Origin of the sequence: Paraburkholderia dilworthii, assembly GCF_000472525.1 — a bacterium.
Classification (GTDB): Bacteria; Pseudomonadota; Gammaproteobacteria; order Burkholderiales; family Burkholderiaceae; genus Paraburkholderia; species Paraburkholderia dilworthii.
Genome location: NZ_AWZT01000003.1, coordinates 172,798 through 288,140, shown reverse-complemented (window position 1 = coordinate 288,140; position 115,343 = coordinate 172,798). Strand labels below are relative to the sequence as shown.

The following is a 115,343-nucleotide window of genomic DNA, read 5'->3' as shown; positions in this document are numbered from 1 at the left end:
AGCCTTGCTCTTGCTCACGGCTGCCCGCGCCTTCACTTGCGGCGGGGCCGGCGCGGCGAAACTGCGAGCCGGGCTGCTGGCGACCTTCCAGCCGCTCAGCACGGCCTGCAACTGGCGCGTCTGATCTTCGAGCGACGCTGCCGCTGCCGCCGCCTCTTCGACGAGCGCCGCATTCTGCTGCGTGACTTCGTCCATCTGCACGACCGCGCGATTCACCTGCTCGATGCCGCCCGATTGTTCCTCGGACGCCGCGCTGATCTCACCCATGATGTCGGTCACGCGGCGCACGGCCTGCACGATCTCGTCCATCGTCGTGCCCGCGCGTCCGACGAGCGTCGAACCGCTTTGCACCTTGTCGGTCGAGTCGCCGATCAGTTCCTTGATTTCCTTCGCCGCGCTCGCGCTGCGTTGGGCGAGGCTGCGCACTTCGCCGGCCACGACCGCGAAGCCGCGGCCCTGTTCGCCGGCACGCGCCGCTTCGACTGCGGCATTCAGCGCCAGAATGTTGGTCTGGAACGCAATGCCTTCGATCACGCCGATGATGTCGACGACCTTGCTCGAACTGCTCGCGATATCCTGCATCGTCGTGACGACCTGGCTCACGACATCCCCGCCGCGCGTCGCGATGTCCGATGCGTTCACAGCGAGCTGGCTCGCCTGGCGCGCGTTTTCGGCGTTCTGCCGCACGGTGCCCGTCAGTTGCTCCATGCTCGATGCGGTTTCCTGCAACGACGCGGCTTGCTGCTCCGTGCGCTGCGAGAGATCGGTGTTGCCCATTGCGATTTCGCGCGCGCCCGTGTCGATCGACTCGGTGCTGCTGCGAACCGCGGTCACCATCGACGCCATGCTTTCCTGCATCCGTTTGATGCCCGCAAAGAGGCGGCCGATTTCGTTGCGGCTTCTCACTTCGATCGTTTCCGACAGATCGCCCGCGGCGATCCGTTCGAAGCATTCGGTTGCGTCGTGAAGCGGCTGCACGATCAGGCCGCGCAGTGCGAAGCGCAGGCCGACCACGAGCAGCAGCGCGAGCGCGGCGAACGCGACGATCAGCGTCGTCATCAATGAGATGTTCGACTGTGCGTCCGCCTGCTGATCCACCGCCTGTTGCTGCAGGCTCTTGACTACCGCCGATGCCGCGTTGTCGTACGAGACGAACATCGGGCTGATCTTCGTATCGGCGATCGCGTGGTACGCGGCCATATCGTTCGCGCGCAACGCGGCGAACTCCGGCTCCATGCCGTCGCGCACGAGCGCTGTGCGGCGCGCCAGAAGTTCGTCCATTTGCGCCTGTTCGAGGCCGGCCTTCGGCGCGTCGACGTAGGTCTGCCAGTTTCTGTTGCTGAAGCCGTAGAGTTCCACTGCGCGGTCCAGAACCTTCTTCGCCGTTTCAGTGTCGCCCGCCGCCGTCAGCGCGGTGAAGCGATCCAGCGACACACGCGAGCGCAGCAGATATGCCGAAGCGTCGTCGAGCGCGTGAATTGCAACCAGATCGCCGCGCGCGATACGGTCGAGCGACCGGCTGGCGCTGCCTAGCGCAGTCAGCCCAAGCACGCCGACCACCAAGGTCAGCGCGACGAGAATGATCCCCACTAGCGTGAGCGATGTGCGAATCGACCACCTGCTTAGCATCTCAATGCTCCCTGTACCAAACTTTTCTGAACGCCGCGGGCGTTAAGCGCCGAGCGTTTCGATGAGCGCCATTTCGCGGCTCGTCATCAGCTTTTCGATGTCCATCAGGATCAGCATGCGGCCATCGACGGTGCCGAGCCCTGTCAGGTACTCGGTCGTCAGCGTCGCGCCGAATTCGGGCGCCGGCATGATCTGGTCGACGGCGAGCGTCAACACGTCCGACACGCCATCCACCACCATCCCGACCACGCGATGCGCGACGTTCAGGATGATCACGACAGTCTGGTGGTCGTACTCGACGCGTCCTAGGTGGAACTTGATGCGCATGTCGACGATCGGCACGATGATGCCGCGCAGATTGATCACGCCCTTGATGAACTCAGGTGCGTTCGCAATGCGCGTGACGTTGTCGTAGCCGCGGATTTCCTGCACCTTGAGAATGTCGATGCCGTACTCTTCGGCGCCGAGCGTGAAGACGAGGAATTCCTGACCGCCGGCGTCGGCCTGCTGCGCGTCGCGGCGACCATTCGTCGCGTTCGCGACGCTCGAATTGATAGATTGGACTTCTGCCACGTTAGCCCCCAAACGGTTGGGATAAATTGAGTTGAATGAGTGTTACGGCGAATCTGACGGACATCATGCGAGGCTCATCGCCGCGCCATGCGCGTTGCGCGACTCGCGGTTCAGCGCCGCCACGTCCACGATCAGCGCAACGCGGCCGTCACCGAGAATGGTCGCCGCGGAAATGCCGCGCACCTTGCGGTAATTCGTTTCGAGGTTCTTCACGACCACCTGCTGCTGTCCCACCAGCTCGTCGATCAGCATCGCAAAGCGGCGCCCTTCCGTCTGCATGATGGTGACGATGCCCTGGGTCGGCTCCTGCTTCGCTCCGTCGACGTTGAACACTTCGTGCAACGCGACGAGCGGCAGATATTCACCGCGCACCCGCACCACGCGCTCGCCGTTGGCGACCGTGTAAATGTCTTCGGCTTGCGGTTGCAGCGACTCCATCACGAAGTTCAGCGGCAGAATGAATATTTCGTTGCCGACCTTGACGGACATGCCGTCGAGAATCGCGAGCGTGAGCGGCAACACGATGCGCGTGGTGCTGCCCTTGCCGGCGTGCGACGTGATTTCCACGTGACCGCCCATCGACTGGATGTTGCGCTTCACCACGTCCATGCCGACGCCGCGGCCCGACACGTCCGTGACCTGCTCCGCCGTCGAGAAGCCCGGCAGGAAGATCAGGTTCCAGACTTCCTCGTCGGTCATCGTTTCGCTGACCTGCATGCCCTGCTTCGCGGCCTTCGCAAGAATCTTGTCGCGGCGCAGGCCGGCGCCGTCGTCGCTGACCTCGATCACGATGTTGCCGCCGTGATGTGCCGCCGACAGCACGAGCTGGCCGGTCGAATCCTTGCCCGCCGCGCGCCGCGCTTCCACGGTTTCGATGCCGTGATCGAGACTGTTGCGCACGAGGTGAGTCAACGGGTCGATGATCCGCTCGATCAGGCTCTTGTCGAGTTCGGTCGCCTGACCGAAGGTGACGAGCTCCACTTCCTTGCCGAGCTTGGCCGCGAGATCGCGCACGAGACGCGGGAAGCGGCTGAACACGTAATCCATCGGCATCATGCGGATCGACATGACGGCTTCCTGCAGATCGCGCGCGTTGCGCTCGAGCTGCGCCATGCCGTTGAACAGGCGATCGTGCAGCGCCGGATCGAAGGTGCTGGTGGTTTCCGCGAGCATCGCCTGCGTGATCACCAGTTCGCCGACCAGGTTGATCAGCTGATCGACCTTTTCGACGCCCACGCGAATCGAGCTGCCTTCCGCGCCGCCTGCCGCCGCTGCCGGACGTGCGGCCTTGCGGTCGTTGTCCGCCGCGGCCGCGACCGATGCCGTGGCGGGAGCTGCTGCCGGTGCGCTGGCCGCAGCCGCTTGGCCCGGCGCGGGCTCGGCGGCGCTGCTCGTCGAAGCAGGCTGCGCTACAGACGCCACGGACGCCAGGGGTGCTACGGTATGAGTGGCGGCCGAAGCCGCCGGTACTGCTTGCACCGGAGACGAAGGCTCAGCGTCGGGCGTTCCAGGTTCGCCTTGCTGAGCACCGTCCGCCGGTGCGGTTCCGCGGCCGATCGAGATCTGACTTTCGTCGATCACGAAACAGCACACGGCGATGATGTCGTCGGACGTGACATCGGTCTGGAGCCACAGCGTCAGATCGCCGCCGCTCTTGACCCGCCCGACGATATTGCCCAGGTTACCCAGCTCTTCGGCAAGGAGTTCCTGGTCCTTCTCATCAACGCCCCGTAGCGTAATTTTCAGATGCGGACCGGCTTCCTGATCTGCTTCGCCGGTTCCTTCGGCTTGCCCGGTCTGTGCCGGTTCGCCGTCAATCCATTCGCCAGCCGCCTGCACCGCCTGTTCGACGACGTGCTCCGGCGGGCTGCCTTCTTCTACTGTTGCGACGTCCTCGACGGGCGCGGGCACCGCGGCTTCCACCGGCGCAGCGGCAGCCGCGGCCGCAGCCGCAGCCGGTGCCGCGGCACCGCGGCTCTCGGCGTGCAGTTGTTCGAGCTTCGCGCAGATCGCCTTCGCGACCGCCGTGTCCGGCTCGGCGCTCGCGCGGTAGTCGGCGAGCTGGCCCGACAACACGTCCTTGGTTTCGAGGAACGTGTCGATCATGTCCTTGCGCAGCACGAGTTCATTGTTGCGCGCACGGTCGAGCAGCGATTCGAGGATGTGAGTCGTCTCCGTCAACGCGGTAAAGCCGAACGTCGCCGCGCCGCCCTTGATCGAATGCGCCGCGCGGAAAATTGCCGCGAGGTCTTCCGGGTCCGGGTGCGCGATGTCCAGATTGAGCAGCAACTGCTCCATCTGCGCGAGCAGTTCGTCCGCTTCGTCGAAGAACGTCTGATAGAACTGAGTGATGTCGAGTGTCATGCCTGGGTCACCGCGAGAGTTCCTGTCTAGGCCTGGGCTACCGTGCCGCAGCGTCGAGAGCTTCTATAACTTGTCTAGGGTTTGCTTTACGCCTGATCTGGCTCAGCCAACGCCGCCACCAGTTCGGTCAGCATGTCCGGGTCGAGCGGCTTTTCAATCCAGCCGGTCGCGCCCGCCTCGCGCGCCGCGGCTTTGAACGGCTCGCCCGATTCCGTCGTCAGGACGAGGATGGGCGTCGCCGTGTAAGCCGGATTGCCGCGCAGTTCGGCGATCAGATCGAGGCCGGTCTTGCCCGGCATGTGCTGATCGGTCAACACGAGGTCGAACCGCACGGCGAGCGCATTTTCGAGCCCTTCCGCGCCGTCCGCCGCGAGCGTCACCTCATAGCCGGCCGCCGTCAGCGTCGCGGAAAGAATCTGCCGCATCGATGCCGAATCGTCGATCGCCAGGATATGCCTGATCATGAAAACCTCGCTGCACTTACGCTATGTGCCGCCTCGCTGTCCGCGCCAGTGAGGCGCATGGAGCAGCCGGGCGACCGCCTTTCCGTTACTGAGCCGCCGGCGCTGTCGCCGGTACCTTGGGCGCGACCGTCACCGGCTGCGCCAGTTTTTGCAGCAGCGGCTTGGAGCCGGCTGCGTCGTCCGACAAGGTCGTCGTGGTGGAGTCGTCATGATTGAGCGCTTCCTCCGACTTCCTGTTCAGAACGATGATGCTGATGCGGCGGTTTTCCGGATCCATCGGGTCCGCCTTGTTCAGGTTCTGCGTCGACGCGAGGCCGAGTACGCGCATCACCTTTGCTTCGTCCATACCACCGGCGACCAGCTCGCGGCGCGACGCATTCGCGCGATCCGCGGACAGTTCCCAGTTGCTGTAGCCCTTCTCGCCGCCCGCGTATTGCGCGGCGTCGGTGTGTCCCTGCACGATGATGCGGTTAGGCACGTCGTTCAGCGTGTGGCCGATCTCGCGCAGAATGTCGCGCATGTACGGCTCGACCTGATCTCTCGCGGTCGCGAACATCGGCCGCTTCTGCGAGTCGACGATCTCGATGCGCAAGCCGGTCAGCGTCGAATCGATACGGATCTGCTGCTTGAACTGGCGCAGCACCGGATTCGCTTCGATCGCGGCCATCAGCTTCACTTGCAGATCGTGCAGACGGACCTGCTCGCGCCGCTCCAGCTCACCCTGCAACTGCTTCATCGAGTCTTCGCTGCTGTGCGAGACCGTGCGCTCGGCGCGATTGTTCGAACCGTCCGTCCAGCGCGTCACACCCTGCGCGTCGGTCGAGATGTCGCGGCCGCCGCCCTTCAGAATGCTCGAATCTTCCGCGCTGCGGTCGCCGCCCCACAGCGTGATCTTCAACGGCTGGTTGAAGTACTCCGCGATGCCCTTCAACTGCACCGTGGATGCCGAACTCAGCAGCCACATCAGCAGAAAGAACGCCATCATCGCGGTCATGAAGTCCGCATACGCGAGCTTCCACGCGCCGCCGTGGTGGCCCGCCTTCTTCGGCGCGGCGCGCTTGACGACAATGGCGCGGTCTTTGTCCTTGCTCATCGGTTCGTCTCTCGTGCCCTTACTTGGCCTTCACGCGGCGCACGTGCTCTTCGAGCTCGGCGAACGACGGACGCTCGGTCGAGAAGAGCACCTTGCGGCCGAACTCGACGGCAATGGCCGGCGCATAGCCGTTCAGGCTGGCGAGAATCGTCACCTTGATGCACTGGAACATCTTGGTCGACTCGGTCACGCGCTGCTCGGCGACGCTCGCGAGCGGTCCGATCAGTCCGTACGAAAGCAGAATGCCGAGGAAGGTGCCAACGAGCGCCTGCGCGATCATTTCGCCGAGCACCGCCGGCGGCTTGTCGGCGGACGCCATCGTGTGCACCACACCCATCACCGCGGCCACGATACCGAACGCCGGCATGGCGTCGCCAACCTTGTTCAGCGCGTGCGCGGGCGCCTCGCCTTCCTGGTGATGCGTCTCGATCTCCTCGTCCATCAGGCTTTCGATCTCGAACGCGTTCATGTTGCCGCCCACCATCAGACGCAGGTAGTCGGTCAGAAACTCGATAATGTGATGGTCGGCGAGAATCTTTGGGTACTGCGTGAAGATCGGGCTCTTCGACGGATCGTCGATGTCGGCTTCCAGCGTCAGCGTGCCTTCCTTGCGCGCTTTGGCGAGCAGGACGTAGAGGAGCGCCATCAGCTCCATATAAACGTCCTTGTTGTACTTCGCCCCCTTGAACAGGGTCGGAATGACGCGCAGCGTCGCCTTGATCGTTTTCATCCCGTTACCGAGGATGAACGCGCCGACGCCGGCGCCGACGATCATCAGCACTTCAACGGGCTGCAACAGCGCGCCGAGATGGCCGCCTTCCAGCGCGTAACCGCCGAAAACGGACAAAAGCGTCACGAGTGTTCCCACGAAAATCAGCACTGCGGAGCCCTCACAAAGAAGCGACGGTGACCGTCGTTAAACTGGTTTACGGCAACGCAACAGAAAACTTTGACGGAAAAGCGGCTTGGCGCGCCGGTGTAAACCCAGAGGCGGGCGCTGGCAGCCGGACGCGCGATGCGCGAGGCCAGGCGCGGCAATCAACCGGGCGGCAAGGCCCACTGGACGGGGAATGAACGCAGGCCGCGCGGCCGGCGACCCGCTCGCGGATCAGGCCACGAGCGCGGCGAGGCTCTCGCGGGCGCGGGCGTCGGCAACTTTCTTTGTCTTACCGGCGCGCGAGGGAGGCTGGCACAGTCCGCAGACGAACCCCTGCTTCGGGTCGTGGGCGTGCGCGACGAAATGGCCGCCGCAGCGGCAGCACGGCGTGATTTGCAGCATCCCCGAGTCGAAGAAGCGCACGAGCGTCCATGCGCGCGTGAGGCTCAGCACGGGTTCGTCGTCGTGTAACTGCACGTGCTCCAGATAGAGCCGGTAGCTTTTGACGATCGACTGGATCGTCGCGCAGCCGCCGTGGTCGGCCATGAAGCGGTAGATGTTGTAGAACAGCGAGGAGTGAAAGTTGGGCTGCCAGGTCATGAACCAGTCGGTCGAAAAGGGCAACATGCCCTTGGGCGGCGAAACCCCTTTCAGTTCCTTGTACAGCTTGATGAGCCGGTCGCGCGACAGGCTGGTTTCCGCCTCCAGCAATTGCAGACGCGCGCCAAGTTCAATCAGTTCGATGGCCAGGGTGATTTCCTTGACCTCGAGCACGACGCTTTTATAGGCCATCCGCTTTACGTTCCCGTCCCGATTGCTTGCCTTGAGCCGCGGACTACCATCAGCCGAGTTGCTCGACCGGCTGGCTTGCCATCAGGATCGCGGAATGCGCTTGCGCGACGGCGCTTGATTTGCCCTTGTCCGCGAGCGCCGACAACACGGCGTGATCGTCGAAACGGAAGCGGCACAACACCTGGTTGGACGCCGCCAGCTTGACGGTCTGCGCCAGCGACAGGCTGGCGAGCACATCGGCTAACTGGTCCGAAATCCCCATGCGAAACATGCCCATCGGCTTGTCTTCGCGAAGCAGGCGCTGCGCGAGCAGGAGATAAGACAGGTTGACTTCTCTGATCTCATTGAGCATATCGCTTGTCGCGCTCATGATTCCCCCGGGGTGTATCTGGCTGGTCAGGCCGTTACGGAAACGTTTGCTCGAACGCGCGCAGCTAAACCGCACCGATCGGCTCGTTTCTGGTCTTGCGAGCATTGTCTCGGAAGGGGCAGCGAAACAAAATCGGACAGACACCCAGCTTGTTTGACGGATTAATCCGTCATTCATGTAGGAGTTTTTCCTACATGGCTGAGCTCGGAGAAAGGTCTGGTGGGATTCGGACACGCCGCGCTGCTGCTTGCAATGCGCGGTGAATATTGGATTCCGCAGGAATGAACCGAACGGTGAGTTTTATAACCCTGTCATTTGCACCGTTCAATGGTGAGGCGAATTATAAGACGTTTTCACCACTACGTAATATTTCGAATGTAGGAGCGGGCTCGGCGCTTGCTGCAAAGAGGCGCGGCGCTTTTGCGGCGTGCCGGCCTCGCCGGCCACAACGTGCAAAAAACACCTGCGGACACGTCTGGATGCATGTAACACCTCGTGTTTCGCGCTGTAACAACATTAAGCGTTTGAAAAATAACTCGAATTGGCGCGGCCGATCCCGATAATGAAGCTAAGGGATTACCCGATGCAGGTTCGGAGCACCCCCGGGCGGCGGCTTACCGCGCCCAACCGTCCGTCAGGCATTCGCTCCTCGCTCTACTCGAGCGCCGCTGTGCGAAGCCCTATTGAACAGGAGAAACGCATGCGAATCGCACAAATTGCGCCGTTGTATGAAGCAGTCCCGCCGAAATTGTACGGTGGCACCGAACGTGTCGTGTCCTACCTCACCGAGGCTCTGGTCGACGAGGGTCACGACGTCACGCTGTTTGCGAGCGGCGACTCGGTGACTTCCGCCAAGCTCGACGCGTGCTGGCCTCGTGCGCTGCGCCTCGATCCGACGATTCGCGATGCGCTAGCCCCGCACATCCTGATGATGGAAAAAGTGCGCCGGGTCGCGCACGAGTTCGACGTGCTGCATTTTCACCTCGACTACATGCCGTTCCCGCTTTTCTCGACGATGGACACGCCTTTCGTGACCACGTTGCACGGCCGTCTCGATTTGCCCGAGTTGCAGCCGGTGTTCGACGCGTTCTCCGGCGCGCCGGTCGTCTCCATTTCCGATTCGCAGCGCCTGCCGCTGCCGCAGGCGAACTGGCTGAGTACGATTTACCACGGCCTGCCGGAGCAACTGCTCACGCCGCAAGCGCACAAGAAGCCGGAATACCTGGCCTTTCTCGGCCGGATCTGTCCGGAAAAGCGCGTCGATACAGCCATCAAGATCGCTGCACAAAGCGGTTTGCCGCTGAAGATTGCCGCCAAGGTGGACAAGGCCGATCAGGATTACTTCAAGCGCGAGATCGAGCCGCTTTTGTCGCAAGCGCATGTCGAGTTCGTCGGCGAGATCAACGAAGCGCAAAAGCCCGAGTTCCTGTCGGGCGCCAAGGCGCTGTTGTTTCCGATTGACTGGTCCGAGCCGTTCGGGCTCGTCATGATCGAGTCGATGGCATGCGGCACGCCGGTGATTGCGTTCAACCGCGGTTCGGTGCCGGAAGTGATCGACCACGGCGTGACGGGCTATATCGTCGAGGACGTGCAAGGCGCGGTGGCCGCGCTCCAGCGTCTGGACGAGTTGTCGCGCAGCGAGATCCGCGCGCAGTTCGAGCGCCGCTTCAGTTCGAACACGATGGCGCGCAACTACGTGGACGGGTATTCGGCGCTGATCGAAGCCACGCGCCGGCCGATTCTTCGCCAGGTCGCGGTGGGTTGACGAGAGCGAGCATGAGCGCGCGAACTGGATGCCCGCGTTTGAAACGGCGTGGCACTGGGTCGCGGTCCGAGCCCATACGCCGCATGCGCTTTCCGATTGACGAGCCGGATACACCGATTTTTTCCATGTGAATCGTTTGCGCGAACGGTAACTCAGACTTATCCCGCTTCATTTATAGAAAAGCCGCCTCGCAAAGGCGGCTTTTTAATGGCGGCGTGGATGCGCTTCCATGTCCGATTAGCACAGTCGAGTAAACGCGGACTCGCGATGATCCTTCAATTCGCTTTCGCACTCACTCGCGAACGACTCAGCTTGCGCCAATCAAAAAGCGTTCACGGTTCTTGCCGACGATCCACTTCGGCGGTTTGCCGCGTCCGCTCCATGTATTACCCGTTTTCGGATCCTGATATTTAGCCGGCAGCGGCGCCTTCTTAGGCGGACGCCCGCGCTTGGCGGCCACTGCAAAGCCGAGATCCTGCGCGGTCAGGCCGTATTCGGCGATTTTCTGGCGGATGTCGGCTATCACATTGTCGATTTCCGTGCGGCGGGCTTCTTCTGCTTGTGCCTGCAATTTGGCGATCTGCGCCTTCAGGTCTGCGTATTGAGACATTCCGGTTCTCCCCTTTAGAACTCATTCGCCTCGCAGACTAACTGTAATTATAAAAATTCGCAATGGATACCATCACCGATTTAGTACGCTATCTTCTGATAATTATTTAGCGTCGATGAATTGTAAAACCGCTTTATCGAGGAATAATCGGTAAAGCCGGCCTGCATTGACAATTCTTGACAACCGATTGGCGAGTCTTTCCCTAGAATTAGGCGTTCAAAGACAGGTGCCCGCCCGGAGCGTGCGCTCAGTCTCCCTGCTTCTAGAGCATCAATTATTTTAGGAATGCCAATCATGCAGTTGTCAAAGCGCCTTGCTGCCGAGTTGTTCGGCACCTTCTGGCTCGTGCTCGGAGGCTGCGGCAGCGCGGTTCTCGCCGCCAACTTCGCCGGCCCAGTGCATGGCCTCGGCATCGGCTTCGTCGGCGTGTCGCTTGCTTTCGGGCTGACCGTGCTGACGATGGCCTATGCAATCGGCCACATTTCGGGCTGCCATCTGAACCCCGCGGTCAGCGTCGGGCTGACCGTGGCTGGCCGCTTCCCGGCCCGCGAGCTGCTCCCGTACATCGTCGCGCAGGTGGTCGGAGCGGTGCTCGGCGCGGCGGTGCTCGCACTGATCGCCTCGGGCAAGCCCGGCTTTGAGCTGGTCGCGAGCGGTTTCGCGAGCAACGGTTATGGCGAGCGCTCGCCGGGCCACTACTCGCTCGCCGCGGCATTCGTGTGCGAGGCGGTCATGACTGGCTTCTTCCTGTTCGTCATTCTCGGCGCAACCGACAAGCGCGCGCCGGCCGGCTTTGCGCCGATCGCCATCGGCCTGTGCCTCACGCTGATTCACCTTGTTTCGATTCCGGTCACAAACACCTCGGTCAACCCCGCTCGTTCAACGGGCCCGGCGCTGTTCGTAGGCGGCGCTGCGGTCGATCAGTTGTGGCTCTTCTGGGTCGCGCCGATCATCGGCGCCGTGGTTGCTGGCGTGCTGTATCCGCTGATCGCGGAGAGCCGCAGCGGCAATGCGCAGAAGCTGGCGCTCGATTAATCACGGCCGGTTGGCTGAACAGAAAGCGGGCGCTGTGGCGCCCGTTTTGTTTTGGTGCAGACACGCGCTCAAGACGCGCAGCAGCGGCTTCGACAATCGTCTTTCTTCGCGCAGCGTGAAGACCGATTTGCCGTAGCGGTTCGAGACTTCGCCGCTCGCGCGTTGCCGGATGCGCCGGCGGCTGCTTCGATGCGTTCGACCAATCGATTTGATTAATCCGGTTATACAGATGTAAGCCGCGATTACGCGCCGCGCTTCTCAACGACCTTACTGTTCGCCGCCAATGTCGTGGCGGCTTTGTCTCCCTCGCCCCAACCCTTGCTGCGACAGGCTTCCCCCTGATGGTGTGCGATAACCCAACGCCTGGAGAGCACGCGCCCATGCTTGCCAGCCTTGCGACGATGCTTTCAGTCGGTAACATCTGGTCGCAGTACTTGGGAGGCGGAATGCGTAGATTGGACCTGTGCGACAAACATACGTCGCGTCACAGCAAGCCTCTTGCATGGAGAACAACATGAAACGCATCGTCACTCAATTGCTGGTTGCCACAGGCCTTGCAGCAGGTGCATGCGGCGCCGCCCAGGCGCACACAGACCTGAATATCGGCCTGTCGCTTGGCGTGCCAGTCTATACGCGTCCGGCGCCGGTCTACGCAGCACCGCAACCGGTGTACTACGGCAACGGCGGCTGGGGTCATCGCTATGACCGGGGCGACTACTATCGTGGCGACCACCGTTATGACCGCAGCTGGAACCGGAACGACCGCCGTTGGGGGCATGACGACCGTGGCGATCACGGCGACCGCCGCGGCGGATGGCGCGACTAGTCGTGCCGTCGGCCAAAGAGCCTGAGATAGTCTGGCTTTAGGTGAACCGGCCCGCATCCGTAAAAGCGCGATGCGGGCCGGCTGCATTCAGGAGAGGAGGCCGTCAGGCCATCAGTTCGTCGTCGAGTGAGAACAGCTTGCGCAAATGATGCGCGACGCCCGCTTCAAAGTTATTTCCGATGCGCGGCACGTTCGGCAGGCGCGTGATCAGATCGGGATTCGCGTTGTTCATCATGAATGGATGGCCGGCCGTTTCGAGCAGGTCGATATCGTTCATGTTGTCGCCGAAAGCCACACAATGCGCGGCGTCCACGCCGACGCGCGCGAGCACGACTTGCAACGCGCGCCCCTTCGATACATTCGACGTCATTACCTCCAGACAGTCCGGCAGCGAATACGTCACATACAGCGTGTCGCCAAATTCGCGCGCAAGGTTGGCCGCCACCGTTGCGAGATCCGCCGGATCGCCGATGTAGAGAACCTTCGCGATGTCGACGCCGTCGTGTGAGAGCAGTTCGGCGACTTCATAGGTGAAGCCGGAATCCTGATGAAACTTGAGCAGATCCGGTGCGTCCCGGTCGATCAGCCACGCCTGGTCGGCGAACAGATTGACGATCACGCGACCGTGCTCGCCGACCACCTCGGGCTGCACAAGGCGTTGGACGATGGCGGGCGGCAGGTCGTCGGCGTGGATCACCGTGTTGTCGGGCGCATGGATGCGCGCGCCGTTCGACGTGATCAAATATGGGTTGATGCCGAGAATGTCGCGAATACCCGCGACGTCGCAGAAATGGCGGCCCGTTGCAATTACGAATTGCACACCGTCACTTTCCAGCTTGCGCACGGTGGCGACCGTGAACGGGTCAACCTGATGGTCGGCATTGAGCAGCGTGCCGTCGAGATCCGTGGCGATGACTTTATACATAGTGAGCAGGCGAGCAGCGTCGGAGGCCGTATTTTACCGTCGATGAAGAGATTGGCCCGAGCGCTTTGTGCGCGGCGCACTCTGCGCTCTCATTGAACCCGCCGCGGTCGGGCAGACACCGGACGCCGACCAAACATTCGCTCACGCGTTGCCCGCAAGGCGCGCGGCTTCGCGCTGCGCCAACTGCAAACCGCCATGTGCGGAGTCGGCTAACGGCTCGCGCAACCGCGCCTGATAGACCTGCGGCACATATTGGCGCAACGGCGCGCCGAGGCCGCCGCACAACGCAACAGGCAATGCCGCCGATGCGTCCAGTGCGGCGATCATCTTGCCGATCTGAATGCCCGCCTCGCCCAACAGCCCCGCCGCGAACGGATGAGCGCGGTGCGCGATCACGATTCTCGCGAGGCTCGCGTACGCGGTCTGGTTGGCCTCGCACAGCCACACAACGAGCCCGTCGTGATCGCGGGCGCCGACGTGTGCGAGGAGCGCCCGCGCAAACTCGTCGTTCGGGCCTCGCCCGTCGAGCGCATGTTGTGCGTGAACAATGGCGCGGACTCCGAGCCAGGCTCCGCTCGCTTCGTCTCCCGACGGAAAACCGTAGCCGCCGACGATCCGGCATTCGCCGCCCTCGCGGTCGGCCGCCGCAGCGATGCTGCCCGTGCCGAGCGCGACAATTACGCCATGCGCGCCGCCGTGCGCGCCGAGCAGGGTCGTGTACGCGTCGCTTTCCACCGCCAGTCCGGCCAACGCGGGCGCCTGCGCAAGAAACTGGGCAAGCCATTCGCGATTGTTCACGCCCGCGAGACCGCACCCGAGGACGCAGCGTGACCAGTCGAGCGCCGCGCCCGCGCTGGCGAATGCATCCGCACAGCCCACCGCAATGGCCTGCCACGCGCGTTCGACGCCAAGGCCCAAGCCCGACGGCCCGCTCGCCGCCTGCGCCAACTCGCGCCCGTGCACATCGGCCAGCACGATTCGCGTGCCGGTGCCGCCGCCGTCGACGCCGATCAGAAAGAGGTCTTTGTTCATCGAGAAAAATGCGTTTGCTGGGAAATGTCCATAGCGTGGCAGGTCTATTTCCATCCGGCAATTGGCCGAATGGCCAGCTTGCGGTGCGCACGCGTTCCGCTATGCTGGCGAGCGACATGACGACGGGGAGCGCTAAATTGACACAACGATGCAACTGGGTATCGAGCGAAGCGCTCGCACATTACCACGACACCGAATGGGGCGCGCCGTCCCGCGAAGACCAGCATCTCTTTGAGATGCTGGTGCTGGAAGGCGCGCAAGCCGGGTTGTCCTGGTCGACGATTCTGAACAAGCGAGCGGGTTATCGGCGCGCGTTTGCCGACTTCGATATCGACAAAGTCGCGCGTTTCACGCCAGAGCATGTGGAGGCGCTCGTCGCGGACGAAAGCATCGTGCGCCATCGCGGCAAGATCGAAGCCGCCATCACCAATGCGCGCGCCGTACAGCAGATCCAGAAGGAACATGGGTCGCTCGCCAATTTCATCTGGTCTTTCGTCGACAACACGCCGATTCAGAACGAATGGGCATCGTACAAGCAGGCGCCGGCATCGACGGAAATTTCCGATGCACTCAGCAAAGCATTGAAGCGCTATGGCTGCAAGTTCGTCGGCTCGACCATCTGTTATGCGTTCATGCAGGCGGTTGGCATGGTGAACGACCACGAAGTGACCTGCATGTGCCGCGCCCGCTGTGCCGCGCTCGGCAAGAAAGGACGAACTCGCAAAACCGGTTGACTGTGGGCGGTTGGCAGAAGTCGGTTGACCCGATGATCGATACCGTTCGCGCGGCTGGCTGAGCTTCGCCCGTCTGCATGGTCGTGGCGCGCCGGCCGAAAGCGCTATCCGGTAAAGCCCTGCTGCGCTTATCACCGATGCTGGTCGTTATACGGTTATGAGCGCCGCTGCGTTTGCTGCCACGAATCCCGGCCGAGTCACGCTGCGAAGCCGCGGGAAAGCCCGGAATTGAAGGCTTTTCCTCGTGCTAGTCGGGGCTTGCGCAATCAACGTCGGCGAGATACTGCAATCGGGCGCTCAACAATGAGTAACGACCGCGCGGCATTGCGAGACCAACATGAAAACTCTCACTTTTCTCACCCATCAGGACATTTTCGACCGGGCTGTCGACCATCTTTTCGATCAGAGACGCGCCGCGCTCCTGCCACGCGGGGTCGGCGCCTATCGCGGTTATTGCGGCGGCTGCCCCGTCGGAAACTTCATCAAGCTGCGCGACTATATGACGGCCATTGAAGGGGTGCCCGTGCGCTATATCGGCAAGACACCAGTCGCAGCGCCCGCTTACATGGACGTCGGCGTCGCCGCGTTGAGGAAAGCGCTTCTGCGCGCGCGCATCAATGCCTACGATCAGGTCACCGTCGACCTGCTGAGTTGCCTGCAAAACGTCCACGACGTGTTTGGCACGTGGGAATGGAACGAGCGCCTGAACTCGATCGCGCGCCAATTCGGACTGTCGACGCACAAGCTGAAGAACGCGGCTTGACGGTGACGAAGCCGCGGCGCGGGTAGGCGGCGGACCGGATTTCGGCGCCTGACCGGCACGGCTTCATCGGCCAGCGGGGGGGCTAGCGCCGGGCCTTTGCTTGGCCTTTGCTTGGCCTTTGCCTCGCCGTTGCGCAGTCATTGCTGGGCTCCGCCCAGCCGTTGCGTGGACGGAAGCCTCAGCCGGCTCTGGTCGACCCGCGCATGGCCCGTACGGCGCCACCCGCCCACGCTAATCCCGCACGCCAAAAGCAAAACGGCGATGTGGCTTCTTTCGAAGCTCACACCGCCGTTCTGACCGTGCTGAAAAGCTTGCTTAGTGCAGCTTCTTCGGCAGCATCTGGCTGCGCAGGCGCTTATGCAGGCGCTTCACAGCAGCAGCCTTCTTGCGCTTACGTGCCGTAGTCGGCTTTTCGTACGATTGGCGCTCACGCAGTTCCGCGATCAGGCCATTTTTTTCGATTGCGCGACGAAAGCGGCGAATCGCCACTTCGAACGGCTCGTTTTCCTTCAGAAGAATCGTCGTCATGTAATTCCTAACTCAATCACTTGATATGGGTTTGATTGCGTGGCGGGAGACCGCTCACGCGCCGGCCCTCCGGTCGTTTCGATTCATGGCCAGTAACAGGCAAACGCGGGGAAACCCCGGCCAAACCACGAATGAAACGAGAGGCAAAGCGGCCACGGAGGCCGGAAAAGAGAGGCGTGGAGCTCACCGCGCAACGCGGACAGACGTACTGCAAAGCCACGCCTGCTGCCGTTTCGCCAACCTTTCATCAACGAGAAACCGATGACGAAACAGGCAAAGATCTCAATTCACTCCCGATGATATCAGGAAACTCTCCATGCTACCAGGGGTTTAGGGATTACGCCAGGCCATTGCGGCGGCTCGGGCCGCGACGCTAGCCCTGTCATACAAGCTGCAATACGGCGGAAATGACTGGATATTCCGGCAGGCCGCGCTGACGTCGGTGGTATTGAGAAAGCCCTCGGCAAGCCATCGAAGAACGCACCCAGGATCGAAAACCAAGCTGCCCCAATCGGCATTCCGGCCAAATACATTGCCTCCAAACATAACCGGTGTGACTCGCCATCCGAACATCCAATGCGGCAGCTTTGCGTGATCTCTACCGGCTTTATTTTAAGAGAAAAAGAGAATACGCCGCCTTTTCAAATCCCGCAGCGCACCCGCGATTCCAGCCGCAAACCGTTGTGGCGCCGAGCCCACGTGCCGCTTCCGGCCACACAATTGGGTCGCAATGACAGAAAGTCCCTCAAGTTTTTTTTAAGAGGGCCGTCAACCTTCACTGAGGCGGCCAGCAATGAACGAGTGCTTCCGCCGATGCCAACGTGGCGTATTGGGCTCAGGCTTATTTAGGAGATTTTCCATGCTCGGAATCAATAGCAATATCAACTCGCTGGTTGCACAGCAAAACCTCAACGGCTCGCAAAGCGCCCTGTCGCAAGCCATCACCCGCCTGTCGTCGGGCAAGCGCATCAACAGCGCCGCTGACGATGCAGCAGGTCTCGCAATCTCGACCCGTATGCAGAGCCAGATCAACGGCCTGAACCAGGGCGTGTCGAACGCGAATGATGGCGTATCGATGATTCAGACCGCATCGAGCGCGTTGTCGTCGCTGACTTCCAGCCTGCAACGTATCCGCCAACTGGCCGTGCAAGCATCCACTGGTTCGCTGTCGTCGAGCGACCAGGCCGCACTGCAGAAGGAAGTGTCGGCGCAGATCGCCGAAGTGAACCGTATCGCGTCGCAGACGACGTATAACGGCACGAACATTCTGGACGGCTCGGCAGGCAGCGTGTCGTTCCAGGTGGGCGCGAACGTCGGTCAGACGATCAGCCTGGACCTGAGCCAATCGATGTCCGCAGGAAAGATCGGTGGCGGTCTCGTACAAACGGGTCAAACGGTTGGCACGATCGCCGTCAGCCTCGACGCTACGGGCGCATATACCAGCTCGAGCGCAACGATCACGTCGATCAACGTGCTGTCGGATGGCAAGGGCGGCTACACGTTCACGGACCAGAACAACACCGCGATCTCGTCTGGCGTGGCAAGCGCGATCTTCAGCGCAGGCACGGCTGCAGGCACCGGCACCGCCGTCACGACGCTGGCACTGAGCTCCGCAGCGCTTCCGACGACCGGCGCTGCATCGTCGGCAGCAATCGCAGCGGTCAACCAGATCAACGCGATCAACGCGCCGCCGACGGTTTCGGGCCTCGACATCAGCACGGTCACGGGTGCGAACGAGGCGATGGTCTCCATCGACAACGCGTTGCAGACGGTCAACACGCTGCAAGCTGCACTCGGCGCGGCGCAAAACCGCTTCGCGTCGATCGCTACCTCGCAGCAAGCGGAATCGACCGACCTGTCGTCGGCACAGTCGCAAATCACGGATGCCAACTTCGCACAAGAAACGGCAAACCTGAGCAAGGCACAAGTGCTGCAGCAAGCTGGTATCTCGGTGTTGGCGCAAGCTAACTCCAACCCGCAGCAAGTTCTCAAGCTCCTGCAGTAAGAGCCGCCGCGGTAGAGGCGATGCGCCGCGCGCGAGCGGGCGCATCGCCGGATTGAAAACGACGGGAGGCATGCCTCCCGGCGTGCATTTCCGCCTTCCAATGATGTAGCATCGCGCACCACCTGATACAGATTTCCAGACGCCGGGAGCCTCTGCATGTCCACGATCTCAACCTCGTCTTCTACGGCTAGCGCAAACTCTGCGCTGCAGTCGGCCGCTCAATCGATCATCAGCGGCTCGACGGGCAATTCATCCATGGACGTGTCGACGCTCGTCACGGCACTCGTGAACGCGAAGATCGCCGGACAAGCTTCGGCTCTTGCGGCAAAACAGACCGCCGACAACACGACCCTCTCCGGATACGGTGCGCTGAGTTCCGCGCTGAGTGCGTTGCAGTCGGGCATTACCAACCTCGCGAACGGCACGACGCTGGGCACGTTCTCGGCAACCGCCAGCGGTACCGGGCTGACCGCGACGGCCGGTGTCGGCGCTGTGGCCGGCGCCTACTCGGTCAACGTCACGCAGATTGCGAGCTCGCAAGCGTTGTCGTCGGCGGCCTTTGGCGCCACGACGCAACTGGGCACCGGCACGCTGTCCATTTCGCTCGGCGGCAAGTCGATGGACATCAACGTCGACAGCAGCAACAACACGCTTTCCGGCATCGCCGCGGCAATTAACGCGAACAGCAGCAACCCGGGCGTGACAGCGACGATCGTCACCGGCACGGACGGCGCTCACCTCGTGCTGCGTGCCGCCAGCTCCGGCGCGGCCAACGTCATCAACGTCTCGACCAGCAACGTCACCAGTGACACTGGCCTGTCGAGCCTCGGCGTCGCGTCGACTGCGAGCACGACGGGCGGCACCTCGACTATCGTGTCGGCGAACTCATCCCAGGCCTGGACACAGAGCGGCTACGCGCAGGACGCGGAGTTTACGGTCGGCGGCATCGCGGCGAGCAGTTCGAGCAACTCGGTGACAAGCGCAATTGCGGGCGTGACAATGAATCTGACGGCCGCATCGGCCGGCACCACGCAGACGCTGACCATTGCGCAGGACACCACCGCGCAGAACACCGCAATCAATAATTTCGTGAGCCTGTACAACACCGTCGTGACGACGATGTCGGCGCTCACGTCGTACACGACCGGCGCGTCGTCGCAAGGTCCGTTGTTGGGCGACTCGACGTTGCAGACGGTCAAGAACACACTGGCCACGATCATCGGCGGTTCGGTCGGCTCGGGCAGCACCGGGACCACATTGGCGGCGATCGGGATCACGCTGAAGGACGATCCCGCCGACGGCACCCTGGTGGTCGACAATAACGCGCTGAACACAGCGCTGACGAGTAGCCCGGCCACGGTCGCGTCGCTCTTCAGCTCGACTAACGGTATTGCCAAGCAACTGAACAGCAGCATCACCACGTTCACTCAGACAGGCGGCATCATCGACACGCGCAACACCGCGCTGAATGCCGACCTCGCAAGCATCACCAAGCAGCAGTCAGCGCTCGCCGACTACACGACGCAGTTGACGAACCAGTATCAGGCGCAGTTCACCGCCCTGAACACGCTGATGGCGACCATGAACAACAACTCGCAATACCTGACCGCGCTATTCGGCGGCACGAACAGCGCCGGCGCGCTGGCGACCAACAAGAGCTAAGCCATGACGGCGCATAACATGAACCAGATGGAATTGGTCGAACGCGTGTTGTCCATCACGCGGCAAATCGAGCAGGCCGCTGCGCTCGCCGACTGGCCGGAAGCCGCCCGTCTGACGGAAATGCGCTCGCCGTTACTCATGTCGCTTACTGCCGATCAGGTGCCTGCCGCGCTCGACATGATTCGCCAGATTCAGGCCATCGACGCAGCGCTCGTCGCCAACGCGGGGCTCACGCAGCAGGAACTGCACGTCGAATTCGAAGCAGCGATTGGCCGTGCCAAGGCGGCCGGCGAATACCAGCGGATGGCCCGCTTGTAAGATGCAACCAAGCGTGCAGCCCGACGCTGCCACGCCCCGAAAAAGCCGGTTTCCCCGGCCAACCCGACAATAACAAGAAGACCGCGCCGAAGTGAGGCGCGCTTGCTTCCTCAGCCCGCCTTGCGCGGGCTTTTTTCTTGCCTGACGGCTTTCCGCACCCTCGTCCATACGCTAAACAGACGGCCTTTTCACCGTTATCTCCGCGCATCGGAAAGCTGTGCCCCGCAGCACAATTTCCTCCATAGACGATTCCGCGCCGAGATCATGACTCTCCTGTACGAACAGCCACCTGCTGAAATTTTGACGCCCGAGCAACAACTCGAACTGGACATGGCGCTCGTGTTGCAAACGGCGCTCGAGCATCACCACAAGGGCGAGTTCGACGATGCGCAAGCGCTGTATCGTGTCATTCTCGATGCCACGCCGAATCGCGCCGACGTGATGTACAACCTCGGCGTGCTGCTCGGTCAGACGAAGCGCGTAGCAGACGCGTTGCCGCTCTTCGAGCAATGTCTCGGGCTGCAACCGCATAACGGCCAGTACTGGGCGGCTTACATCAGCGCGCTGATCGACGCAGGCGAAACTGCCGCTGCGTGGCTGGCGCTCGAGATGGGCCAGAAGCAGGGTTTGAGCGGCCCGGCGGTGGACGGCCTGATCGTTCGCATGGCGAATCCGGGTCAGACGGTGCAAATGTTTCCCGTGGCGACGGAAAAACCGCACTCTCCGGAAGCCGCGTCGCCGCAAGATACGCCGGCCGCCAGAACGAACATCGCCGCGGGACGCCGCATCAGCCAGCAGGAAACCAATCGCTTCACGTCGCTGTATAACAAAGGCAATATCGCCGACGCGGTCAAGCTCGCTGAGTCGCTGACGCAGCGCTTTCCTGCCGACGGCAACTCATGGCGCTGGCTGGGTATCGCGCTGCACCGTCAGGGCCGCTACGACGACGCGCTCGCGCCATTGCGAAAAGCCGCCGAACTCATCCCCGAGGAGCTGGAAACCCGCACGGTACTCGCGGATACGCTGCGCCTGAAAAATAAGCTTGCAGAGTCGGAGCGGGAATGCCGTGCGATCGTCGCGATCAATCCCGACAACACCGAAGCGCAGCGCATTCTTGGCATCGTGCTGGTTCATCAGGGACGCGTCGCCGAAGGCCTCGCCGCCTCGCGGCGGGCAATCGAACTGGCACCCAACAACGCGTCCGTGCATAGCTCGCTCGGCGTGCTTCAGCTCGATCTCGGTCTGGTTGAGGAGGCAGAGCAATCGTTCCGCACCGCGCTGCAAAAGGATCCGAAAGACGCCATCGCGGCGAACAACTATCTGTTCGCGCTATCGCACAACCCCGCGATCCAGCACGACAAGCTGTTCGCCGAGCACACCGCTTTTGCGCGTCAACACGAAGACCCGGTGCGCGCGCAATGGCCGAATCATTCGAACAAGCGTTCGCCGGATCGCAAGCTGAAGATCGGCTTCGTTTCAGGCGATCTGTTCCGCCACGCCGTCGCGTCGTACCTGCTGCCTATCATGGAGCATCTCGCCAAGGACGATAGCCTGTCCTTGCATGTGTACAGCAACCACGTCGCCGAAGACGACTACACGCAATTGCTGCGCGACTGCGCCGACTCGTGGCAGCAGATCACTGGCATGCCGGACGCGGAACTGGCCAACAAGATCCGCAACGAACGCATCGACATTTTGTTCGATCTCTCCGGGCACACGGGCCGCAACCGTCTGCTGACTTTCGTGCGCAAACCGGCACCGGTCCAGGTGACATGGATGGGTTATCCGGGCACCACCGGCCTGAGCGCAATGGACTACTACCTGGTGGACAAATACGGCGTCCCGTTCGGCGCGCCGGAAAGTCAGTTCTCCGAGAAGATCGTCCATCTGCCGTCGAGCGCGACGTTCCTCCCCGAGAAGAGCGCGCCGCCGGTCAACATTCTGCCGGCCATGCATAACGGCCACATTACGTTCGGCAGTTTCAACCGGCTGAACAAACTGCGCCGCGATGTGATCGCCTTGTGGGCGGAATTGCTGCGCGCGCTACCGAACGCAAAGATGCTCCTGGGCGCCATCGCCACCGATGACGACGAACAGATGCTGATCGACTGGTTCACTGCCGAAGGCATCGACCGCGAGCGCCTCGCCTTCCGCCGTCGCTCGAGCATTCCGGTGTATCTGCAACAGCATTTTCACGTCGACATCTGCCTCGACACATTTCCGTACACGGGTTCCACCACGGTGCTGAACTCGCTGTGGATGGGCGTACCGACGTTGACGATCGCAGGCAACACGCTGGCGAGCCGCGCCGGCACGACATGGATGTCACACGTCGGTCTCGAACAATTCGTCGTCGCGAACAAGGAAGAGTTCGTGGCGCGCGGCGCGTCGCTGGCGTCCGACATTCCCGCACTCGCCGAAATCCGCACGAGCCTGCGCGAACGCTGCGCTGCGTCAGCAGCGTTCCGCCCGGATGTGGTCGCAGCGGGCGTCTCGCGCGCGTTGCGCATCATGTGGCAACGCTGGTGCGCCGGCGAGTCCGCCACTGCCTTTGAAGTTTCGATGGACGACATCGGCGGTGCGGTCAATCAGGCGCCGGCGTTGGCAGATAAAGGGGACACGAAGTGAACGCACCTTTGCCGCTGCGCGCGGTCGAGCCGCAGGCCGATGAGCGAATCTATGTCACTCAGCCTCATCTTGCGCCGCTCGAAGAGTTCATCCCTTATTTGCGCCAGATCTGGGAGAGCAAGGTACTCACCAACGGTGGCCCGTTTCACCAGCAATTCGAAAACGAGCTATGCAAGTATCTCGGCGTGCGACACCTTTCGCTGTTCACGAACGGCACGCTCGCGCTGCTCACCGCGCTTCAGGCGTTGCGCGTGACGGGCGAAGTAATCACGACGCCTTATTCGTTCGTAGCGACCGCGCATTCGCTAGTGTGGAACGGCATCAAACCGGTTTTTGTCGACGTCGATCCGGACACGCTGAACCTCGATGCCGCGAAGATCGAAGCCGCCATCACGCCGCAGACCACCGCGATCATGCCGGTGCATTGTTACGGCAGGCCGTGCGACGTCGAGGCCATCCAGAAGATCGCCGATAACTACAACCTGAAAGTGATCTACGACGCCGCGCACGCATTCGGCGTGCAGACCGACACGGGCAGCGTGCTCGAGCATGGTGATCTGGCGGTGCTGAGCTTTCACGCCACCAAGGTGTTCAACACCTTCGAAGGCGGCGCGATTGTTTGCCAGGACGCCAAGACAAAGCAGCGCATCGACCACCTCAAGAACTTCGGTTTCGTCGACGAAGTGACCGTGGTGGCGTCGGGCATCAACGGCAAGATGAGTGAGATCAACGCCGCGTTCGGCCTGTTGCAGTTGCAGCACATCGACGGAGCGCTCGCGCGCCGCGCGCAGATCGACGCGATCTATCGCGAGCGGCTTCGCGACATTCCCGGCATTCGTTGCTTGCCGAAAGGCGGCGAAAAGGTGGCAAATCACTCGTACTTTCCGATTCTCGTGGGGCCGGAATTTCCCGTGAGCCGCGACGTGCTGTACCAGAAGTTCCGCGACCACGACATCTACGCGCGCCGCTACTTCTACCCGCTGATTTCCGATTTTCCGATTTATCGCGGGCTTCCGTCCGCGCGTAGAGAAAATCTGCCTGTCGCCCATGCGGCCGCGCAACAGGTGCTGTGTCTGCCGATTTTCCCGGCACTCACCGACGGCATGCTCGATCGCATCATCGGCATCATCGCGGATTGCCGGTCATGACTTCCTCGATTCGATCGAGCCCGGTGCAGGCGCGCATCCTCGATATCGCCGGGTACCTGCCGGAGCAGGTCCTTACGAACGAAGAGCTTGCGGCGCTTTATCCCGAATGGTCGGCGGACAAGATCCTGGCCAAGACCGGCATTCGCCAGCGGCACATCGCATCGGTCGGACAAACCGCTGCGGACCTCGCGTACGAAGCAGCACGCAACCTCTTCGCCCAGAACGCGGTGAGCGCGCAGGACATCGATTTCGTGATTCTGTGTACGCAGGCGCCTGATTACGTGCTGCCGACTTCCGCCTGCCTGTTGCAGGACCGGCTCGGCATTGCAACCCACGCGGGCGCGCTCGACATTAATCTCGGTTGCTCGGGCTATGTGTACGGGCTTTCGCTCGCCAAGGGCCTCGTCGAAACCGGCGCTGCGCGGTGCGTGCTTCTGCTGACTGCCGACACCTATTCGAAATACGTCCATCCGCTCGACAAGAGTGTGCGCACCCTGTTCGGCGACGGCGCGAGCGCGACAGCGATCATTGGCTCGACAGACGGCAACGGGTCGATCGGCCCATTCGTGTTCGGCACCGACGGCCGTGGCGCGGGCAACCTGATCGTCAAAGCGGGACTGTTTCGCGAGCCGAAAAGCGTCGGTAGCGCAATCGAGAAAGAAGACGCGTCCGGCAATGTGCGCACGGACGAGCATCTGTACATGAACGGCGCAGAGGTGATGGCGTTCTCGCTTTCGGAAGTGCCCAAAGCAGCGACGTCGCTGCTTGAGAAGGCTGGCGTAGACCGCGAGGAAATCGACTTCTTCGTGCTGCATCAGGCGAACCGTTTCATGCTCGAAGCGCTGCGAAAAAAAATGAAGGTGCCGGAGACCAAATTTCCGATCGTCATGGAGCAATGCGGCAACACCGTGTCATCTACGGTTCCGCTCGCGCTGAAACAGATGAAGGACGACGACATGCTGCGGCATGGCAGTCGATTGATGTTGTTGGGCTTTGGCGTCGGCTACTCATGGGCCGGCTGCCTTGTAAATTACTAGTAGGAGCAGACATGGAACACTTTTACGAAGGGATGGCCGAAATCCTCGAGATCGACGCAAGCCTCGTTACGCCGGAGCTCGATTTACACGAACACAACTGGGATTCGCTCGCGGTGGTATCGACGATTGCGCTCGTCGACGACTGCTTCAACGTGATGTTGAGCGGCCAGGCGCTGAATAACTGCAACACCATTGCCGATATCGAAGCGCTGATCAGCACCGCGAAGAAGGCAGCCTAAGGAGTCAAGCATGAGCTCGCCGGACTTCATCGCAGGCCGAGAATTACGCACGCAATGCGCCCGCATTGCAGGTGTGGTGTCGTGCGTGCCGTCAAAGCAGGTGGATAACGACCACTTTGCGGAAAGGTTCGACGCGTCGGCCGTCCGTGATGTCGTCAAGATGATTGGCGTGAACCGGCGCCGTTGGGCAGACGCGCAAACAAGCGCCGGGGACCTGTGCCGCAAGGCCGGCGAAAAGTTGCTGGCCGGACTCGGCTGGCAGGCGGACTCCATCGACGCGCTAATCTTCGTTTCGCAAACGCCCGATTACCGCTTGCCCGGCACGGCCTTCGCGTTGCAGGCGGATTTGGGTCTACCGGTTTCGTGCCTCGCGCTGGATATCAATCTGGGTTGCTCGGGCTATCCACAGGCGCTGTGGCTCGGCATGAACCTGATTCAGACCGGCGCGGCGAAACGCGTTCTGCTGGCGGTAGGCGACACCATCAGCAAGCTGGTCGATCCGGCCGACCGCTCCACTGCGTTGCTGTTCGGCGACGCCGGCACAATGACCGCGCTGGAAGCATCGCAAAGCGATGCGGCCGCGCATTTCATCATCGGCGCGGACGGCAAGGGCGTGCGCAATCTGATCGTGCCCTCGGGCGGCTTCAAGTCTTACGACACAGCCGCCGACGAACGCATGGCGGGCAAATCGGCGGAATGCCTTTTCATGGACGGCGGCGAAATCTTCAATTTCACGCTAAACGCAGTGCCGAAGCTGGTTGCGCGCACACTCGAAATTGCCGGCCGCGACAAGGCAACTTACGACGCGTTCCTGTTCCATCAGGCCAATCTGTTCATGCTCAAGCATCTGAGCAAGAAGGCCGGGCTGCCGGCCGAGCGCGTTCCGACCAATATCGGTGAGTACGGCAACACGAGCTGCGCGTCGATTCCGCTGCTAATGACGACCGAGCTGAGAAACCGCTTGAAAGAAGAAACGCTGCAACTGGGCATGTTCGGCTTTGGCGTCGGCTATTCGTGGGCATCGGCGGCGCTCGATGTCGGGCCGCTGGCTATCGTGGACACCATCGAAACATGACTCTCTTCTCAAAAGACTGCCTCGCCGGCGGTCTCTACCTCGTCACCGGCGCGTCGTCCGGCATCGGCCAGGCGAGTGCGGCACTGATCGCAAGCCTGGGCGGACGCGTGATTGCCGCTGGGCGCGACGACGCCCGTCTGCAGGCGACGCTCGCCGGCCTCGAAGGAAGTGGTCACGCTACGGCCGCCGCATCGCTCAATGACGCCGATCAGACCGCAGAATGGCTGGGCCAGCTAGCGGAGACGCACGGCACGTTTGCCGGCGCGTTTCATGCAGCCGGCGTCGAGTTGATCCGTCCCGCGAAGCTCACGAAGCAGGAACAACTGGAACACGTGTTCGGCAGCAGCCTTTATGCGGCGTTCGGCATTGCTCGCGCGGCCAGTAAGAAGAACGTGATCGCGAATGGCGGCTCGCTGGTTTTCATGTCGTCGGTGGCGGGGTCGACCGGCCAGGCAGGCATGACGGCCTATTCCGCAGCCAAGGCGGCCATCGACGGAATGGTTCGCTCGCTCGCATGCGAAATGGCTCCGCGCAACATTCGCGTCAACTCGATCGCGGCTGGCGCGGTACATACCGCGATGCATGACCGCCTGACGAGCGGCAGCCCCGACGAAGCGTTGGCCGCTTACGAAAAGAGCCATCTGCTCGGTTTCGGCGAAGCGGGCGACGTTGCACAGTCCGCGCTGTTTCTGCTGAGCGGTGCGAGCCGCTGGATCACTGGCACGACGCTCGTCGTCGACGGCGGATACAAGGTCCGGTGATGACGAAACGATTGATCGTGGCCGGCTGCGGCGCCTTCGCACGCGAGCTGATCAACTGGGCGCAAGATGCGGCGGACGCGGGCAGCGGCCCCGCCATCAGCGCTTTTCTCGACGCCAGTCCGGCAGCCCTGGAAGGTTATCCGTACCAGCTCGAATGGCGTGGCGACATCGACGACTATCGCGCGCAGGATGGCGAAGCCGTCGTAGTCGCCATCGGCGATCCTGCAGCCAGGCGAGACGTGGTCGCGCGTCTGCGCGAACGTGGCGCCGTGTTCGCGACGCTCGTGCATCCTCGCGCTGTCGTCGCGCGCTCCGCCGTTTTGGGCGAAGGCGTGGTGATATGTCCTCAGGCGGTGATCTCGGCTGACGCCCAGGTGGGCGATTTCGTCGCGATCAACGTGCTGTCGAGCGTCGGCCATGACGTCAAGCTCGGCGCTTACTCGACGCTGAGTTCGCACGTGGATCTAACCGGCTATGTACAAACCGGCGAAGGCGTGTTCTTCGGCAGCGGCGCGAAGATTCTGCCCAAGGTCAAGATCGGCGCGCGCGCGAAAGTAGGTGCCGGCGCAATCGTTATGCGCTCTGTGCCGGAAGACGCCGTGCTATACGCCGCTCCGGCCAGGAGGCTGTGAGATGACACTGGATCAGCTCCTGTTCGATGAATACTGGCATCTGGCATGTCATCGCCGCGAGCTTGCCAACGACGGCGATTTCATCAAGTTCGACGGCGCGTCGGGCGAAGTCGTGCTCTTCAACGATAACGGCGAACTCGTCGCGTTCGACAATGTGTGTCCCCACCGTGGCGCGCGGATCTACACGGACGCGCACGGCAATCGGCCCGCAACCTGCGGCTATCACGGCTGGACGTATAAGAACGGCAGCGTCATCGTGCCAGAAAGGCAGCGCTTCAAGGCTTGCGACATCGACCGCGCACGATTCGCCACGTTAAAGGTGGATTGGTGCGGCGATTTCGTGTTCTTCGCCGTCAGGCCGCGCATGGGCTTATACGAACAGCTGGGAAGGACGGCTGAAATTCTCGAGAACATTTCTTTCAATGTGGATCGCCGCGTCGATCTGAACCGTTACGACTACGAGTGCTATTGGCCGCTCGCGGTGGAGAATGCGCTGGAGCCGTATCACATTGCGGCCGTCCACACGCAAACGCTTGCCACATTGCAACTTGCCGACGGCGAAAATGTGTTCGACGGCGCTAACTCGATCTGGTACGCGCCGCTCGGAAATTCGCGCGTGGCGAGCCAATTGAGCCGTCTGCGCAAGCTGTTCGACATCGACTACCAGTACGAGGGATATATGAGCGTGTATATCTTCCCGTTCACGATGATTTCCTCGACGTACGGTTACTCGTATTCGCTGCAAAACTTTTTCCCGTCTTCGAATGGCTCGGACCGTACGCACTTCACGAGCCGTCTGTATGCATCGAATACCGCGAATGCAAATGCCGTGCAAATGCTCGGTTCGTTCTTCGAATCGACTATCCGGATGAACCGCCAGGTGTTCCAGGAAGACCACGAAGTTTGCAAGCTGCTTCCCAAAGAAAGCTGGTCGAGCAATGCGCTTCGCTTTGCCTCCGATGCAGAGGCGAAGATCGACCATTTCAGGCAATCGTGCCGGGCGTTGAGCAAAGCGCGTGTTGCCGTACCGCACCAGATTCAAACATCGATCGACGAAGACCTTTCGCCTTGCACGGCCCGCACTGTCGATTGAAGCCTATACCCAGCGAGAGTTCACTATGGCCACGCCATCAAAGTTCGACAACGACACGTTCCCACTCACCCGGGAACATATGGATGCCTTCGTGCGGCGGACCGCCGACCGGCTTTCGAAAGAGACGGGCAAACTGCTCGAAGTCGGCCCGCAGGACCGCTCACTGGTGCGCCAGTGCTTCACGAATTTCAGCGTCGATACGTTCGACGTAGTCGACACCTATAAGCCGACGATCGTCGGCGACATTACCAGGGTCAACGCGGCGATTCCAGAAAGCGCGTACGACGTGGTGGTCTGCATGGATGTGATCGAACACACGCTCAATCCATTCGATACCGTCAAAGAGATTCGCCGCATTCTCAGGCACGAAGGCCACCTGATGATTTCCGCGCCGCTGAACTGGCGCATTCACGGACCGTCGCCGGATTGCTGGCGCATTACCGAGCACGGCTGGAACGTTCTGCTGCGCGACTTCGACATCGTCGAAATAGACATTCTGGAATCGCCGGGGCGAGAGCTCTTTCCGCTGAAGTACAACGTCCTCGCGAAGTGCAACAAATTCAAAAACACGCAGGATAACGAACTGACGTTCCGGTTCATTTAGAGTTCGGACATGAAAAAAATTCCGGCATCCGTCGAGGCGGTGATCGATCAGATCGCTTCCGATACGTTCAATCCCGACGTATTCAAACAGACCGGCGTATTCGTGATGCGCAATGCGATTCCGCAAGCCGTGGTGCAGGAATGGCAAGCGGAATGGCAGACATTCTATGATGCGCAACTGGCCGAAAACCGCGCCGTCAACAAGGCAAATCCCGTTTCCCTCACGGAACAATTGCCGCCGAAGCTAGCCGTAATGTACAAGGAGCCGGCTTTCGCCAAGGTCTGCACACAGGTCTTTGGCGAGCATGTGGCGCTGTATAACCACCGCTTCGTGATAAAGGATAAGTTCAGTTCGAACAAGGTGTTTCTGCATCAGGATAGCTGCTATCACCTTGGCAACCTCAATAAGTGCAGCCTGTTCGTGCCGCTTAGCGACGTGAAGGCGGAGAACGGCGGCATGACGTTTTACGCGGGTTCGCACAAGCTGGGCGTGCTCGGCGACGCAGGAGAAATCAATCCTGACAGTTTCGATTTCGAATGGCCGAAAATCACACCCGAATTGAGTCCGGGCGACTTCGTGATCATGAACAGCGCGCTGTGGCATGAGTCCGGCCCGAACGTATCGGGCATTAACCGCATTATGGCCGACACGATCGTGCAACCCGCGGACGATCCTACCGGCAAGGATCTGCTCTGCGGCGAATGGCAGACCGACATCTTCTATTCGACGACGAACTACATCCGCTTTTTCGCGAATTCGCGCGTGTTAAAGCTCATCAAGTACGAGAAGGAGCGCGCTGCCGCAGCAGCGTGACTGACGGTTCACGGTTCGTCGGCTGAAGCGCCGCGCCTGAAGCACCGCGCTCGAATGTCGATGACGCGTCCGGATGGCGCGGCGCGCGGCGGCCGTCACCACCCAGCGCTCGCCATACGCGCTGGTCAGCGATTCAACGTGATCGCCAGATAAGTCGCATACAGCGCGCCGCACACAAGCAGCGCCCACACCGGCGCCCCACGCTCCCGCGCATTGAGCCGAAGCCAGGCGGCCGCGGCGAGCGTGATGACGATGCCCGTCACGACCTCGATGCGCGGCGTCCACGGCGTCAACAGAATGCCGATCGCCGGTAGCAACGTGCCCTGAAACACCATCGCGCCGGTGATGTTGCCGATCGCCAGCGTGTCCTTGCCACGGCGAATCCACAGAATACTGTTCACCTTTTCCGGCAATTCGGTGGCGATCGGGATGATCAGCAAGGACAGCAGCAACGGCGACACGCCGAACGCCTCCGAGACGCCCCGCACGCCGTGGATGAAGCCCTCGGCGCCCCATACCAGCAAGGCGACCGCGAGCGCGAGCTGGATCGCGATGGTCGCGAGATTGATCGGCACGCCGAGGCGCGCGAGCATCATCTTGCCGGGCGCCTCGGTGCCGTGGCCGGCATCGACGAGGCCGTTCGACGCGCGGAACGTCGCCACGACATAGGCGACATACACGCCGACGAGCGCGATGCTGAACAGCACGCGCACAATTCTCTGCTCGTGCGGCACGTACATGGCGGCGGCCGCCAGCAGGAACGCGAAGAGGAAATAGTTGAGGTCGCGCGTGAAGCCCGACCGCTCCGGCGCGACACGTCCGCCGATGCCGCGCGAGCGCAGGACTGCGAGCGTCATCAGAAAAGTGGACAGCGTAGAAAGCATCAGCGGCGCGCCGAGGATTGCGCCGACGCCGATTTCCTCGTTGACGGCATGATCAGCCGTGCCGCCGATGATCGCGATCAGCGGCACCAGCGTCTCGGGCAACGCGGTGCCGACTGCCGCGAACAGCGAGCCGGTGACGCCTTCGGAGATTTTGAGGCGCTCGCCGAGATGTTCGAGCGCGTTGGTGAAAAGCTCGGCCGCCACCAGAATGACGACCAGCATGATGGCCAGTTCGATGAGAAGACCGGTCATGCGCGGCTCCATGCATCGATGGGGAACGCGCGGCGCGGCACATGGCGCAGGAGGAAACTGGGCAGGGGACAACGTGATTTCACAGCGGCTCCGCGGTCGGACGTAAGACGAACCCATGACGCACCGCGACCCGTCCGACCAGAACGAAGCAGTGCGCCAATGGTCTCGCCAAACCGACCCGGTCGAACGCGCCATGACCCGTCAGGCCAAGTATGTTGACGCGCTCTCCTTCATACGATGCGTGAAGGAAGGCTACTCCCCAGTGACCGGGGGATTCTAGCGGGACTGGGCGGAGCGGACAAGCGTTGGGGATGATGCGGGAAATGGCGCGGGAAATCGGACGGGCTGAAAATAAAAAAGGGCTTAGGCGTGGTGGCCTAGCCTAAACCCTGGATTCGGAGCCAATGTTTATTGGTGCGCCCGGCTGGGATCGAACCAGCAACCCCTGCCTTCGGAGGGCAGTACTCTATCCATTGAGCTACGGGCGCTTTCACACAAGAAACGCGAAAGCGCGGCAATCTGAGCGAATGCGGCGCCAAAGCGAGACCGAAAGGATACCCGGTTTCCGCCATACCGTCCACCGAACGGCGTCCGGCGCCTTTTCCGCCGCTCTCGCGCGCCCTCGCGCCACTTCGCGCGATGCGGGTAAACGCCTGCTGAACAGCACGCCGCGCCCCTCGCCGCCGTCGAAAGCTTGCGTCTATAATCGTCCGTGGCCGATCAAGAACAAGAAGTTGCCGTCGCGCTGTACCGCTCACATACCCACGGAGACGAGACAAGCATGAGCGAAGCACCACACGGAGCCCCGATCAAAACCCCTGGACAGCTCATCGCCGCGGTCATCGCCGGGTTTGCTGTGCCGATCATCATCATCGTTCTGCTGGCTTACTACGTCGACAATTCGACGCGCACCGGCGCCGGCACCGACAGCCTCTCCGAAGCCGAGGTCACTGCCCGCATCAAGCCCATCGCTCAGATCGACATTCGCGACGCCAACGCGCCGCGCGTCTACAAGACCGGCGAAGAGGTCTACAAGGCGGTCTGCTCGGCCTGTCACGCGTCGGGGGCGGCAGGCGCGCCTAAATTCACCAATACCGCCGACTGGGCGCCGCGCATCTCACAAGGCTTCGACACGCTGTTGCACACGGCGCTCACCGGCAAAGGCGCGATGCCGCCGCGCGGCGGCACGAGCCCTGACGACTACAGCGACTTTGAAATTGCCCGCGCAGTGACCTACATGGCGAACAATTCCGGCGCGAGCTTCGCTGAACCGGCGCAACCGGCCTCAGGCGCGGCGGCTGCGTCCGGCGCTGCTGCCGCTTCGGGCGCGTCCGGCGCAACAGCCGGCGGCGCTTCCGACGCAGGCGCGGCCCAGGCCGCCGCAGCGATGGCGGCAATGGCGAGCGTTCCGCAAACCGCGGCGCCCGCAGCCGGCGCCACGCAAAGCGCGGATGCATCGCAAGCGGGCAAGGCCTTGTATCAGCAGGTCTGCCAGGCATGTCACGCTGCCGGCGTGCTGAATGCACCCAAGTTCGGCGACAAGGCAGCTTGGGCGCCGCGTCTGAAGGAGCCGATGGACACCGTCTACAATTACGCGCTACACGGCAAGGGCGCAATGCCGCCCAAAGGCGGCTCCAACGCCTCCGACGCCGATGTGAAGGCCGCCGTCGATTACATGGTCAGCGCCGCGAAGTAACGCGCAGCCCTGGCGCGCAAAGACTTGCGGGCGCCGCTTGCCGGGCACCGTTCGCCGCGCGCCTCGAATCCCTGCACCGCAGTCGCGGTGCAGGGATTTTTTCATGCTCGACGGATTCAGATGGGTAGGTACTTGCTGTCAGGCGCGTCGACGGGACCGGCGAACGCGGCGACAAATGCGAGCGCTGGCTTACTCCGCGCAAACTCTGTGAAGCGCGCGTGCAATTCGGCCGGCGCGAGCCACGGATAGCTCAAGCCTTCCTGCAACGCATCGAGCAACGCGCCATCGGCGTCCGGTACGACGTCCATGCGTTCGATGTGGATATGAAAGCGGTTGACGGCGGGCGTGTCATCGAAACTCCAGCGATACACGCCGTGGCCCACGCGCAGGGCGCCCGCCGCCGGTTCACGCATCAGCACGAGCCACGGCAACGCGTCGATCGCACCGTCGCGTACCGTCAGCGAGTCGCACACGTAATACGTGCGGCAACGCGTGTATGTCGCGCCAAAATCGGTGACGAGCGTCTTCGTGATCGCGTCGATGCCGACAGTGCGCGCGGGAAACGCGATCGCCGATGTCGCAAGAGAAATGGTGAGCTCGGCGTCGGCAGCAAACGCATCGGACATGCGTTGCGCGTGCGTGTTGTCTTTCGCGTCGATGTAGGCTTCGAGGGCGCGTGTGTACGGCGCGAGCGTCGACGAGGTCATGCGGGCGGTCTCCGGTTGGCGTGCTCGATGGTGCGGGAACGTGCAACGAACCAGCCGCGCCACTGTAGCGCGCCTGTCTGCCGAAACCGTCGAAGCACCTCAGGTCAGCGGGGTCTTACCGACGCACGCGCCAACCTCACCTTCAAGGCTTCTGCAACAGCGCCTTCAAACTCGCAAGCCGGTCTTTCGGCGACATCGGCGCCTCTTCGGGCGTCGGCGGCGGCGCATCGTCGAGCAACATTTCGGGGATGAACCGCGACGGCTCGCACACCACCGTCTCCCGCGCGCGCTTGCGCTTCTTGCACCAGTTCAGATGCAGGCTGCGCTGCGCCCGCGTGATCGCGACATACATCAGGCGGCGCTCTTCCTCGATACGCGCGTCGTCGACCGGTTCGTCGTCGGCGCCGCCGCGATGCGGCATGATGCCTTCTTCGACGCCCACCAGAAACACATGCGGATATTCGAGTCCCTTCGACGCATGCACGGTCGAGAGTCGCACGGCGTCCGGGTCTTCCTCGCGACCTTCGAGCATCGACATCAGCGCGACCGTCTGGATCAAACCCAGTAGATTCTTACCGGCGTCGCTAAAGCCGTCCGCCGTGTCGTAGCCGGTTGCCTCGCCGTTGGCCGAACCAGCCGAGCCAGCCGCGCTCTCCGGCTCAGCCTTCGTGCCCTTGCGTTTCAACCATTCGATGAACTCCAGCACGTTCTGCCATTTCGCTTGCGCCTGCCGTTCGTCGAACGCATCGTAGAGATACGCTTCGTAGTGGATCGCGTCCATCAACTCGTCGAGCAGCGTGCCCGCCGCATCCTTTTCGGCGCGATCCGTGAGGCGCTGCATGAAGTCGCAGAAGACGCGCATGGGTTCGATCTGGCGTGGCGACAAACGCGCCTCGATGCCGCCCATATATACCGCTTCGAACAGCGACACCTTCGCCTGGCCCGCGAACGAGCCAAGCGCTTCGAGCGTCGTGTTACCCACACCGCGACGCGGCGTCGTGATCGCGCGGATGAACGCGGGGTCGTCGTTCGCGTTCGCGATCAGGCGCAGGTACGCGCAGATATCCTTGATCTCGGCTTTGTCGAAGAACGACTGGCCGCCGGACAACACATACGGAATCCGCTCGCGACGCAGCACCTGTTCGAAGATGCGCGCCTGGAAGTTCCCGCGATAGAGAATCGCGTAATCGCGGAAACTCGCGCGCCGCTCGAACTTGTGCGCGGACAGACGAAACACCACGGACTCGGCCTCGTGTTCTTCGTCGTTGCAGGGCGTGACGGTGATCGAATCGCCCATACCGTGCTCGGACCACAGTTTCTTTTCGAAGAGCTTCGGGTTGTTCGCGATCACGTTGTTCGCAGCCGTGAGAATGCGCACCGTCGAGCGATAGTTCTGCTCTAGCTTGATCACATGCAGCTTCGGAAAATCCTTGCCGAGTTGCGCGAGATTTTCGAGCGTCGCGCCGCGCCAGCCGTAGATGGCCTGATCGTCGTCGCCCACGGCCGTGAAGGCCGCGCGCGGGCCAGCGAGTTGCTTCAGCAATTCATACTGACAAGCGTTGGTGTCCTGATACTCGTCGATCAACAGATAGCGCAGCTTGTTTTGCCAGCGGTCGCGCACCTGCTCGTTGTTCGCGAACAGTTCGGCGGGCAGACGGATGAGATCGTCGAAATCGACCGCCTGGTAGGCGTGCAGCGTCGCCACATAGTTGCGATAGACGATCGCTGCCTGGTGCTCGTCTTCATTCGCGGCAATCGCGATTGCCTGTTCGGGCATGATGAGCCCGTTTTTCCACAGCGAAATGATCGACTGGATCTTGCGGATAAAGCCCTTGTCCGTCGAGCCGACTTGCTCCTGGATCATGCCGAAGCAGTCGTCGGAATCCATGATCGAGAACTGCGGCTTGAGGCCGACATGTTCCGCTTCCTGCCGCAGAATCTGCACGCCGAGCGAGTGAAACGTGCAGACCGTCAACTGATTGACGGGCACTTTGCGGCCTTCCTTGCCCGGCGTGGTCAGCGTCTTGCCTTCGAGCAGTTTGCCCACGCGCTCGCGCATTTCGGCGGCGGCTTTGTTCGTGAACGTGACGGCCGCGATGTGACGCGGCTCGAAGCCCTTTGCCTCGATCAGGTGCGCGATTTTCTGCGTGATCACGCGCGTCTTGCCGCTACCTGCGCCGGCAAGCACCAGACACGGCCCGTCAAGATAACGGACCGCTTCATTTTGAGCGGGGTTCAGGCCTGCGGACATCGTCTGTGGGTGGGTAGTGCGGTTGAAAAGCGGCTGTTCAGACGGAGTTCTCGTCACGCGCCGTTTGAAGCGGCGCTCGAGGCGCCGCAGATAGTATTGCCGGTCGCGAAGCCGGCGACATACCGCGCGGCGGCTGTTGCCGGAACGCAGGTTACGCATGCTGTGAAGCCAGTCAGGCGCACCTCGGTTCGCGCGAGAGGAGCGATGTTAACACGGATGAAATCGGCGGATAAATTCGGCCGACGAATCCCGCGGACGAAACCGGCGTCCGCCATGTCGCGCACAAAAGGCGGTGCATTGAAGCACGGCGCAACGTCTCAATCCCCGTCCCGCCCATGCCACAATGACGGCGTTGCGCGCCGCCGCCGCGGTGGCAAAGCGGCGCGCCGTTTTTGCAGGAAGACACGCATGTCCGCATCGCTGAAAATTGGATTGATGGGTTACGGGTTCGCGGGCGCAACGTTCCATGCGCCGGTGATCGAGCACTGCGGTCGCGCCAGCGTCGCCGCCATCGCGACTGGCAAACCTGAGGTGGCGCTCGCCGACTATCCGCACGCGAAAGTCGTGGCCGACCTCGACGCGCTGCTCTCGCTCGACGAGATCGAGTGCGTGGTGATCGCCACACCCAACGACACGCACTTCGACCTCGCGCGCCGCACGCTCGAAGCAGGCAAGCATGTCGTGATCGACAAGCCGGTCACGCTTAGCGCCGCCGACGCTCGTACGCTCGCCAACATCGCACTCGCGCGGGGCAAGCTGTTCGCGCCGTTTCACAACCGTCGCTGGGACGGCGATTTCATGACCGTGCGCGATCTGCTCGCGAGCAGCGAATTGGGGCGCATCACGCACTACGAATCGCATTTCGACCGTTTCCGACCAGAAGTGCGTCAGCGTTGGCGCGAGGAAGCGTCGCGCGGCGGCGGCTTGCTGTTCGACCTCGGGCCGCATCTGATCGACCAGGCGCTGGCGCTGTTCGGCGCGCCGCAGACGGTGTCTGCCACGGTGCGTGCGCATCGCGATCAGGCGAGCGCGCCTGACTACATGCATATCCAGTTGGGCTACGGCGAATTCGAAGTGATTCTTCACGCGAGCGCACTGACGGCGATCGTCGCGCCGAGGTTCGCGATTCACGGCACGCGCGGCAGTTATGTGAAATACGGGCTCGATACGCAGGAAGACCAGTTGAAAGCCGGCTCGCGGCCGGGCGACGAAGGTTTCGCGGCCGGAAATGCCGCAGGCACGTTGCGCGTGCTGGACGGTGATCGCGAAGCGGAACGCGAATTGCCGACGCGCAATGGCGACTATGTGAGCTTCTACATCGCGCTAGCGGACGCGATCCAGCACGGCGTGAAATTCCCGGTAAGTCCGCAAGATGCCGTCGACGTCATGACGATCATCGAACTCGCGGCGCGCAGTTCCGACGAAGGTATCCGCTTGCCGTTCCAGCGGATTCGCTAAACGGCGTTGCGCGTTCGCGGTTTTGCCGGCGCCAGGCGAAAACGCCGCGCCGGCAAAACTGACAAACCAGAAAGCAATATAACGTTACAAATGCGCCGGCCTTCCGGGTCAGCGCTTGCCTGCCGTGACCCGTTGCAATGCAAGCAGCAACGCAATAATCACAACGATTTCACGGAGAGTCCATGTCACGTTCCATCCGCGCCCTCGCCGCATGCGCATTGCTCAGTTCGCTCGCCGCCTGTGTGGTAGCACCGCAGCCCGAGCCGGCGCCGCGCCCGAGCCCGCAACAGATCGCCGATAAACGTCTGCATCAGGTCGACGGCCGCATCGACAATCTCAGCCGCCGTATCGACAGTCGCGTAAATCAGGGCTATTACCCGCCGCCGCAAGGCGACGACTTGCATCATCGGCTCGATGTGATCCGGCGCGAGGCGCACGACATGGCCGCGCAACACGGCGGCGGCCTGTCCGCCGATGAACAGCGTGTGCTGAACCAGGAACTGGACAGCGCGGCGCACGCGATCGGCGAATAAGGGCAAATAAAGACGAGTAAGCCGTTCATTTGACAAGCCCCCGGCCCTCGCGTACATTCGCCGCACGCGTCGGGAGAGCGCGCTGGCCGCTGAATTCGAGAGGCCGCGCCGCCGAAGGGGCACACCCGCAAACTCTCAGGCAAAAGGACCGACCGCGTCGAAAAACCCGCGCCCACGTAACACCCACGCAGCATCGAGGCGCCGTTTTTCGCACTCTGGAGAGCGGCAGTAGCCGTTTGCGTCGCATACGCCATGCAAACCGGCAAGCTGCCCACCGAAGGGGCGCGCGTTTCACCGTGACCGGTCATCGCCACGGCAGCGCAATCTCTCAGGTATCGAGGACAGAGGGGCCATGCAGAACCACGCTCGCAGCCAACAGGCCGCGAGGCGCGGCGCCGCATGGCCTTTTTTGTTTCGCGAGACGCCCGAGGCCCCATGACCGAACTCAAACACACTCCGCTCAACGCCACCCATCGCGCGCTCAACGCACGCATGGTCGATTTCGGCGGCTGGGACATGCCCGTCAACTACGGCTCGCAAATCGACGAACATCGCGCCGTGCGCACCGACGCCGGCATGTTCGACGTCTCGCACATGTGCGTCGTCGATTTCACCGGGGAGCGCGTGCGCGCCTTCTTCGAATATGCCCTCGCCAACAACGTCGCAAAGCTGCAAACACCGGGCCGCGCGCTGTACTCGTGTCTGCTCAACCCGAACGGCGGCGTGATCGACGATCTGATCGTCTATTACTTCGGCGAAGAACATTTCCGCGTGGTGGTCAACGCGGGCACCGCCGACAAAGACATCGCGTGGTTCAAGCAACTCAACGAGGGCGGCTTCAATCTGACGATCACGCCGCGCCGCGATCTCGCGATTGTCGCCGTGCAAGGTCCGAACGCACGCGAGAAAGTATGGCAAACCGTGCCGGCCATTCGCGCCGCCACCGAAGCGCTGAAGCCGTTTAACGCCGCGCGCATCGAAGCGGCGCCGTTCGGCGAATTGACCGTCGCCCGCACCGGCTACACGGGCGAAGACGGCTTCGAGATCATCGTGCCGGCGGATCACGTGGTTGCGTTGTGGAATGCGCTGCAAGCGCAAGGCGTGCGTCCCGCCGGTCTCGGCGCGCGCGACACGCTGCGTCTCGAAGCCGGCATGAACCTGTACGGCCAGGACATGGACGACAACATCTCGCCGCTCGACGCCGGCCTCGCGTGGACTGTCGAGCTCACCTCGCCCCGCGAGTTCGTCGGCAAGAGCAAGCTGGAAGTGGATGGCTCGAACGCCGCCTTCGTCGGCCTGATCCTGCTGAAAGAAAACGGCAAGGCCGCAGGCGTGCTGCGCGCGCATCAGAAGGTCATCACACCGCACGGCGAAGGCGAAATCACGAGCGGCACATTCTCCCCGACGATGCAGGAATCCATCGCCTTTGCGCGCGTGCCGAAAGGCGTGCAGCCAGGCGACACCGTTCACGTTCAGATTCGTGACAAATCCGTCCCCGCAAGCGTGGTAAAACTGCCGTTCGTGCGCAACGGCAAAGTGCTCGCAGCGAGTTGAACCGCTGCAAGCAGCCGGCGCGTGCGTCTTTTCCCAGTCTTTAGTCCATACCGAATCACACCGCATAGGAGCATCCGATGAGCATCCCGGCCGATCTGAAATACACCGAATCGCACGAATGGGTCCGCACCGAAGCGGACGGCACGCTGACGGTCGGCATTACCGACCACGCGCAGGAAGCGCTCGGCGATATCGTCTTCTTCGAAGTCCAGGAACTGGGCAAGACGGTCACGGCCGGCGATACGGTCGCCGTGATCGAATCGGTCAAAGCCGCTTCGGATATTTACGCGCCGGTCTCGGGCGAAATCATCGAAGCAAATACCGCTGTGGCCGATACGCCCGATTCGGTCAACAGCGCACCGTACGAAAGCTGGCTCTTCAAGATCAAGCCGGCCTCGGACGCGGCGCTGGACCGTTTGATCGACGCCGACGCGTATACGAAGTCGATCGGCGCCTGATTCACTTTTATATAACCCGACAGGTGCGGCGCGTCCGTCGTGAAACACGCCGGACCGCGCCCCGAAGGAAGTCCCCTTGGACATGATCGGTAAGGGAAACCTTGCGCAAAGCGACAGGTTTGGGGACGGTCCAGCACGGACAGCCGCACCGCCAGGAACACCCATGAAGCTCGAACACCCGGATCGTCTGATGAACCGCACTCCTCTCTCGCTCGCCGCGCTCGAAGTGCATGACGCCTTCGCTGAACGGCACATCGGCCCCGATGCGGCCGACCAGCAAGCGATGCTCGAAGCGTTGGGCTTCGCGTCGCGCGCCACGCTGATCGACGCCGTCATTCCGAAGACGATCCGCCGCACCGAACCACTGCCGCTGGGTCCCTTCGCGCAGCCAAAGAGCGAAGCGGAAGCGCTCGCCGCGTTGCGCGAACTCGCGGACAAGAACCAGGTGTTCCGCTCGTACATCGGACAGGGTTATTACAACGCGCACACGCCGACGGTGATCTTGCGTAACGTGCTCGAGAATCCCGCGTGGTACACGGCGTATACGCCGTATCAGCCGGAAATTTCGCAGGGCCGTCTCGAAGCGCTGCTGAACTTCCAGCAGATGGTGGTCGACCTGACGGGCCTCGCGATCTCGAACGCGTCGCTGCTCGACGAGGCGACCGCCGCGGCCGAAGCGATGACGCTGCTGCAACGCGTCGGCAAGCCGAAGTCGAACGTGTTCTTCGTCGCCGACGACGTGCTGCCGCAAACCATCGAAGTCGTGAAAACACGCGCCACGCCGGTCGGCATCGAAGTGAAGGTCGGACCGGCAGCAGAAGCCGCGACCGCGAATGCGTTCGGCGTGCTGCTGCAATATCCGGGCGTGAACGGCGACGTACGCGATTACCGCGCGCTGACCGAAGCGATCCACGCGGCGGGCGGCCATGTAGTGGTCGCCGCTGATCTGCTTGCGTTAACCGTTCTCACGCCGCCTGGCGAATGGGGCGCGGACGTGGCCGTCGGCAATACGCAGCGCTTCGGCGTGCCGGTCGGTTTCGGCGGCCCGCATGCGGCTTATCTTGCCGTGCGCGACGTATTCAAGCGTCAGATGCCGGGCCGTCTCGTCGGCGTGACGGTCGACGCACAAGGTAATCCCGCGCTGCGTCTCGCGCTGCAAACGCGCGAACAGCACATTCGTCGCGAGAAGGCGACGTCGAATGTGTGTACCGCGCAAGCGCTGCTCGCGATCATGGCCAGCATGTACGCGGTCTATCACGGCCCGCGCGGTCTGAAGACAATCGCGCTGCGCGTGAACCGCATCGCCGCGTTACTCGCGGAAGGCGCGAAAGAGTTGGGCTACTCGCTAGTCAACGAAACGTTCTTCGATACGCTCACGTTCGACACAGGCGCGCGCACGCAAGCGCTGCACGACGCAGCGAAAGCGAAGCGCATCAACCTGCGCCGCGTGAGCGATACGCAAGTCGGCGTGTCGGTCGACGAAACCACGTCGCGCCGCGATCTCTCCGATCTGTTGGCCGTGTTCGCCGAAGCCGCGGGCGCGAAAGACGTGCCGCAAGTCGACGCGCTCGACGCCGCGATCACGGCTTCGAATACGGCCTCCGTCCCCGCCACGCTCGAACGCACGAGCGCGCATCTCACGCACCATGTGTTCAACCGCCATCATTCGGAAACGGAAATGCTGCGCTATCTGCGCAGCCTGTCGGACAAGGATCTCGCGCTTGATCGTTCGATGATCCCGCTCGGCTCGTGCACGATGAAGCTGAACGCAACGTCCGAAATGCTGCCGGTCACGTGGCCCGAGTTCGGTCAGATTCATCCGTTCGCGCCGGCTGAACAAACCGTCGGCTACCGCGAAATGATCGATCAGCTCGAAGAAATGCTGGTCGCCGCAACCGGCTACGCAGCGGTGTCGCTGCAACCGAATGCCGGTTCGCAAGGCGAGTACGCGGGCCTCTTGATCATCCACGCGTACCATGCGTCGCGCGGCGAAGCGCATCGCAATGTATGCCTGATTCCCGCTTCGGCGCATGGTACGAACCCGGCGTCGGCGCAAATGGCCGGCATGCAGGTCGTGGTGGTGGCATGCGACGCGCAAGGCAACGTCGATATCGAAGACCTGAAGAAGAAAGCCGATCAGCACGCCGACAAGCTCGCAGCGATCATGATCACGTATCCGTCCACGCATGGCGTGTTCGAGCAGAACGTCCGCGAAATCTGCGAAATCGTGCACGCGCACGGCGGTCAGGTCTATGTGGACGGCGCGAACATGAACGCGATGGTCGGCCTGACGGCGCCCGGCCAGTTCGGCGGCGACGTCTCGCACTTGAATCTGCACAAGACGTTTTGTATTCCGCACGGCGGCGGCGGACCGGGCGTCGGTCCGGTCGCGGTCGGTGCGCATCTCGCGCCGTTCCTGCCGAACCAGATTTCGTCGGGCTACGAGCGCGCACCGAACGGCATCGGCGCAGTATCCGGCGCACCGTATGGCTCGGCATCGATCCTGCCGATCTCGTGGATGTACATCGCGATGATGGGCGCGAAGAACCTCACCGCCGCGACCGAAACCGCGATCCTCAATGCGAACTACGTCGCGAAGAAACTCGCGCCGCATTATCCGGTGCTGTACTCGGGCCCCGGCGGACTCGTCGCGCATGAGTGCATTCTCGATCTGCGCCCGATCAAGGAAACTAGCGGCATCACCGTGGACGACGTCGCGAAGCGCCTCGCCGACTACGGCTTCCATGCGCCGACCATGAGCTTCCCGGTGCCGGGCACGCTGATGGTCGAGCCGACCGAATCGGAATCGAAGGAAGAACTCGACCGTTTCATCGAAGCGATGATCGCGATTCGCGAGGAAATTCGCGCGGTCGAAGAAGGCCGCTCGGACCGCGAAGACAATCCGCTGAAGCACGCGCCGCACACGGCCGCAGTTGTGATCTCCGACGAGTGGAAGCATGCGTATGCGCGCGAAACGGCCGCGTATCCTCTGCCCACGTTGATCGCGAAGAAGTACTGGCCGCCGGTTGGCCGCGCGGACAACGTGTATGGCGATCGCAACCTGTTCTGCTCCTGCGTGCCGGTCGCCGATTACGAGTAACACCGCCGTTGCCGCGCATCGCCCGCACGTTGTAAGCGGGCGGTGAGCGCTTCTGTCGCTTCACGCCGCAAACGGCTAACATCACACACCGAATCAGCCCAACGAGGAGTTTCGCATGGTGCGAAAGGTGCGATTGATGCAAAGCCCGGCCGAGGCAACGCGAGTGCAGGCGTGGCGGCAAGCCCGCGTCTTGCTGTTCGCCGGCGCAACCGTGTTGCTGCCGCTGCGACAGGCGCAGGCCGCGATGAATTTTTGTGCGGCGCCCGCATGGCAAACCAGCGAGCGCACGAACGCCGATCCCGGCGTGAAGGCACTGGTGAGCAATGTGCTCGCGCATCTGAACGACAAGCCCCATGCGCGGGCCAAACTGCATACTGAAGGCACGTTGCCGCACGAGGGCATCTACGACCAGAGCGTCGAGGCGGAAAAAGATCTCGCGTTGCTGCGCGACGCCGCGCTCGCCTGGCGCGCCACCAGCGACGACCGCTACCTGAAGCTCGTCGACCGCTTGCTGTACGCATGGGTCACGACCTATCAACCGAGTTTCAATCCAATAGACGAAACGCATTTCGAAGGGCTGATCCTCGCGTACGACATGACCGCGAGCGCGCTGCCTGTGAAAACGCGCAACGCGTCGATGGCGTTTCTCACCAAGCTCGCGAACGGCTATATCGCGGAGATCGACGAGCAGCCGCGTCCTTTAAAGGGCAATTACCGGAACAACTGGCAGAGTCACCGGATCAAACTGATAGCGATGGCCGCCTTTACGCTCGACAACCGCAAGATGATCAACGCGGCGCAGCGTCTTTTTGTCGAGCATGTTGGCGACAACATCGAGCCAGATGGTTCGACGATCGATTTCACCGAACGTGACGCGCTGCACTACGTCACTTACGATCTGCAGCCGCTCGTCACGGCGGCGCTCGCCGCGCGTCGCCACAACCGTAACTGGCTGCCGGAGAAAGGCGCGAACGGCGCGTCGCTGCAAGCCGCGCTCAACTGGCTCGCGCCGTATGCGGCCGGCAGCAAGACGCATGAGGAATTCGTGCATTCGAGCATCGCATTCGACGCAAAACGTCGCGAAGCCGGCTTGCCCGGTTACTCGGGTCAGTGGGACCCGAAGAATGCGACGGAACTGTTTCATCTGGCGGCGCGTCTTGACGGACGCTATACGCCGATCGCGCTACAGCTTGCACCGACGCCGCCCGCGTGGCTCGCCGTGTGTTTGCCGATGCCGGCGCGATAAACCAACTTTGATCAGCAGGGAGCAGTAAATGGCAGTCAGCGTGTTCGATCTCTTCAAAATCGGCATTGGTCCGTCAAGTTCGCATACGGTCGGGCCGATGCGCGCGGCGCTGATGTTCGCGCAAGGGCTCGAACGTGACGGGCTGCTCGCGAACACCGCGTCGGTGAAGGTCGATCTGTATGGATCGCTCGGCGCAACGGGCAAAGGGCACGGCACCGATCGCGGCGTGATGCTCGGCCTGATGGGCGACGCGCCCGACACCGTCGACCCCGACACCATCGCGCAACGGCTCGAAGCGGTGCGCACCACGCGCAAGCTCCCATTGCTCGGCACGCACGAGGTGCCGTTCGTGCAGAAGGATCACATTTCGTTTTACCGTCAGGCGCTGCCTGAACATCCGAACGGTCTCAAGCTGCGCGCATTCGATGCGCAAGGCGAGACCTTGCGCGAGTCGACGTATCTGTCCGTGGGCGGCGGATTTGTGGTGACGGCCGGCGCACCGAACACCAAAGTGCTCGCCGCCGTCGACCAATTGCCGCATTCGTTTCGCAGCGGCAACGAATTGCTTGCGCTGTGCGAATCGACCGGCAAAAGCATTGCGCAATTGATGTGGGAAAACGAGCGCGTCTGGCATACCGAAGAGGAAACGCGTGCGGGTCTGCTGAAGATCTGGGACGTGATGCAATCGTGCGTGTCGCGCGGCTGCGGCATCAACAATCCAGATGCGGACGGCAATCTGCCCGGCCCGTTCCAGGTAAAGCGCCGCGCGCCGCAGCTGTATCGCGCGCTGTCGGGCAACCCTGAACTTGCGCTGCGCGATCCGCTGTCGATGGTCGACTGGATCAACCTCTACGCAATTGCCGTCAATGAAGAAAACGCCGCGGGCGGCCGTGTCGTCACTGCGCCGACCAACGGCGCGGCCGGCATCATTCCCGCAGTGCTGCATTACTACACGCGCTTCATGCCCGGCTCGAATCAGCAAGGCGTGATCGACTTTCTAATGACGGCGGCCGCGATCGGCATTCTGTACAAGCTGAACGCGTCGATTTCCGGCGCCGAAGTGGGCTGTCAGGGCGAGGTGGGCGTCGCGTGCTCGATGGCCGCGGGCGCACTCGCCGCGGTGATGGGCGGCACGCCGAAGCAGGTCGAAAACGCGGCGGAAATCGGCATGGAGCATAACCTCGGCCTCACGTGCGATCCGGTCGGCGGCATGGTGCAGATTCCGTGCATCGAGCGCAATGCGATGGCGTCGGTGAAAGCGGTCAACGCGGCGCGCATGGCGTTGCGCGGCGACGGCAGTCATTACGTGTCGCTCGATTCGGTCATCAAGACCATGCGCGAGACCGGCGCCGATATGAAGACGAAGTACAAGGAGACGTCGCGCGGCGGGTTGGCGGTGAATATCGTCGAGTGTTGATTGTTGAGTGCACGATGCTCGCGCTGATCGCGGGTCGCGGGTCGCGGGTCGCGGGTCGCGGGTTGCGGGTTGCGGGTTGCTGACTGCTGATTGCCAAACGCGGCGTGTTCCGCGATGTAAGTAACGCGGGCCCTCGGGTCCGCGTTTTTTATTTGTGCGTCTGCCAGTCGGGCCAGCTCCCGCCACGCATTGCGCTGCGCCGTGACACTGAGCATGCTCCCGGCGTAAGCTGTTGGAGCGCCGGTCGGCTGACTGTCCAGTCGATGCGGCATGTCATCGCACTCATGCACTGTCTGGAGGCCTCACCGCAATGTCGCTGCCGAATGCTCCCGTTTCCGATACTGCCGCCGCCCGAACCACTGGGGCGCGCCTCGTCGTCGATGCTTTGCTTACACACGGTGTCGAACGCGTTTTCTGCGTGCCCGGCGAGAGTTTCCTCGCGGTGCTCGATTCATTGCACGACGAGACGGAGCGCGTCCAGACGATTGTCTGCCGCCATGAAGCGGCGGCCGCGAACATGGCGGAGGCAGTTGGCAAACTGACAGGACGCCCAGGCGTCGCACTCGTTACGCGAGGACCGGGCGCGACGCATGCATCGATCGGCGTGCACACCGCGTTTCAGGACTCCACGCCGATGATTCTGCTGATCGGCCAATGCGCCCGCGAGCATCTCGACCGCGAGGCTTTTCAGGAGATCGACTATCGGCGCATGTTCGGTCAGATGGCGAAGTGGGTCGCGCAGATCGACGATCCGAAACGCATTCCCGAGTATCTGAGCCATGCGTTTCACACGGCGACATCGGGGCGGCCCGGGCCGGTGGTGCTGTCGTTGCCCGAAGACGTGCTGAGCGATGCATGCGACGTTGTACCTGGCGCACCTCGTTATCAGCGCGTGGCCGCGTCGCCGTCGACGGCGCAAATCGAGAAGCTGCGTGAGTTGCTGGATGCCGCGCAACGGCCGATGGTGATCGCGGGCGGCAGCGGTTGGACGCCCGAGGCATGCGCGGACCTGCAACGCTTCGTCGAGAACTGGCAATTGCCGATAGGCCTCGCGTTCCGCTTCCAGGACACGCTCGATAACGAGCACCCGAACTATGCGGGCGATGTCGGCCTCGGCATCAATCCCGCGCTGGCGCAACGCATCCGGGACGCGGACTTGTTGCTCGCGCTCGGGCCGCGACTCGGCGAAGCAACGACGAATGGCTATACGCTGCTCGACATTCCGAAGACAAAGCAGACACTGATCCACGTGCATCAAAGCGCAGAAGAGTTGGGACGCGTTTATGCCGCCGATCTGCCGATCGTCTCCGGCATGCCGGAACTCATGGCGGCGCTAGTGGCGTTAAAGCCTGCGGCCGATAAGCTCGCGTGGACCGGCGCAGCAGAAGAAGCGCATCGCGCGTATCTCGATTGGCGCAAACCTCGCCCCATTCCCGGCGATGTACAGATGGGCGAAGTAATCCAGCAGTTGCGCGCGCATCTTCCCGACGACGCTATTCTGACGAACGGCGCAGGCAATTACGCGACGTGGCTGCATCGGCATTTCTCGTATCGTCACTATCGCTCACAACTTGCGCCGACAAGCGGCGCGATGGGCTACGGCGTGCCGGCCGCGATCGCCGCGAAGTCGCTGTATCCGCAGCGGGCAGTCGTGGCGTTGGCCGGCGACGGCTGCTTCATGATGGCCGCGCAAGAACTCGCAACGGCGATGCAATACGACCTGCACGTGCTATTCATCGTCGTGAACAACGGCCACTTCGGCACGATCCGCATGCATCAGGAGCGGCACTATCCGAATCGCGTGCATGGAACGGGGCTCACGAATCCGGACTTCGCGGCCTTCGCGCGGTCGTTCGGTGCGCATGGCGAAACGGTGGAGCGCACCGAAGATTTTCTGCCGGCGCTGCAGCGTTCATTGGAAGCTAAGCGGGCGGCCGTGATAGAGATCAGGATGCCGCAGGAGGCCAGCACTCCCGGCGCGACGTTGGAGCAGATTCGGGAGCAGGGGCGGAAGTTGCGAGAATAGTGAACCGGCGGCGCGGCAGGCTCGCGATCTGCAGGATCGCGCGTGCCGCCGCTTCCGCTGATCTGCCCCACGTAACGCGCATGCGCAAACGGGTATGGCCAACGCCCACACAGCGGCGCTTGCGGCATGCGCGCTCATACAGCCAGTCGACGACGTCGACAAAAGAAGCATGACAGGGCTTCGCACCGCGTCCGCAATGGCCGCCTTAGCGTAACGCATATTTCCCGAGCGTTTCCTCCTCGCACGATCTTTGCATTCCTATTTAATGGCGCTGCCAAACGCGGTTAATCGGCAGCCGCATCTGTGAATATGCATTTTCTCAATTATCAGACGTTCGCCAAATCTGGCGAAACTGTTGTCGGACCGTCATTTATTCACGATCCCTATCAAATCGATTTCCTATTGGGATGCACCGGCTGCTGCGTGCGGTTAAGTTAGCACCAAGGAACGATAAAAAAATGAGTTACCTGATAAACGACGATGGAAACCGCATTAACGATGAACTCTGGCATCTGATCAAAGAATGCCTGTGCACGACAACCCATGTTGCGCATCCCCTTGGTTGTCATCGGCCGCGGCTAAACGATCGGGTCGTAATGGACGCGGTGCTGTTAGTGCTTCGTACGGGCTGTTATTGGAATGCTCTTTCTTTTACCAATCTTTGCTCGAGCAGCACCGCGCATCGCCGGTTTACGGAGTGGATGAACACCGGCGTATTTGATCGTATTCACGATCATGGCCTTGTTTCACACGACGTTTTCCAGGGAATCGATTGGAGTCATTTAGCCGATACGCGTCGCAGAGGCGCCTCACAGGAGGCGACCGCCATTCATACCACGCCGCATTCGCGCGTAGAACCCCATCTTTCTGACATCTCCATGCAAATATCTTCGCAAGCCGAACGTCCCGTCGCCCTGATTAGCGGCGGTTCCCGCGGCATCGGCCAGGCTATCTGCCTCGCGCTCGCAGCCGCCGGTTACAGCATCGCGTACTGTTATCAGACGGAGCGGCCTGAATCCCACGTCACGCGGCAGATGCTGGACGAGATGAACGTGCCGGCGCTCGCCGTACAGTGCGACGTCGCGCAAGCTCAGGCGTGCGGAACCTTCTTCAATGCCGTACTCACGCGTTTCGGGCGCGTGGATGCGCTCGTCAACAACGCCGGCGTCACGCGCGACGCTCCGCTGCTCGCCATGCGAGACGAGGCGTGGGCCGAGGTGCTCGACACGAACCTGACCAGCGTGTTCAACCTGAGCAGGCTGGCGGCTTTCCACTTCGTGAAGCGCAAGGCGGGGAGCATCGTCAACGTCTCGTCGATTGCGGGCGTCTACGGCAACGCGACACAAACCAATTATTCGGCATCGAAGGCCGGCATGATCGGCTTCACTCGCGCACTCGCGAAGGAAATCGCTGCCTACGGTGTTCGTGTCAACGCCGTGGCACCCGGTTTCATCCGCTCTGATATGACGGCCGCGCTCAGCGAAAAAGCCGTGACCGAGGCATGCAAACGCATTCCGATGGGACGCTTCGGGACACCACAGGAAGTCGCGGCAATGGTCCGTTTTCTTCTCTCGGACGAGGGCACCTATATCACCGGGCAGGTGTTCCAGGTAGACGGCGGCATGGTCATTTAAGGGCTACCGCTCATGCAAATGCATTGCCTGAATTCAGCCGCCAGTTCCTTGCGCACTTCCGAAACATGGTCGACCGTGTCCGAGTCGTCGTGGCATTTCGAATGGCTGTTTGCGAAAGGCGACCCGGTGTTCGACGGACATTTCCCGCAGCAATCGCTGCTGCCTGGCGTGTTCCTGATGGAGATGGCCGAGCGCGCCGCCCAATTCGCGCTGGAGCAAAGCGGCAGTTCCGGTTGCCGCCTTGTCCGCGTCGAGCGGTTCCGCTTCGCTAAAGCCATCGTGCCTGGCGATAGATGCGGTCTGACATTGCATATCGCCGGTCAGCCGCTCGCGGCTTCGGGCCTCGTGCGCATTCGGGCTGCGTTCGACAGTGCGGGCAGCAACGTCGCCAAAGGCACCCTGGTCATGACTGCAGGGCCACGCTCATGAATACATTCGACTCCCTGGAGATCCTGCGCCTCATGCCGCAGCGCTACCCCATGCTTCTCGTGGACTACATGGAGATGCCGGCCGATGAGAACCGCTGCGTCGCATTCAAGAACATCACGCTGAACGAGCCGTGCTACCGGCAGATCGCACAACCCGCGGCACGCAATGCGCTTGCCTACCCGCTCGCGCTACTGGCCGAGTCGTTCGGCCAAGGCGCCGGGATGCTTCTCGCGCAGCGCGGAATTCTCGAACAGGATTCGCAGCGTTCTATCGTCGTATTCGGCGAATTTGCCGATATCGAAATTGCAGACAACGCGTATCCGGGAGACCGTCTGAAGCACGAAATCCAGATCGATTTCGCATCGCCGCGAATGGCCCAGCTCAGCGGCACGACATGGGCCGCAGACAGGCTGATTGCGACTTACCGCGGTGTGAAGGTTTTCCGCGTCCCCGTCACGGCCTTCGCAGGAGGAGCCGGCGATGCCTGATACCTCGAATTGCGGCGACCGTTCGGCCCCGCTCGCGACGATTGCCGGCGTGGGCGCCGTGTCGCTGCTTGGCGAAGGCGCGGTCAACTTCTGGCGAGGACTGTTCGCACCGCCCGGGCAGCCCGTCCCCGCGGCGATACGGGGTCTTTCCGATATCGACGATACGCCGCGCCACGCTTACCCGGCGACCGGCGTGCCGAACGGGTACAGCGGCGACGCATCGCCGAGCCGCTTCGACCGGATGGTCGCCGCGGCTGTCGACGAATCGCTGCGCGACGCAGGATGGTGCGGCGAAATCGCCGCAACGGCCACGCTCGGCCTGATATTGGGCACGGCAGCCGGAGACACGGAAACGACCGAGCGTCGTCGGCATGGCGGCCACCCGACGCACTTTGCCGACGATCACGGCTATCGCACCATCGACACGGTGACCGCCGCGTCGCCCCATTCGTTTTCCGGCCCGGTTATGGCCGTGTCCAACGCGTGCTCGGCTGGCCTCTACGCGTTGACACTGGCAGCGGAATTCATCGCGAGCGGCATGGCCGATGCGATGTGCGTCGTGGGCGCCGACGTGCTTTCCCGAGTCACCCAGACGGCGTTCCATCGCATGACCGCGCTCGACCCGCAACGCTGCCGTCCGTTCGACGCCCAGCGCCAAGGCACGCTATTCGGAGAAGGTGCGGTCGCGATGCTGCTGGTCTCGCCGACGCTCGCGCAACGCGTCGCACAGTCCTATTGCCACGTGCGGGCATACGGCCTCAGTTGCGACGCCTATCACCCCACGTCGCCGGGTCCGGACTCGCGTGACGTGCGTGCCGCGATCGAACGTGCGCTCGACTCAGCGGCTCTCGGCGCCGATCGCATCCGGCTGATCCTGCCGCACGGCACCGGGACGCCCGCCAACGACCTGATGGAAGGACGCCTGCTCGCAGACAAGTTCGACTGCGCGAGCGGCAAGCTCATCGTGCTGCCGATAAAGGCGCATATCGGCCACACTGCCGGCGCTTCCGGCTGCTTTGCCGTGCTTGCCGCGGCGATGGCCATGTCGTCGGCCGAGACGCCCGCGGTGCGCCATATCGAAGTACCCGACCCGGCGATTCCGATCCGCTTTCCGGATACATCGAGTACACACCATCGCGCGGGCATGGACGCCCTCATCAACGCTTATGCGTTCGGCGGCAGCAACACGTCCGTCATCCTGGAGCCGGCGGCATGAGCTCGATCTACGTTGGCGCGCTATCCGTGCTCGCCCCCGGTATCGCTTCGTGCTGGGACGGCACAACGCCGTGGAGCATGTCTTTGTCGGGCATCGACCACAATGCGCCTGTCGACGCGCAGGCGCATCTCGCCGGCGTGAAACACCGCTACTTCAACGACACGTCACGCTTCAGCGTGGCGGCTGCGCGATTGTGTCTCGCCAACGGTGCAAATCTCGCCTGGCATGAGCTCGACGAGACGAGCCGCGGCGTGATCATCGGGACCACGGTGGCCGATTACGCCGTGCGCGATCGACTCGACCGCGAGGTGCTGGCTCACGGTGTCCGCACGATCAATGCCATCTCGGCGCCGAACGTATCCGCCAACATCGCGTCCGCTTACGTATCGATCGAAAGCCGCGCGCGTGCATTCGCCACGACATCGACCTCGCCGTTTCTGGCGGGACTTGAAAGTCTGGCGATCGGAGCTCTCGCCCTGCGTGCGGGCAAAGCCGACACGCTGCTCGCAATCGGGGCAGAGGAAGCCCTGCCGCACGACACCACGCCGATCACGCCGGGGGCCGTCTGCGTCTGCCTGCAACGTCAGCCAGGCAGATCGGGCCGGGCCATCCTGGATTTTCACTGCGGACACCATGCCGATGGCTCGACCCGTCCTCTGCAAAAGGATGCGGCGAGGTTCCTTCGCGCAGCAGCGCAACGCGCGGCGGCTGCGCCAGAAATCGTTGCGATCCGCGACCGCTCCGCACACGGCGAAAACACCGCACAGGCATGGAGGCGGCAGGCAGCGTGCGCCGGCCTCAGCGTCACGCCGAACGACTTGCCGCTCGACGACGAAGGCGCGGTTGCACCGCTGCTCGCCGCCGTTCCCAGTTTCACCGGCAGCAACCATATCGTGTTGCTCGCCATTTACCGCGGCCGCTATGTCGCTTTGTCCATAGCGCCATCAATCTGAAATCAAAGGAGTAAGTCATGAACGCCACACTGAATCACTCGGAGCGTCTGGAAAAAATCAAAGACGTCGTTTCCGAAATCCTCGAAATCGAGCCGTCCGAAATGAGCCCGACGAGCCTGTTCAAAGAGGATCACGGCGCGGACTCCTTGCGTGCCATCGAAATCCTCGCGAGCCTGGAAAAGACCTTTGGAGTCGAAATCCAGCAGTCGGCGCTCACGCGCATGGTGAACCTGGAAGGCGTGTACGACGTCGTGCGGGAAGCGGCCAACTGGAAAGACTGAGTCCCCATCTACTGGACGTTTAGGAGAACAGGCATGCGGCGAGTTGTCATAACCGGCATCGGTGCAGTCAGCAGCATAGGCATTGGTGTCAAGCCGTTCACCGAGGCCCTGCGCAGCGGCGTTTCGGGCGTATCGGAAATTCAGTCGTTCGATACGGCCGGATTTGCGACCAGCAAGGGCTGTGAAGTGCGCGGCTTCGATGCGGGCCGCTGGGTCCGTAACGTCTCGCCCGCGCTCCTCGGCCGCAGCGCGCAATTTGCGGTCGCTGCCGCGCGCATGGCCGTCGAGGACGCGCGGATCGATCCGGAGCAGTTGTCCGGCACTCGCTGCGGCGTGTCGATCGGCACCACGGACGGCGAGTCGCAGGTTATCGACAGGCTGACGGAACAGGCCGTGCGTTCGGGCTATCCGTCAATCGACTTCGAGCTGGTTCGTCAGGTCCCGTCGCATCGCCTGTCGTTTTCCGTCGCGCAGGAGCTCGCGCTGCGCGGCGGAGCCGTCACGATCCCCACCGCGTGCTCGGCGGGCAACTACGCGATTGGCTATGCGTACGACAGCATTGTGCTCGGCGACACCGACTTCATGCTATGTGGCGGCGCCGATTCGATCTGCCGCAAGACGTTTGCGGGCTTCTACCGGCTCGGCACCATCGCGCCGGAAGTGTGTCAGCCGTTCGACGCGCATCGCAAGGGCATCCTGACAGGCGAAGGTGCCGGCGTACTGCTCATCGAGTCGCTTGACAGCGCACTTGCGCGAGGGGCGTTTATCTATGCCGAAGTTCTCGGCTACGGCGTGAACTGCGATGCCGATCACATGGTCGCGCCGAATCGCGCCAGCATCGCGCGCTGCATGCAGATCGCCCATCGCAATGCGGGGGTCAAGCCACAAGACATCGACTATGTATGCGCGCACGGCACCGGAACGGTAGCAAACGACGTAACGGAGGCCGGCGCGATTCACGAAGTGTTCAAGGACACGATGCCGCCGGTTTCATCGATCAAATCGATGATCGGACACACGATGGGCGCGGCCAGCGCACTTGCGAGCATCGCCTGCGCTGTCGCGATCAAGGAAGGCTTCATTCCTCCCACGATCAATCATCGGGAAACCGATCCCGGCTGCAACGTCGACTGTGTTCCGAACCGTTCACGCGCCGCGCGTCTTCGGGTCGTGCAGAACAACGGCTTCGCATTCGGCGGCAACAACGCAATCACCATTTACTCACGCTACGACGAGGGTACTCAATCATGAACCGCCTAGGGATTCAGATTGCCAGTTGGGAAGCTCTATCTCCCGTTGGCACGGGTTCAAGCGCGTTTCGCGCGACAGGCGACGCGACAGCCGCACCCCAAGGGCTTTCACCGGAGCTGGCGGCGCTCGATTTCCCCACCGACATCCAGTATCGCCCCACTTATTTCGACGCGCCGGCGATCCTGGGGACGAAGGGCATCCGCACCCTTGACCGCACGACAGCCCTTACGTTGAGCACGGCGACGCTGCTTCACCAGCGAATGGGGCGCCCCGACGGCGTGCCGCTCGACCGGACGGGGTTCGTCGTCGGCACCAGTACGGGCAGCATTCGCAGCACGAGCGATTTCACGCGCGAATCGCTGATTCAGCCGCGTCCGTTTCTGGTCAATCCAGCACTCTTCCCGAACACCGTGATGAATTGCGCAGCCGGGCAATGCGGCATCCGCTTCAAGGCGCAGTCGGTCAACGCGACGATTTCGGGCGGGCGTCTCTCCGGGCTGCTGGCGTTCAAGTACGCGTCGCAGATGTTAAGACGCGGCTACGTCGACATGCTGATTACCGGCAGCGTCGAAGAGCTTTGCCCGCAAAGCGCGTGGGCACACCGCCAGTTGATCGCTCACGGCTGCCGGCGCGACGTGCCGCTCGGCGAGGGTTGCAGCATGTTCGCGCTGGCCGGCCCTACCGTGACGCAAACGCTCGCCTCCACCGTTTCCGGTTCGGTCTCCGACATTCTGGCGCTGCAGTACGGCCGCTATTTCGATCCCCTTGCGGCGCGGGCCACGGCTGTCGAGGGCATTCAGGCTTGCATCGGCGACGCGCTGGCGCAGGCGGGCATCGAGGCCCGCGAGATCGACCGGTCTGTGCTGTGCGCAAGCTCCGACGTCGGCAACGGCGAACTCGAAATGCTGGCCGCGACGCATGTGTTCGGCAGCCAGTTGGCGGCCGACAGCGGCAATCTCGTCGAGCAGTTCGGCGACACCTATAGCGCCACTTTTTCGCTCGCGGTGGGCTGGCTGCTCGGGCAGGCGGAAGACGCGGGCAAGCAGACACATGGTCTCGTCCTCGCCACCAGTGAGGACGGACATGCCGGTTGCCTGATCGTCCGCACGGCGGCCCATTGATAAGGATTCCAACATGAAACTGACGATTACCGGGTCCGCCATGACGACTTGCGTGGGACTGGACAAAGCCAGCAGTTTCGCGTCGTTCTGCGCCGGCATCTCGGGCCGCAAACCGCTGCAATTCTTCCCGGCAGAGCATTTCAACGTCAGGTTTGCCTACGAAATCGCGGATGGCCCGGATCGAACGCTGCGCGCAAGCGAACTACTCGCCAAGGCGGTGGCCGATGCCATTGCGGACGCGGCACTCATTCCGGAACCCGGGCGGTGCGCGGTGCTGGTGGGTACCGGTCTGCGCGAACTGCGCTCACTCGAACTATCGTGGACCGAGGGCCGGTCCATGACTGTCGACCAACTGCATTTCGAAAACGCACTCAACAGCGCGCTAGGCATCGCCTTGCCCGTGATCACCGTGTGCAACGCGTGTGCCGCGTCGAACTTCACGCTGGCGCTCGCGGAAGACTTCATCCGCGACAACGCTTACGACTGTCTGATCGTCGCGGGCTGCGACACGATCACCGAGAGCATGTTCGGCCTGCTCGACCGCGTAAATCCACTTCATCCGGACGAAGTGCGCCCGTTCGACCGTGACCGCAAAGGCGTGCTGATGGGCGACGGAGCGGCCGCCGTGGTGCTGGAAACGCCTGCGCATGCGGCCGCTCGCGGCGCGCGCGCACTAGCAGTGCTCGCCGGCGTCGGCACGAGTTGCGACGCCAATCACGAGACGGCGCCTGACGTCGACGGCATCAGCCGCGCTGTCGGGAACGCCTACGAGCGCGCCGGCATCGGTGCGGCCGATGTGCATTTCATCATGGCGCACGGCACCGGCACTTCGCTCAACGACAAGACTGAAGCGGTCGCCCTGCGCGCCGCCTTGGGGGACGCGCAATTACGCGCCACGCCGCTGTCAGCTATCAAGTCGATGACCGGCCACACCTCTGGCGCATCGGGCTTGATCGGTGTGGTCACCGCGATTGAGTCGCTGCGCACGGGGCAGGTGCCGCCCACCGCGCGGTTTTCGCATCCGATGGAAGAAGCCGCGGACCTCGACATTATTCACGGCGAAGCGCGAACGCTGCCCGAGGCGCGCATTGCGCAAGTGGACGCGTTCGGCTTCGGCGGTGTCAACGCGGTCGCAATACTGGAGAAGTCGGAATGAGCCGTTCAGAGCGCCTTGAGGTTGCGGTAACGGGTTGCGGCTGGGAACTGCCGGCGTTGGGCAATCCCGTCGATCTCGCGCGCGCCCTCGCCGATTCCGCAGTGTCCGCGACACCGTTCGCTCCCGAGGAAAAGCTCGGCAAAAAGGGCCTGCGTTACAAGGAGCCCGCCACGTTGATGTCGCTGTGCTCGGCGAAAGCCGCGTTGCAGGACGCGGGCTGGATCGGCGCGGACATCGAGCGGCTCGACGACACGCAATTTGGCGTTGTCGTTGCATCGAATACCGGCAACCTCGGAACCGTGTGCGCGGCCGCCGAGACGATCCGCCTCGCACACGTCGATGCGACCACGCCGATGGACCTGCCGAACGCATCGAGCAACATCGTCGCGGCAACCGTTGCGATCCGCTTCGGGCTGAAGGCAATCAATCTACTTGTCTGCTCGGGTTCTTCCGCTTCGCTCGATGCGCTGATCATGGCGGCGAACGCTATCCGCAATGGACGCGCACATCGGATGATCGTCGTTGCCACCGAGGCCGACGGGCTGCCGCTGCAAAGCCTCCTCGCGCAGACCGGCGGCGCTCAGGTCGCGCACAAGCCGCAACGCATTCTCGAAGGCAGCTTTGCCGTCGTGCTGGAGGCTGCGCAGCACGCGCGGCAAAGGTCGGCGCCGATCTACGGCGTGCTGGGCGACTATGCCTATGCTCACGCCGATTCGGGGCACCCGCACCCGCTGCGCTCGTTGCTCGCGTCCCATGCGGGAAAGCGCGTCTATGCGCCACCTTCAGCCGCCACCGATCTGTTCTGCGATCCAGTGTTCGCTGACGCGCAAGCGCAGTTGCATCTGGGACCGGTGGCCGCGCGGGCGTATGGCAGCGCCGCACTGCTGCAACTCGCTCACTACTGTAATTGTCGCGAACGTGCGGCGGCGGAAAGTGGCGAGCAATGTGAAGGCGCAGTTCTCGTCGCTGGCGGCATGTGGGGCGACCGGCGCTTGGGCGCGCTGGTAATGCACGCTCCGTCTGCAACGTCCGGGGCGCAGCACTCGTGAAAGCTTATTCGCTTCCGGTCGACGGCTACAGCCTGTCCGTGCGGTCAGTCGGCACAGACGATCCGCACGCTCCTGTCATCGTGGCGATCCACGGAATGATGGAGTCGTCGACCGTCTGGCTGCCGGTCATCGAGGCGTTGCTGGATCGCTGCCGGTTCGTGCTCGTCGATCTGCCGTGGAACGGTACACAAGGCGATCAATGGGGCCGCGTGCGCTCGCCCGACGCGTGGCTGGAGGTGGCCGTCAACGCGTTCGAACTGCAGCCCGACGCGTTTGCCGCTCACTCGTTCGGCGCGAGCGTGCTGCTCGCCTTTCTTGCGACCAGCGGGCACCCTTGCGCGCGCCGTACGCCGTCTGTCGTCGTGTCGCCTTTTTTCAAGGCTGATCCAGCCGAGTTCTCGTGGGCACTGCTGCGGCGTTACATCGGCGAATTTCCACAGTTCGTCGCGGAAAGCATCACCCAACGTTCCGGCGGACGCCCGATCCCACGCGACTCGCTGCCGCGAATGGTCGAGACCGCTTGCGATACGTTCGGCGTCGGCAACTGGATGGAGTTCTGGCGGCTTTTTGCCCGCATGCCCTCTCTGGATATGCGCGCGTTGACGCAGCCCACGCTCGTCATCACCGGCGCCGACGACTTCTCGTCGCCACCGGCGGACCAGCGGGCGCTTTGCAGCGCGATCCATCGATGCGAGCTTCGGTTGCTGCCCGCCGCCCGTCATTTTCTTCTAGACAGCCACCGCGAAACCGTGGCGCGGCTCGTCACGGAATTTGTCGCCACGCACGTGCCCGGCGCGTCGGCACCCCGTTCGTTTTGCCTGCCTGACGAACATGCCGGGCTCTTTCATCAACACCCGCACTACTAACAGGAAACCCTGTCATGAACTCTTGCACCGGATTGCAACGTACCACCGCCATTCTCAAGCCGCGCTTCGAAGGCACCAACATCTGCACATGGGTCGGCTTCAAGCATGTTATGTATCTGATCGAAGAAGCAGTAATCGAACATTTCCGCGCGCAGGGCCTCGCCCCTCGGCCGCTTTACGAGGACAAAGGGCTTTGTCTCGAGATCGTCAATTCCGACGTTCGCATCCTTCATGCGCTTCATCTGGACGATCACGTCCAGGTCAACGTCACGCCGCTGACACGCGACGGCGACACGGAACTGACAATGAGCGTCGAAGCGCTGATCGAGCGTGACGGCAAGGAGTTGAAGGCGGTGACGGGCAAGGTCAACGTTCTATTCCGTTTCGACGACAGCATGGTGACGGCTCATGCCGGTCCGGCAATTCCCGACGACCGCATCAGGCCGTACACGCACACACGCATTCTGCGCGGCGAGCGGCGGTCGGTGGGCGGGCTGAATCTCTCCCGCGAGCCTGGCGTGGTTGCCGAAGACGTGCGCATCGCGCTCGGCGCGGACAAAACCAATTCGTTCGTGTGGAAGTGGCACGTGCCGTACTTCTACTGTCACTACAACGACCGCCTTCAGCATTCCGGTTACCTGCGCCTGATGGAAGAGGTGCTCGACCTGTTCGTCGCCGAACGAGGTATTTCGATCCGCACGCTGCTTGCGAACAAGCGCTGGATTCCCGTCGTGCCCGCGGCGAATCTGCAAATGCTCGACGAAGCGATGATGGAAGACACCCTTTACACGGTCTTCACCGTGGAAGATATCTTCAAGGCCACCACCTACCGCTCGCGGATGGACTGCTATGTGGAACGCCACGGTTCGCTGGTCCACACTGCGTCGGGTCATATCACGCACGGCTACGCGAGGATCGACAGCCGACGGGACTGGTCGCTCGTCGAGTTCGACGCCGAGGTGCTTGCGGCTCTGCGCGGCGAACGTTCATCGAGGACATGATGGCCGCCCGCCGCCCCATCTTCTTCTTTTCGTTGCGCAGCCCCTATTCGTGGCTCGCGTGGCACGACCTGAAGACGCGCTACCCGAAGCTGCTGAAGCGGCTGCAACTGGCGCCGTTCTGGGAGCCGGACGAACACAACCAAAGCCGGCTCGGCGAACGGGGCGACGCGTTCCTCTACGGCACGATGTCGCGCGAGAAGCATTTATACATTCTCTCGGACATCAAGCGCCTCAGTCTCCAGCGCGGACTCACCGTGCGCTGGCCGATCGACACCGATCCGCACTGGGAAGTGCCGCATCTTGCCTATCTTGCCGCGGCGGCAGCGGACAAGGGGCCGGAGTTCATCGACGCCGCGTGTCGACTGCGCTGGCAGGAAGGCGTCGACATCTGCGACCCGCAGACTCTCGCCGCGCTCGCGCCGTCGCTCGATCTGCCATCCGGACTGCTCGCAGATGCGCACGCGTCGAGTGAACTGCGCGAACTGGGCGTCGCCGCGCTGCACGAGTGTATCGATGCACACGCATTCGGCGTGCCGTTCTTCGCGGTCGGACGTGAACGCTACTGGGGGCTGGACCGGCTGCCGGACTTCATCGGTGCGCTGGCGGAGGCGGGTGCGCCGACAGAAGCGTTCATCCCTGGGCCCGCGTTGATAGGCGCTGCGACGAACGCGATCTTCGATCACGCCGGCGGTTGCGGCTAACGACAGGGACATCGCGCATGACAAGCATGGCCTCCACTCCCATTCCAAGCGTTCTGCTGGTGGAAACGCATTCGCCGTCGGACTCGCTCGATAGCGACGACTTCCTCGATCTGGCTCGCAGCCTGCTTCGCCAGGGCACCCTGGTCCATCTGCATCTGATGCAAAACGGCGTGCTGTGGTTACAGCGCCGCTCCAGTTGCCTGACACAAATCAGGCAGGCGTTTGGGGCACAGTTCGAAGTCACGTGCGACGACGTCTCGCTGGATCTTCGAGGCATAGCGCATTCGGCAGCGCTCCCATATGCCAATCCAATTGGCGTTGACGGGTTGACCGGACTAATGGTTGATCCATCAATCAAGACAATCTGGCATTCCTGAAGACAAGGGCATCGTTAGAATGAATTCCTCACAGCGCGTTGCAAACCGTTCGGATACCGAATCGCCCGATTCTTCACGCCGGCTCGCCGCGGACTCGTCGAATACGAAGCCGAGTATTTTCTTCGGCATGATGGGCACGCCGTTCCAGAGTGAGACGGTCACATCGCTTTTTCGCATGGTCGATTCAGCGCTGTCCAAAGGGCACCGTGTCACCGTCTGGAACTGCGGCTATGCGACCGGCCTGTCGCAAAGCTCGCTGATACGCCCACCCGATTCCTTCGCGACAGCCGAAACCGTCGGCGGTAATCCGACCACCGCCGAGGTAATCCAGGCGTTGATGCGCAAGTACGGTGGGGATGGCCGTCTCGACTGGCTCGTGTGCCGCTATTGCATGGAGGAACGCGGCGCAACCCAGCAGATCCCCGAAGCGAAGATCAAGATTCCGTTCACGTTTCAGCATTACCTGAGCAAGGCCGACGTTTCACTCGTGCTCGGAGTCAAATCGTGAGCACGACCGCACACCCGCCCTCACGCGCGAGAAAGCGCCGGTCGAAAAGCTCGCTTGCGATCATCGAGCGTGCTTTTCGCGGCAGCCTGGAAGAGCAGTACGGTCACATTGTCTGGCTGAGCCGGGTCATGCACGGCATGGGCGCGGCAACCGCGCTGCTCCTCAAGGGCGATACGGTCATGTGCGCTCGCGCCGGTCAACCACGCGTCTCGCTCACCGTCGGCGACCTGCATATCGCCGGCATCTCTCACTACGAAAGCACCATAAGCGACCTGCTGCGCGAGGGCGTCCCGCTCTACGCGTGGCAGGCGGATTGGCTCCGCCTGCACCTCGCGAACGCCGAATTGATTGCGGGCGTCGCGCTCGTTGGCGATGCCGACCTGCCGTCACTGATCCAGCAGTTCGATTGCGTCTGGTACTGGTAAATACACGATGAAACCGATGATTCACGACATTGCGTCCGCTCCCCAAACGAACCTGTCAGAACAGGCTACGGCCTTTTTAGCGGTTAGCGGCACCGACATCTTCGCGCTCGGCCACTATCCCGGCAATCCGATTTACCCAGGCGTTCTGATCGCCGAACGTCTGTGTGCGTTGGCGCGCCAGCACGCGCAAACCGTACTCGGACCGTCGACCACCGCGGTAGCCATCAAGCGCGTTCAGTACCTAGATGCGATCGTGCCCGGTGAGGTCGTGGAAATCTCCGCGTCGATCAGAAAGCAGTGCCGCGACGAAGTGGAGTTGGCCACCGTCGCCCGGGTGGGCGATACGATGAAGACGCGCGCCTCCGTCATTTGCCGCAGAGGCATGCTGCCTTCGAGCGATGGTCCGCTCTCGCTGTGCGAGATACGCAAGCCGGGCCGCGGCATCGCGCACCGTGCATTGCCGGCGATTCTGCCTCATCGCTACCCCTTCCTGCTGCTCGATACGATCGACGACTACGTAGCCGGTGAAACGTTGCGAGCCCGCAAGATCGTCAACCGCTCGTCGCCGCTTTTCATCGCTCAGCAGCCCGACACCTATCCGCACAGCCTCGCCATCGAGTCGATCGGGCAGGCCGGCATCGCGCTGTATTTCCTCTCTCGCGCCGACTCGCGACCGTGCGACATCGTGCTCGGTTCGCTCACCGACGTGAAGTTTCTCGCGACCATACCGTTCGACTCCGTACTTACCGTGGAAGCCCGCATCGAGCGTCAGCTCGAGAACGGCGTTGTGTTGAGCGGAACGGCGCGGGTCGGCGCACAAACGGTCGTTAGCGTCGCGAGTCTCGTCGCAATGAACGATCCGCGCTAGCGTATCCGCCGCGCCCGCTCAACCAGTTCCATTCAAAGAGATTAGTTATGCATATAGAAGGTATTTCGTTTCTTCCGGCGTCGCGTGAAATGCGCAACCAGGACGTGCTGGAAGAAATCCGCAAGCACAGTAGCAGCCGCTTCGACGGCAACCTCGACAAAGCGCTCGAGTACATCAACTCGATGATGGAAGGCACGAAGCTGGAACGGCGTTTCTGGTTTGCCGACGACGAGCGTCCACTCGAGCTCATCGTGCAGGCATGCCAACGCGCGATGACTGACGCGGGCTGCACCGCCGCCGACATCGATCTGCTGATCTATGCCGGCAACTGCCGCGGGTTCATTGAACCTGCCGATGCCTATTTCGTAGCGCAGGCGCTCGGCATGGACTCCGTCGATTGCTTCGACGTGGTGGACGCCTGCATGGCATGGACGCGCAGCTGCGACATCGCGCAAAGCCACTTCGCCGCCGGGCGCTACCGCCGCGTACTGGTTGTGAACGCGGAGTCGTACTACGTACCGGGCGGCGTTTCATACCCGAGCAATTTTCAGTTGAGCAGTCTGCGCGATATCGCCTATTGCTTTTCGGCGTATTGCGGCGGCGACTGTGCATCGGCCACCGTGCTTGGAGCGGAAGGAGGCGAACCGTGGGAATTCAACTTCTCGTCGATGAAAAGCGGCGTCGATCTCTGCACGATTCCGCTTGGCGGATACGAGGGCCGCTCGCAACCGAGCAAGCGCATCGCGCTCAACGGCCTCGGCACTTTCACATCGTTCGGCTCGCAGGTGTTTAACGCGGCAGCCAGCTACATGGTCGACAGTCTCAGCAAGCTGCAACCGCATCGCGACGCGATCAAGGTCGTATTCCCGCACTCGGGCGGCTCGGTCGACGAGTACCGCAAGTGGGCCGATCAGGCTGGCTTTGGCGACGCGCTCCGCTTCATCTATCCCGCTTACGGCAACGTGGGTTCCGCATCGATTCCCGCGGCGATCGCGTTGCATGCGCAAAGCGGCGAGATCGCTCGCGGCGATCAGATCGGATTCTGGGTCGGCAGTTCCGGGATGTCGTTCGTCTCGGCAACGCTGCGCTTCTAGGACAACTATGACCAACCTGCTGCTGGTTCTCGCCGCCTTCGCCGACGTGCTCGTCGCTCTGTTGCACGTCTACGTGATCGTCAAAGGCCCCGTCGCCTACCGCCGCTTCGGCGCCGGCGAAACGATCGCGGCGATGGCCGAGCGAGGATCGCCGTTCCCGCCGCTGCTGACCTCCGGGATCACACTCGCATTTGGGATCTTCGCGGCCTATTACTTCGCCGCCGCGGGATGGATGCCGGCGCTGCCCTACCTGCTCCCTGGTCTCGCCGTCATCGCGCTTCTATACGTTGCACGCGCAGTCATGATCGTGCCCGTTGCGCTCACAGGCCGACAGCTCACGGCGTTCGAACTGCGCTCAACAGCCGCAGCGCTCGCGATCGGCCTGCTGCACGTCGCGGCGGCGCTCGCCTATGCGGAACACGCCTGTCCTGCCGCTCCCACGGACGCGAGCGCTCTGTGCCGGTACCTCGCGTCGGCTGCACAGTACTCCAACGCCTCCTGACATCATGCAAAAAAAGATTGCCTACGTTTTTCCGGGCCAGGGTTCGCAAGCCATCGGCATGCTCGACAGCTGGTCCGACGACGAGGCCGTGCGATCCACCATCGACGAAGCCTCGCGTGTGCTCGGCCTGGATCTCTGGAGCTTGATTCGCAACGGTCCCGGAGCGGAACTGAACCGCACCGATAACACGCAACCGGCGCTCGTTGCGGTTTCGGTCGCTTTACTCAATGCGTGGCGCGCGCGCGGCGGCGTATCGGGGGCGATGGCAGCGGGCCACAGTGTCGGCGAATATGCAGCGCTCGTCGCATCCGGCGCGCTGACGATTGCCGACGCGATCCGCGTCGTGCGTGCACGCGGCGAGGCCATGTATACCGCCGTGCCGCCCGGAACCGGCGGCATGGCCGCCGTGATCGGGCTCGACGACGAAACCGTGAGGCAGCTATGCGCGTCGTGCGCGCATCATGACGTGCTCGCGCCCGCCAACTACAACGCCCCCGGCCAGGTCGTCGTTGCCGGTCACGTCGCGGCGATAGAGCGGCTCGGCCGACATGCGCGCGAGGCAGGCGCAAAGATCGTGCTGACTCTGCCGGTTAGCGGCCCGTTCCACTCGCCGTTGATGCGCCCCGCAGCAGATGCGTTGCATGCGGTGCTCGGCACGGTGCAGATCGGCGAACCTGCGTTTGCGGTATGGCAGAACAGCGACTTGCGGCGGGCAACACGTGCCGGAATCCGCGACGCTCTCGTCGCGCAACTCGTCCATCCCGTCAGATGGACGGAAACGATCCGCCGGTTCGAAGAGGCGGGCGTCACGCATATCGTCGAAATCGGTCCGGGCGAAGTGCTCACCCACATCTCCGCCAGGATCGCACCCGGCCTGTGTTGTCTTGCGACCAGCACGCCCGCGCTGATGGACACGGCGATCCAGGCGGTTGCGTCATGAGGCCGCGCGTGCGCGCAGTACGCGTGCCGCGTCCGTTCGCCATGCGCGGGGGCGTTGCGCTGGTGGCGCTCATCGGCATGAGCACGCTCGCGGCTTGCGGCGGCAAGGACACACCCGCGCCGGCGGTGCGCCCGGTCGTGGCCGCGACCGTGCATCGCAGTACGCAGGCGCCGCAACTCCTGTTACCCGCGACAATCCAGGCGCGTAATTCGACGCCGCTGTCGTTCCGTCTCGGTGGAAAAATCGTCGAGCGGCGCGCAAAGCTCGGCGCGCGTGAAGGCCGGCGAGGTGCTAGCGAGCATCGACTCGGCGGATCTTCAGACGCAGACCGAGTCCGCGCGTGCCCAGTTCAACGCAGCGCAAGAGCACCTCGACACCGCGACACTGCAACTGGAGCGCGACTGGATACAGGCGCGCAAACAACTCATCGCGCAAGCGCAACTGGAACAGACCAAAGATACGTACGCGGCTGCGGTCGCACAGCGCGAACAGGCGCGGCAACAACTCGCGCTCGCGCAGCGTCAGCAGCGCTATGCAACGCTCGTCGCGGACCGGGCCGGCGTGATCAGCGCCGAATATGCCGAAACCGGCCAGAACGTCTCCGCAGGTCAGCCCATCTACGGCCTCGTATGGGAAGGCGGAATCGACGCTATCAGCGACGTATCCGAAACCGCGATCAGCGCATTGCGCATGGGACAGCCGGCAACGGTCTCAGTCCTCGCATTGCCCGATACGCCGCTAGGCGCCCGCGTGCGGGAGTTCTCCCCCGTGGCCGATCCGCAAAGCCGCACCTATCGCGTGAAGTTCAGCATCGACGAACCGCCTGCCGCGTTGCGCCCGGGTATGACGGCCAGCGTCGCGATCACGAACGACCGCGGCGCGCACAACGCGCCGAATGCTTCATATACGTTGCCCGCGACGGCACTGTTCCACGATGGCGCGAATCCCGCGCTCTGGATCGTCACTCCACCGCAAGGAGCCCTCGAATTGCGACGCGTGCAGATCGCGCGCTTCGACGCAGACACAATCGAGGTCATCTCCGGTCTGAAGGATGGCGAAACGGTCGTCGTGCAGGGCGTGCATACCGTGAGCGCCGGGCAGAAGGTTCTACGACGATCCTCCGCTCACGCAGATGCGCTTCGAAGGGCAACCGGTGCTCGGCATCGGTATCACGATGAAACCCGACGGCGACGTTTTGCGCCTGGGTCGCACGCTCGACGCGGAAGCGCGCCGCCTCCAAACCACGCTGCCCGCGGGAGTGACACTCGTGCCGGTCGCCAATATGTCGCATGCCGTCGCGAACTCTGTCGACGAATTTCTCCTGGCCGTCGCTGAGGCCATTGCAATCGTCCTTGCCGTCAGTCTGTTGTCGCTCGGCGTGCGCGCCGGACTGATCGTCGCGATCTCGGTGCCGGTCGTCCTCGCCGCGACGACGCTTTGCATGCAACTGTTCGGCATCGGACTGAACAAGGTGTCGCTCGGCACGCTGGTCCTCTCACTCGGGTTGCTTGTCGACGATGCAGTCATCGCGGTCGAGACAATGGTCGTCAAGCTCTCGCAGGGCTGGGACCGCGCGCGGGCTGCCGCATTCGCCTACACGAGCACCGCATTCCCAATGCTGACCGGCACACTGGTGACGGTGGCCGGATTCGTGCCGATCGTTCTCGCGAAATCGAGCACCGGCGAATACACTCGCGCGATTTTTCAGGTCTCCAGTATCTCGCTGCTGGCATCGTGGCTAGCGGCCGTCGCACTGATTCCACTGCTGGGCTTCTGGCTGCTGCCGGAGCGCCGCGCTGCGGCTTTCGCGGGGCATGCCTCGGCGCAGGAAGACACCGTCTACCAAACGCCGTTCTATCGAAGACTGCACAGTTGGGTCGGCTGGTGCGTCGCGCGGCGCTGGATCGTACTCGCCGCCACCGTGCTGCTTTTCATCATCTCGCTTGCGGGCTTCGCACTCGTGCCCCAGCAATTCTTTCCCAACTCGGATCGTCCGGAACTACTCGTGGATCTGCGACTTCCGGAGAACGCCTCGTTCGAAGCGATGCTGTCCGAAGCAAAGCGCTTCGAACACGAACTCAAGAGTTTTACTGAAATCGATCATTCGATCAGCTTCGTCGGGAGCGGCGCGCCCCGCTTCTATCTGCCGCTGAATCAGCAACTGCCGCAACCGAACGTTGCCGAGTTTGTCGTCACCGCGCGGTCGACCGCGGAGCGCGACCGGCTGGCGGGCAAACTGGAGCGCATCCTCGACGAACGCTTCCCGGCGCTGAGAACGCGGCTCATGCGTCTCGAGAGCGGGCCGCCCGTGGGCTACCCGGTCCAGTTCCGCGTCGTCGGGCCGCAACTGGTCACTGCGCGCGCTATTGCGCACAAGGTGGAAGCCCTCATGCGCGCGTCGCCCGATACCCGCGACGTGCATCTGAATGCCGATGGCCCGTCCGAGCGCACCGTGAAAGTGGAGATCGACGAGGTGAAGGCGCGTGAACTCGATATCACTTCGGAAGACATCTCAAATCTGCTCGCCATGACGCTGTCCGGCTACTCCGTTACGCAATACCGCGAGCGTAACCGGCTGATCGCCGTCGAGTTGCGCGCGCCGCGAGCCGACAGAGAAAACCCGGCCGGATTGGCCTCGCTGGTAATTCCGACGCCGCACGGCGCGGTCCCGCTGGCCACGGTCGCGCGAATCCGCTATGGGCTCGAGGACAGCGTCATCTGGGAGCGCAACGATCAGCCCGCCGTCACGGTGCAATCGGACATTCGCGGCAAGGCGCAGGCGATCGATATTGGCCAGGCCATCGACCGGAAGCTCGAATCTCTCCGCGCGCAGTTGCCGGATGGCTACCGCATCGAAATGGGCGGCCCGGCAGAAGAAAGTGCACGGGCACAGGCCTCCATCGCCGCGCAGATTCCCGTCATGTTCATCGTCGTGCTGACGCTGCTGATGATTCAGCTTCAAAGCCTGTCTCGAGTGGCGATGGTGCTGACGACCGCTCCGCTCGGACTCATCGGCGTGGTGGTCGCATTGCTGCTGTTTGGCAAACCCTTCGGCTTCGCCGCGATGCTCGGCGTCATTGCGATGTTCGGCATCATCATGCGCAATTCGGTGATACTCGTGGACCAGATCGAAAGGGATATCGCGTCGGGGCAGCCGCGCGGCGAAGCGATCGTTGGTGCGACCGTTCGGCGATTCCGCCCGATCATGCTGACCGCCGCAGCAGCCGTGCTTGCGCTGGTGCCGCTGCTTAGCTCGAACTTCTTCGGCGCAATGGCCACCGCGTTGATGGGCGGCATCACCGGCGCAACCTTGCTCACCGTGGTCTATGTCCCCGCACTCTACGCCGCGGCATTCCGCGTGCGTCCGGACGAATGCGGCACGGATGCGCTGGATGAAAAGGGAGCGGCATGATGTCCCGCGCGCACCGGAACATCTCGCGCGCCGCGGCCGCCGCGACGCTGCTGAATCTCGCCGCCTGCACGTACGCACCGACAAGCGCCCCGCCTTCAATGCCGGAGCCGGTTCAGTATGGCGCGGCTCCCGTCCCGGAACGAACCGTGGCCGCGCAGGGGACGGCCCAGCAGTTCGTCCAGCAGGCGCAAGCAGTGCCCGCATGGTGGCGGCTGTATCGATGCGACGCACTGGATACGCTCGTCGACGAAGGACTGCGCAGTAGTCCGACGCTCGAAGCGGCGGATCACAGGCTCGCCGCCGCGCGAGACATGTGGCGCGCCAATAGCGGCACGCTGTGGCCTGCGCTCGATCTCGGCGACGGCGCGCAGCGCGGAGGCATTCCCGGGTTCATCCAGCCCGGGCCGGATGCTTATCGGTATGACGTGTTCGCGGGCCGGCTCCAGGGCAGCTACAACTTCGACCTGTTCGGCGCGACGCGCTACGCGAATGCTGCGCTCGCAGCACGCGTAGACGAGGAGGCCTACCGGTTCGACGCCGCCCGGCGTGCACTCGCCGCCAATATCGTGACCACCGTCATTGCGGCCGCCGTTGCGCGTGCACAGATCGCGCAAACCGAACAACTGGTGGCGCTCGCGAACAGACTCGCAGACGAAGCGCAGGAGCGGCACGACGCAGGCGTGCTCGCATTCGGCGACGTGCTCATCGCACGTCAAGCCGCCTCCTCACTGTCGGCCGGCCTGCCAGCGTTGCATCAGCAGCAGACCAGCGCGAGCCATGCGCTTGCCGCGCTACTCGGACGCACGCCTGATGATGCGCCGGCGGATATCGACCTCGCCCAACTGCATCTGCCCGGGCGGATACCGGTAACCGTCCCTTCAGCGTTGTTGAAGACGCGCCCCGACATTCAGGCCGCCGAGGCGACGTTGAGGGCGGCCGCAGCCGATGTCGGCGCGGCAACAGCTCGGTTCTTCCCCGATATTTCGCTGACCGCCGCGTTCGGCCGCGCCGGACTGGAATGGCTGCCGGCACTCTCCGGCGCGGGCGCGATCTGGAGCGTCGGCGCATCGTTGTCGCAGCCGTTGTTTCATGGTGGGGCGCTCGTGGCACAACGGCACAGCGCACAACACGCGTATGAGGCGGCGGTCGCCCAATACCGCGCCACTGTCATTGCCGCATTCGCGAACGTGTCGGACGCGCTGGCGGCTCTCATCAACGATGCGCAGGCGTGCGATGCCGCCCACTCAGCCGCCGACGATGCACAGACCATCGCGGATCAGGCTGCGGCACGCTTGCGCGCCGGCGCCGTACCCGCAACGGCCGTGCATCTGAGCGAACAGCGCTGGCGCACTGCAAGGCTCGACGAGATTCGCTACATGGGCGCGCGGCTGACGGACACGGCGGTCCTTTTCCAGGCCTTCGGCAGTCCCACGCAAGCACCAACCTCGCACGACGACCCGGCCGTGCAAGCGAGTCTGAAGGAGTAAGCGCGGCGCGAATGCTGGCGGATAGATGACCAAAACGTCGGCGCACCGTTGCAATGATTTCCCGGCCGGAAACAAAAATGCCGTTCAGTGTTTAACTGAACGGCATTACCGCTGACGCGACGCTTCGTGCGTCAGCGCAGCTCAAGCAGAAATACGCTTACTTCCCGCCCACGCTTTGCAGCGTCGTCCACTTGCCGTCGACAACCTTGTACAGCGTGATGCCGCCGTTCTTCAGGTCGCCCTTGGCGTCGTACGAGAGGTTCGACGACGTCACAGCCGGCATCGCCGTCTTCGCGAGCACCGGCAGGTATTTCGCCGGATCCGTCGAGTTCGCCTGCTTCATTGCGTTGAACATCGCCATTGCGCCGTCGTACGCGTACGGCGAGTACGTTTGCACGTCTTCGTTGAAACGCTTCTTGTACTTCGCGACGTAGTCCTTGCCACCCGGCATTTCTTCCAGCGGCAGGCCGGCAAGCGATGCCACCGTGCCGTTCGCCGCGTCGCCCGCGATCTTGATAAAGGTCGGCGTGTGGACCATTTCGCCGCCCATCAACGGCGCCTTGATGCCGAGCGCCTTCATCTGCTTGACCATCGGTGCCGCTTGCGAATCCGCGCCGCCGTAATAGATCAGGTCGGGATTGGACGCCTTCAGCTTGGTCAGGATCGACTTGAAGTCCACAGCCTTGTCGTTCGTGTATTCACGATCGACGATCGTGCCGCCCGCAGCCTTCGCGGCCTTCTCGAACTGATCGGCGAGACCCTGGCCGTAAGCCGTGCGGTCGTCGACGATCACGATCTTCTTCACGCCGAGCGTCTTGACCGCGAACGCGCCCGCGACCGAACCTTGCTGCGTGTCGGACGTCATCATGCGGAACGTGGTCTTGAAACCTTGCTGCGTGTATTCAGGCGCCGTCGCCATTGCGATTTCCGGAATGCCCGCGTTCGCGTAGATGCGCGAAGCCGGAATCGTCGTGCCCGAGTTGAAGTGGCCGAGCATGCCCTTGATGCCGTCGTCCACCAGCTTCTGCGCGACCGTCGTGCCGGTGCGCGGGTCAGCCTGGTCGTCGGCCGAATCGAGCACGAAGCGAACCTGCTTGCCGCCGATTACCGGCTTCGTCGCGTTCATGTCTTCGACTGCCAGCGTAATGCCGTTCTGGAAGTCCTTGCCGTAGTGCGCCTGCGCGCCCGTCATCGGACCGGCGAAACCGATCTTCACGTCTTCCGTGGATTGAGCGTTGGCCGTCCCCGCCAGCGACATCGCCGCAACCAGCGCTGCGCCTGCCAGCTGTTTCATCTTGTGTTGCATATCTTCTCCTTGGTACCAGGTGTGGATGGAGCGGCTTTCGGGATCGCCGTACCGCTTCCCTTTTAATGACCGCCCCCAATCCTGACGCTTTACGCCAGGCCCCCGAGGGGGCAAGGAAACTTGGGGGCGGCCCAGCGTTTCCTTGTACGGCAATCGATGAGGTTCGCTCAACCGATCGTCATCAAATTCGCATTACCGCCAGCAGCTGCGGTATTTACGCTGACGGAGCGCTCCGTCAACAGACGCTCGAGCGCGTAGTCTTCGTCGCCGCTTTCCAGCGCACGCGACGCGACGCCTTGCACCGACACGATCGGTCCCGGGCGCTTCGCCACTTCCTTCACGAGCGTCAGCAGTTCGTCGCTATCCCCTTCGAACAATACGGCGTCGAAAGGCGTATCGGCATTCTTGCGCACGCTCGCGTAAAACTTTAGCGAGGTCGGCAACTGCGCCACCAATTGTTCACCAGCGGCGCTCTCGAACAACGCTCGATTTCCCGTAGCCAGCGTTGCGGCGAACTGCGCGCGCGCGCCGCTCGCCGTCGACGCAATGCACAGCACCGTGCCGCGTGCGCTCAACGTGTAGGTGTTGCGCTCGCCAGTGGGCCCCGACAGAACTGCCGTTGCGCCAGCCGGCATATGCGACAGATAACCGTCGCAGCGCGCGGCGAGTTGCGGCTCGCGCTCGGCAATCAGCCAGTCGCGCAGCGCGGTCAGCGCGGCGGACGGATTGTCGCCTTTTTCCGCTGCTTGCGGTACATCCGCGACCAGCGCCTGCGCAAGCGACTTCGGCAAGCCCGCCGGGCGCGTTGCCAACAAGCGTTGCAGATACAGCGCACCGCCGGCCTTCGGCCCCGTGCCCGACAAACCTTCGCCGCCGAACGGCTGCACCCCGACCACCGCGCCGATCACGTTGCGGTTCACATAGATGTTGCCGACGTGAGCGCGGCTAATCACGTGTGCAATCGTTTCGTCGATACGCGTATGGATGCCGAGCGTCAGGCCATAACCCGTCGTGCGAATCTGCTCCAGCAGTGTATCGAGCTGGCTGCGGCGGTAACGCACCACATGCAGGACCGGCCCGAACACTTCGCGCTTCAGTTCGTCGATGCTGTCGAGCTCGATCAGCGTCGGCGGCACGAACGTGCCTTGCGCGCAGCCATCGGGCATCGGCAATTGCTCGACCTTGCGGCCTTTCTCGCGCATCGCCGCGATATGCGCGTCGATGCCGCGCTTCGCTTCGACGTCGATCACCGGGCCGACGTCGGTCGACAGACGATCCGGATTGCCCACCGTCAGTTCGCGCATCGCGCCCGTCAACATTTCGAGCGTACGGTCCGCGACGTCATCCTGCAAACAGAGAACGCGCAGCGCCGAACAACGTTGACCGGCAGAATCGAACGACGACTGCATCACGTCCGCGACCACCTGTTCCGCGAGCGCCGACGAATCGACGATCATCGCGTTCTGTCCGCCCGTTTCAGCGATCAGCGGAATCGGCTTGCCTTCCGGATCGAGACGGCCCGACAGCGTTTTGTTGATGAGACGCGCGACTTCCGTCGAGCCGGTGAACATCACGGCACGCGTGCGCGGATCGGCCACCAATGCGGCGCCAACTGTTTCGCCGTCGCCCGGCAGCAGTTGCACCGCGCCGGCCGGCACGCCGGCTTCGCGCAGAATGCGCACGGCTTGCGCGGCGATCAGCGGCGTTTGCTCTGCCGGCTTTGCGAGCACCGTATTGCCGGCCGCGAGCGCGGCGGCCACCTGGCCCATGAAAATCGCGAGCGGGAAGTTCCACGGACTGATACAGACAACAGGCCCGAGCGGACGATGCGTGTCGTTCGAAAACTCGCTGCGAATCTGGGTCGAGTAGTAGCGCAGGAAGTCGATCGCTTCACGGATTTCCGACACCGCGTTCGCGAGTGATTTGCCTGCTTCGCGCACAATGAGACCCATCAGCGTATGCATCTGCGCTTCGAGCAGATCGGCGGCACGCGCGAGGCAATCGGCGCGCGCTTCGACCGGCGTCGCCTGCCAGATCGGCGCAGCGGCAACTGCGTGCGCCAATGCCGCGCTCACATGTTCAGCGCTCGCTTCGACAACCGTGCCGACAAGGTCCCTATGATCCGCCGGATTGCGCACGTCGCGCGCATTGCCCAAGGCGATCTGATCGTCGGCAAGCATCGGAGCAGCACGCCACGGATGATTCGCGCTCGCCAGCAGCGCCGACGACAGCGACGCCAGACGATGCTCGTTCGACAGATCGAGGCCCATCGAATTGAGGCGCTCCGCGCCGTACAGGTTGCGAGGCAGCGGAATCTTCGCGTGCGGCGCGCCGAGCGGAACGATCTTCGACGCTTCTTCGACCGGATCGGCGATCAGGTCCTGGATCGCGACATTTTCATCGGCGATGCGGTTCACGAACGACGTGTTGGCGCCGTTCTCCAGCAGACGGCGCACGAGATATGCGAGCAGCGTTTCGTGCGTGCCGACCGGCGCATACACGCGACACGGACGGTTCAGCTTTCCAGCGGACAGCGGGCCCGTCACTTCTTCGTAAAGCGGCTCGCCCATGCCGTGCAGACACTGGAACTCGTACTGACCGGGATAGTAGTTGTTGCCGGCGAGGTGATAGATCGCCGACAGCGTGTGCGCGTTGTGCGTGGCGAACTGCGGATAGACCGCGTCGGGCGCGCCGAGCAGCTTCTTCGCGCACGCCAGATACGACACGTCCGTATAGATCTTGCGCGTGTAGACCGGATAGCCTTCGAGGCCGTCCACCTGTGCACGCTTGATTTCGGTGTCCCAGTACGCGCCCTTCACGAGGCGCACCATGATGCGGTGACGGCTGCGGCGCGCGAGATCGACAATGTATTCGATCACGAACGGGCAGCGCTTCTGGTACCCCTGCACCACGAAACCGATACCGTTCCAGCCGGCCAGTTCCGGATCGAAGCAGAGCGCTTCCAGCAGATCGAGCGAGATTTCCAGGCGGTCGGCTTCTTCCGCGTCGATATTCAGGCCGATGTCGTAACGGCGCGCGAGGATCGCCAGCGAGCGCACGCGCGGCAGCAGTTCGCTCATCGTGCGTTCCTGCTGCGAACGGGAGTACCGCGGATGCAGCGCCGAGAGCTTGATCGAGATGCCCGGACCTTCGTAGATGCCCCGGCCGCCGGCAGCCTTGCCGATTGCGTGGATCGCCTGTTCATACGACGCGTAGTAGCGCTGCGCGTCGGCTTCGGTCGTGGCCGCCTCGCCGAGCATGTCGTATGAGTAGCGGAAACCGCGCGCTTCGTATTTACGGCTGTTCGCAAGCGCTTCGGAAATGTTTTCGCCAGTGACGAACTGCTCGCCCATCAGGCGCATCGCCATATCCACGCCCTTGCGGATCAGCGGCTCGCCGCCCTTGCCGATCAGACGTGTAAGCGCCGACGAGAGGTTCGTCTCGCTGTTGGTCGTCACCAGCTTGCCGGTGATCATCAAGCCCCACGTCGCGGCGTTGACGAACAGCGACGGCGCCTGGCCGACATGCGATTTCCAGTCGCCCTTGCTGATTTTGTCGCGGATCAGCGCGTCGCGGGTCGCGCGGTCGGGAATGCGCAGCAAGGCTTCCGCGAGGCACATGAGCGCGACGCCTTCCTGGCTCGACAGCGAAAACTCGTGGATTAGCCCTTCCACGCCACCGCCACGGCTCTTGCCGCGCAGCGTTTCGACGAGCTTCGCAGCGAGCGCTTGCACGTCGCCTGCGAGGTTGGCCGGCAAGCGCGCCTGACCGAGCAGGAACGGCACGCATTCCGGCTCCGGCCGACGGTAAGCCGCCGTGATCGCCGCGCGCAACACCGATTGCGGCTGCACGTTCTGCGCGAAGTCGAGGAACGGATGCGCCGCGCCGTCTTCGTCGTGTTCGACCGCCGCGCCGTCGGCCATATCGGCAGAACCCGCTGCGCCCGACAACTCCGGCGGCAGTTGGCCCTGCTCGATTTTTTCGAGGTAAGCGAAAATCGCCTGCTTGATCAGCCAGTGCGGAGTGCGTTCGAGGCGGGTAGCGGCATCTCTGAGCCGGGAACGCAGGAGGTCGTCGACCTTGACGCCAAGGGTGGTGCTAGCCATGTTTCCTTCTTGGATACCAGACGAAATGCTGGTGAAAGACTAAAAGTTGGGCGAATCGTACCTCTCTCAATAAAAAGGTGCAACCGGTACGAACGAACGGTTGCACCTACGCGAAATCCTTACGTGACGGGGCTTTGCGGCGCGTCGTGGTGCGCCTGCGAGCGGCTGTAAGGATCGGTATTTTCCCTGGCCTCATTTCTTTTTCTCGAGCCCTTATCAAACCGGCCGCCGCGCCGTTATAGAAGACATAGCGGGCGCGGCGTCATGCGCGCACAAAAACAGCACGGGGTGTGAGGACAGGCGAAATGGAAAAGTGGCTGGTCGTATTGGGCATCTGGGCGATGTGCGCAACCTGCGCCGTGCTGTTCATCCGCGGCGCCACCGGCGGCTCAGGCAAACGCGAAGCATCCGAAGGACGGGCACGCGCGACGTCGGGTGCATCGAGCAGCGAGGCGCAAGCTGCATTGAACGATTGAGCGCAGCGGCGGCTCGATAAGCCGCGCAAGCCGCTGGCGCGCTTGTCAGGCGTTTGACGCCCGGCAGGCTCCGGAACGCGAAGAAGTGAACACCGTGAGATCCACCATGCTTTGTTCCAGCGACTACAGATCATCCGCGCGCTATCGGCAACTCGCGCCACGCGGCGCGCACGTTTCATCGCGGGCATCGGCGATGTTGGGAACGCGGACTGCGACCCGCGTCGCGGCGCCCGCCGCAAGCTATTCGAATACGGTGCGAGCGCGCGCCCGCACGGCGCGCAGCCGATGTCGACATTGATGTTTTGGTGAGCCACGCAGAGGCAAAGCGCACGGCGCGCGAGCTGGCTCAGATATCGAGCGGATCGACTTCGAGGTTCCAGCGCAGCACGCCCTTCAAACCACGCAGCAACGGCTGCCACGCGCGCAACGTGGCCTGCAGCGCGGCACGCGACGCGCTCTCTATGAGCAACTGCGCGCGGTGAACATGCATCACTTTGACGATGGTGAGCGGCACTGCGTCGTAGACGGTCACGCGTTCGGCCGCCGCAATGCCTGTCAGTTCAGCGGCCGCCTGCTGTAGAAAAGCGAGCGCGGCTTCGAGCGTGCGGCCTTCCGCCCTCAGCAACGCCTGATAGACGAATGGCGGCAAGTGCGCGTCGCGCCGCTCGCCCAGTGTCGAATTGGCAAAACCGACGTAATCGTGACGCCCGAGCGCATGGTAGAGCGCATGGCGCGGATAACGCGTCTGCACCAGCACCTCGCCTGGCAAACCGGCACGGCCGGCGCGGCCGCTCACCTGCATCAGCTGCGCAAACAGGCGCTCGCTCGCGCGAAAGTCGTGCGAAAAGAGCGCGGTGTCGGCGTTCAGCACGCCCACCAGCGACACACGCTGGAAGTCGTGTCCCTTAGCGATCATCTGCGTGCCGACGAGAATGTCGACTTCGCCCGCATGCACATCGGAAAAGAGCGCCTGCGCGCTGCCCTTGCGACGCGTGCTGTCGGCGTCGATACGCAGCACGCGCGCGCCGGGCACCGCGCTCGCCAGTGTTTCTTCGACGCGCTGTGTGCCGCGGCCCATCGGCGCGATGTCGACATTGCCGCACTCGGGACATGAGCGCGGAATGCGCGATTCCCACCCGCAGTGATGGCAGCGCAGCGCGCGCTCGGGCTTATGCAGCACGACGTATGCGCTGCAACGCGGACAACCGGCGACCCAGCCGCAGGCATCGCACGCGAGCTGTGGCGCATAGCCTCGCCGGTTGAGAAATACGAGGCTTTGTTCGCCGCGTTCCAGCCGCGCCTTGAGCGCGGCGACCAATGGGCCGGACAATCCTTCCACTGAGGCGCGTCCGCGCCGCCGCTCATCCTCCAGATCGATCAGGCGCACGGTGGGCAGCACGGCATCGGCGACCGCGCGGCGCGACAACGTGAGCCGCTTGTAGCGTCCCTGATCGGCCTGCCACCAGCTTTCGAGCGACGGGGTGGCCGATCCCAGCACGACCGGCAAGCCAAGCTGTTTTGCGCGGTAAATGGCGAGATCGCGCGCTGAATAGCGCAGCCCTTCCTGCTGCTTATAAGCAGGATCGTGCTCTTCATCGACGACGATGATGGCGAGCCGCGGCAGCGACGCAAGCACCGCGAGGCGTGTGCCGAGCACGATCCGCGCGTGGCCCGCATGCGCGGCGAACCAGTTGCGCGCGCGCTCGCCTTCCGCAAGACCGCTGTGCAGCGTGACGATGGCCGTGTCCGCGAGCGCCGCGAAGCGCGAGCGGAAAGCCGCCTCGAACTGCGGCGTCAGATTGATTTCGGGCACCAGCACGAGTGCTTGCGCGTCTGCGTCGGCGGCAAGAATCTCGGCGAGCGCGCGTAAATAGACCTCGGTCTTGCCGCTGCCGGTCACGCCGTGCAGCAGGAATGGCGCAAAGCCACGCGCGTCGCGAATCGCTTCGACGGCGGCGGCCTGCTCGTCGGTGAGAGTCGGGAGCGTCTGCGTAGGCATTGCCGCGGTCGCGCCGGCCGGCGGAACCGTGGCTGCGTCGACGACTTCGAGTGCGACCCAGCCCTCGGCTTGCCATGCAGCCAGCGTAGCGATGGCTTTCGGATGCACCGCGCGGGCATCGGCGGCAATGACGAACTCGCTCGCGGCGAGCGCTTGTGCGAGGCTTCGCAGCGCAGTGGCGCGCGCGGGCAGCGCGTCCGGCAACGCCGCACGGCCTTCCGGCGTCAGCCTGTAGCGTTCCTCCGGCGCGAGCAGCCGTGACCAGCGCGAGGCGTCGCGCAGCGCCTGCGGCAACGCCGGCAACGCCACTTCGCCAAGCCCGCGCTGGTAGTAGTCAGCGGCAAAGGCCGCGAGCGCGAGCCATTCGGCCGACAACGGCGGACACGCAGTGCAAATGCTATTCACTGTCCGCAGACGATCGGCGGGGACCTCACTGTGAGCAGTCACTTCGCACACGAGTCCGACCACGTCGCGTTTGCCAAACGGCACGCTGACCAGCGTCCCAGGCACGGCAGGCCGGCGCGCATCGCAGCGGTAATCGAACAGGGTCGGCAGCGGGTGATCCAGTGCCACGCGGACGAATACGTCACTCATTGGGCTGCGTGAATGCTGTCAAGGACGAGCCGCGTCACAGCGCCGCGGCATGCAGTCGAGATCGCGCGGCTATGAATCGTGCGGCCGAACTTAAAGTAAAACTTCAAAGTCGGCGCTAAGTTTTGGATTCGGCTGAACAATTGCTCTCGACCCCGACTGCCTGTGGATAACTTTGTTGAGAACTTCGCTTGGAAAGCCCGGAAACCGCGTCACAGCGGCCTTCTGTGGGGTGCCGCACACTTCTCCTGGAAGCCGCGAAAGCCTTGCCAGACAAGGCAGAGATCAAATGTGCCCGCACTTTGCAAGGGTCAGGACATGACTAAAGCTTCTACCGCGCCGCAGCGTGATGAATGTGTATAAGTCAAGTCTTGACAACTGCAAGAGCGCCGTCTGACGGCCCGCACCGTGCGAATTTTTCCTTAGTGACGGAGCCCAGCGCGTTGCGACGCAACATAGAACGGTAACGATTACAGCATCAAGCCGGTGCATGCGCGCCGCTTAAAATTGCGCGGCTATGACGATGCACTTCGTCGACAAGTTCTGCGACATTCTCCGGCGGCGTGAATTGCGAGATGCCGTGACCGAGGTTGAAGATGTGGCCCGGATGATTGCCGAAGCTGTCCAGCACGGCTCGCGCTTCCATGCGAATGGCAGCCGGCGGCGCAAACAACACGGACGGATCGATATTGCCTTGCAAGGCCACCTTTGCGCCGACACGCTCGCGCGCCTTGCCCAGGTTGACCGTCCAGTCGAGACCGACTGCGTCCACGCCTGTGTCCGCGATTTCGTCGAGCCACAGCCCACCGCCCTTCGTGAACGTGATCACAGGCACTTTTTCGCCGTCGTGCTCGCGCTTCAATTGATCCACGACCTTCTGGATGTAGTGCAGCGAGAAGCGCTGATACGCGCCGTCCGCGAGCGCACCGCCCCACGTGTCGAAGATCATGACGGCTTGGGCGCCGGCTTCGATCTGCGCGTTCAGGTAAGCAGCCACCGAGTTCGCGTTGATCTCGAGAATGCGATGCATCAGGTCCGGCCGCGCATACAGCATCGACTTGACGGTGCGGAAGTCAGCCGAGCCGCCGCCTTCGACCATGTAGCACGCCAACGTCCACGGGCTACCCGAAAAGCCGATCAGCGGCACCCGTTGACGGCCTTGCGCGTCCGTCAGCGCAGTACGAATCTCGCGCACTGCGTCGGTCACATATCGCAACGTGGCGTCGATGTCCGGAACCGCGAGGCGCGCCACGTCGTATTCGGTGCGCACTGGCCGCGCAAATGTCGGCCCCTCGCCAGCGACGAACTCCAGCCCGAGGCCCATTGCGTCAGGCACCGTCAGAATGTCGGAGAACAGAATCGCGGCGTCGAGCGGGTAGCGATCGAGGGGCTGCAACGTGACTTCCGTTGCGAACGCCGGGTTCTTCGCAAGCCCGAGAAAGCTGCCTGCGCGAGCACGCGTGGCGTTGTATTCCGGCAGGTAGCGACCGGCTTGCCGCATCAACCAGACAGGCGTGTAGTCGGTAGGCTGGCGCAGCAGCGCGCGCAGGAAAGTGTCGTTCAGGAGTTTATGGGCCACGTTGCATGCTACTGAGTGCAAAGAGGCATTTTACCGGACCGCGCCCGCCGCATCCCGCTTGATGCGGGCAATAACTGCGATGCACGGAGGTTTGTAGGGCATTTTCGCGAGGAGCCGCAGCGGCGCAACCTGGCCGAATGGCCAATGTTCAACCGCGAATTGCCGGGCTATCATCCGACAGCCTCATCACACAACAACACACACCAAGGAGACTCAATGAAGAAGGCAGCACTTGCACTGCTCGGCGTCCTGGCGGGCGTCCTGATGCACACCGGCACGGCGCAGGCGCAAACGTCGGCCACAGCCGCGACAGCCTCGCGGCTCGACGAAATTCTCGCCCGCGGCACGCTGCGCGCATGCACGACCGGCGACTACAAACCATACTCGTTCTACAAGGCAGACGGTCAGTTCGAAGGCATCGATATCGACATGACAGAGTCGTTGGCGAAATCGCTTGGCGTCAAGGCGGAATACGTTAAGACATCCTGGTCCAATCTGATGAACGACTTCGTCGCCAAATGCGACATCGGCGTGGGCGGCGTTTCGCCGACGCTCGAGCGGCAAAAGCGTGCGTTCTTCACCCAGGCGTATATGGTGGACGGCAAGACGCCGATTGTCCGGTGCGACGACGTCAACAAATACCAGACCGTCGCGCAGATCGACCAGCCGGGAACGCGCGTGATCGTCAACCCGGGCGGCACTAACGAACGCTTCGCGAAGCAGTTCTTTTCGCACGCCAACCTGAGCGTCTATCCGGACAACGTGACGATTTTCAAGCAGATCCTCGCGGGCAAGGCCGATGTGATGGTGACGGACGCGTCGGAAACCCTATTGCAGCAAAAGCTCAACCCCGGCCTTTGTTCCGTGCATCCGGACAAGCCTTTTCAGTATGGCGAAAAAGCGTGGCTGCTGCCGCGCGGCGACGTGGCGTTCCAGCAGTACGTTGATCAGTGGCTACACCTCTCGCGCGCGACAGGCGAGTATCAGGCCATTTCAGACAAATGGTTGAAGTGAGCTAAGGGCTTGGCCGCGGTCTTCCACGTTTGATCAAAAAAGTTTGGCGGCCGCGCCGGCATCGCAACGGTTTGTCAGCCGTATCGTGTAACGCGGCTAGCGAAAAGCCGGCTGGAGTCAAACAAAGGCGAAAATCTCAAGGCTGTGAACCGGGCCCTAAAAGCGAAGCGGGTCATACCGTGTTTATTGCGTTGCACTTTCCGCTACGGCTTTACGCTTCAAAATTGTTGAGGCACGGGGAACCACTTGTAACAACGGCGGTTTCCGACGAAAAAGATGCAGACGCAACCATTTCATGCGGAATGGGCTTAACGGTTTATGCGGCGCTATGCTTCGCGAATATCATTAAACGGGTGTATTACATTGCCGCTGAGTCATCGGTAGAATTTACGTTTTAAACGTCTCGTTATCGCAATATATCCCGCAGCGCCTTATCTGACGGGCGTTACAACCTGAAACACTTTGTTACGGCGCACCTTGGTTAATTCGCCCACAATGCCTTCAACGGTTTCAATACGGATGTGGCTGGGTGCGTGGTGTGAGCGGCTACGATGCACTTGCCGGTCGGCTTATGCCGAAGCCCTGTGAAGGGGCATCCCTGTTGGGATCGTAGTCGACGCCGGGTCGTCGGCTCAGTCGGTTCCTACTTTGGTCTCCTCGCGCTAACCCCGTAGCGTGTGGTTTTTAGCGGGCTCCAGGCCCGCTTTTTTTTCGTCTCGCCAAACGTTTGCTCACTGCAAGATGGCATCTTTTACGTGCTTTTAGATGCGATTTGCTGTTTGGCGGTATACGCGGCGCTTTCCATCGGCTTCACCGACTCGCGCAAGGGCCGCTCACAAACAATCAGCCAGCTTTGCGTCATCGCACGCCTGTCATCGGGCAGCTAGTTCAGGCCGTCTTCCCTTCTTGCAGCTTCAGTTCGTTGATCATGCGCTCGCGCATGACGAATTTCTGCACTTTGCCTGTCACGGTCATCGGGAGTTCGTCGACAAAGCGGATGTACTTCGGCACCTTGTAGTGCGCGATCTGCCCATGACAAAACTGCTGGATCTCCTCTGCTGTCGCCTGTTCGCCTGAGCGCAGCACAACCCACGCGCACACTTCTTCGCCATATCGGGCGTCCGGCACGCCGAAAACCTGCACGCTCTGGATCTTGGGGTGACGGAAAAGAAATTCCTCGATCTCGCGCGGATAGATGTTCTCCCCGCCGCGGATCAGCATATCCTTCAGGCGACCGACGATATTGCAGTATCCCTCGGCGTCGAGCGTGGCCAGGTCGCCGGTGTGCATCCACCCGTCCACGATGCTTTCGCGCGTTTTCTCTTCGTCGTCCCAATACCCTTGCATCACCGAATACCCGCGCGTGCAAAGCTCGCCCGTCTCGCCCACCGGTACGATGTTGCCAAGCGGATCGATGATCTTCACCTCCAGGTGCGGCTGGATGCGACCGACAGTGGTGGTGCGCTTGTCGAGCGGATCGGTGGTCGAACTCTGGAACGACACGGGGCTCGTCTCCGTCATGCCATACGCAATCGTGATTTCGTTCAGGTGCATTCTGGACACGACTTTCTTCATCGTCTCGATAGGACACGGCGAGCCCGCCATGATGCCGGTGCGCAGGCGTGAAAGATCGTAGGTGGCAAAGTCCGGATGATCGAGCTCGGCGATGAACATGGTCGGCACGCCATGCAGAGCCGTGCACTGCTCCTGCGCGACGGCTGCGAGTGTCGCGGCGGGGTCGAAAGCCTCGCCCGGGAACACCATGTTCGCGCCCACCGAAACGCAGGCCAGGACGGCGAGCACCATTCCAAAGCAGTGATAGAGCGGAACCGGAATGCACAGCGCGTCCTGCTCGGTCAGGTTCATGGCCATCGCGATGTAACGCGCGTTGTTGACCACGTTGCTATGCGTGAGCGTCGCGCCCTTCGGGTTGCCCGTTGTACCGCTCGTGAACTGAATATTGATGGCTTCGTGGCACGACAGCGTCGAGCCTATCCCGTCGAGCTTCGCGACGTCGAGCGTTGCGCGTCCCTGCTCGATCAGGTCCGAGAAACTGAGCATTCCGGGCGTTTCGGTGTCGCACATGCGGATTACGTAGCGCAGTTCCGGCAGTCGTGCGGCGTGCAGATCGCCGGGCGCGTGCGTCGCAAGCTCGGGCGCGAGTTGCTGCAGCATTTCCAGGTACATGGACGTCTTGAAGCGCTCCGCTGCGACGATCGCCTTGCAGCCGACCTTGTTCAACGCGTACTCGAGTTCCGCGAGCCGGTACGCAGGGTTGATGTTGACGAGCACCGCGCCGATGCGCGCAGTCGCAAACTGCGTCAGCAGCCATTCGACCCGGTTGGGCGACCAGATGCCGACGCGGTCGCCCTTTGCAATACCCAGCGCGAGGAAACCGGCGGCTAATACGTCTACTTCGTCGGCGAACTCTTTCCAGGTCCACCGAATCCGCTGCTCACGAAAAACCACGGCGGGCCGGTCGGGGAAGCGCTCGACGGTGCCGCGCAGAAACTCGCCAATCGTCGCTTCGCTCAACGGAATGGCTGTCGATCCGCGGACGTATGAAAGACCGTCTTTCGGTTCGATGATTGCGCCTTCGCCTGACACTTGCGTTGCCATAGTGCTGTCTCCGTGAGCAGATCGCCCTATTGAAATGAATTCGAAACCGATTGTGCCACCGGCGTGTGCCTGTCCGGCATCAAGTCTTACCCGCAGCACGTCGGCGCGCTGACACGGCCGGTGGTGGCCTGCGTTCTAACAAACGGTCCCACAATCTCGCTGACCTTTCCGTAAACGTCAAGTAAAGCTCAAAAAAAAGCAGCCACGCGGGCTGCCTTTTCTCTGATACGTATCGTCTAGCGCTGTCTAGCTCTGACCGCGCAGCTTGCGCAGACGCTGGATCGCAGCAAGCTGAGCCGTCGCGTACGCCAGTTCCGCTTGCGCGGTGGCGTATTCGAGGTTCGAGCCCGTGTTCTGCAGCGCTTCTTCCGCACGCTTGCGGGCGTCTTCGGCCTTGGCTTCGTCGAGATCCTTGCCGCGAATTGCGGTGTCGGCGAGAACCGTCACAGCGCCCGGCTGGATTTCGAGGATGCCGCCGGCGACGAACACAAACTCTTCGTCGCCGTTTTCAGCTTCAATGCGTACCGCACCCGGACGAATCCGCGTGATGAGCGGCGTGTGGCCCGGCAAAATGCCCAGTTCACCCGCTTCGCCCGGCAGCGCGACGAACTTCGCCTGGCCCGAGAAGATCTGCTCTTCCGCGCTGACGACGTCTACTTTAATGGTTGCCATAAGTGTCCACTCCTGTGGCGACCAGAGTTAGCGCTTTAGCGCTTTATTCTGGTCCCATGCAAAGCTCGACGAGAGTTCGCGCGTTCGCACTCACTCCCGTCCCATGCAAGGCTGGGTAGAGCGTAGCGAGAGGCGCCGGCTTTGCCAAAAACTACCGCTTTGATAGTCATTGCGCGCGGACTTCGGCGCCCGCATCTTTACGCCCGACCTTTACTGGATCTTCTTAGCCTTTTCGAAGGCTTCGTCGATCGTGCCGACCATGTAGAAGGCTTGTTCCGGCAGGTGGTCGCACTCGCCTTCAACGATCATCTTGAAGCCGCGGATCGTTTCCTTCAGCGGGACGTACTTGCCCGGCGAGCCCGTGAACACTTCAGCGACGTGGAACGGCTGCGACAGGAAACGCTGGATTTTACGAGCGCGCGCCACGGCGAGCTTGTCTTCCGGAGCCAGTTCGTCCATGCCTAGAATCGCGATAATGTCGCGCAGCTCCTTGTAGCGCTGCAGCGTTTGCTGCACGCCGCGCGTGATCGAGTAATGCTCTTCGCCGATCACGTTCGGGTCGATCTGACGCGAGGTCGAATCGAGTGGGTCGACTGCCGGGTAGATACCCAGCGAAGCGATGTCACGCGACAACACGACGGTTGCGTCCAGGTGGCCGAAGGTCGTAGCCGGCGACGGGTCGGTCAAGTCGTCCGCAGGGACGTACACAGCCTGAACCGACGTGATCGAGCCGGTCTTGGTCGACGTAATACGCTCTTGCAGCTTACCCATTTCTTCAGCCAGCGTCGGCTGATAGCCCACTGCCGACGGCATACGGCCGAGCAGTGCCGACACTTCGGTACCGGCCAGTGTGAAACGGTAGATGTTGTCGACAAAGAACAGCACGTCGAGGCCTTCGTCACGGAAGTGCTCAGCCATCGTCAGGCCGGTCAGCGCGACGCGCAGACGGTTGCCCGGCGGCTCGTTCATCTGGCCGTACACCAGCGCGACCTTGTCGAGAACGTTCGAGTCCTTCATTTCGTGATAGAAGTCGTTCCCTTCGCGGGTACGCTCGCCAACACCGGCGAACACGGAGTAACCACCGTGTTCCTTCGCGATGTTGTTGATCAGCTCCATCATGTTCACGGTCTTGCCCACGCCGGCGCCACCGAACAGACCCACCTTACCGCCCTTTGCAAACGGGCAGATCAAATCGATAACCTTGATGCCGGTTTCCAGCAGCTCGGTCGACGGCGACAGTTCGTCGAACGCCGGAGCCTTCTGGTGAATGCCGCGAACCACGTCCGAGTTGATCGGGCCGGCTTCGTCGATCGGGCGACCGAGCACGTCCATGATGCGGCCGAGCGTCGGCTTGCCGACCGGCACGCTGATCGGATTGCCGGTGTTCTTCACGACCGTGCCACGACGCAAACCGTCCGATGCACCCAGACAGATGGTACGGACGACGCCGTCGCCCAGCTGTTGCTGGACTTCGAGGGTCAGTTCCGAACCTTCGAGAATGAGCGCGTCGTAAATCTTCGGCATGTCCGAACGCGGGAATTCCACGTCGATCACCGCGCCGATGCACTGTACGATCTTGCCTTCTACCAAAGCAGTAGTACTCATCGCTTTTCCTTTAGATACTCAATTCTTCACTCGCGCAAAGGCGCTGTTTCGATGGAATCGCCCGAGGCGGTTGCCTGGACGTGCGCCTTGCGGGCGCACACGAAGCGGTGCAACTGACCCGTCAAGGTCAGACTGCCGCCGCGCCACCGACGATTTCCGACAGTTCTTTCGTGATCGCGGCCTGACGGCTCTTGTTGTACACAAGCTGCAGTTCGTTGATCACCGTCTTCGCATTGTCCGAAGCGGCCTTCATTGCGACCATACGGGCCGACTGCTCCGATGCCATGTTTTCCGCGACGGCCTGATAGACCAGCGCTTCGACGTAACGCACCAGCAGTTCGTCCACCACTGCCTGCGCATCCGGCTCGTAGATGTAGTCCCACTGTGTGCTCGGCGTTGCGCCCTGCTCGTCCTTGCGCTCGAACTGATCTGCCGACAGCGGCAGCAGTTGCTCGATCACCGGCTCCTGCTTCATCGTATTGACGAAGCGCGTGTATGCGAGATACACCGCCGAAACCTTGCCTTCCGAGTACAAATCGAGCTGCACCTTCACCGCGCCGATCAGCTTTTCCAGATGCGGCGTATCGCCCAGATGCACAACATTCGACACCACCTTGGCGCGCAAACGGTTCAGGAAACCCAAGCCCTTGGTGCCGATCGCAGTTGCTTCGATCGTCTTGCCCTGGCCTTCCAGTTCCTTGAACTTCTGCAGCGCCGCACGCAGCACGTTGGTGTTCATGCCGCCGCACAGACCCTTGTCGGTCGTGACGAGGATGATGCCCGCCGTCTTCGCGCCTTCGTTCGACACCATGAACGGGTGACGATACTCAGGGTTCGCACGGCTCATGTGTGCAGCGATATCGCGGACCTTGTCGGCGTACGGGCGAGCAGCGCGCATGCGCTCCTGAGCGCGGCGCATCTTCGATGCGGCCACCATCTCCATCGCTTTCGTGATCTTGCGCGTGTTTTGCACGCTCTTGATCTTGCCGCGAATTTCCTTCATTCCAGCCATTGCTTGCTCCTTGTCGGCCCGTGTTAGCGCTTTAGCGCTCACTCGGGTCCCATGCAAAGCGATCGAAGCAGCGCGGGAGCATTCTCATGCGGCCCGCGCCGCTTCAAGGTCCGTTTATGCCTTGCGGATCACTCGCAGATCAATAAGCGCCGGACTTCTTGAAGTCTTTGAGAGCCGTGTGCAGCAGGCCTTCGTCGTCCTTCGAGAGTTCCTTGGTATCTTCGACGCGCTTGACCAGGTCAGCGTGGCTCGACTTCAGATATTCGCGCAGGCCTTTTTCGAACGGCAGGACTTGCGATACTTCCAGATCGTCGAGGTAGCCGTTGTTCGCGGCGAACAGCGAGATAGCCAGTTCCCACACCTGCAGCGGCTGATATTGCGGCTGCTTGAGCAGTTCCGTCACGCGGCGGCCGCGCTCCAGCTGCTTGCGGGTCGCTTCGTCGAGGTCCGATGCGAACTGCGCGAACGCTGCCAGTTCACGATACTGCGCGAGGTCGGTACGGATACCGCCCGACAGCTTCTTCACGACCTTGGTTTGAGCCGCACCGCCGACGCGCGACACCGACACACCGGCGTTAATTGCCGGGCGGATACCTGCGTTGAAGAGGTCGGTTTCCAGGAAGATCTGGCCGTCGGTAATCGAGATCACGTTCGTCGGAACGAACGCAGTCACGTCGCCTGCTTGCGTTTCAATGACCGGCAATGCCGTCAGCGAACCGCTCTTGCCCTTGACTTCACCATTGGTGAACTTCTCGACGTAGTCTTCCGAGACGCGAGCAGCACGCTCCAGCAGACGCGAGTGCAGATAGAACACGTCGCCCGGATAAGCTTCACGGCCCGGCGGACGGCGCAGCAGCAGCGAGATCTGACGGTATGCCCAAGCCTGCTTGGTCAAGTCGTCATAAACGATCAGCGCGTCCTGGCCGCGGTCGCGGAAGTATTCGCCCATCGTGCAACCGGCGTACGGTGCCAGGTACTGCATGGCAGCCGATTCCGAAGCCGAAGCGGCGACGACGATCGTGTATTCCAGCGCGCCGGTTTCTTCCAGCTTGCGGACCACGTTCATGATCGACGAAGCTTTCTGGCCGATCGCGACGTAGATACAGAAGAGGTTCTTGCCCTTCTGGTTGATGATCGCGTCGACTGCGACTGCAGTCTTGCCGCACTGGCGGTCGCCAATGATCAGCTCGCGTTGGCCGCGGCCAACCGGCACCATCGCGTCGATCGACTTCAGACCGGTCTGAACCGGTTCCGAAACCGACTTACGCCAGATCACGCCCGGAGCGATCTTTTCGATTGCGTCGGTCTTCTTCGCGTTGATCGGGCCTTTGCCGTCGATCGGGTTACCCAATGCGTCGACCACGCGGCCGAGCAGTTCCGGGCCAACCGGCACTTCGAGAATGCGGCCCGTCGTCTTGACGATGTCGCCTTCCGAGATGTGCTCGTACTCACCCAGAATCACGGCGCCGACCGAGTCGCGCTCAAGGTTCAGTGCGAGACCGAACGTGTTGCCGGGGAATTCGAGCATTTCGCCCTGCATCACTTCCGACAGGCCGTGAATACGCACGATACCGTCGGTCACGGAGATCACGGTGCCCTGGTTGCGAACGTCTGCGCTCGCTTCAAGGCCCTGGATCCGGCTCTTGATCAGCTCGCTGATCTCAGAGGGATTGAGTTGCATTATTCGCTCCTGATAGTCAATTCTGTTGCGTGCCAGCCGCTTCAGCGCGAGGCGCTTCAGGCCGTCAGAGCCGTTTGCATGCTGGCAAGCCGCGCGCGGACCGAGGTATCGAGCACTTCGTCGCCGACCGTCACGCGCACGCCGCCGATCAACGACGAGTCGATCTCGACCGTCGGCTTCAGCTTGCGTTTGAACTTGCGTTCGAGACTTGCGACGAGGTCGTTCAACTGCGCGCCCTCGAGCGGGAATGCGCTGACGACCAGCACATCGGCCGCCCCTTCGCGGGCGTTCTTCAACTCTTCGAACTGCACGGCGATTTCCGGCAGCAATTGCAGGCGATGGTTGTCCACCAGCATTTGCACCAGATTCTTCGCTTGCGCGTTGTCCTTGAGCGGCGACTTGACCGCAGCCAGCAGCAGTTCGCTGACCTGGGCGCGGCTTACTTTCGGGCTAGAGGCGATCGACAGCACTTCGGGCAGACGCGCAACCTGTGCCAACTCCTGCACGAGCGTGGACCAGGCGGCGATGTCACCAGCTTCGGCCACGCCAAACAGCGCTTCTGCGTACGGACGGGCGATGGTTGCAAGTTCGGCCATGATCAGAGCTCGGCTTTCAGTTGATTCAGCAGGTCAGCGTGCGCTGCCTGGTCGACTTCGCGCTTCAGGATCTGTTCGGCGCCCTTCACAGCGAGTGCAGCGACTTCGCCGCGCAGCGTTTCGCGCGCCTTCACGACTTGCTGTTCCGCGTCGGCCTTCGCTTGGGCGATGATGCGAGCGGCTTCAGCTTGTGCCTGAGCCTTGATTTCGTCAGCGACTGCTACAGCGCGCTTTTCTGCGTCAGCGATACGCTGCTGACCGTCGTTGCGTGCCTGGGCGAGTTCCTGGTCAACGCGCTTGTGAGCGGCTTCCAGTTCTGCCTTGCCCTTTTCTGCGGCGGACAAACCGTCAGCGATCTTCTTCGAGCGCTCGTCGAGGGCGTTGATCAGCGGCGGCCACACGAACTTCATCGTGAACCACGCGAGGATCAGGAACACGACCATTTGCGCAAACAGGGTTGCGTTGAGATTCACGGTGTTTCCTTAAACGTTGCTAGTTCGGAAAGTGAAACGGCAAGGCGCTCATCGATTCTGTATTCGATCAGCGCCCAAGTGCCCGTTCCGCCCTGCGCCTTCACCAGTTATAGCTCAGGCGCAAACTTCCGAGGAACCTCAGCCTGCCAGCTTCGACAGCAGCGGGTTCGCGAACGCAAACAGCATTGCCACACCAACGCCAATCAGGAACGCCGCATCGATCAGACCAGCCAGCAGGAACATCTTGGTTTGCAGCGGGTTCATCAGTTCCGGCTGACGAGCACATGCTTCGATGTACTTGCCGCCCATCAGGCCGATACCGATACAGGCGCCGATTGCACCCAGGCCGATGATGATGCCGATACCGATGGCGGTCAGACCCTGGATGTTGGCGATGAAAGCTTGCATGATCACTCCTTTGTGAAAAGTCTTTTAGAACTGGTTGGAACTGGGATTTGAAAAACTACGATTCTTTTTAACGACAGCGCGGTTTAGTGCGTGTCGTGTGCCTGGCCGATGTATACCAGCGTCAGCATCATGAAAATGAACGCCTGCAGCAGAACGATCAGGATGTGAAAGATTGACCACACCGTGCCGGCGATCACATGGCCGATGAAGCCAAGCACCGTCGTGTCCGCGCCGAAGCTCCAGATGCTGCCGAGCAGGGCAATCAGCAGGAACAACAGTTCGCCCGCGTACATGTTGCCGAACAGCCGCATGCCGAGCGAGACCGTCTTCGCGACGAACTCGATGATGTTCAGTGCAAGGTTCGGGATCCACAGGAGCGGATGCGCGCCGAACGGAGCGGACAGCAGTTCGTGCACGAAGCCGCCGGCGCCCTTGATCTTGAAGTTGTAGTAAATCATCAGCGCGAACACACCGAGAGCGATGCCGATCGTGCCGTTCAGGTCGGCCGTCGGGACGATGCGGTGGTGCGGGATGACTGCGGACAGACCGAGCCAGCCGATTACGTGACCCGGCAGGTCGACGGGGATAAAGTCGAGCGAGTTCATCAGCGCGACCCAGACGAACACGGTCAAGGCCAGCGGTGCGATGAAAGTGCGCGTGCCGTGGATCATCGACTTCGATTGATCCTCGACCATTTCGACCAGCATTTCGATCGCGCACTGGAAACGGCCCGGCACGCCGGACGTTGCCTTGCGGGCAGCGAGATGCAGGATGATGATGGTGGCCAGACCGCAAACGACCGACCAGAAAAGGGTGTCCAGATTCCACACGTGAATGTCGAAAATCGACGTCTGGTGTCCGGTGGAAAAGTTCTGCAAGTGGTGCGCGATGTACTCGGACGGATCCATTGCGCGCGTGCCTTCGCTAGCTGCCATATCGTTAAAGCCACCCAAATTGTCGAAAATCGTCTTAGGCCGCTCCCGCCGCAATGCTCTATTGCGGGAACGCGCCGGGCGCGGATCGTGTCCTATCCGCACGCTCTCGCCGGCGCCGCGCGCCGGCTCTAAATCTTTGCTGTTGCCTGTTGCTTCCTCAGCGCCACGCCAAGGCAATCCAGTACGTCTTGAGCGCGATGAGATATGTCACGAGCAGCGGAACCCAGCGTACGTCGTGATACCAGAAGGCGATGGCTACAAACATCGCGATCGTTGTCCCCATCTTGAGCGCTTCGCCGATCATCCAGCTCATTACTGTTTCGGCGCCGCTCAGCGTTCTCAACCGCGCCGCGAACAATGCGCCCGGCACCCAGCAAATCGCTCCCCCGAGGAACGCAGACAGCGCAGCAGCGCCCGGCGGCTCATAGAACAGCCACCATACCAGCGTTGCACCCAGGGACAAGACCATTTGCGCCACCACGACCTTGAAAGGCGTGACGCGCGATGGACGGCTCACATTAGGACCAAACAGCTTTTCAGCCTCGGCCCGCGTGAGCGGAACGATATTGTTATCTTGCTCGGCGTCCCACGGTTCTTCGCGCGTGACTTGCTGAGCGGTGGACGCCTCGGAAACGGTGCGTTCATCGCGGTGTTCGTCGCGCCCATTTTTCGGCGCTTGATTCGACGCTTTGACCGCCATCGCAGTGTTCCGAAAGTCTCATTCCGCTCAGCGAGCTTTCGCTGCGCTTACGGGGTTGCCGTGCAATTAAATCCGGGCGATTGTAAGCGATAGTTGCAGGCAATTCAAGACTTTAGGCCGTTCAATAAACACTGCGAAATGCCTCTTCGCGATGTGGAAAAGGCTTCCGGAGAAACACCAGCATGTCAACTGTAAGGCCGGCTCGCCGAGGTAAAAGATGCGCGTCCAACGAGCACATTCCGCCGTTATCGAACGAGTGCAAGAGCGTCTGAGGAGCGGTGTCGGAACGCAACGGGTGATCTCCTACTCGCCTGCGCGGGCGGGCAAATTGCTTACTTTGCAGGCCGCCGAGGCGAGCGACTGCTGCCCTCTTCCGCCTCGAACGTGCACCACGCGCTGTGCCGCTCGCGTGCTGGTGACAGTGCGATTAGTTAGGATTCCGGATGTTCGACGCTTTGGCCCATTCGTTAAACCGATTGCGCAACGGAAGGCTGCGACTTCGGGCACGACAGTGTCTAGAAGCGGCGCACGGGCAGCTTGGCGCCGCCGCTTATCCGCGGCGCGTTCGAAACAACCGAAACTCAGGCCGTCGCATTCCCGCGCAATCGCACAAGAATGCCCTCCAGCGCATCAAGGTCGCCGAAGTCCACCAGCACCTGGCCGCGACCGCGTCGGCCGAGCTTGATCTTCACGGTTGCTGCGAGCAGATCGGATAACTCTTCTTCGAGTCGTCTCGTATCGCGGCCGCCGTCCGGATTGGCGCGAGCTTTCACCGCCGGCGCCGCCTTCGTGGTCGCCGTCACCAGCTTTTCGGTTTCGCGCACCGACATGCGCTTGTTGACGACCTGATTCGCCAGCGTGATCTGCGTCGCAGCGTCCACCGCGAGCAACGCGCGTGCGTGGCCCATATCGAGGTCGCCAGCGAGCAACATCGTCTGAACCGGTGTTGCGAGATTGAGCAGCCGCAGGAGATTTGACACTGCGCTACGCGAGCGGCCGACCGACTCCGCAGCCTGCTCATGAGTGAAACTGAATTCGTCGAGCAAACGCTGAATGCCTTGCGCCTCTTCGAGCGGATTCAGATCCTCACGCTGAATGTTCTCAATCAGCGCCATCGCGGCGGCGGCCTGGTCGGGCACGTCCTTCACCAGTACCGGGACCTCTTCAAGACCCGCCAGCCGAGCCGCGCGGAAACGCCGCTCGCCCGCAATGATTTCGTACTTGTCCGCCGACACGGGCCGCACGAGGATCGGCTGCATCAAGCCTTGGGCGCGAATGCTGGCCGCCAACTCCTGCAACGCGCCTTCGTCCATTCGGGTGCGCGGCTGGTATTTGCCCGCCTGCATTTTGCTGAGCGGCAGCACGTTCGGCGCGCCGTCGATCGCCACCGCCTCGGTGATGTCGGCGCTGCCGCCAAGCAACGCTTCCAGGCCCCGGCCCAATCCCTTCTTTCTTGCTACTGCATTCATCGTGCTTCCTCGATCCGCTTAGGATGCTTGGGGCGCGTCATTCAGTGCGCGCACCCGTTCAATCATTTCCGCGCCGAACTGCACATAGGCTTGCGCGCCGCGCGACGCCCTGTCGAATACGACGCCCGGCAAACCATAACTGGGCGCCTCGGCGAGACGCACGTTACGCGGAATCACCGCGTCGAACACCTTGTCACCGAAATGCTCTTTCAATTGATCGGAGACCTGCTGCTGCAGCGTGATGCGCGGGTCGAACATGACGCGCAACAAGCCAATCACCTTCAAATCGCGGTTAAGGTTGGCGTGCACCTGTTTGATCGTGTTGACGAGGTCGGACAACCCCTCCAGTGCGAAGTACTCACATTGCATCGGGATCACCACGCCATGGGCAGCGCACAGGCCGTTGAGCGTCAGCAGTGACAAAGCCGGCGGACAATCGATCAGCACGAAGTCGTACTCGCCCTCGACCGTGGCAAGCGCCGCCTTCAATTGACGTTCGCGGTTTTGCACACTGACCAACTCGACTTCGGCGCCGGCGAGTTCACGGTTGGCCGGTAGCACGTCATAGTCGACGGCTTCGGGCCGCATCCGCGCTTCAGCCACCGAGACGCCATCCACCAGCACTTCGTAAACGGTGTTTGCACACGCCGCCTTATCGATGCCACTGCCCATCGTAGCGTTGCCCTGCGGGTCCAGGTCGATAAGAAGCACTCGCTGTCCCTGCGCTGCCAGGCTCGCCGCCAGATTGACTGTCGTCGTCGTCTTGCCGACGCCACCTTTCTGGTTCGCAACGCAGAAAATTTTTGCCATCGTTGGAGTGTCCCTTTTGCCGCTTTAAAAGTAATTACGTCGTCAGTTGTGAACGGCCCCGCATCCGTATGACGGCGCTTAGCTCGCTTCGTCCACAAAAACCGTGACCAGGTGGCGTTCAGCATCGAGAAATGGTACGTCGAGCCGAACGACTTGCTCCACGTGGGCGCCTGCGGGCAGCCGCTCGATCTCGCCATCCGGGCGCACGCCTTTCATCGCGAGAATTGCGCCTTGTTGCGCAACCAGATGACGGGCCAGTGTAACGAAATCGGCGAGTTCTGCGAATGCTCGGGAGACGATTACGTCGAACTTCGCCGGCACTTCGGCGCCAGGTTGCAAAGTTTCCACACGGCCCGTTACGACAAATAGATTGCTCAGCCCCAACTCAGCCTTAGCTTGCGCCTGAAATGCCGTTTTCTTGTGAACGATGTCGTTCACGGTGATGCTCCACTCAGGTCGAACGATCGCCAACACGATGCCCGGCAATCCACCGCCGGAGCCTACGTCGAGCACGGTACGCGGATTGCGCTGCGCCAGATGCGGCACGATCGAAACGGAGTCGAGGATATGTTGAATCAGCATCTGGCGCGGATCGCGGATCGCGGTCAGGTTGTAGACGGCGTTCCACTTAGCCAGCAGTGCAACGTAATCAAGCAGTTTGCTCGATTGCGCGTCGCTCACGTCGAGGCCGAGTGCGCGCACGCCCTCCGCGAGAAGTTTCGCCAACGCTTCCCGATCGCCTCCTTTTGACTTCGACGTCATTGCGCCACCGGCGTCGTGTCGGCACCGGGCTCACCGGGCGTCGCCGCACGGCGCCCCAGCCCGCGCTTTAGATGGACCATCAGCAATGAAATGGCCGCGGGCGTGATGCCAGAAATGCGCGACGCCTGGCCGATAGTTTCTGGACGGAACTGCGTCAGTTTCTGACGGGCCTCAAACGACAGACCTCTAACTTCCGCATAGTCCAAGTCGTCCGGCAGACGCGTGCTTTCGTGGGCCTCGTTGCGCTCTATCTCGCCTGCCTGACGGTCGATATAGCCCTGATACTTGATGCCGATCTCGATCTGCTCCTTGATCTGAGCCAGCAATACGCCGTCGTCGGCCAAGGTTCCGGGTGCGGCGCATGCGCCGGCGCGAAGCGCACACACTCCGTCGTATGTCACGCCAGGGCGACGCAATAGGTCGGCGAGGCTGTACTCGTGGTCAATGGACTTACCAAGCAGGGCGGTCGCTTCGTCGGCAGCCACCGTCTTGGGGTTGACCCAAGTCATTCGCAGTCGTTCTGTTTCACGTGAAACAGCGTCGCGCTTCCGGCTGAACATATCCCAGCGGACGTCGTCCACCACGCCGAGCTCTCGCCCCACTTCGGTGAGCCGCATATCCGCGTTGTCCTCTCGCAAGCTCAGACGGTACTCGGCCCGGCTCGTGAACATCCGGTACGGCTCCGACACGCCGCGCGTCACCAGATCGTCAACTAGCACCCCAAGATAGGCTTGGTCACGACGCGGGCACCACGCTTCCCTGCCTTGAACGAACAGACCCGCGTTGATACCGGCCTGCAGGCCCTGCGCCGCCGCTTCCTCGTAGCCGGTCGTGCCGTTTATCTGGCCCGCAAAGAACAAGCCGCTAATTACCTTTGTTTCCAATGACGCCTTCAACCCACGCGGGTCAAAGTAATCGTATTCGATCGCATAGCCGGGGCGCAGGATGTGGGCGTGCTCCAAACCGCGCATCGACCGGACAAGCTCCAACTGCACATCAAACGGCAAGCTCGTCGAGATGCCATTTGGATAAAACTCGTTCGTTGTAAGCCCTTCCGGCTCCAGAAATATCTGATGTGATTCTTTCGACGCGAAACGGTGGATCTTGTCCTCGATGGATGGGCAATACCGCGGCCCTACCCCCTCGATGACGCCCGTGTACATCGGCGAGCGATCCAGCCCGCCGCGGATAATGTCGTGCGTGCGCTCGTTCGTATGCGTGACCCAACACGGCATTTGCCGCGGATGCTGCTCCGCCCGGCCGAGAAACGAAAACACCGGCACCGGATCCAGATCACCCGGTTGCTCTTCCAGCTGCGAGAAGTCGATGGTGCGGCCGTCAATACGCGGCGGCGTGCCCGTCTTCAGCCGCCCTTGCGGGAGCTTCAACTCCTTAAGACGCGCCGACAACGAAACAGCCGCTGGATCGCCGGCGCGACCACCTGTGTAATTGTTTAGTCCCACGTGGATTTTGCCGTCGAGGAACGTCCCTGCTGTCAGCACGACGGCACGCGAGCGGAAGCGAATCCCGACCTGCGTCACCGCGCCGACGACGCGATCGCCCTCAACCATCAGATCGTCGACTGCCTGCTGGAAAAGCCACAGGTTGGGCTGATTCTCAAGCCGGTGACGGATCGCCTGCTTATAAAGCAGCCGGTCGGCCTGTGCGCGCGTCGCTCGCACAGCCGGGCCCTTCGACGAATTGAGGATGCGGAATTGAATGCCGCCCTCGTCCGTCGCGGCGGCCATTGCACCGCCAAGCGCGTCGACCTCCTTGACCAGATGGCCCTTGCCAATGCCGCCAATCGACGGATTGCAACTCATCTGCCCGAGCGTTTCGATGTTGTGAGTCAGCAGGAGCGTCTTATTGCCCATGCGGGCGGACGCCAAAGCGGCTTCGGTGCCGGCATGACCGCCGCCGACGACGATAACGTCAAATTCTGTGGGAAAAAGCATCGCGGATCTCACGTCGGATCGCCGCGTGAGCCTTCAAGAAAAATGTATTGGCGAATTATAGCGGGTTCAGTTTCGGCCCCGAATTCGGCCGAATGGCCAACGAAATAAAAACGGCGTGTTTCACGTGAAACACGCCGCTTCGACATGGTCAAAATGAAAGTCAGGCGGCCTTTTTGGCCAGTCCCAGATACGTTTCGATCACTCGAGGGTTCTGCGCCAACTCCGCCGCCGCGCCTTCCAGCGCCAGTTCGCCGGTTTCCAACACGTAGCCATAGTCCGAAATCTGGAGCGCGGCGCGAGCGTTCTGTTCGATCAGAAGTGTCGCAACGCCGGTTTGACGCAAAGCGCTAATGATATGAAAGATCTCCTTCACAATCAGCGGCGCAAGACCCAAGCTCGGCTCGTCGAGCATCAGCAGGTCCGGCTTGCCCATCAAAGCGCGACCAACCGCCAGCATCTGACGTTCGCCGCCGGACAACGTCCCAGCCGCCTGTTTGCGGCGCTCTTTCAGCCGCGGAAAAAGCTCGAATACCGGCTCGATCTGGTCCAGAAAATTGCGCTCGCCCGCGCGCTTGCGCCGATACGCACCGAGGACGAGATTGTCCTCGACGGTCATCGACGCGAAAAGCTCGCGCTTCTCCGGCACTAGACACATGCCGCGCGCCACGCGCTTCTCGACGGGGACGGCGCTGACATCCTCACCTTGATATAGAACCGCGCCTTTTGCATGACCGGTGGTCGGCAAGGCGCCCATGATGGCGTTAAGCAGCGTGGATTTGCCGGCGCCATTCGGTCCGATCACCGATACGATTTGACCGGGCCGCACCTTGATGGCCGCTCCGTGCAGCGCCTCGACCTTTCCGTATCGGACGGATAAGCCATTTACATCCAGAATCGGTGCAACCGCATTCGTCATGTTATCCATCACTCCACTCCACCGAGGTACGCTTCAAGCACAGCCGGGTCTTGCTGCACTTCCTGCGGAAGGCCTTCCGCGATACGCGTGCCGAACTCCATCACGACCAGTCGATCGGTCAGGTTCATCACGAAGTCCATGTCGTGCTCGACCAGCAACACACTCATTCCTTCCGCCTTCAAACGGCGCAGCAAATCGGCCAACTGCAACTTCTCCTGATACCGAAGTCCGGCCGCTGGCTCGTCCAGCAGCAGCAAGGTCGGATCGCAGCACAGCGCACGAGCGATCTCGAGAATCCGTTGCTGGCCCAAGGCGAGACTTCCTGCTTCGTCGTACATGTGCTGCTCGAGTCCCACGCGGCGAATCTGGCGGGCGGCTTCGGCCATCAGGCGGGCTTCTTCCGCGCTATTCAGCCGCGCAATGCTTCGCCAGACGCCCGCATGCCCGCGCAAGTGTCCGCCAATCGCGACGTTTTCGAGCACCGTCATGCCCGGCAGCAACTTGACGTGCTGGAACGTGCGGCCGATCCCCCGCTTGACGATTTCACGTGAACTGAGCGAGTCGATACGCTCCCCGCGGAAAGTGATCTCGCCGCTCGTCGCTTGCAGCACCCCGGTTACGAGATTGAAGGTAGTGGACTTACCGGCGCCGTTTGGGCCAATTAGTCCGATAATCTGCCCGGCTTTCACCTCGAAGCTGACGTCGTTCACGGCGACGAGACCACCGAACTGTTTGCGCGCTTTATTTACCGTCAGCAGGTTCTCTCCGGCCCTGGGCTTGCTGCGCTGCGGCAAAGCATCTGCATGGTCCGGCAGATGTGCGCGCGGTCCGCGCGGGAAGAAACGCGCGACGAACGGCCAGACGCCTTGCCGCGCATATTGGAGCAACAGCACCATCAAAATGCCGAAGACGATCACTTCAAAGTTGCCGTTCTCGCCGAGCAGCTTGGGCAGCAGCGTTTGCAGATAGTCCTGTAACACCGTGAGAATCGCCGCGCCGAGCACCGCGCCCCACACGTGCGACACACCGCCAACCACCGCCATGAACAGAAATTCGATACCGTGATTCAGACCGAACGGCGTCGGGTTCACCGCGCGCTGCAAATGCGCGTACAGAAAGCCGGAAACCGATGCCAGCACGGCCGCGTAGACGAAGATGACCACGCGCATCCACGCGGTATTCACGCCCATCGCCTCAGCCATCATTCCGCCGCCGCGCAATGCACGAATCGCCCGCCCCGGCCGACTGTTAAGCAGGTTCTGAACGGAGATCACCGCGCCGAGCACGACCAGCCAGATCAGGTAATAGATATGGCGACCCGACTCCAGGTCGATGCCAAACACATTCAGCACCGGAATGCCGTTGATGCCGTCGTACTTGCCGAGCATTTCCAGATTGCCGAACAGATAGAACAGCGCGAGCCCCCACGCGATCGTGCCGAGCGGCAGAAAGTGGCCGGACAGACGCATCGTCACGAGGCCGAGCATCAGCGCGATCAGCGCCGTTACCAGCACGCCCGCGATCAGCGCGAGCCACGGCGAAACGCCGAAGCGCGTCGTCAGGTACGCAGTCGCATAGGCGCCGATGCCGACAAACGCGGCCTGCCCGAAACTCGTCATCCCGCCGATGCCCGTCAGCAGCACGAGCCCGATCGCAACGATCGAATAGAGCCCGATGTAGTTGAGCAGCGTTACCCAGTACTCAGGCACGTGAATCGGCTGCGGCAAAACCGGCAACGCGAACAGCACCACGAGGAACAGCCAGAAGAACCTGGTTTTCATGATCCGTTTCATCGCGTCACTCCTCGTCCTCTTCCGCGTGCGGGCTGGCAAGACTGCGCCAGAGCAACACCGGGATAATCAGCGTGAACACGATCACTTCCTTATAGGCGCTAGCCCAGAACGACGAATACGACTCCAGCAGTCCGACCAGAATCGAGCCGGCCGCCGCCAGCGGATAACTGACAAGACCGCCGATAATCGCGCCCACGAAGCCCTTCAGACCGATCAGGAAGCCCGAGTCGTAGTAGATGGTGGTCAACGGTGCCACGAGGATGCCGCACAGCGCGCCGAGCCCGGCTGCGAGCGTGAACGCGAGGCGCCCTGCTTGCGTCGTGCCGATGCCGACGAGCCGGGCGCCGAGCCGGTTCACCGACGTCGCGCGCAATGCCTTGCCCGAAATCGAGCGGTCGAAGTACAGGTACAGCGCACCGATCAGCACAACGGCTGTCCCGAGAACCCACAGGCTTTGTCCCGAAATCGACAGACTGCCGATGTTGAAAGTCGCGTCCGAAAACGCGGTGGTGCGCGAGCCTTCCGCGCCGAACATGACGAGCCCGAGGCCGACCATCGCGAAGTGCACCGCTACCGCGACGATCAGAAGCAGCAACGTCGTCGCCTCGGCAATCGGCTCATACGCGAGCCGGTAAACGAACGGGCCCATCGGAATCACGATCAGGAGCGTCAACGCGATCTGCGCAATCATCGGCAGCGGCTGTAGGAAAACGCCTTGGGTGAGCGCGTAAACGGCAACGGGAAACAGCAGATACTTACCGACCAGCAGAGCCAGCGTGCGGGCCGCATGGCGGCGCCGCTCCGCGTGCCGCACGAGCCCCGCCACTTCGACGACGAAGCAGGCCGCGCCCATCGCCATCAGCAACCAGCAGGTGGCCGGAAACTTTTGTGTCTGCAACGCGGCGAGCGTGAGCGCGCCATACGAAACAAACTCGCCCTGCGGGATGAAGATCACCCGCGTCACGGAGAACACCAGCACCAGCGCGAGCGCGAGCAATGCGTAAATGGCGCCCGTGGTAATGCCGTCCTGCGCGAGGATCGCCGCAATTGATAGATCCATACTTCCTCGTTCTGAAGCGTCGAAATCGAAACTGGAAACAGTCGTGGCGGAAGAATCCGCAGCCGTCCATCGAACTGCAATGCCTGAAAGACGACCGCCGCGCTGGAGCACGGCGCGGCGGTCGGTGCCATTGTCGTCGAACAGAATGGCAATGCGGCGTCATGTGCCGCACTTCGCGAGAGGCGCGTACCGGTTTTGTATTAGTCGTTCTGCAGCTTCCACTTGCCGTCGACGATCTGCACCATCACGCGTGCGCGCTTGTCGAGGCCGTTGTGGTCGGTCGTGGTCGTGTTCATGATGCCGTGCGAGACCGGCAGTTCCTTGATGTTTTCGAGCGCGCCGCGCAGTGCCACACGGAACGCCTCAGTGCCCGGCTGTGCGGTCTTCAGCGCTTCGGGAATCGCACGTTGCAGCATCTGGCCGGCGTCCCATGCGTGACCGCCGAAGGTCGCGACCGAACCCGCGCCGTACGCTTTCTCATACGCAGCCTTATAGGCCAGCGACGACTTCTTCACCGGATTCGAGTCCGGCAGCTGGTCGGCGACGAGAATCGGACCCGCCGGCAGGATCTCGCCTTCGCAGTCCTTGGCGCACACGCGCAGGAAGTCGTTGTTGGCGACGCCGTGCGTCTGGTACACCTTGCCCTTGTAGCCGCGCTCCTTGAGCGTCTTGGCCGGCAACGCCGACGGTGTGCCCGAACCCGCAATCAGCACTGCGTCGGGATTTGCGCCCATTGTCTTCAACACCTGGCCGGTCACCGACGCGTCGGTGCGGTTGAATCGCTCGTTGGAAACGACCTTCAGATTGTGTGCATTGGCCGCAGCGGTAAATACGTTGTTCCAGCTATCGCCATAGGCATCCGCGAAGCCGATAAATCCCACCGTCTTGACGCCGTGATGCTCCATGTAATCGGCAATGGCGTCGGCCATCAGGCTGTCGTTCTGCGGCGGTTTGAAGGCCCATGCACGCTTCGCGTCCATCGGCGAAATGATCGCCGCAGAAGCGGCGAGCGAGATCACCGGCGTCTTGCCCTCGGAAGCAGGATCGAGCATGGCCAGCGAATTCGGCGTGACCGTCGAGCCGATAATCGCGTCGACGTGATCTTCGTCGATCAGCTTGCGCGTGTTCTGCACGGCCTTGCCCGTGTCCGATGCGTCATCGAGAATGATGTACTGCACCGTCTTGCCGCCGATCTCCTTCGGCAGCAACGCGATCGTGTTCTTTTCAGGAATCCCGAGCGATGCAGCCGGCCCCGTCGTGGATAGCGTCACGCCGATTTTTACCTGAGCGTACGCCGCGCCCGCACCGCACATCAATGCCATTGCGATGCCAGTGCGTACCCATTGCTTTGTCTTTGTCATTGCAAGTCTCCAAACGCCTTGAAGCGCGTATCTGTGATCCGACTCGTGGGCCGGGTGTCTGAATCTAGTTATAGGCTTCGGGCATGCCAAGCATGGTTTTCCCTGCTCAACGCGCATGCCTGCGCCGCTTGTATGTCACTCCCTGCTGCGTGCCATCACTGCCTGCTGCTGCGATTCCTGAATGCCTGTCGAACTAGCGTGCACAAAACACTAACATGTTAGTAGTATCGCGTTGTGCATCATTGACGGTCAATAGACTGCGACCCAAATGCGGGTTTGTCCTGAAGCCGCATAACCACACTTTTGGCGCGGCACGGGCAATAAAAAAGACGCGTCAACTGCACGCGTCTTTTTGTATGAGGTCCCCTATCCCTTTGCCTTCGCTCAGTCGCCGGACAACTTCCACTTGCCGCCGACGATCTCCACCATCACACGCGCCCGCTGATCAAGACCGGCATGGTCGTTCGCGCTCATGTTGAAGATACCGTGCGACGCAGGCAGTTCCCTGGTTCCTTCGAGCGCTGTGCGCAGTGCCTCGCGGAACGCGGGCGTGCCCGGCTGGCCCTTCTTCAGCGCAAGCGGAATCGCGCGTTGCAACAGCAGGCCGGCGTCCCATGCGTGACCGCCGAAAGTAGACACCGAGCCAGCACCGTATGCGCCTTCGTACGCCCGCTTATAGGCGAGCGCGCTCTTCTTGACCGGGTTCGAATCGGGCAGTTGCTCAGCGACGAGCAACGGACCGGCTGGCAGATACGTGCCCTCGCAGTCCTTGCCGCACACGCGCAGAAAGTCGTTGTTGGCGACGCCGTGCGTCTGATAGTACTTGCCCTTGTAGCCGCGCTCGCGGAGCGTTTTCTGCGGCAATGCGGCCGGTGTGCCCGCGCCTGCGATCAACACTGCGTCCGGGTTCTGCGACATGATCTTCAGCACCTGACCCGTGACAGAAGCGTCGTTACGCGCGAAGCGCTCGTTCGCGACAACCTTGATCTTTGCGAGATCCGCAGCCTTGCCGAACTCCTTGAACCAGCTCTCGCCATAACCATCGGAGAAGCCGATGAAGGCGACCGTCTTCACGCCATGATTGGCCATGTGCTGAGCGATGGCCGTAGCCATGAGGATGTCGTTCTGCGGCGTCTTGAAGACCCACGCGCGCTTCGCATCCATAGGCTCGACAATGCTCGCCGCAGCGGCGAGCGAGATCACGGGCGTAGTGTTTTCAGCAGCGACGTCCATCATTGCAAGCGAATTCGGCACGACGGTTGAGCCGATCAGCGCGTCGACGTGGTCTTCGCTCGTTAGCTTGCGTGCGTTCTTGACGGCTTGAGTTGAATCGGTGGCGTCGTCAAGTACGATGTATTCGATCTTCTGGCCGGCTACTTCCTTGGGCAGCAGCGCGACTGTGTTCTTCTCCGGAATACCGAGCGATGCGGCAGGACCGGTTGCCGACACTGTGACGCCGATTTTCACATCCGCAAATGCATGGCCGCTCCATGCAGCCGAAACTCCGGTGACGACCAATGCCACGCTGATCCAACGCAATGCCGACTTCATCCCGCTCCTCTATGCCCCGTTAAAACAATTCGAATTAAATTCGTAATTTAATCCCGACCCAGCGGTCGGTGAATAAGGAGTGTAGCGGACGCGAGCCGCACGCTGCAAGCACTTTGCAGGGCCTCAGCATGGGAAATGGGCCAATGATCGGCGACATAAAACGGTCACCGAGTTAGCAAAAGGATTGAATAAGTTTATTCGGCAAGTGGAAAATAAAAAGCGCTGTTGGATATCAATCCAACAGCGCTTTCGTGTGGGCACTTAGTGCCTCATGTCTCCTCGTTCTCCACCTGCAAATTCGTGGTGCATCAGAACTGCATGAAGGTTAAACGAGCACCTCACGTGCCACAACTAGCAATTACCCTAGTGGTGCACTGCGGCACTGGATTGGGGCAAGTTCAACGCGCGTTGCCGCATGATACGTAAAAAAGGGCTCAAGCGGGCTGTCATTGCCATACTGCATAGCAGCGCAATTACATCGGAGACCGAAGCAAAATGCGGTGGGTCGACTCCTCACGCACGCAGCGGCCGCACGCGCGCGACGATTTCCCCGACGATCCCCCGGCGGAACGCAAGTACGCATGCAATAAAAATTACGCCCGTCACGATAGTTACCGATTCGCCCAATGAGCGGAACCATTCGATGCCCGTTGTCGACGCGAGCGCACCACCAATATCGCCGAGGCGATCCTCAAGCGCGACGATCAACGCCGCGCCGAGCAGCGGTCCGAACAACGTGCCCATGCCGCCGACAAGCGTCATCAGCACGACAAGGCCCGACATGGTCCAGTAAGCGTCGCTCAAGGTCTCGAAGCCCTGCACGACGACCTTCAGCGAACCCGCAAGTCCTGCAAGGCCCGCCGATAGAATGAACGCGAGCAGCTTGAAGCGATCGGTATCGTAGCCAAGCGACACGGCTCGCGGCTCGTTCTCCTTGATCGCTACCAGCACCTGGCCGAACGGCGAATGCACGATCCGAACGATTAGCAGGAAGGCGAGCACCATGATCGCCAGCACGACAAAGTACAAGGCTAGATCGGACGAAAGGTCCAGCACGCCGAACAGCTTGCCGCGCGGCACGCCTTGCAGGCCGTCTTCACCATGCGTAAACGGCGCTTGCAGGAATACGAAGTAGACCATTTGCGCGAGGGCGAGCGTCACCATTGCGAAGTAGATGCCCTGGCGCCGAATCGCGAAGATGCCGACAACAAAACCAAGCAAGGTCGCCGACACCGTGCCCGCGAGCACACCGAGCTCGGGTGAGAAGCCGAGCGTCTGCATCGCGTAGCCGGTGACGTAGCCGGCCGAGGCGAGAAACATCGCGTGCCCGAACGAGAGCAACCCGGTGTAGCCGATCAACAGATTGAAGGCGGCGGCGAACAGCGCAAAGCACAGCACCTTCATTACGAAGAGCGGATAGATGCCGAGCACGGGCACCGCGAGGAGCAGGAGCAGCAGCAAACCGTAGAGCACTTTTCTCTGCATCATTTTTCCTTGCCGAAAAGACCCGCCGGGCGCACGAGCAACACAAGCGCCATGATGACGAACACGACGGTCGCCGACGCTTCCGGATAGAACACGCGCGTCAGTCCTTCGATTACGCCGAGCATGAGTCCGGTGAGGATCGAGCCCATGATCGACCCCATCCCGCCAATCACGACCACGGCGAACACGGTGATGATCATCGGCTGACCCATCAGCGGGGAAACCTGGATGACCGGCGCGGCGAGCACGCCAGCGAACGCGGCGAGCGCCACGCCGAAGCCGTAAGTGAGCGTGATCATCAGCGGCACGTTGATGCCGAACGCTTCAACGAGCTTCGGGTTTTCGGTCCCCGCACGCAGATACGCGCCGAGTCGCGTCTTCTCGATCACGAACCACGTCGCGAAGCAAACGACGAGCGAAGCCACCACCACCCACGCCCGATAGTTCGGCAGGAACATGAAGCCGAGGTTGGTCGCGCCGGAAAGTGCCGACGGCACGTCGTAAGGCTGCCCGGACGAGCCGTAGATCGAACGGAACACACCCTCGACGACGAGCGTGAGCCCGAACGTGAGCAACAGTCCATACAGATGATCGAGCTTGTAGAGCCAACGCAGCATCGAGCGTTCAATTGCGACGCCGAACAGGCCGACGATCAGCGGTGCGAGCACCAGCATCGCCCAATACGGCACGCCGAAATACGAGAACCCCATCCACGCGAGCATTGCGCCGAGCATGAACAACGCGCCGTGCGCGAAATTGATCACGTTCAGCAAGCCGAAGATCACCGCAAGACCCAGACTCAGAATCGCGTAGAACGAGCCGTTCACGAGCCCTAGCAGCAACTGGCTCAGCATCGCGGGAAGCGGAATGCCAAAGATGTCCATTGAAGCCTTAACCCATCGTCAAGGTGAGATCGGTTTTGCACGATCAGGCCGGCACGCGAAAAGCGCTAGTGACGCGGGCCGCGCGCGGCAATGAAACGGACGGCTGCCCGCCCACGCGCGGACGGCCAGCCGTCAGTCAGACCTTCAGCCCGTGCTTATTTCCACAGCGCGCAGCGCGTTTCGGCCTTCGTCGTGAATGCCTGCTCGCCGGGGATCGTCGCAGTGATCTTGTAGTAGTCCCACGGCTCTTTCGATTCCGCCGGCGTCTTCACCTGCATCAGGTACATGTCGTGGATCATGCTGCCGTCCTGACGGATGTAGCCCTTCGCGTAGAAGTCGTCGATCTTGGTCTTCTTCAATTGCGCCATGACCTTGTCGGCGTCGGTCGAACCAACTGCCTGCACGGCCTTCAGATAGTTCATGGTCGCCGAGTAGTCGGCCGCTTGCAGGCTCGACGGCATCTTGCGCATCTTGTCGAAGTAGCGCTGCGCCCACTTGCGCGTGTTCGCGTCCTTGTTCCAGTACCAGCTATCCGTCAACACCAGGCCTTGTGTCGTTTCGAGGCCGAGGCTATGCACGTCGTTGATGAACATCAGCAAGGCCGCGAGCTTCATGGTCTTCGTGATGCCGAATTCCTTCGCCGCCTTGATCGCGTTGATCGTGTCGCCGCCCGCGTTCGCAAGACCAAGAACCTGCGCCTTCGACGACTGCGCCTGCAACAGGAACGAAGAGAAGTCCGACGCCGACAACGGATGACGCACTTCGCCCAGCACCTGGCCGCCGCTCGCTTTCACGACATCCGATGTGTTCTTTTCGAGCGCCTTGCCGAACGCGTAGTCCGCAGTCAGGAAGTACCACGTCTTGCCGCCCTGCTTTACCACCGCCGAGCCGGTGCCCTTCGCGAGCGCCGTGGTGTCGTACGCATAGTGAATCGTGTACGGCGTGCATTGCTCGTTGGTCAGCGTGTCGGCGCCCGCGCCGATGCTGATGTACACCTTGTGCTTTTCACCGGCGACGGTGTTCATCGAAAGACCCGTTGCCGAGTTCGTGCCGCCGATCAGCAGATCGAGGCCCTCGCGATCGAACCATTCGCGCGCACGCGAGGCCGCGATGTCCGCCTTGTTCTGGTGATCCGCATACAGCACGGTAATTGGCTTGCCGTTCACCTTGCCGCCGAAATCGGCGACGGCCATGCGAATGGCTTCGAGGCCGCCCTGGCCGTCGATATCCGCATACAACCCCGACATGTCTGTGATGAAGCCGATCTTCACGGCATCGTCAGCCGCTTGCGCGCTGCTCATTGTGATAGCGGCGCCGGCGGCGACCGCGAAACAAACTGAAGCAAGCCGCGCGAGTGGGTTCTTTTTCATTCCTGTCTCCTGGTTCTTCGCTTGTGGTTATCAGAGGCAATCGGGCGCGCTCTACACGCCCAGCAGATCGTGCAATACCGGCATCTTGCTTTCGAGCTCACTTGCCCCGAAGTGCTCGACAATCGTACCGTGCTCCATCACGTAGAAGCGATCGGCAAGTGGCGCGGCAAAGCGGAAATTCTGTTCGACCATCACAATGGTGTAGCCGCGCGCCTTGAGCGTCATGATCATGCGCGCGAGCGCCTGCACGATGACAGGCGCCAGTCCTTCCGAGATTTCGTCGAGCAGAAGCAGGCTCGCGCCGGTGCGCAAAATACGTGCGACAGCGAGCATCTGCTGTTCGCCGCCGGAAAGCCGTGTGCCCTGGCTCATGCGGCGTTCCTGCAAATTCGGGAACATCGAATAGATTTCTTCGAGCGACATCATGTGCGCCTTGTCGCCGACGGGCGGCGGCAACAGCAGGTTTTCCTCGCACGAGAGGCTCGAAAAAATCCCGCGCTCTTCCGGGCAATAGCCAATGCCGCAATGCGCGATGCGATGTGTGGGCAGGTTGATCGTTTCGCGTCCGCCAATGCGGATCGAACCCGTGCGCCGGCCAGTGAGGCCCATAATCGCGCGCAGTGTCGTGGTACGCCCCGCTCCGTTGCGGCCAAGCAGCGTGACGACCTCGCCGCGGTCCACCGCCAGATCCACACCGTGCAAAATATGGGATTCACCGTACCAGGCCTGCAGACCCGAAATCTCCAGCGCAGGAGCGCCCGCGGCGGTGCCGCTCACTTCGAGGCTTTCGCGCTCGGCGATTGTATTCATGCGTGGGCTCCGGCGAGCGCCGCGTCGGCGCTCCCCATATAGGCTTGCATCACGAGCGGATTCTTCGACACTTCCGCATAGCTGCCTTCGGCGAGCACTTCGCCACGTTGCAGCACGGTGATGGTGTCGGAGATGCCGGCGATCACATTCATGTTGTGCTCGACCATCAGAATCGTGCGGCCGCTCGATACTTTCTTGATCAACGCCGTGACGCGGTCTACATCTTCGTGGCCCATGCCTTGCGTTGGTTCGTCGAGCAGCATCAGCTCGGGTTCCATCGCGAGCGTCGTGGCAATTTCCAGCGCGCGCTTGCGGCCGTATGAGAGCTCGACCGTCAGCACATCGGCGAAATCGGTCAGGCCCACTTGCGTGAGCAGATCCATTGCGCGGTCATCGAGTTGGCGCAGCGTGCGTTCGCTCTTCCAGAAATGGAACGCAGTGCCGAGCGAGCGCTGCAAACCGATGCGCACATTCTGCAATGCCGTCAGATGCGGGAATACAGCAGAAATCTGGAATGAGCGGATGATGCCGCGCCGCGCGATCTGCGCCGGCCGCTCATTCGTGATGTCGACGCCGTTGAAGACGATCTGGCCCGCGCTCGGCTCGAGGAACTTCGTGAGCAGGTTGAAGCAGGTGGTCTTGCCCGCTCCATTCGGCCCGATCAGCGCATGGATCGAGCCACGGCGCACGCGCAGGTTCACGCCGTTCACGGCAACGAAGCCTTTGAACTCACGAGTGAGGCCGCGCGTTTCGAGAATCGTATCGCCGAGAATCATGTTCCCTTCCATACGGAGTAAGGCGAAGCACTACGATCTTCCGCGCGAAGCTCTGCGCGACTTATTTGGACGGCGGCACCCCGTGCACGCTCGTTGGCGTGCTGCACCAATCCGGACGGTAATCCTTGGGGCAACACGCAGCATGGCTGCCATTGTCGCGCCAATGATGCAGCGCATTCATTGGGATTTGCACTTAGTGGATGACGCCTGTGAGCGATTGCGGGCCGTAGTCTCTCAATGGAGACACGCATGCGCAGATACGCATGCGACGTAGAGATAGGAATGCGCGGCACGCCGGAGGCGTGCCACGCTTGCAAGAACGCGTGTCACACAGCGGACATCGACACGGCCTGACCTGCCTGGCTCATATGCGCAGTAAGGCTGCCGGCCACGCGAGCCCGGCGATCCTCGCGGATCATGTCGCTCGCGCGCTCCGCGATCATCAACGTGGGCGAGTTCGTGTTGCCCGATGTGATGGTAGGCATGACGGATGCGTCGACCACGCGCAGTCCGTCGACACCGATAACTCGTAGTCTGTTGTCGACGACAGCGCCCGGATCGTCAGTCGTGCCCATCCGGCATGTGCCGACCGGATGAAAGATCGTCGTGCCGACGAGTCCGGCGGCACGTTGCAGTTCTTCCTCGCTTTGATACTCGATGCCCGGCAATATTTCCCGCGGCTGATAACGGGCCAATGCGGGCGCCGCTGCGATGCGGCGCGTGAGACGCAATGCATTTGCGGCGACGTGGCGGTCGTAATCGGTGGACAGATAGTTGGGCGCGATTAGCGGCGGCGCAGAAGCGTCCGCAGACTCGATATGGATGCTGCCACGCGAAGTCGGCCGCAACTGACACACCGACGCCGTAAATGCATTGAACCGATGCAGAGGTTCGCCAAAGCGATCCAGCGAAAGCGGCTGCACGTGATACTCGAGGTCCGGGCGCGTAAGCGAGCGATCATCGCGGTCCGACTTTGCGAATGCACCGAGTTGCGACGGCGACATCGACATAGGACCGCTTTGAAAAAGCGCGTACTGCACGCCGATCATCAGCTTTCCCCACCAATGTGCGGACGCCGTGTTGAGCGTGCGAACCCCATCGACCTGATAAGCCATGCGCAATTGCAAATGGTCTTGAAGATTTTCGCCGACGCCGCGCAGATCGTTGACCACGCCGATACCGAGGTTCTGCAAACGCGCGCCGTTGCCGATGCCGGACAACTCGAGCAATTGTGGCGAGTTGACTGCGCCCGAACTCAGGATCACTTCGCAACGCGCTTTGGCCAGGTAGTCTGTTTGGTTGCCGCGGTATTCGACGCCTGTGCAGCGGCGTCCTTCGAATACGACACGCTGCGTGTGTGCGCCCGTGATGACGGTGAGATTCGGGCGCTTCATTGCAGGGCGCAAAAATGCTTTGGAAGCGTTCCAGCGAATGCCGCGCTTCTGATTGACGTCGAAGTAGCCGACGCCGGTGTTATCGCCGCGATTGAAGTCGTCGGTGGCGGGAATGCCGGTCTCTTGCGCGGCCTTCGAGAACTCTTCGAGAATCTTCCACTTCAGGCGTTGCTTGTCCACGCGCCACGGTCCGCCCGCGCCATGTGATTCGCTCGCGCCCGAGTAGTGATCTTCGCTGCGTTTGAAAACGGGCAACACGGAATTCCACGACCATGACGCGTCGTTCGTGACGCGAGCCCACTCGTCGTAATCTTCGCGCTGACCGCGCATATAGATCATGCCGTTGATCGACGAACTGCCGCCCAATACGCGCCCGCGCGGATATGAAAGCGCGCGGCCGTTCAGGCCCGGTTCGGCCTGCGTTTTATAAAGCCAGTCAGTACGAGGATTGCCGATGCAGTAGAGATAGCCGACCGGCACGTGAATCCAGTGATAGTCGTCCTTGCCGCCCGCTTCGAGCAACAGGACCTGCACATCCGGATCTTCGGTCAGGCGATTGGCGAGCACACAGCCCGCCGTCCCGGCGCCGACGATGATGTAGTCGAACTCGCCTTCGAGACGCCGCCCCGAAGACGCGGCTTGTGCCTGGCTCATCGTTCAGTCTCCTAATCATTCTTTCCGGCTAATGCATAACCGGTTTTATCGATGCCTTCGGCGCGCAACGAGATCAAGAAATCGACGCCGAAGGCCAAACATCTCGACCTACTTCGCGACCGGCATGGTGAATTCGGCGCCCTTTGCGATACTGTCGGGCCAGCGCTGCATGATGCTCTTGTAGCGCGTGTAAAACCGCACGCCCTCCTCGCCATACGCATGATGATCGCCGAACAGCGACTTCTTCCATCCGCCGAACGAATGCCACGCCATCGGCACGGGAATCGGCACGTTGATACCGACCATGCCGATCTGGATCTGCCGCGAGAAAGCGCGCGCGATTCCGCCATCCGACGTGAACAGCGACACGCCGTTGGCAAACTCGTTGGCGTTGATCAGTTCCACCGCGGACGCGAAGTCCGGCACGCGTGCCACGCATAACACCGGCCCGAAAATCTCCTCGCGATAGATCTTCATATTGGTCGACACATTGTCGAACAATGTGCCGCCGAGGAAGAAGCCCTTCTCGTGCCCATCCACCTGATGACCACGGCCGTCGACGACGAGCTTCGCACCCTCCGCGATGCCCGCCTCGATATAACCAACCACTTTCTCGCGATGCGCGGCCGTTACCAACGGTCCCATTTCGGCAGCCGATTCCATGCCGTTCAGAATCTTCAGGTTCTTCACGCGCGGCGTGAGCCGCTCGATCAGTTCATCGGCGATATGACCCACCGCAACCGCGACGGAAATCGCCATGCAGCGCTCGCCAGCCGAACCGTACGCGGCGCCTATCAACGCGTCGACGGCTTGATCGAGATCGGCATCCGGCATGACGACCAGATGATTCTTGGCGCCGCCCAATGCCTGCACGCGCTTGCCGTGCTTCGTGCCTTCAGTGTGGATGTACTCGGCGATCGGCGTCGAACCGACAAACGATACGGCGCTCACGTCGGGATGCACGAGCAGCGCATCGACCGCAACCTTGTCGCCGTGCACGACGTTGAACACGCCGTCGGGCAAACCGGCTTCCTTCAACAGTTCCGCGATACGGTTCGATGCCGACGGGTCACGCTCCGACGGCTTCAACACGAACGTGTTGCCGCACGCAATCGCGACCGGGAACATCCAGCACGGCACCATCATTGGAAAATTGAACGGTGTAATGCCGGCGACCACGCCGAGCGGCTGACGTAGATTCCAGTTGTCGATGCCGCCGCCAATCTGATCGGTGAAGTCGGTCTTCAGCAGATTCGGGATGCCGCATGCGAACTCGACCACTTCGATGCCGCGCATCACCTCGCCCTTCGCATCGGAAAACACCTTGCCGTGCTCGCGCGTGATCAATTCCGCGAGCTCGTCGTGATGGCGGTCCAGCAACTCCTTGAACTTGAAGAGCACGCGCGCCCGCTTGATCGGCGCCATCTCGCTCCATGCGGGAAACGCGGCATAAGCGGCGGCAACCGCGGCATCGACTTCGGCGACGCTCGCAAGCGGCACACGCGCGGCGATGTTGCCGAGCGCAGGATTGAAGACGTCGCCGAAGCGACCGCTCGTTCCGTCAATGGCCTTGCTGTTGATGAAATGGGTCAGCGTCCGGATGCTGGCGTCTGTGCGGACGGTTTCGTCCTGATATGTCTCGCTCATGTTATGTCCTCTCGGTTGTGGGCCATTCAAGATGGCTGCTGAGAAAATCTTCCGCCAACGCGCTGGCGTGCTCAAGCGCCAGCGTACGGCGCTTCGGCGGCTGAAATCCAATGAGTAATGCTCAACTGCGCCATAAGCCGCGTTAATATCAGTGGATGGATCTCACTCTGCTACGCGCGTTCGTCACCGTTGCACGCGAGGGCAACCTTACGCGTGCCGCAGTGCAACTGCATCTGACCCAGCCGGCCGTCAGTCTGCAAATCAAGCATTTGCAGGAGACACTGGCGGTGACGCTGTTCACGCGGACCTCGCACGGACTTTCGCTGACCCGCGACGGCCAGGCGCTGCTGCCGCATGCCGAACGCGCGTTAGCCGCCGCGAGCGACGTCCAGCGAGCAGCGCAATCGCTGCGCCAGGAGGTGCGCGGGCGCTTGCGCATCGGCACCATTCTCGACCCGGAGTTTCTGCGCCTCGGCGGTTTTCTGAAGCAACTGGTGGAGACGTGGCCGCACATCGAGACCGCTTTGCGGCACGGCATGTCGGGTTGGGTGCTCGACCAGGTTCGCGCGGGCGAGCTGGATGTCGGCTATTACATCGGCGTACCGTCCGAGGACGACACGCGCGACGGCCCCGCCTTCCACACGCTCACGCTCACGCAGTTCCAGTACCGCGTGCTTGCACCTGCCGGCTGGAAAGACCGCGTAAAAGGCGCGCGCGACTGGCGCTCGCTCGCCGCCTTTCCGTGGATCTGGACGCCGCCGGCTTCCGCACATAACCGCTTGCTGTCGCGCGCTTTCAGCGAGGCGGGCGTGAAGCCGGTTAAGGTCGCGGAGGTGGACCAGGAGCCGTCGATGCTCGATCTGGTCAAATCCGGCGTCGGCCTCACGCTCGCGCGCGATGCGATTGCGATTGCCGAGGCCCACGCGCATGCGCTGACCATCGTCGAAGGGATTACGGTGCCGACGCAACTTAGCTTCATCACGCTTGCCGAACGCAAGGACGAACCCGCGATAGCCGCCGCGCTGAAGCTGACCGAACTGCAATGGACGACCTGATCGGAACCTGAGCACACCGTGCGACGACGATATGAGCAGTTCTCATGACAGCGCTTGCGCAATTTCCGCCGGATCGATGTCCACTGAAACCGCAGCGTCACGCACTTTTTGTTAGATTGGCGGTTCTCTCATGCGCGCACGCCGATGCGCCCGCCGTCACCGCTTTCCGTCTCAACCGACCCTGCGCTTCCTGGCAACTTAGCGCCGCTAACACCGGAAGCCGCCGACCATTCCATTCCTCCACAGGAGCCTGACATGGCACGCAACATCGAAATAAAGGCCCGCGCGCAGCATTTCGAGCAACTGCGCGAACGCGCGGCGCAGCTCGCGCCGGACGCGCCGCTGATCTTCCGCCAGCAGGATTTTTTCTACGACGTGCCGCGCGGGCGTCTGAAGCTGCGCCAGTTCGACGACGGCACGCCCGCGGAACTGATCTTCTATCAGCGCGACGACCGCGACGGGCCCAAGGCGTCGTATTACACGCGCAGTCCCGTCACGAACCCCGAAGCCATGCACGCGCTGCTTGCCACGGCGCTGACCACGCGCGGTATCGTGACCAAGGAACGGCATGTGTATCTGACGGGGCGCACGCGCATTCATCTTGATCGCGTAGACGGCCTGGGCGACTTCGTCGAACTCGAAGTGGTACTCGCGCAAGATGACGATGAAGAAGACGGTCACGCAGAAGCTCACGCGATGTTCGCGAGCCTCGGCGTGCCGGAGTCGGACATGGTGGCGGTGGCCTACGTCGATCTGCTGAGCCCGGGCAGCGAGCCCAAGCAGGCGGCGTAGACGAGCCGCGCGGCCAAAGCGTGCGTCACGCGGCGGCCGCTCCCGGAGAAAGATGGGCGAGCGGCAACGGCCCATTGCGCTTGAACGTGGTGAGCACGATGTTCGAGCGCACGCTATCGACGCCCGGCACGCGCATCAGCTTTTTCATCACGAACGTGGACAGGTAGTTCAGGTCAGGCGCGACGATGCGCAGCAGATAGTCGGCGTCGCCTACCACCGCATGGCATTCCAGCACCTCCGGCAGTACGTCGATCTGTTGCTGGAACTGCTCGATGATCGAATCGCCGTGATGCTTGAGCTTGAGGCTCGTAAACGCCGTCACGCCCAGGCCCAGCTTCTCCTGTCGCAACACGACGCGATAACCGTCCACCACGCCTATTTGTTCCAGCCGCTGCAGTCGCCGCCCGATCTGCGACGGCGACAGCGGCACCTGTTCGGCCAGTTGCTGATGCGTTGCGCGCCCGAAGCGCTGGAGCACGTCGAGGAGTGCGAGGTCGAAGTGATCGAGGTCTAGCATGTAGGATGTTTTTATCGACAGTATTACCGCGCGTTAAAGAATTCGTCGTACTGAAAGGGCTTTGCAGGCAACGCGGGACTCAAACCTTCAGTTCTACAGGCTATTCTTAAGGCGCACGTAAGAATCCCGGGCTTGCCTCGCAATCGCGTCCAAACGATCCCGCGACAGCGTGTTCTGACGCTGTACAATCAGCAACGCATACGGCTTGGAGAGCGCGCTTGCCTCCTTGCACAGAACGAGTTCGTCTCCGCTCGAAGGTGAGCGGGCGCGCCAGAAGTTGATCGCGGCTTCCAGTTCGTGAATGCTGATCTCGGACATGGCTTCGATTACCCGATGTGCGCCAGCAGGCTGCTCGCCGACTGCTTCGTGGCTGGGTTACGCCAGTTGGGCACAGCCACACCACGAACGGTCTGTGCAGCAGGCGCCCCGGCGAACCGCTTGCCCAAAGGCCTAAACCCATTGTACTTGAGCGAAATCCATGCGACTCCTTCTGATCGAAGATGACCGTCCCATCGCGCGCGGCATCCAAAGCAGTCTCGAACAAGCCGGCTTCACCGTCGACATGGTCCACGACGGCATTTTTGCCGAACAGGCCCTTACGCAGAATCGCCACGAACTAGTGATTCTCGACCTCGGCTTGCCGGGCATCGACGGTATGACGCTGCTCTCGCGCTTCCGTCAGAGCAATCGCCACACGCCGGTGATCATCCTCACCGCGCGCGACGAACTGAACGACCGTGTGCAAGGCCTGAATTCCGGCGCCGACGACTACAT

101 protein-coding genes, 1 tRNA gene, 1 pseudogene and 3 riboswitches (2 of these 106 only partly in view) are annotated in these 115,343 nt (G+C 62.1%); of the genes and pseudogenes, 55 read left to right on the top strand and 48 right to left on the bottom strand.

Annotated elements, in window-relative coordinates:
• From F759_RS0107265 to flhD, 8 genes are all read right to left on the bottom strand, one after another.
• Positions 1-1,629, bottom strand: partial view of a methyl-accepting chemotaxis protein gene (locus tag F759_RS0107265; protein ID WP_027799264.1) — the 5' portion only. 279 nt of this gene lie to the left of the window's left edge; 1,629 of the gene's 1,908 nt are visible here — the first part of the coding sequence; its start codon is at positions 1,627-1,629; its stop codon lies beyond the left edge, outside the window.
• 42 nt (positions 1,630-1,671) lie between these two features.
• On the bottom strand, positions 1,672-2,202 hold the full coding sequence (locus F759_RS0107260) for a chemotaxis protein CheW (RefSeq protein ID WP_027799263.1): 531 nt from the start codon (positions 2,200-2,202) through the stop codon (positions 1,672-1,674).
• 63 nt (positions 2,203-2,265) lie between these two features.
• Positions 2,266-4,566: a chemotaxis protein CheA gene (gene cheA, locus F759_RS0107255; RefSeq protein WP_027799262.1), complete on the bottom strand. Its 2,301-nt coding sequence runs from the start codon at positions 4,564-4,566 to the stop codon at positions 2,266-2,268.
• An 86-nt stretch (positions 4,567-4,652) separates the two neighbouring features.
• A complete protein-coding gene (locus F759_RS0107250; RefSeq protein ID WP_027799261.1) occupies positions 4,653-5,030 on the bottom strand; it encodes a response regulator in 378 nt (125 codons plus the stop codon).
• Between the two features lie 85 nt (positions 5,031-5,115).
• Positions 5,116-6,123, bottom strand: a complete 1,008-nt coding sequence (gene motB, locus F759_RS0107245) for a flagellar motor protein MotB (RefSeq protein WP_027799260.1) — start codon at positions 6,121-6,123, stop codon at positions 5,116-5,118.
• Between the two features lie 19 nt (positions 6,124-6,142).
• Positions 6,143-7,003 (bottom strand): flagellar motor stator protein MotA, encoded by an 861-nt coding sequence (motA, locus tag F759_RS0107240; protein WP_006050895.1) that lies wholly within the window; start codon positions 7,001-7,003, stop codon positions 6,143-6,145.
• Between the two features lie 228 nt (positions 7,004-7,231).
• Positions 7,232-7,792 (bottom strand): flagellar transcriptional regulator FlhC, encoded by a 561-nt coding sequence (gene flhC, locus F759_RS0107235; RefSeq protein ID WP_027799259.1) that lies wholly within the window; start codon positions 7,790-7,792, stop codon positions 7,232-7,234.
• 49 nt (positions 7,793-7,841) lie between these two features.
• Positions 7,842-8,162, bottom strand: a complete 321-nt coding sequence (gene flhD, locus F759_RS40680) for a flagellar transcriptional regulator FlhD (RefSeq protein ID WP_027799258.1) — start codon at positions 8,160-8,162, stop codon at positions 7,842-7,844.
• A gap of 700 nt (positions 8,163-8,862) precedes the next feature.
• Between flhD and F759_RS0107225 the strand changes: the two genes are divergently transcribed.
• Positions 8,863-9,927 carry a glycosyltransferase family 4 protein gene (locus tag F759_RS0107225; RefSeq protein ID WP_027799257.1) on the top strand — a complete coding sequence of 355 codons (1,065 nt, stop codon included), beginning with the start codon at positions 8,863-8,865 and terminating at the stop codon, positions 9,925-9,927.
• Between the two features lie 307 nt (positions 9,928-10,234).
• Here the strand turns inward: F759_RS0107225 and F759_RS0107220 are convergent, their stop codons facing one another.
• Positions 10,235-10,537 (bottom strand): H-NS histone family protein, encoded by a 303-nt coding sequence (locus F759_RS0107220; RefSeq protein ID WP_006050891.1) that lies wholly within the window; start codon positions 10,535-10,537, stop codon positions 10,235-10,237.
• A 294-nt stretch (positions 10,538-10,831) separates the two neighbouring features.
• Between F759_RS0107220 and aqpZ the strand changes: the two genes are divergently transcribed.
• Positions 10,832-11,572: an aquaporin Z gene (aqpZ, locus tag F759_RS0107215; RefSeq protein ID WP_027799256.1), complete on the top strand. Its 741-nt coding sequence runs from the start codon at positions 10,832-10,834 to the stop codon at positions 11,570-11,572.
• A 514-nt stretch (positions 11,573-12,086) separates the two neighbouring features.
• Positions 12,087-12,398: a PXPV repeat protein gene (locus F759_RS0107205; RefSeq protein ID WP_027799255.1), complete on the top strand. Its 312-nt coding sequence runs from the start codon at positions 12,087-12,089 to the stop codon at positions 12,396-12,398.
• A 103-nt stretch (positions 12,399-12,501) separates the two neighbouring features.
• Here the strand turns inward: F759_RS0107205 and F759_RS0107200 are convergent, their stop codons facing one another.
• Positions 12,502-13,323 carry a Cof-type HAD-IIB family hydrolase gene (locus F759_RS0107200; RefSeq protein ID WP_027799254.1) on the bottom strand — a complete coding sequence of 274 codons (822 nt, stop codon included), beginning with the start codon at positions 13,321-13,323 and terminating at the stop codon, positions 12,502-12,504.
• 141 nt (positions 13,324-13,464) lie between these two features.
• Complete coding sequence (locus F759_RS0107195; protein ID WP_027799253.1) at positions 13,465-14,355, bottom strand: BadF/BadG/BcrA/BcrD ATPase family protein; 891 nt, start codon at positions 14,353-14,355, stop codon at positions 13,465-13,467.
• Positions 14,356-14,456: 101 nt separating this feature from the next.
• Between F759_RS0107195 and F759_RS0107190 the strand changes: the two genes are divergently transcribed.
• Together F759_RS0107190 and F759_RS0107185 are read left to right on the top strand one after the other, a co-directional pair.
• The gene (locus F759_RS0107190) at positions 14,457-15,089 is read left to right on the top strand and encodes a DNA-3-methyladenine glycosylase I (protein ID WP_051377177.1); all 633 of its coding nucleotides are present in this window, start codon (positions 14,457-14,459) and stop codon (positions 15,087-15,089) included.
• Positions 15,090-15,426: 337 nt separating this feature from the next.
• Positions 15,427-15,852, top strand: a complete 426-nt coding sequence (locus F759_RS0107185) for a hypothetical protein (RefSeq protein WP_027799251.1) — start codon at positions 15,427-15,429, stop codon at positions 15,850-15,852.
• A gap of 315 nt (positions 15,853-16,167) precedes the next feature.
• Here the strand turns inward: F759_RS0107185 and rpsU are convergent, their stop codons facing one another.
• On the bottom strand, positions 16,168-16,380 hold the full coding sequence (gene rpsU / locus F759_RS0107180) for a 30S ribosomal protein S21 (RefSeq protein WP_006050883.1): 213 nt from the start codon (positions 16,378-16,380) through the stop codon (positions 16,168-16,170).
• A gap of 859 nt (positions 16,381-17,239) precedes the next feature.
• On the opposite strand from rpsU, the gene F759_RS0107175 reads away from it, so the two are divergent.
• From F759_RS0107175 to F759_RS0107115, 13 genes are all read left to right on the top strand, one after another.
• On the top strand, positions 17,240-18,385 hold the full coding sequence (locus F759_RS0107175) for a flagellin (protein WP_027799250.1): 1,146 nt from the start codon (positions 17,240-17,242) through the stop codon (positions 18,383-18,385).
• Between the two features lie 156 nt (positions 18,386-18,541).
• On the top strand, positions 18,542-20,047 hold the full coding sequence (gene fliD, locus F759_RS0107170) for a flagellar filament capping protein FliD (protein WP_027799249.1): 1,506 nt from the start codon (positions 18,542-18,544) through the stop codon (positions 20,045-20,047).
• 3 nt (positions 20,048-20,050) lie between these two features.
• Positions 20,051-20,365 carry a flagellar protein FliT gene (locus tag F759_RS0107165; RefSeq protein WP_027799248.1) on the top strand — a complete coding sequence of 105 codons (315 nt, stop codon included), beginning with the start codon at positions 20,051-20,053 and terminating at the stop codon, positions 20,363-20,365.
• A 264-nt stretch (positions 20,366-20,629) separates the two neighbouring features.
• On the top strand, positions 20,630-22,993 hold the full coding sequence (locus tag F759_RS0107160) for a tetratricopeptide repeat protein (RefSeq protein ID WP_027799247.1): 2,364 nt from the start codon (positions 20,630-20,632) through the stop codon (positions 22,991-22,993).
• Positions 22,990-24,141, top strand: a complete 1,152-nt coding sequence (locus F759_RS0107155) for a DegT/DnrJ/EryC1/StrS family aminotransferase (RefSeq protein ID WP_027799246.1) — start codon at positions 22,990-22,992, stop codon at positions 24,139-24,141. The genes F759_RS0107160 and F759_RS0107155 overlap by 4 nt, the downstream gene beginning before the upstream one ends.
• A complete protein-coding gene (locus tag F759_RS0107150; RefSeq protein WP_027799245.1) occupies positions 24,138-25,178 on the top strand; it encodes a ketoacyl-ACP synthase III in 1,041 nt (346 codons plus the stop codon). The genes F759_RS0107155 and F759_RS0107150 overlap by 4 nt, the downstream gene beginning before the upstream one ends.
• A gap of 11 nt (positions 25,179-25,189) precedes the next feature.
• Positions 25,190-25,417 carry an acyl carrier protein gene (locus F759_RS0107145; protein WP_027799244.1) on the top strand — a complete coding sequence of 76 codons (228 nt, stop codon included), beginning with the start codon at positions 25,190-25,192 and terminating at the stop codon, positions 25,415-25,417.
• A 10-nt stretch (positions 25,418-25,427) separates the two neighbouring features.
• Positions 25,428-26,492, top strand: a complete 1,065-nt coding sequence (locus F759_RS0107140; protein ID WP_027799243.1) for a ketoacyl-ACP synthase III — start codon at positions 25,428-25,430, stop codon at positions 26,490-26,492.
• Positions 26,489-27,253 carry an SDR family NAD(P)-dependent oxidoreductase gene (locus tag F759_RS0107135; RefSeq protein ID WP_027799242.1) on the top strand — a complete coding sequence of 255 codons (765 nt, stop codon included), beginning with the start codon at positions 26,489-26,491 and terminating at the stop codon, positions 27,251-27,253. Before F759_RS0107140 ends, F759_RS0107135 begins: the two co-directional genes overlap by 4 nt.
• Positions 27,253-27,885: an acetyltransferase gene (locus F759_RS0107130; protein ID WP_027799241.1), complete on the top strand. Its 633-nt coding sequence runs from the start codon at positions 27,253-27,255 to the stop codon at positions 27,883-27,885. The genes F759_RS0107135 and F759_RS0107130 overlap by 1 nt, the downstream gene beginning before the upstream one ends.
• A gap of 1 nt (position 27,886) precedes the next feature.
• A complete protein-coding gene (locus tag F759_RS0107125; protein WP_027799240.1) occupies positions 27,887-28,978 on the top strand; it encodes an aromatic ring-hydroxylating oxygenase subunit alpha in 1,092 nt (363 codons plus the stop codon).
• A 25-nt stretch (positions 28,979-29,003) separates the two neighbouring features.
• Complete coding sequence (locus F759_RS0107120; RefSeq protein WP_027799239.1) at positions 29,004-29,582, top strand: class I SAM-dependent methyltransferase; 579 nt, start codon at positions 29,004-29,006, stop codon at positions 29,580-29,582.
• Positions 29,583-29,591: 9 nt separating this feature from the next.
• Positions 29,592-30,395 (top strand): phytanoyl-CoA dioxygenase family protein, encoded by an 804-nt coding sequence (locus F759_RS0107115; protein WP_027799238.1) that lies wholly within the window; start codon positions 29,592-29,594, stop codon positions 30,393-30,395.
• A gap of 125 nt (positions 30,396-30,520) precedes the next feature.
• On the opposite strand, the gene F759_RS0107110 is transcribed toward F759_RS0107115, so the two are convergent.
• Both F759_RS0107110 and F759_RS0107105 read right to left on the bottom strand, forming a co-directional pair.
• A complete protein-coding gene (locus tag F759_RS0107110; RefSeq protein WP_027799237.1) occupies positions 30,521-31,531 on the bottom strand; it encodes a sodium:calcium antiporter in 1,011 nt (336 codons plus the stop codon).
• A 92-nt stretch (positions 31,532-31,623) separates the two neighbouring features.
• A riboswitch (yybP-ykoY riboswitch) is annotated at positions 31,624-31,804 on the bottom strand.
• 139 nt (positions 31,805-31,943) lie between these two features.
• Positions 31,944-32,019, bottom strand: a tRNA-Arg gene (locus F759_RS0107105).
• A gap of 293 nt (positions 32,020-32,312) precedes the next feature.
• Here F759_RS0107105 and F759_RS0107100 point away from each other — a divergent pair.
• Positions 32,313-33,227, top strand: coding sequence for a c-type cytochrome (locus tag F759_RS0107100; RefSeq protein WP_027799236.1), 915 nt, complete (start codon positions 32,313-32,315; stop codon positions 33,225-33,227).
• Positions 33,228-33,343: 116 nt separating this feature from the next.
• Here the strand turns inward: F759_RS0107100 and F759_RS0107095 are convergent, their stop codons facing one another.
• Both F759_RS0107095 and F759_RS0107090 read right to left on the bottom strand, forming a co-directional pair.
• Positions 33,344-33,934 (bottom strand): hypothetical protein, encoded by a 591-nt coding sequence (locus F759_RS0107095; RefSeq protein ID WP_027799235.1) that lies wholly within the window; start codon positions 33,932-33,934, stop codon positions 33,344-33,346.
• Positions 33,935-34,076: 142 nt separating this feature from the next.
• Entirely contained in the window at positions 34,077-36,185 is a 2,109-nt protein-coding gene (locus F759_RS0107090; protein ID WP_027799234.1) for a UvrD-helicase domain-containing protein, read from the bottom strand.
• Between the two features lie 408 nt (positions 36,186-36,593).
• Between F759_RS0107090 and F759_RS0107085 the strand changes: the two genes are divergently transcribed.
• The 31 genes and pseudogenes from F759_RS0107085 (at position 36,594) to F759_RS37320 (ending at position 69,736) form a co-directional block, all read left to right on the top strand.
• Positions 36,594-37,643 (top strand): oxidoreductase, encoded by a 1,050-nt coding sequence (locus tag F759_RS0107085; RefSeq protein WP_027799233.1) that lies wholly within the window; start codon positions 36,594-36,596, stop codon positions 37,641-37,643.
• A 182-nt stretch (positions 37,644-37,825) separates the two neighbouring features.
• Complete coding sequence (locus F759_RS0107080; protein WP_027799232.1) at positions 37,826-38,176, top strand: hypothetical protein; 351 nt, start codon at positions 37,826-37,828, stop codon at positions 38,174-38,176.
• Positions 38,177-38,236: 60 nt separating this feature from the next.
• Positions 38,237-38,337: riboswitch (glycine riboswitch) on the top strand.
• A gap of 44 nt (positions 38,338-38,381) precedes the next feature.
• Positions 38,382-38,531, top strand: a riboswitch (glycine riboswitch).
• Between the two features lie 80 nt (positions 38,532-38,611).
• On the top strand, positions 38,612-39,730 hold the full coding sequence (gcvT, locus tag F759_RS0107075; RefSeq protein WP_027799231.1) for a glycine cleavage system aminomethyltransferase GcvT: 1,119 nt from the start codon (positions 38,612-38,614) through the stop codon (positions 39,728-39,730).
• 77 nt (positions 39,731-39,807) lie between these two features.
• Positions 39,808-40,188 (top strand): glycine cleavage system protein GcvH, encoded by a 381-nt coding sequence (gene gcvH, locus F759_RS0107070; protein ID WP_027799230.1) that lies wholly within the window; start codon positions 39,808-39,810, stop codon positions 40,186-40,188.
• A gap of 163 nt (positions 40,189-40,351) precedes the next feature.
• On the top strand, positions 40,352-43,288 hold the full coding sequence (gene gcvP / locus F759_RS0107065; protein WP_027799229.1) for an aminomethyl-transferring glycine dehydrogenase: 2,937 nt from the start codon (positions 40,352-40,354) through the stop codon (positions 43,286-43,288).
• A 115-nt stretch (positions 43,289-43,403) separates the two neighbouring features.
• A complete protein-coding gene (locus F759_RS0107060) occupies positions 43,404-44,534 on the top strand; it encodes an alginate lyase family protein (RefSeq protein ID WP_027799228.1) in 1,131 nt (376 codons plus the stop codon).
• 28 nt (positions 44,535-44,562) lie between these two features.
• The gene (locus F759_RS0107055) at positions 44,563-45,951 is read left to right on the top strand and encodes an L-serine ammonia-lyase (protein ID WP_027799227.1); all 1,389 of its coding nucleotides are present in this window, start codon (positions 44,563-44,565) and stop codon (positions 45,949-45,951) included.
• A gap of 310 nt (positions 45,952-46,261) precedes the next feature.
• The gene (locus F759_RS0107050; protein ID WP_027799226.1) at positions 46,262-47,977 is read left to right on the top strand and encodes a thiamine pyrophosphate-binding protein; all 1,716 of its coding nucleotides are present in this window, start codon (positions 46,262-46,264) and stop codon (positions 47,975-47,977) included.
• A 458-nt stretch (positions 47,978-48,435) separates the two neighbouring features.
• Entirely contained in the window at positions 48,436-49,611 is a 1,176-nt protein-coding gene (fabG, locus tag F759_RS40675) for a 3-oxoacyl-[acyl-carrier-protein] reductase (protein ID WP_161633311.1), read from the top strand.
• Positions 49,612-49,659: 48 nt separating this feature from the next.
• Positions 49,660-50,040: a hypothetical protein gene (locus F759_RS40065; RefSeq protein WP_161633310.1), complete on the top strand. Its 381-nt coding sequence runs from the start codon at positions 49,660-49,662 to the stop codon at positions 50,038-50,040.
• Positions 50,037-50,528, top strand: a complete 492-nt coding sequence (locus tag F759_RS37365; protein ID WP_051377169.1) for a 3-hydroxyacyl-ACP dehydratase FabZ family protein — start codon at positions 50,037-50,039, stop codon at positions 50,526-50,528. The genes F759_RS40065 and F759_RS37365 overlap by 4 nt, the downstream gene beginning before the upstream one ends.
• Entirely contained in the window at positions 50,521-51,744 is a 1,224-nt protein-coding gene (locus F759_RS40060) for a beta-ketoacyl synthase N-terminal-like domain-containing protein (RefSeq protein ID WP_051377167.1), read from the top strand. Before F759_RS37365 ends, F759_RS40060 begins: the two co-directional genes overlap by 8 nt.
• Positions 51,741-52,697: a beta-ketoacyl synthase N-terminal-like domain-containing protein gene (locus F759_RS40055; RefSeq protein ID WP_027799224.1), complete on the top strand. Its 957-nt coding sequence runs from the start codon at positions 51,741-51,743 to the stop codon at positions 52,695-52,697. Before F759_RS40060 ends, F759_RS40055 begins: the two co-directional genes overlap by 4 nt.
• A 17-nt stretch (positions 52,698-52,714) precedes the next feature.
• Positions 52,715-52,978 (top strand): acyl carrier protein, encoded by a 264-nt coding sequence (locus F759_RS0107015; RefSeq protein WP_027799223.1) that lies wholly within the window; start codon positions 52,715-52,717, stop codon positions 52,976-52,978.
• Positions 52,979-53,011: 33 nt separating this feature from the next.
• On the top strand, positions 53,012-54,229 hold the full coding sequence (locus tag F759_RS0107010; RefSeq protein ID WP_036023739.1) for a beta-ketoacyl-[acyl-carrier-protein] synthase family protein: 1,218 nt from the start codon (positions 53,012-53,014) through the stop codon (positions 54,227-54,229).
• A complete protein-coding gene (locus tag F759_RS40050) occupies positions 54,226-55,350 on the top strand; it encodes a beta-ketoacyl synthase N-terminal-like domain-containing protein (protein WP_051377165.1) in 1,125 nt (374 codons plus the stop codon). Before F759_RS0107010 ends, F759_RS40050 begins: the two co-directional genes overlap by 4 nt.
• A gap of 13 nt (positions 55,351-55,363) precedes the next feature.
• On the top strand, positions 55,364-56,506 hold the full coding sequence (locus F759_RS0107000) for a beta-ketoacyl synthase N-terminal-like domain-containing protein (protein WP_027799221.1): 1,143 nt from the start codon (positions 55,364-55,366) through the stop codon (positions 56,504-56,506).
• Positions 56,503-57,555 carry a beta-ketoacyl synthase N-terminal-like domain-containing protein gene (locus tag F759_RS37345; protein ID WP_051377163.1) on the top strand — a complete coding sequence of 351 codons (1,053 nt, stop codon included), beginning with the start codon at positions 56,503-56,505 and terminating at the stop codon, positions 57,553-57,555. The genes F759_RS0107000 and F759_RS37345 overlap by 4 nt, the downstream gene beginning before the upstream one ends.
• Positions 57,552-58,421, top strand: coding sequence for an alpha/beta fold hydrolase (locus tag F759_RS0106990; protein WP_027799220.1), 870 nt, complete (start codon positions 57,552-57,554; stop codon positions 58,419-58,421). The genes F759_RS37345 and F759_RS0106990 overlap by 4 nt, the downstream gene beginning before the upstream one ends.
• 14 nt (positions 58,422-58,435) lie before the next feature.
• On the top strand, positions 58,436-59,422 hold the full coding sequence (locus F759_RS0106985; RefSeq protein WP_027799219.1) for a thioesterase family protein: 987 nt from the start codon (positions 58,436-58,438) through the stop codon (positions 59,420-59,422).
• A complete protein-coding gene (locus tag F759_RS0106980) occupies positions 59,419-60,123 on the top strand; it encodes a DsbA family protein (RefSeq protein ID WP_027799218.1) in 705 nt (234 codons plus the stop codon). Before F759_RS0106985 ends, F759_RS0106980 begins: the two co-directional genes overlap by 4 nt.
• Before the next feature lie 17 nt (positions 60,124-60,140).
• On the top strand, positions 60,141-60,500 hold the full coding sequence (locus tag F759_RS0106975) for a hypothetical protein (protein ID WP_152530598.1): 360 nt from the start codon (positions 60,141-60,143) through the stop codon (positions 60,498-60,500).
• Positions 60,501-60,519: 19 nt separating this feature from the next.
• Positions 60,520-61,008 (top strand): hypothetical protein, encoded by a 489-nt coding sequence (locus F759_RS0106970; RefSeq protein WP_027799216.1) that lies wholly within the window; start codon positions 60,520-60,522, stop codon positions 61,006-61,008.
• Positions 61,005-61,433, top strand: a complete 429-nt coding sequence (locus F759_RS0106965) for a DsrE family protein (RefSeq protein ID WP_027799215.1) — start codon at positions 61,005-61,007, stop codon at positions 61,431-61,433. Before F759_RS0106970 ends, F759_RS0106965 begins: the two co-directional genes overlap by 4 nt.
• A gap of 7 nt (positions 61,434-61,440) precedes the next feature.
• Positions 61,441-62,301, top strand: a complete 861-nt coding sequence (locus F759_RS40045; RefSeq protein ID WP_051377161.1) for a hotdog family protein — start codon at positions 61,441-61,443, stop codon at positions 62,299-62,301.
• Positions 62,302-62,348: 47 nt separating this feature from the next.
• Positions 62,349-63,395, top strand: coding sequence for a 3-oxoacyl-ACP synthase III family protein (locus F759_RS0106955; protein WP_027799213.1), 1,047 nt, complete (start codon positions 62,349-62,351; stop codon positions 63,393-63,395).
• A gap of 7 nt (positions 63,396-63,402) precedes the next feature.
• A complete protein-coding gene (locus F759_RS37335; protein WP_051377159.1) occupies positions 63,403-63,897 on the top strand; it encodes a hypothetical protein in 495 nt (164 codons plus the stop codon).
• A gap of 4 nt (positions 63,898-63,901) precedes the next feature.
• The gene (fabD, locus tag F759_RS0106945) at positions 63,902-64,837 is read left to right on the top strand and encodes an ACP S-malonyltransferase (protein WP_027799212.1); all 936 of its coding nucleotides are present in this window, start codon (positions 63,902-63,904) and stop codon (positions 64,835-64,837) included.
• Positions 64,838-64,878: 41 nt separating this feature from the next.
• Positions 64,879-65,971: pseudogene (locus F759_RS37330) on the top strand (efflux RND transporter periplasmic adaptor subunit); the annotation flags it as partial.
• A gap of 40 nt (positions 65,972-66,011) precedes the next feature.
• Complete coding sequence (locus F759_RS43965; protein WP_407668524.1) at positions 66,012-68,249, top strand: efflux RND transporter permease subunit; 2,238 nt, start codon at positions 66,012-66,014, stop codon at positions 68,247-68,249.
• Positions 68,246-69,736, top strand: coding sequence for an efflux transporter outer membrane subunit (locus F759_RS37320; protein WP_063829648.1), 1,491 nt, complete (start codon positions 68,246-68,248; stop codon positions 69,734-69,736). Before F759_RS43965 ends, F759_RS37320 begins: the two co-directional genes overlap by 4 nt.
• 157 nt (positions 69,737-69,893) lie before the next feature.
• Here F759_RS37320 and F759_RS0106925 read toward each other — a convergent pair whose 3' ends face one another.
• A complete protein-coding gene (locus F759_RS0106925; RefSeq protein ID WP_027799211.1) occupies positions 69,894-71,042 on the bottom strand; it encodes a branched-chain amino acid ABC transporter substrate-binding protein in 1,149 nt (382 codons plus the stop codon).
• 167 nt (positions 71,043-71,209) lie between these two features.
• A complete protein-coding gene (gene putA / locus F759_RS0106920; RefSeq protein WP_027799210.1) occupies positions 71,210-75,148 on the bottom strand; it encodes a trifunctional transcriptional regulator/proline dehydrogenase/L-glutamate gamma-semialdehyde dehydrogenase in 3,939 nt (1,312 codons plus the stop codon).
• Between the two features lie 305 nt (positions 75,149-75,453).
• On the opposite strand from putA, the gene F759_RS43230 reads away from it, so the two are divergent.
• Positions 75,454-75,624: a hypothetical protein gene (locus F759_RS43230; RefSeq protein WP_167334010.1), complete on the top strand. Its 171-nt coding sequence runs from the start codon at positions 75,454-75,456 to the stop codon at positions 75,622-75,624.
• A gap of 346 nt (positions 75,625-75,970) precedes the next feature.
• On the opposite strand, the gene F759_RS0106905 is transcribed toward F759_RS43230, so the two are convergent.
• The gene (locus F759_RS0106905) at positions 75,971-78,217 is read right to left on the bottom strand and encodes a primosomal protein N' (protein WP_027799208.1); all 2,247 of its coding nucleotides are present in this window, start codon (positions 78,215-78,217) and stop codon (positions 75,971-75,973) included.
• Positions 78,218-78,692: 475 nt separating this feature from the next.
• The gene (gene hemE / locus F759_RS0106900) at positions 78,693-79,793 is read right to left on the bottom strand and encodes a uroporphyrinogen decarboxylase (protein ID WP_027799207.1); all 1,101 of its coding nucleotides are present in this window, start codon (positions 79,791-79,793) and stop codon (positions 78,693-78,695) included.
• A gap of 216 nt (positions 79,794-80,009) precedes the next feature.
• Between hemE and F759_RS0106890 the strand changes: the two genes are divergently transcribed.
• Complete coding sequence (locus F759_RS0106890) at positions 80,010-80,807, top strand: transporter substrate-binding domain-containing protein (RefSeq protein ID WP_027799206.1); 798 nt, start codon at positions 80,010-80,012, stop codon at positions 80,805-80,807.
• A gap of 888 nt (positions 80,808-81,695) precedes the next feature.
• Here F759_RS0106890 and F759_RS0106880 read toward each other — a convergent pair.
• The 26 genes from F759_RS0106880 to F759_RS0106750 all read right to left on the bottom strand — a co-directional run bounded on the left by F759_RS0106880 (position 81,696) and on the right by F759_RS0106750 (position 112,205).
• Entirely contained in the window at positions 81,696-83,426 is a 1,731-nt protein-coding gene (locus F759_RS0106880; protein ID WP_027799205.1) for an AMP-binding protein, read from the bottom strand.
• Positions 83,427-83,672: 246 nt separating this feature from the next.
• Positions 83,673-84,098: a F0F1 ATP synthase subunit epsilon gene (locus F759_RS0106875; RefSeq protein ID WP_027799204.1), complete on the bottom strand. Its 426-nt coding sequence runs from the start codon at positions 84,096-84,098 to the stop codon at positions 83,673-83,675.
• Positions 84,099-84,308: 210 nt separating this feature from the next.
• Complete coding sequence (atpD, locus tag F759_RS0106870; protein WP_020067427.1) at positions 84,309-85,703, bottom strand: F0F1 ATP synthase subunit beta; 1,395 nt, start codon at positions 85,701-85,703, stop codon at positions 84,309-84,311.
• Positions 85,704-85,830: 127 nt separating this feature from the next.
• Positions 85,831-86,715, bottom strand: coding sequence for a F0F1 ATP synthase subunit gamma (gene atpG / locus F759_RS0106865; RefSeq protein ID WP_027799203.1), 885 nt, complete (start codon positions 86,713-86,715; stop codon positions 85,831-85,833).
• A 139-nt stretch (positions 86,716-86,854) separates the two neighbouring features.
• A complete protein-coding gene (gene atpA / locus F759_RS0106860) occupies positions 86,855-88,396 on the bottom strand; it encodes a F0F1 ATP synthase subunit alpha (protein ID WP_027799202.1) in 1,542 nt (513 codons plus the stop codon).
• Positions 88,397-88,452: 56 nt separating this feature from the next.
• Complete coding sequence (locus tag F759_RS0106855) at positions 88,453-88,992, bottom strand: F0F1 ATP synthase subunit delta (protein ID WP_027799201.1); 540 nt, start codon at positions 88,990-88,992, stop codon at positions 88,453-88,455.
• Between the two features lie 2 nt (positions 88,993-88,994).
• Positions 88,995-89,465: a F0F1 ATP synthase subunit B gene (locus F759_RS0106850; protein WP_006050845.1), complete on the bottom strand. Its 471-nt coding sequence runs from the start codon at positions 89,463-89,465 to the stop codon at positions 88,995-88,997.
• Between the two features lie 138 nt (positions 89,466-89,603).
• On the bottom strand, positions 89,604-89,873 hold the full coding sequence (atpE, locus tag F759_RS0106845; protein ID WP_007180033.1) for a F0F1 ATP synthase subunit C: 270 nt from the start codon (positions 89,871-89,873) through the stop codon (positions 89,604-89,606).
• 83 nt (positions 89,874-89,956) lie between these two features.
• Positions 89,957-90,808, bottom strand: a complete 852-nt coding sequence (atpB, locus tag F759_RS0106840; RefSeq protein WP_027799200.1) for a F0F1 ATP synthase subunit A — start codon at positions 90,806-90,808, stop codon at positions 89,957-89,959.
• A gap of 157 nt (positions 90,809-90,965) precedes the next feature.
• Positions 90,966-91,508: an ATP synthase subunit I gene (locus tag F759_RS0106835; protein ID WP_027799199.1), complete on the bottom strand. Its 543-nt coding sequence runs from the start codon at positions 91,506-91,508 to the stop codon at positions 90,966-90,968.
• A gap of 581 nt (positions 91,509-92,089) precedes the next feature.
• Positions 92,090-92,977, bottom strand: coding sequence for a ParB/RepB/Spo0J family partition protein (locus F759_RS0106830; RefSeq protein ID WP_027799198.1), 888 nt, complete (start codon positions 92,975-92,977; stop codon positions 92,090-92,092).
• Positions 92,978-92,995: 18 nt separating this feature from the next.
• The gene (locus F759_RS0106825; RefSeq protein ID WP_027799197.1) at positions 92,996-93,787 is read right to left on the bottom strand and encodes a ParA family protein; all 792 of its coding nucleotides are present in this window, start codon (positions 93,785-93,787) and stop codon (positions 92,996-92,998) included.
• 78 nt (positions 93,788-93,865) lie between these two features.
• Positions 93,866-94,549 (bottom strand): 16S rRNA (guanine(527)-N(7))-methyltransferase RsmG, encoded by a 684-nt coding sequence (gene rsmG, locus F759_RS0106820; protein WP_027799196.1) that lies wholly within the window; start codon positions 94,547-94,549, stop codon positions 93,866-93,868.
• The gene (gene mnmG / locus F759_RS0106815) at positions 94,546-96,504 is read right to left on the bottom strand and encodes a tRNA uridine-5-carboxymethylaminomethyl(34) synthesis enzyme MnmG (RefSeq protein WP_027799195.1); all 1,959 of its coding nucleotides are present in this window, start codon (positions 96,502-96,504) and stop codon (positions 94,546-94,548) included. The genes rsmG and mnmG overlap by 4 nt, the downstream gene beginning before the upstream one ends.
• A 160-nt stretch (positions 96,505-96,664) precedes the next feature.
• Positions 96,665-97,429 carry an ABC transporter ATP-binding protein gene (locus F759_RS0106810; protein ID WP_027799194.1) on the bottom strand — a complete coding sequence of 255 codons (765 nt, stop codon included), beginning with the start codon at positions 97,427-97,429 and terminating at the stop codon, positions 96,665-96,667.
• Positions 97,429-99,213 carry a branched-chain amino acid ABC transporter ATP-binding protein/permease gene (locus F759_RS0106805; protein WP_027799193.1) on the bottom strand — a complete coding sequence of 595 codons (1,785 nt, stop codon included), beginning with the start codon at positions 99,211-99,213 and terminating at the stop codon, positions 97,429-97,431. Before F759_RS0106805 ends, F759_RS0106810 begins: the two co-directional genes overlap by 1 nt.
• Positions 99,214-99,217: 4 nt before the next feature.
• Entirely contained in the window at positions 99,218-100,273 is a 1,056-nt protein-coding gene (locus tag F759_RS0106800; RefSeq protein ID WP_027799192.1) for a branched-chain amino acid ABC transporter permease, read from the bottom strand.
• A gap of 200 nt (positions 100,274-100,473) precedes the next feature.
• Positions 100,474-101,634, bottom strand: a complete 1,161-nt coding sequence (locus F759_RS0106795) for an ABC transporter substrate-binding protein (RefSeq protein ID WP_027799191.1) — start codon at positions 101,632-101,634, stop codon at positions 100,474-100,476.
• A gap of 384 nt (positions 101,635-102,018) precedes the next feature.
• Complete coding sequence (locus tag F759_RS0106790) at positions 102,019-103,185, bottom strand: ABC transporter substrate-binding protein (protein WP_027799190.1); 1,167 nt, start codon at positions 103,183-103,185, stop codon at positions 102,019-102,021.
• Positions 103,186-103,698: 513 nt separating this feature from the next.
• Positions 103,699-104,670, bottom strand: a complete 972-nt coding sequence (locus F759_RS0106785) for a branched-chain amino acid ABC transporter permease (protein WP_027799189.1) — start codon at positions 104,668-104,670, stop codon at positions 103,699-103,701.
• Positions 104,670-105,554 carry a branched-chain amino acid ABC transporter permease gene (locus tag F759_RS0106780; RefSeq protein ID WP_027799188.1) on the bottom strand — a complete coding sequence of 295 codons (885 nt, stop codon included), beginning with the start codon at positions 105,552-105,554 and terminating at the stop codon, positions 104,670-104,672. The genes F759_RS0106785 and F759_RS0106780 overlap by 1 nt, the downstream gene beginning before the upstream one ends.
• A gap of 155 nt (positions 105,555-105,709) precedes the next feature.
• The gene (locus F759_RS0106775) at positions 105,710-106,924 is read right to left on the bottom strand and encodes an ABC transporter substrate-binding protein (protein ID WP_027799187.1); all 1,215 of its coding nucleotides are present in this window, start codon (positions 106,922-106,924) and stop codon (positions 105,710-105,712) included.
• A gap of 51 nt (positions 106,925-106,975) precedes the next feature.
• Positions 106,976-107,734 (bottom strand): ABC transporter ATP-binding protein, encoded by a 759-nt coding sequence (locus tag F759_RS0106770; protein ID WP_027799186.1) that lies wholly within the window; start codon positions 107,732-107,734, stop codon positions 106,976-106,978.
• Entirely contained in the window at positions 107,731-108,510 is a 780-nt protein-coding gene (locus F759_RS0106765) for an ABC transporter ATP-binding protein (protein ID WP_027799185.1), read from the bottom strand. Before F759_RS0106765 ends, F759_RS0106770 begins: the two co-directional genes overlap by 4 nt.
• Positions 108,511-108,836: 326 nt before the next feature.
• A complete protein-coding gene (locus F759_RS0106760) occupies positions 108,837-110,558 on the bottom strand; it encodes a GMC family oxidoreductase (protein ID WP_027799184.1) in 1,722 nt (573 codons plus the stop codon).
• A gap of 108 nt (positions 110,559-110,666) precedes the next feature.
• Positions 110,667-112,205: a CoA-acylating methylmalonate-semialdehyde dehydrogenase gene (locus F759_RS0106750; protein ID WP_036023734.1), complete on the bottom strand. Its 1,539-nt coding sequence runs from the start codon at positions 112,203-112,205 to the stop codon at positions 110,667-110,669.
• Between the two features lie 155 nt (positions 112,206-112,360).
• Between F759_RS0106750 and F759_RS0106745 the strand changes: the two genes are divergently transcribed.
• Both F759_RS0106745 and F759_RS0106740 read left to right on the top strand, forming a co-directional pair.
• Positions 112,361-113,260, top strand: coding sequence for a LysR family transcriptional regulator (locus F759_RS0106745; protein ID WP_027799182.1), 900 nt, complete (start codon positions 112,361-112,363; stop codon positions 113,258-113,260).
• A 255-nt stretch (positions 113,261-113,515) separates the two neighbouring features.
• Entirely contained in the window at positions 113,516-114,052 is a 537-nt protein-coding gene (locus F759_RS0106740) for a class IV adenylate cyclase (RefSeq protein ID WP_027799181.1), read from the top strand.
• A 25-nt stretch (positions 114,053-114,077) separates the two neighbouring features.
• On the opposite strand, the gene F759_RS0106735 is transcribed toward F759_RS0106740, so the two are convergent.
• Together F759_RS0106735 and F759_RS0106730 are read right to left on the bottom strand one after the other, a co-directional pair.
• Positions 114,078-114,569: an Lrp/AsnC family transcriptional regulator gene (locus tag F759_RS0106735; RefSeq protein ID WP_027799180.1), complete on the bottom strand. Its 492-nt coding sequence runs from the start codon at positions 114,567-114,569 to the stop codon at positions 114,078-114,080.
• A 93-nt stretch (positions 114,570-114,662) separates the two neighbouring features.
• On the bottom strand, positions 114,663-114,887 hold the full coding sequence (locus F759_RS0106730) for a DUF3717 domain-containing protein (protein ID WP_027799179.1): 225 nt from the start codon (positions 114,885-114,887) through the stop codon (positions 114,663-114,665).
• Between the two features lie 160 nt (positions 114,888-115,047).
• Between F759_RS0106730 and F759_RS0106725 the strand changes: the two genes are divergently transcribed.
• Positions 115,048-115,343, top strand: the beginning of a protein-coding gene (locus F759_RS0106725) for a response regulator (RefSeq protein ID WP_013590077.1). 391 nt of this gene lie beyond the right edge of the window; 296 of the gene's 687 nt are visible here — the first part of the coding sequence; the start codon lies at positions 115,048-115,050; its stop codon lies off the right edge, out of view.

Excerpts from the sequence above, each read along its gene's own strand:
- cheA (WP_027799262.1), bottom strand. The coding sequence starts at position 4,566 with ATGACACTCGACATCACTCAGTTCTATCAGACGTTCTTCGACGAAGCG.
- F759_RS0107250 (WP_027799261.1), bottom strand. The coding sequence starts at position 5,030 with ATGATCAGGCATATCCTGGCGATCGACGATTCGGCATCGATGCGGCAG.
- motB (WP_027799260.1), bottom strand. The coding sequence starts at position 6,123 with ATGAGCAAGGACAAAGACCGCGCCATTGTCGTCAAGCGCGCCGCGCCG.
- flhC (WP_027799259.1), bottom strand. The coding sequence starts at position 7,792 with ATGGCCTATAAAAGCGTCGTGCTCGAGGTCAAGGAAATCACCCTGGCC.
- flhD (WP_027799258.1), bottom strand. The coding sequence starts at position 8,162 with ATGAGCGCGACAAGCGATATGCTCAATGAGATCAGAGAAGTCAACCTG.
- F759_RS0107225 (WP_027799257.1), top strand. The coding sequence starts at position 8,863 with ATGCGAATCGCACAAATTGCGCCGTTGTATGAAGCAGTCCCGCCGAAA.
- F759_RS0107220 (WP_006050891.1), bottom strand. The coding sequence starts at position 10,537 with ATGTCTCAATACGCAGACCTGAAGGCGCAGATCGCCAAATTGCAGGCA.
- aqpZ (WP_027799256.1), top strand. The coding sequence starts at position 10,832 with ATGCAGTTGTCAAAGCGCCTTGCTGCCGAGTTGTTCGGCACCTTCTGG.
- F759_RS0107205 (WP_027799255.1), top strand. The coding sequence starts at position 12,087 with ATGAAACGCATCGTCACTCAATTGCTGGTTGCCACAGGCCTTGCAGCA.
- F759_RS0107200 (WP_027799254.1), bottom strand. The coding sequence starts at position 13,323 with ATGTATAAAGTCATCGCCACGGATCTCGACGGCACGCTGCTCAATGCC.
- F759_RS0107195 (WP_027799253.1), bottom strand. The coding sequence starts at position 14,355 with ATGAACAAAGACCTCTTTCTGATCGGCGTCGACGGCGGCGGCACCGGC.
- F759_RS0107190 (WP_051377177.1), top strand. The coding sequence starts at position 14,457 with ATGCTGGCGAGCGACATGACGACGGGGAGCGCTAAATTGACACAACGA.
- F759_RS0107185 (WP_027799251.1), top strand. The coding sequence starts at position 15,427 with ATGAAAACTCTCACTTTTCTCACCCATCAGGACATTTTCGACCGGGCT.
- rpsU (WP_006050883.1), bottom strand. The coding sequence starts at position 16,380 with ATGACGACGATTCTTCTGAAGGAAAACGAGCCGTTCGAAGTGGCGATT.
- F759_RS0107175 (WP_027799250.1), top strand. The coding sequence starts at position 17,240 with ATGCTCGGAATCAATAGCAATATCAACTCGCTGGTTGCACAGCAAAAC.
- fliD (WP_027799249.1), top strand. The coding sequence starts at position 18,542 with ATGTCCACGATCTCAACCTCGTCTTCTACGGCTAGCGCAAACTCTGCG.
- F759_RS0107165 (WP_027799248.1), top strand. The coding sequence starts at position 20,051 with ATGACGGCGCATAACATGAACCAGATGGAATTGGTCGAACGCGTGTTG.
- F759_RS0107160 (WP_027799247.1), top strand. The coding sequence starts at position 20,630 with ATGACTCTCCTGTACGAACAGCCACCTGCTGAAATTTTGACGCCCGAG.
- F759_RS0107150 (WP_027799245.1), top strand. The coding sequence starts at position 24,138 with ATGACTTCCTCGATTCGATCGAGCCCGGTGCAGGCGCGCATCCTCGAT.
- F759_RS0107145 (WP_027799244.1), top strand. The coding sequence starts at position 25,190 with ATGGAACACTTTTACGAAGGGATGGCCGAAATCCTCGAGATCGACGCA.
- F759_RS0107140 (WP_027799243.1), top strand. The coding sequence starts at position 25,428 with ATGAGCTCGCCGGACTTCATCGCAGGCCGAGAATTACGCACGCAATGC.
- F759_RS0107135 (WP_027799242.1), top strand. The coding sequence starts at position 26,489 with ATGACTCTCTTCTCAAAAGACTGCCTCGCCGGCGGTCTCTACCTCGTC.
- F759_RS0107130 (WP_027799241.1), top strand. The coding sequence starts at position 27,253 with ATGACGAAACGATTGATCGTGGCCGGCTGCGGCGCCTTCGCACGCGAG.
- F759_RS0107125 (WP_027799240.1), top strand. The coding sequence starts at position 27,887 with ATGACACTGGATCAGCTCCTGTTCGATGAATACTGGCATCTGGCATGT.
- F759_RS0107120 (WP_027799239.1), top strand. The coding sequence starts at position 29,004 with ATGGCCACGCCATCAAAGTTCGACAACGACACGTTCCCACTCACCCGG.
- F759_RS0107115 (WP_027799238.1), top strand. The coding sequence starts at position 29,592 with ATGAAAAAAATTCCGGCATCCGTCGAGGCGGTGATCGATCAGATCGCT.
- F759_RS0107110 (WP_027799237.1), bottom strand. The coding sequence starts at position 31,531 with ATGACCGGTCTTCTCATCGAACTGGCCATCATGCTGGTCGTCATTCTG.
- F759_RS0107100 (WP_027799236.1), top strand. The coding sequence starts at position 32,313 with ATGAGCGAAGCACCACACGGAGCCCCGATCAAAACCCCTGGACAGCTC.
- F759_RS0107095 (WP_027799235.1), bottom strand. The coding sequence starts at position 33,934 with ATGACCTCGTCGACGCTCGCGCCGTACACACGCGCCCTCGAAGCCTAC.
- F759_RS0107090 (WP_027799234.1), bottom strand. The coding sequence starts at position 36,185 with ATGTCCGCAGGCCTGAACCCCGCTCAAAATGAAGCGGTCCGTTATCTT.
- F759_RS0107085 (WP_027799233.1), top strand. The coding sequence starts at position 36,594 with ATGTCCGCATCGCTGAAAATTGGATTGATGGGTTACGGGTTCGCGGGC.
- F759_RS0107080 (WP_027799232.1), top strand. The coding sequence starts at position 37,826 with ATGTCACGTTCCATCCGCGCCCTCGCCGCATGCGCATTGCTCAGTTCG.
- gcvT (WP_027799231.1), top strand. The coding sequence starts at position 38,612 with ATGACCGAACTCAAACACACTCCGCTCAACGCCACCCATCGCGCGCTC.
- gcvH (WP_027799230.1), top strand. The coding sequence starts at position 39,808 with ATGAGCATCCCGGCCGATCTGAAATACACCGAATCGCACGAATGGGTC.
- gcvP (WP_027799229.1), top strand. The coding sequence starts at position 40,352 with ATGAAGCTCGAACACCCGGATCGTCTGATGAACCGCACTCCTCTCTCG.
- F759_RS0107060 (WP_027799228.1), top strand. The coding sequence starts at position 43,404 with ATGGTGCGAAAGGTGCGATTGATGCAAAGCCCGGCCGAGGCAACGCGA.
- F759_RS0107055 (WP_027799227.1), top strand. The coding sequence starts at position 44,563 with ATGGCAGTCAGCGTGTTCGATCTCTTCAAAATCGGCATTGGTCCGTCA.
- F759_RS0107050 (WP_027799226.1), top strand. The coding sequence starts at position 46,262 with ATGTCGCTGCCGAATGCTCCCGTTTCCGATACTGCCGCCGCCCGAACC.
- fabG (WP_161633311.1), top strand. The coding sequence starts at position 48,436 with ATGAGTTACCTGATAAACGACGATGGAAACCGCATTAACGATGAACTC.
- F759_RS37365 (WP_051377169.1), top strand. The coding sequence starts at position 50,037 with ATGAATACATTCGACTCCCTGGAGATCCTGCGCCTCATGCCGCAGCGC.
- F759_RS40060 (WP_051377167.1), top strand. The coding sequence starts at position 50,521 with ATGCCTGATACCTCGAATTGCGGCGACCGTTCGGCCCCGCTCGCGACG.
- F759_RS40055 (WP_027799224.1), top strand. The coding sequence starts at position 51,741 with ATGAGCTCGATCTACGTTGGCGCGCTATCCGTGCTCGCCCCCGGTATC.
- F759_RS0107015 (WP_027799223.1), top strand. The coding sequence starts at position 52,715 with ATGAACGCCACACTGAATCACTCGGAGCGTCTGGAAAAAATCAAAGAC.
- F759_RS0107010 (WP_036023739.1), top strand. The coding sequence starts at position 53,012 with ATGCGGCGAGTTGTCATAACCGGCATCGGTGCAGTCAGCAGCATAGGC.
- F759_RS40050 (WP_051377165.1), top strand. The coding sequence starts at position 54,226 with ATGAACCGCCTAGGGATTCAGATTGCCAGTTGGGAAGCTCTATCTCCC.
- F759_RS0107000 (WP_027799221.1), top strand. The coding sequence starts at position 55,364 with ATGAAACTGACGATTACCGGGTCCGCCATGACGACTTGCGTGGGACTG.
- F759_RS37345 (WP_051377163.1), top strand. The coding sequence starts at position 56,503 with ATGAGCCGTTCAGAGCGCCTTGAGGTTGCGGTAACGGGTTGCGGCTGG.
- F759_RS0106985 (WP_027799219.1), top strand. The coding sequence starts at position 58,436 with ATGAACTCTTGCACCGGATTGCAACGTACCACCGCCATTCTCAAGCCG.
- F759_RS0106980 (WP_027799218.1), top strand. The coding sequence starts at position 59,419 with ATGATGGCCGCCCGCCGCCCCATCTTCTTCTTTTCGTTGCGCAGCCCC.
- F759_RS0106975 (WP_152530598.1), top strand. The coding sequence starts at position 60,141 with ATGACAAGCATGGCCTCCACTCCCATTCCAAGCGTTCTGCTGGTGGAA.
- F759_RS0106970 (WP_027799216.1), top strand. The coding sequence starts at position 60,520 with ATGAATTCCTCACAGCGCGTTGCAAACCGTTCGGATACCGAATCGCCC.
- F759_RS40045 (WP_051377161.1), top strand. The coding sequence starts at position 61,441 with ATGAAACCGATGATTCACGACATTGCGTCCGCTCCCCAAACGAACCTG.
- F759_RS0106955 (WP_027799213.1), top strand. The coding sequence starts at position 62,349 with ATGCATATAGAAGGTATTTCGTTTCTTCCGGCGTCGCGTGAAATGCGC.
- F759_RS37335 (WP_051377159.1), top strand. The coding sequence starts at position 63,403 with ATGACCAACCTGCTGCTGGTTCTCGCCGCCTTCGCCGACGTGCTCGTC.
- fabD (WP_027799212.1), top strand. The coding sequence starts at position 63,902 with ATGCAAAAAAAGATTGCCTACGTTTTTCCGGGCCAGGGTTCGCAAGCC.
- F759_RS43965 (WP_407668524.1), top strand. The coding sequence starts at position 66,012 with ATGAAACCCGACGGCGACGTTTTGCGCCTGGGTCGCACGCTCGACGCG.
- F759_RS37320 (WP_063829648.1), top strand. The coding sequence starts at position 68,246 with ATGATGTCCCGCGCGCACCGGAACATCTCGCGCGCCGCGGCCGCCGCG.
- F759_RS0106925 (WP_027799211.1), bottom strand. The coding sequence starts at position 71,042 with ATGCAACACAAGATGAAACAGCTGGCAGGCGCAGCGCTGGTTGCGGCG.
- putA (WP_027799210.1), bottom strand. The coding sequence starts at position 75,148 with ATGGCTAGCACCACCCTTGGCGTCAAGGTCGACGACCTCCTGCGTTCC.
- F759_RS43230 (WP_167334010.1), top strand. The coding sequence starts at position 75,454 with ATGGAAAAGTGGCTGGTCGTATTGGGCATCTGGGCGATGTGCGCAACC.
- F759_RS0106905 (WP_027799208.1), bottom strand. The coding sequence starts at position 78,217 with ATGAGTGACGTATTCGTCCGCGTGGCACTGGATCACCCGCTGCCGACC.
- F759_RS0106890 (WP_027799206.1), top strand. The coding sequence starts at position 80,010 with ATGAAGAAGGCAGCACTTGCACTGCTCGGCGTCCTGGCGGGCGTCCTG.
- F759_RS0106880 (WP_027799205.1), bottom strand. The coding sequence starts at position 83,426 with ATGGCAACGCAAGTGTCAGGCGAAGGCGCAATCATCGAACCGAAAGAC.
- F759_RS0106875 (WP_027799204.1), bottom strand. The coding sequence starts at position 84,098 with ATGGCAACCATTAAAGTAGACGTCGTCAGCGCGGAAGAGCAGATCTTC.
- atpD (WP_020067427.1), bottom strand. The coding sequence starts at position 85,703 with ATGAGTACTACTGCTTTGGTAGAAGGCAAGATCGTACAGTGCATCGGC.
- atpG (WP_027799203.1), bottom strand. The coding sequence starts at position 86,715 with ATGGCTGGAATGAAGGAAATTCGCGGCAAGATCAAGAGCGTGCAAAAC.
- atpA (WP_027799202.1), bottom strand. The coding sequence starts at position 88,396 with ATGCAACTCAATCCCTCTGAGATCAGCGAGCTGATCAAGAGCCGGATC.
- F759_RS0106855 (WP_027799201.1), bottom strand. The coding sequence starts at position 88,992 with ATGGCCGAACTTGCAACCATCGCCCGTCCGTACGCAGAAGCGCTGTTT.
- atpE (WP_007180033.1), bottom strand. The coding sequence starts at position 89,873 with ATGCAAGCTTTCATCGCCAACATCCAGGGTCTGACCGCCATCGGTATC.
- atpB (WP_027799200.1), bottom strand. The coding sequence starts at position 90,808 with ATGGCAGCTAGCGAAGGCACGCGCGCAATGGATCCGTCCGAGTACATC.
- F759_RS0106835 (WP_027799199.1), bottom strand. The coding sequence starts at position 91,508 with ATGGCGGTCAAAGCGTCGAATCAAGCGCCGAAAAATGGGCGCGACGAA.
- F759_RS0106830 (WP_027799198.1), bottom strand. The coding sequence starts at position 92,977 with ATGAATGCAGTAGCAAGAAAGAAGGGATTGGGCCGGGGCCTGGAAGCG.
- F759_RS0106825 (WP_027799197.1), bottom strand. The coding sequence starts at position 93,787 with ATGGCAAAAATTTTCTGCGTTGCGAACCAGAAAGGTGGCGTCGGCAAG.
- rsmG (WP_027799196.1), bottom strand. The coding sequence starts at position 94,549 with ATGACGTCGAAGTCAAAAGGAGGCGATCGGGAAGCGTTGGCGAAACTT.
- mnmG (WP_027799195.1), bottom strand. The coding sequence starts at position 96,504 with ATGCTTTTTCCCACAGAATTTGACGTTATCGTCGTCGGCGGCGGTCAT.
- F759_RS0106810 (WP_027799194.1), bottom strand. The coding sequence starts at position 97,429 with ATGGATAACATGACGAATGCGGTTGCACCGATTCTGGATGTAAATGGC.
- F759_RS0106805 (WP_027799193.1), bottom strand. The coding sequence starts at position 99,213 with ATGAAACGGATCATGAAAACCAGGTTCTTCTGGCTGTTCCTCGTGGTG.
- F759_RS0106800 (WP_027799192.1), bottom strand. The coding sequence starts at position 100,273 with ATGGATCTATCAATTGCGGCGATCCTCGCGCAGGACGGCATTACCACG.
- F759_RS0106795 (WP_027799191.1), bottom strand. The coding sequence starts at position 101,634 with ATGACAAAGACAAAGCAATGGGTACGCACTGGCATCGCAATGGCATTG.
- F759_RS0106790 (WP_027799190.1), bottom strand. The coding sequence starts at position 103,185 with ATGAAGTCGGCATTGCGTTGGATCAGCGTGGCATTGGTCGTCACCGGA.
- F759_RS0106785 (WP_027799189.1), bottom strand. The coding sequence starts at position 104,670 with ATGCAGAGAAAAGTGCTCTACGGTTTGCTGCTGCTCCTGCTCCTCGCG.
- F759_RS0106780 (WP_027799188.1), bottom strand. The coding sequence starts at position 105,554 with ATGGACATCTTTGGCATTCCGCTTCCCGCGATGCTGAGCCAGTTGCTG.
- F759_RS0106775 (WP_027799187.1), bottom strand. The coding sequence starts at position 106,924 with ATGAAAAAGAACCCACTCGCGCGGCTTGCTTCAGTTTGTTTCGCGGTC.
- F759_RS0106770 (WP_027799186.1), bottom strand. The coding sequence starts at position 107,734 with ATGAATACAATCGCCGAGCGCGAAAGCCTCGAAGTGAGCGGCACCGCC.
- F759_RS0106765 (WP_027799185.1), bottom strand. The coding sequence starts at position 108,510 with ATGATTCTCGGCGATACGATTCTCGAAACGCGCGGCCTCACTCGTGAG.
- F759_RS0106760 (WP_027799184.1), bottom strand. The coding sequence starts at position 110,558 with ATGAGCCAGGCACAAGCCGCGTCTTCGGGGCGGCGTCTCGAAGGCGAG.
- F759_RS0106750 (WP_036023734.1), bottom strand. The coding sequence starts at position 112,205 with ATGAGCGAGACATATCAGGACGAAACCGTCCGCACAGACGCCAGCATC.
- F759_RS0106745 (WP_027799182.1), top strand. The coding sequence starts at position 112,361 with ATGGATCTCACTCTGCTACGCGCGTTCGTCACCGTTGCACGCGAGGGC.
- F759_RS0106740 (WP_027799181.1), top strand. The coding sequence starts at position 113,516 with ATGGCACGCAACATCGAAATAAAGGCCCGCGCGCAGCATTTCGAGCAA.
- F759_RS0106735 (WP_027799180.1), bottom strand. The coding sequence starts at position 114,569 with ATGCTAGACCTCGATCACTTCGACCTCGCACTCCTCGACGTGCTCCAG.
- F759_RS0106730 (WP_027799179.1), bottom strand. The coding sequence starts at position 114,887 with ATGTCCGAGATCAGCATTCACGAACTGGAAGCCGCGATCAACTTCTGG.